The sequence below is a fragment of the Photorhabdus sp. S10-54 genome (genome assembly GCF_963878145.1).
GTDB lineage: Bacteria > Pseudomonadota > Gammaproteobacteria > Enterobacterales > Enterobacteriaceae > Photorhabdus > Photorhabdus kayaii.
Genome location: NZ_CAWNXG010000020.1, coordinates 1 through 86,093, shown reverse-complemented (window position 1 = coordinate 86,093; position 86,093 = coordinate 1). Strand labels below are relative to the sequence as shown.

The following is an 86,093-nucleotide window of genomic DNA, read 5'->3' as shown; positions in this document are numbered from 1 at the left end:
CAATGAGAATATCAATGGGTTAATCAGACAATACTTTCCAAAGGAAACCGATTTTAATGAAATCTCTGATCAGGAAATAAATTTTGTGGTAAACCGATTAAATAATCGCCCCCGAAAAACACGGGGTGGGAAAACACCGAATGAATTATTTAAGGGAATACGAACATGTTTACTTCCAGATTAACGATGTTGCACTTATTATGTGAATCTACCATAGATGATTTATATTATTTTCACTGATTTTTAACTCAATGTTAATATTTAACTGACAGATAATTTAGATACAAAAATTTCATCATTTCTCTTATTTTTTTATCTGGTGTTGTTCATTTCGGGATATTAGTGCTATTATAGTTATAACTCAGTCCGTTTAGTGGTTTGGGATTTTTTGCGATTGATCAGATCACAAAAATTGGACTGAGTTTTCTCCAAATGATCCATGTTTTGAAAAGTTATTTTGTATATGTAAAAATTAATACCATTAATGGATTATAAATAAAGCTATATATTAACAATTCATTAGTGAATTCAATGCTGTTTTTTTTTGTTTGATTTTTTAAATTCCTGTAGCTGGTATTTTATTTTGTTTGGTTGGGTTTTTCTTCTTTTTTTTAAATAATTATGATGATTTTTATTTATTTTTAAATTAAATCTAACCCTGATTTTAGGTATAAAAAGTAAGATTGAAGTGTAATTTTATCTTTATATAGGGGGATATTTTAGTCATGAAATTAGAACAACATGAAAGTTCAATCTGAATTGAAGATTTATCTAATTCCAATTCCGTTCCAATAACGGTATGGGAGCCAAATTTATATCCTGAAGGTCGATGGATAGATGCGACAACACAGCGAGCTGGCGTGTTGTTTAAGGATTCAGCCAATGTGACTAGCGCCTGGGATATAGTCAATGTTGGGGGAAGGAAAGCTTTTAAGGCACAAACTTTGTCTAAATCTGGTAGTTATGGTCAATGTTTCGGAGTTGCAACAGATACGACTGTTGATGCCAGACATTGCTATTGTGAGCTTGACCTATTTTGTAATCCATACCCTGAAATTACATTATGTGTGCTATCCAGGAAAACCAGTGCAAGCGGTACATATATAGATATTGGTTACGGCTATATGGCGGTTCATTTGACTGGGGGATATAAAGATAAGCTTCAATATATGCCACCAAATATTTTATTAGGTACTTCGATTGATACTGCAACGCCTTATGTCATGGTTTGGAATCTTCAGGCTCATTTGACTCAGTCAGTCAATTTTGTTGGCAAACAAACGGATGGTATTTATAAAGGGCAACCGACCCTAGGTACTGCTTATTCTGGTTTTCCACTGAGTTATGAATGGCCTAGAAATACTTGGTCACGTTGGCGAATTGGATTGCTTGCGGCAAATAATGGCACATTAATTATCGAATGGTATAACACTGTGGCAGATAAATGGAAGGTAGAGCTTTGCCAATATAATATGAACACGCTTATGACAGGAAATCTTGCGTCAGGCCAGATTGGGATTATGTATGGTATGTCTTCTAATGCCACTACAATAGATCAACAAAATTCTCTTTACCGAACACCATTTGATCGAGCGATATTTTTGCAAGATTTTTAATATGGAGTATTGAGTCTGATTATTAACCATCTTATGTGACATATATAAAGGGGCTTTCTTCTTAGCCCCATATATTGTTTTAATATCGAAAAATAATTTTTGTTTATGGTGAAATTTACCAAGGTATTTTTAATTTATACCAACGGCCAATTTAACATGACCACGCAGTCATTGTAATTATTATTAGTACCATTTTCAGCGCCAATAATCGCTGTTCCCGGTTTTCCATCAAGGGTGTTATCGAAATAGCGCAGTTTGCTAGGTTTGCCGTCTCCTTCAATTGCGATACAAATTTTTCCTGTACCTGATGTGTAGGTTTTGGTCGCCATTGGATTATTTGTTCCTTTACCGATTAATGTGTCTACCAGAAGGTCGTCAATATAGACTTTTACCGTTTGCTGAATGTTCGTATTATTATAGGCTGTTAGTCCGAATCTAATACTATGAGGTAATTGGAAACAGTGTTTACCGGTGTCATTGGTGCCACATGTTCCGCCACAGCTACTATTGCCACCACGGTCACTACCTAATAAATCTGCATCAACAGAGACTGCCGCTTGAATTTTGGGGAAGGTGACTCCAGGCCAACCGGATTGGGTGGATGTAGGCCCAATATCAATAGTATTTGAATTTGTATTGTATCGGATATAATTACCATCTTTGAAAAGGTAAATTAAATAGCCAGCAATATTCCTCCATAAAATAACAGCATCCAGATTAGAGTTGAATCCAGAGTAATTTCCGGTAGTTCCCCACCTGGCCGAAATCGTTTTCTTACTAATTGTGTGTGAACTAACGGTATAATCAATACAATCGCGACCTTTAAAGAAACAAACAACATCTCGTTTTGTATCGACCCATTCTGTGGCAGCATCTATCCCATTTTCAAACTCAGTGCCTCTTAATCCCGGCCATCCCTCTATAATGTGTTTTGGCCCTTCAATCACCTGCGACTTCTTTATGTCGAATTTGAGATATTGCGAACCTTTAAAAAAGTATAAATAACCATTTAAATTAATTACATCGTCAATATGTCGTTGAAACGCGACAGGAAGGCTAGGCCAATTTTTACTGATAGGTTGGGGAGTGTCCCCTTTATTTATTTGTGCATCATCATGATATTTAATGTTTTCTGCATCAAGGAATAAGTAGGTATTTGTATTCATTGTTATATCTCCTCTATGGTGATTAATTGTTTAATTATTTAAACTTACTATTTCTAGATAATATATAATAAAAATGATATTCAAAGCTTTGATTATGATTGTTTTGTATTTATTATTTGCAGAGTGATGTGGAGTAGTTTATTTCATTGATGGTTTGTAATCAAGGTTGTATATTAATAAATAATTGATGAATTTAATATCATTGATGTTTTGCAAAAATAAAAATACTATGATAAGAGATGGATTTTTATTGTATAAATAAGATGTGAAACATGGTTTATATTTTTAAAATATTCTCTTTGAATGTTTTTTATTGAATAATAATACCTTGGTATATATTTGGTTAATAATGAATTTAGCATAGTAAAAAGCGGCATAATACCGCTTTAATTAATTGGTAAATATTATTTTTGCTTATGGTGAAATTTATCACAGTGTTTTTAATTTACACCAGAGGCCAATTTAATACCACGACACAGTCATTGTAATTATTATTGGTACCATTTTCGGCGCCGATAATTACTGTTCCCGGTTTCCCATCAAGGGTATTATCAAAATAACGCAGTTTGCTAGGTTTGCCATCTCCTTCAATTTCAATACAAACTTTTCCTGTACCTGATGTGTAGGTTTTGGTCGCCATTGGATTATTTGTTCCTTTGCCGGTTAATGTGTCTACCAGAAGGTCGTCAATATAGACTTTTACCGTTTGCTGAATGTTCGTATTATTGTAAGCTGTCAGGCCAAATCGAATACTTTGAGGTAATTGGAAACAGTGTTTACCGGTGTCGCTAGTACCACATTCTCCACCACAATTTGAGGGTTTGGTAGGCGGACAAGGATCATTGATTTTTTCCATTTTCCACTGGTCTACCTTATGTACTTTACGAGCGCTATTACCAGAAAGAGATACACCATATAACGTGTTTGGTTTGTTGGCATTACCATAACTATTAAGGAAACCTTTATTTCCCCATCGATTATGTAGGCTGATAATTGCTCCTTCTATGATATTTCCCTTTATAGAATAAGGTGTCTCGCAATAAATAATCCACTCTAATGTTTTTGGAGAATAAGTATTTATATCAGATGTGACTATCGGATGTATTTCTCCACTTGGTACCGGTTGATTTGGGCCATCATAATATCCCAAATAGCCACCATCGCAGAAAGCCAGATTATGAAGCAAAATAATATCATCATTAATTATTTCACTGCCGATAGCTTTTCCCGTTCCTGATTGTATTCGCCATATTACCCCTAGATCAGAAAAGGAGGGAGCTACAGTTAATACGTTATGTTTTGCGCCCGGGATGTCATTACTTCCATGTGTACTGAGATATCCTCCTTGCCAGTTATTGTAACCATTTAATATTCTTACTGTATCGCCATATTTAAGTATATCTGCCATAATTTATCCTTAATGTTTGTGGTTTATTTTTAACAATGAGTATGACACTGAAATTACCCTAGCTTAATTATTCTGTTTTATAATTTTCTGGGTTATCTCAGAATAGGTTATTAAAATCAGCAAAATGCTCAACGTTTTTGTAATCCTAAAAATAGTGATTAACGCCTGATTTTGTTAATTATGAACATTAATGTTTTCTGAAGGAATACCGATAATTTGTTTCTTTCCTCTGACAATGAACATACCACTAAAATTTCCTTTACTTAATTTCCGATATTTCTATCTTGAACTGTGTAAAAATCGCATTTTCCGCTTTATTTACATTATTTATTAAGTTAAATTGTTTAATAGTGATAGGAAAATAAAAACTTAATTTTTATTGACACGAAGGATACAATTCTAATAAATTAATACTTTGATATATGATTATTTTTTATCACCAAACTGAATTGATTGTGTCAAAATAGAATTTGGCTTTTACATCAAAACTGTTAAATTCCGAACTTTAGGGATATATACCCGTCATCTTTCAAGCTGCCTCTTTGTTGGCTGCACTCACTCACCCCGGTCACATAGTTATCTATGCTCCCGGGGATTCATTCCCTTGCCGTCGCGATGCAACTTGAAATCCATAGGGTATATAACCACTGATTTTTAATTTTGTGTGGTTATTTCCATTGCAACGCGACATCATCTATAGGCTGCCCCAAAACTTGTTTATCTTTTTTGTAATCATGTGGAATCTGCCAGTTTGAACTATATCCCTGACGAGGAAGCAAGTCGTTTGCACGTTTTACGTAACCAGATCGCAAAGCACCAAAAATATGTTCGTCCTCCTGCATCTCACCTGGCTGAGCATGTGGTGTCACAACGGTAGCATCGCGACGCTCCATCTCGTTCAATAAACGGCAGATATAATCCGCAGATAGATCAACTTTCAATGTCCAAGCGTTATTGATATAACCAAATACACAGGCACAATTAGGGATATTCTGTATCAACGTTCCCTTATAAAGCATGCGATCATGACTTTGTTGCTTTTGCCCATCAATAGAGAGTTCAATTCCACCAAGAAAATGTAATTTCAGCCCAGTTGCTGTAACAATAATATCTGCGGGTAATTCCTTGCCCGATTTTAATAAAATACTGTTTTCAGTTATACGTACAATATGGTCAGTAACAATAGAGGCTTTACCTTCTTTTAGTACCTTGAATAGATTATTGCTGGGAATAAGACAGAGCCGTTCATCCCACGGCATGTATTTTGGCGTCAAGTGCTTCATGTCAAAATCTGGGCCGACACGCTTGCGAGCCAATGCCAGTAAAAACGCTTTCAATAATGTAGGTAAATGTCGACTTATTTTATAAATTAAGCGAAATAGAAAAAGATTGCGCTTTCTGCTCAATGTGTAAATCCAGCGCTGTGGAATAATGCCTTTGCAAAGCTCTGCTATCTTATCCCTTCCAGGCATTGAAAAGATGTAACTGGGAGAGCGCTGTAGCATCGTGATATGTTTAGTATCATGTGCCATTGCAGGCAATAAAGTAACTGCTGTCGCACCACTACCAATTACAACAACCCGTTTTCCTTTATAGTCCAACTTTTCAGGCCAGAGTTGAGGGTGAATTACCGGGCCTTTGAAATCTTCAATGCCGGGGAATTTAGGTAAATAAGGTTCATCATAGTTGTAATAACCTGTTGCAGCGATGAGAAAGCGACAGGTAAATTGCCGAGTTTCCCCACTGATTTCGTCAATCGCGGTAACGGTCCACTGGCGAGTCGCATTTGACCAGTCAGTCTGAGTGATTTTTAGCCCAAACTCTATTTTCTTATCAACTTCATACTCTTTTGCCGTTGCATTGATATAACTTCTAATTGAGGGCCCATCGGCAAAAATACTGGTGTCTGTCCAGGGGCGGAATTCATAGCCATAGCTCATCATATCTGAATCTGAGCGAATGCCGGGATAGCGAAATAAATCCCAAGTACCGCCTATCCTTTGGCGACGTTCTAAGATAATAAACTTCTGATCAGGACATTTCCTTGTCAAATGACATGCTACACCAATGCCGGCAATACCCGCGCCAATAATCAAAACATCATAATAGTTATCCATTGTTATTTCTCCTGCAATGTATTTTTTAAACAGTTGAAACTTGCCTAGTTAAAGCAACGTGATTCTTATCGGCACTGACAGTAGCATAGTAATATGAGATTGCTTTAGTCTTACATTGCTCATTACAAGCGTTTAACGTGTCAATATTTTCTGACGCCACAAATAAATAATTAGCCTGAGAATATTTTCAACCCTTCAATATGAATATTGGGAACCGTGTTTAAGTCACGTTATAGATGAAACAAATACAACCAGAAATTTGCTCAAGCATTTCTGCCTGCGTTTGAATCGATATTGTACGGTGAAAGGATTTCGAAGTGAACCTGACAGAATTTAGCGGAGTGGGAGAACAGATGTATTTTATTGATGAATATCTTCCCAAAGTTTAGATCCTAGCTATTCATAGGGATATTTTTCGGTTAATTCGATAAAATAATCCAGAGAAGAAGATATTCTCTGAATTATTTTAAACATGTGAAGTTGTTCAAGTGTTTTAATTTTTACTTATTATTGACTGATTCCTCCTAATCATTTTCATGTTAGGGGCCAGTTTAATACCACCACACTATCGTTGTAATTGCCCTCGGTACCACTTTCAGCACCAATAATGACTGAGCCGGGTTTTCCGTCAAGGGTATTATCGGAGTAACGGAGTTTACAGGGTTTGCCATTTCCTGTAATTTCAATACAGATTTTACCTGTACCTGATGAGTAAGATTTAGTGGCGGTTAAGTTATCAACTCCTTTGCCGGTTAATGTATCTACCAGAATGTCGTCAATATATATTTTTATCGTTTGCTGATGAACATCAGTATTTGTGTAGGCTGTTAGCCTAAATCTGGTACTCTGTGGTAATTGGAAACAGTAGTTACCAGTGTCATTATTACCACATGTTCCGCCACAGTTTTGACTACCTAACAAATCTGTATCAACTGATACCGCAGCTTGAATTTTGTTGAAGGTAACTCCTAGCCAATTAATTTTATTAGGGGTCGTTGGTCCCCCATCGATAGCATTTAATTTCAGATTAAATCGGATATTAGAGTTACCTTTGAAAATGAAGATATAATGGTATCCACGAGTTCTCCATAAAATTGCGGCATCCAGATTTGTACTGAATTCTGAATATTTACCAGTTGTTCCCAATTTTTCTGAAATCGTTTTCTGATTAATCGTATGTGAACTTACAGTATAATCGATACACTCGCTGCCTTTAAAGAAGCAAACGACATCGGTAATGTCAGGGGTTTTTATATCTATCCATTCCGTAGCTGCATCTATCCCATTTTCAAATTCGGTTCCTATTAATCCGGGCCATCCTTCCACGATGGGTTTAGGTCCCTCAGCTACTCGAGCTTTTGCGATGTCGAATTTAAGATATTGTGATCCTTTAAAGAAATACAAATAACCATTTAAATTAATCACATCGTCAATATGTCTTTGGAATTCGACAGGAAGATTAGGCCAATCTTTACTGACAGGTTGGGGATAACCTGCGTACACCCCATTATGGCCAGATATTTCATTGTATTTAATATTTTCCGAGTTAAGAAAAAGATAACTGGATGTATTCATTGTTATATATCCTTCATGGTAATTATATCTTAACGTATTATTTTGATTTTCAGTTGAAATAGATTTAAAAATGGTGTTGAAAACTCCAAGTTTAACTCTGCAATTTTTTATATATTTGGTGATGCAGAATGATTTGTATAATTGAAGGTTAATTCCAGTGATGGGTTGTAATCAAGATTATATATTAATGATTTTCTGATCGATTTGATTTGTTTGTATCTTTGCAGAAATAAAAATACATGCTAAGAGATAAGGTATATATAAATCAAATGGGAATTAAAGCATTAGATTGTGTTTTTTAACATCTTTTTCAGTATTTTTCATTTTTATGAGGGGTGGTAATGCTTAGAAATATATTTTATCAATGATATTTATGTCATAAAAAAGCGGCATATAATACCGCTTTAATTTGTTAATGATTTTTTGTGGTGAAATTAGCTGGGTATTTTAAACTAATTCACCAGTGGCCAATTCAATACGACCACACTGTCATTGTAATTATTATTGGCGTCATTTTCGGCACCAATAGTTACTGTTCCCGGTTTTCCATCAAGGGTATTATAGGAGTAACGGAGTTTACAGGGTTTGCCATCCCCGATAATCTCGATACAGATTTTACCTGTACCTGATGTATAAGCTTTGGTATCGGTTCCTTTGCCGGTGAATGTATCTACCAGAAGATCGTCAATATAGACTTTTACTGTTTGTTGATGGGTGGTTGTATTAGTATAAGCTATCAGGCCAAATCGAATACTTTGAGGTAACTGGAAGCAATATTTACCGCCGTCACTAGTGCCACATTCTCCGGCGCAATTGGAGGGTTTGGTAACCGGGAGACAAGGATCTTTAACTTGTGTCATTTTCCACAGGCCGGTATAAGGTTTGCGGAGGTTATTAGCAGAAGTATATACATGACATACTGTTTCAGGGACTCCAACCCAACCATTAGTATCGAGAAAGCCTCTGGTTCCCCAACGGTTATATAGCGTAATACTTTCATCTTCTTTGATTTTTCCATCAATAGATGGCATGTCAGAATAAATAATCCACTCTAATGTCTCTGGACGAATATTTTTATCTGATGTGTGTATCGGGTATATTTCTCCTTCTGGAACCTGTTGATTTGATGCTGCATAATGGCCTAAGTAGCCGCCATCACATTGATAAAGATTGTGGAGTAAAATAGTATCGTTGTTAATAACTTCACTGCCGACAGATTTGCCCGTTGCTGATTCAATTCGCCAGAATGTTCCGGCTTGAGTAGTGGTTATCACAGTATATTTTCCATCTGAAATACCGCTCGTTCCATATACACTAAGATATCCACCATCCCAGTTTCTGAAACTATTTAATATTTTTACGGTATCACCATATTTAAGTATATTCGCCATAATTTCTCCAGAAAGTTTGTTATGTGTTTCTGATCGTTGATATATCCCTTGAAATTATTCTGAGCTCATCCTATTACCGCCCAATAATTCTTTAAGTTGAGCCATTGTGATAAATAGGGGGGCTTCACTTTTTGTGATTCTTAGTCGGGATAGCAGTAGCGATAAACGCTTGCCGATTGAGTATCAACCCTAATGATTATTTCGGTAAAGACAGTGCCTTTGTTACTTACTTCTGACAATGAATAGGTTGTTGAAATTGTTGCTGCTTGATTATTCTGCTTTACCATTACTAGCTATCCCAAGTCTGATTACGTCAGGCTCTTACTGTGATGATACATAGTGCTTTTTTTTGCTCTGCGTGTGATGTAAATTGCTTACTGTGTCGATGAAATTTAAGCCAACAGAAATTGGGACTCATAATGTCGAAGTTAATTGGAAATAATCAGATAGTTATTATTGCAATGGTTGTCGCATTAGTTCAGTTTATTAATGCGTTAGAGTACATGATGGTAACGCCGCTTTTTGTTTATATGTCGAAAGATTTTCACATGCCGGTTACGATGGCGGGGGTTATTGCCGGTGCTTATGTTTTCTCCTCGGTATTTTCTGGCCTGACATCCTTTTTCTTTATTGATCGTTTTAATAAAAGAAAGGTTCTCATTTTAAACACCCTGCTTCTTGGCCTGATTACGTTCCTGACGATTTTCTCCTCAGAACCATACCAACTTATTCTGCTACGTATCGTTGCCGGTCTGTTTGGTGGGGTGACATTGGGAGTAGGAATTGGCATCTTACTGAATAACTCCCCGGAAAGTATGCGGGGAAGGGTATTGGGAATTGCGTTTTCATCTTTTTCATTTGTGAGTATTTTAGGTATACCGTTGTGTTTATATTTGGCCGAGAGTTTTAATTGGAAAGTCTCTTTTTTACTGATCGTTATTTTATGTATCGTGAGTTTGCCTCTGATCCTCTTCTTTATCCCAGGAACAGAGAAAGTAAAAAATAATCAGAACAAAATTGTGCTGACCAAAAAAATAACATTAGCTGGAATGGCAAGTGGCGTCAGTAATTTTAGTCCCTTCATGCTTATTCCGATACTTGCTCCGCTATTAACCAATGTATTTTATATCCCGGAAAATCAAGTTTCACTGGTATTCTTTTGCGGTGGTATTGCGTCTTGGTTGGGTACTTATTTAACCGGGAAACTTTGCGATAGATACCCTCCTCAGAGAATTACCATTGCCGCGGCGACGTTATTTATTGTTAATATTTTTCTGGGATTAACGGGAAAAATAAATGGATACGTTTTCTTCTCACTTTTTATGTTCGCGACTTATGTACAGGTGATGGCTGCAAATGTGCTCGCTTCTTATGCCTCGACCCCTGAAAACCGAGCAGGTTTTGGTGCCCTCCAGATGGCATTTTCCAATTTAGGCGCCGGCGTGGTGTTCTTCTTCTCCTCCATTTTCTTAGATGGTAAGGAGATTATTGCTGAGAACGTGCGGCCTATTTTCATACTGACTATGGTTAGCGCTCTGGTATTACCTATATACGTAATAAAATTAGCCCGGATGATGAAAAGAGGGACGAAAAATTTAATGGATAATGCTTACCATAGCAATTAAGGGAAAATAACGATAGATATGTGAGCTGGCCTTAATGATAAAATATAGATTTTGCGCTATATTTTAATTTAAGGCTAATCATTGATATAAGAGGGTAGGCGTGATTAATAAGAGGTTAATGTTATTTTAAGTGTAATGTCACAGGGGGAAATTAATGTTGAAAGGATAATTTAGGTCAATGCTGGATTATAGTGTGCGAAAGGATGAAGTTATTATATACCCGTTATCTTTCAAGTTGCCTCTTTGTTGGCTGCACTCACCCCGGTCAGATAGTTATCTATGCTCCCGGGGATTCGCTCCTTTGCCGTCGCGATGCATCTTGAAATCCATAGGGTATAAATCCTATCAAAATTATTATTTAACTTACTAATTGATATAGGTGAATAAAATGGAAAGAAAATTAAGTAACACTCAGAATAAACCAGCTATTAATATTATCGCAGGAGTAACAAATATTAAATCTATTTATAATAAAATGCCGTGTAAAGTTGTCGTTGAACATGGATATGTTGCCAGGAAAAGATTCTCTGTGGATAAAATGTCTGAATGGCATGGCAATTTATGGGCTCCCTGGATAGGTGATAAATATGAACCTAATAAAGCCATTCATATCTATACTGAAAGAGGATTTAAATCTGAATTTGAATTTAATATTTGGATATTTCAGGATTATTGTAATCCACCGAATGAAAACGCGGTTAAGTATTCTATAAATAGGGAATTCACTTACGATAATGCATTAGAGATCCCTGGTAATAATCGAGGTGGAGGAAATAAGATACTGACGTTGAATTTTAATGATAATAATATTGATCTGGAAATGATATAGCATTATGAGATATTGAATATATCGGATAACGTGCTGTACCAATAGATATTTGTTGAAATGAAAGCATTTCTCCGCGTGTTGTTCAGTATTTTTGATTGTCTTGTCGATAGTTCGGATGGTTGACTATTAGGCAAGTTTTTATTTGAACTAATAATTAAATTATTGAAATGCTGATACGCGTAGAAATCGTTTATCTCTCTAATACCTATCTCATTAAATTATTTCGTTTACCGTTTATTGTAATAAAGAACAAATCTGCTTAATGAAGTGAGTTGTACTGCGTATAGGTTAATACGCTGGTTGATGGAGATATTGATACAATTAATAATCAATATCATTTGAGTAAAAAAGATAAAATAAAGTCGTGAAATAATAACAATTATCCGATATTTATTGCATATTTTTACTGGTTATTACAGATTATTACAATTTGTAACAAATTAAGAATTAAAAATAGTAACAATTATAATTGGTTACGAAATGTCATTAAGAATTTCCTGGATTTTATTTATTTTTATTTAATTTTATCTTGTTTAACTTCTGTTGAGGTTGTACCTCTTATTATCTATATAAGATTAATTTTTTCTTTGTTGGATGTTTTCTACGGTAATTCTTTCGTTAGCGTGAGTATAGTTTGAGGTTATTTTGCATCGGTTGTTTTGTTAAGCCATTCGTCAATTGAGATGCCATTATTCATTCCCTCATATTTGCTGTTTGTCTAATTATCGGATTCATAACTATCTGATAAAGCTTGTTATTTCATAAAAATGTCATGCCGTGACACATGATGTTTTTATTCTGTTTTTGGTAGTAAGGAGCCATCAATGACTGCAAGTTTTCAAAATGAAGTCTCTAAGTCGCGTTGCGTATTAATATTAAATTGGATTTACATACTGGCGGTGCACGGAAAAAGGTTGAGCTACCGTTGGAATTACTGGTCATGGGTGATTACAGCAACGGGCAGGAACAGCGCTCACTCTCGGAACGAGAAAAAGGTTCTATAAATAAAAACAATTTTGACAGCGTATTAGCTGAATTTAGCCCCTCACAATTTCAGCAACAAGCGCGTTGGGAGGCACTGACCAACAACTGTATTGCGTCTGGGGCTGATTCATCCCTGGGGTTTCCTTGAGGAGGATCTATGAACAAAGAGATTTTAATTGATGACCTGATGCTTGACATTGGAATGTTAGTCATTGCGCTAAAAAGCGGTGATAAATCGATGCACGGTGAGGCGTTATATCAAAAAGGGGTGGAGTTGATAGAAGAGGCTCGGCAGCAATTAAGTGCAAGTGGTATCAGCGAAGAGCACATGGCTCACATCATCTATGCCTTGTGTGCGTTGCTGGATGAAACCATACTCAGACGCCCTGAGCGGAATAATGGCTATGAAACTTGGTCGAAAACGCCGTTGCAGACACTATTTTGCAATAGCAACCATGCTGGAGAAAGGCTGTTTGAACGTATACGTCAAGTGTTGAATCAACCACAACCCTCTCTGCTGGTATTAGCGGGTTTCCAGCGTGTATTGGCATTGGGCTTTCAGGGGGGTGACTTGGAAAAAATTTCTCAGGAACGTCAGTCATTACTGGATATCTTGACTGATCGTGCCGGGGTGATGGTGGTGCAACCCCATCAGATGATACGCGTCAATGCAGACTGTCATCAGGGCCAATGTTGGCGTGCACGCTCTCCGTGGTTTTGGGGATGCTTGGCCATAGCCGGAGTAACTTTAGTGTGGTGCGGTCTGCGTCTCTACCTTCAGCAATATTTGTCTGTTGGGTAAGGCTAAGGAGAGCAAATTGAGTTGCGTATTAAAACGAATGTTGTGGCTTTTAGCTGGTGTTCTGGCGGCGCTGTTATGTCTATTTTTTCTCCCGTTAGGGAATGTATCAGTTGCATTGTGGTTGGCTGCGATCTTGATGGTAACGGTGATTGCCTGGTGGTGGGTGGGATGTACCACACTTGAAATATCCCATCAGGCCAGTATTTGCCGTTTGATGGCGGCATTACCTGCTGCTTCGTGGCGCCAGCCTGTGGTGCTAACCTGCGGAGATAGCGTGGCAACCCTGTTTGCGGAAGAACCGGTACGCTTCACGCCGCAGGGCTGTTTTATCTGTGTGCCGAAACAAAGTGAAATGAGTACGCTGGTAGAAGCGATTATTGCAGCCAGACCTGATTGGTGTAGCCAGATCAGCGTGTTATTAACACTCTTTCCTGAACAGCAATGGGATCACGTGGTGATGGCGGCAAAGATCAGGGAACTTCGCTATCAGGTTGATCGTGTTACTCAGCTGACCGCTTGTCATACACCAGTATTGATCGCCAGCTATCTTGATGGCGATATCAGCCCGTGGTTCGAGCTACAGGCAGATAGCTCGACAATGACGGTATGGGGAGAAAAACATGCCGCTGTTGGGATGAATATCTGGTTGACCGAAGGAGATGCACAGCAACGCGTCACACGTTTACAACAAGCGATTGTGGCGGCGGCATGGCAACGTTGGATGGTAGAAAACATCTTGAACGAATGTCGATCCCTGGAGCTGGCCAGTCGGCCTTGTTACCCGATAGCAATGGCGCTGACGTTTTTGCCACAAACGCCACAGGCAGACAGCTTATGGACGAAATGGCTGGTCGATCGTACCACTTTACCCCGCATTAGCTACAGCATTGCTGAGGCGGTGAACTTATCGCCGTTTCCCAATGCTATGTTACGCCTGTTGCCACATCATGTTGGTCATACACCGCACCGACGAGCGGTCATCTGGGGCATCGGCCTACTGAGCGGGTTTGTTTGTCTGGCGTTGGCCTCCAGTGTCTGGAACAACTTGCGCCTGTTACGCCAGATACGCAGTGATTTACAGCATTATCAGGTAGTTGACGTGAAAGATAGCGACGCAAAAGTTCAGGCTTACCATCAACTTAAGCTCGATGCGACGTTGCTGGAAAAATATCAACGTGATGGCGAGCCGGTGCGTTTAGGGTTAGGACTCTATTTAGGTGATCGCCTTTATACGCCATTGATGGCTGTGATCAACCATGCGGTGTTACCGGTATCTTCGCCTCCTGTACCGAAGAGTGGCAAGCCGTTGCCACAGACATTGAACCTGAGCAGCATGTCACTGTTTGACGTTGGACAGTCACGTCTTAAGCCAGAAGCGGCCAAAGTGCTGGTGAACGCATTGATCGAGATTAAAGCTAAACCGGGCTGGATGGTGGTGATAACAGGTCATACTGATTCAACCGGTGATGCTGCAAAAAACCGCGTACTGTCGCTGGCGCGGGCAAAAGCAGTACGAGATTGGATATTACAAACCAGTGATGTATCGCCGACTTGCTTTGTCATAAAAGGTGAAGGTGCAACGCGGCCGATCGCTACCAATACAACCGCAGCGGGGCGTGCTGTCAATCGTAGGGTTGAAATCAGTCTGATGCCGCCGAGGGTGGTCGCCTGCCAACGACCAGAAAATCACTTGGGCTGATGAAGACGTCAACACCATTCACTCTGATGTTTGGCATGAACGGAATCAGACTTAACACGCTAACAGACTGCCATACGCGGGTATGGCAACTCTTTTAATTCAGTGGATGAAGTGTTTGTTAAACGTAAAACTGGCCGGGATAACCTCGCCAGACAGATAAATTTTTACCTGAGAATGGGGGCATTTCAAACAACAAGCGACGGGTAAGCATTCGTTAGGCGATAGCTATGGCGAAATACTGCTCACTTGTTGAATGTAGCCTAACTTCTCAATGACAACTGGGACTTTAATATGGATACCGTATTTACTGCACTATTATGCCGCTTAAACTCCTATTGTGCGCGGGCATTGGAAGCTGCCGCTGCATTTTGCCAGACACGGGCACATGCTGAAATCACGGTGGAACACTGGTTACTCAAGCTGCTTGAGGGCGGCGAAGGTGATATTACGGTGATTGCTCGACGTTATGAGTGGGATATGGATGCGTTATGGCAGTCGTTGCTGACTACAATTAACCGTTTGCCACATAGCATCAATCAACGCCCGCGGTTATCAAGCGACCTGTGTAGTTTGTTACAGGTTGCCTGGTGTGTTGCTTCTCTGGAAGAGGGTAATGAATCTATTCGCTCGGTGCATCTTTTGCAGGTGCTGCGCGGCCAACCGGCTTGGTTACGTATTCACCATACCTGGCCGTTACTCAACTTGAATGTGACGCAACTACAACGTTTGCGCCCGTTGCTGGATCAACAATCGGACGAGCGCCCGGAGATGGAGATAGCGGCGTGTCTGACGGCGGATGGATCAATCGCTGAAATTGAGGATAGCGACACAGATAAATATGCGCTTAATTCTCAGCCATTATCATCGGCTTTGCAGAACGTATTGGACAAATTTACGCTGGATATCACAGCCAGAGCCGCTGAGGGGGGATATTGATCGCGGCTTTATGCGCGACGGTGAGGGGCGCGAGATCGATTTTCGTCATACCGTAATCTTAATGATCTCTAATTTGGGCAGTGATCAACTGATGGCGTTATTGGCACAACAGCCTGATGCTCCGAACGCCGCATTGCATGAGCTGTTACATCCGATGTTTCGCGCCCGTCAGCTTCAGGCGAGTAAAACCGTGCTGCCGGGCCATGCCCATTACCGGCTTGAAGTCCGGCGCTGCACTCCCTTGCAGGCTATGGGAGTTTTTGTTCGCCACCCGAAGGTGATCCTTGCAGGCGATAGGAGCATCAAGATAACAAGAAAGGTATTAACAATATCGTCGCATTGGCACACGTTATGAAAAAACCGCAAGAAACTATATAGCTATGGTGAAATTAGGCTGTATCCGTTTATTTCTTAAGACGATTATTTAATTGAGGGACACTGCCTAGTATATTTTCTGTTTTTTTCACTGTCATTCATCGCCTTAGCAGCTTCCATAATACTGTAATTTTGGTCAAGGAGTGACTGGGCAGATTCCCGTTTGAATTCAGGGATAAAACTTCTTTTCATCATGTCACCTGTTTGATTGTTGAAGTGAAAATATCACCTTTATTACGGTGACCAAAATTACTGTGCCACATCAGTATGGTGACTGTCTTTGTAGATAAAATAATAAAATCCGCGTGAATATAATAAATATCCGATAAGGATTTTTATTAATAAGCGAATTATTTGTTATAAAATTAAGATCTAAGCTATGCTTATAAAGAATGTTGGTAAATTATGATCTATATATTTGATTCCTTTTAATAACGTTGTTGGAATATATTTCTTGATTATATTCAATATAACCAAAAGTTATATTCTATAGAGGAATCAGACATACATTAAACTGTCACATAAGCCAGCTGGTGATTAACTTTGGCATATCACTGGTTTTAAACGGTTTGACATACTGATGGTAAGAGCACGTGCTTGGAATATGTCTCGTCGCCAACAATCGGGTTAATTAGGCGTATAAGTTTGTTTGGGTAATGGGTGATGAAAGCTTTCAGGTTTCTCTATGTTGTACTTTGCCCCTCCTATTCTATTGTCATTCTATGAAAATATAACCTAACGGTTAATCCATAACATCATGGTTTTCAACCTTTTTTAAATACGGTGATTATTGCTGAACATTTATTTTATTCTCTGATTAGCCAGAAAATATGAATTTGTATAGTGAAATTATAAAGTAATCTGGTATTATAATTTTTTGCAAATGTAACACCGGTATATTATTGATTTTTACGTGAAGCGGTTAATATTTTTCGTAAATGCTGACAAAAACTGTCACTAGTTTATGAATAATGCTTGTTAGGGGTAATCGTGTTTTTCCGTGAATAGCAATAATATATACCCTATGGATTTCAAGATGCATTGCGACGGCAAGGGAGTGAATCCCCGGGAGCATAGGTAACTATGTGACTGGGGTGAGCGAGTGCAGCCAACAAAGAGGCAACTTGGAAGATAACGGGTATAAATAACGATAGGAATAGTTCAGATGAAATATGCCTTTATTACCGGCGCGACAGGAGATATTGGTTTCGCAATTACAGAAAGATTATCTGAGGATGGTTTTGAACCAATATTATTATCGCGTACTCCTGAGCGTCTTGATAGTGCAATTGGCAAGTTACGCAATAAATATGGTAGTCAATTTGCAAAGAAAATAGTTTGTGATGTCTCTAATCATGAAGATGTTAAAAAAGCGTTTGACCAACTGGAGCTTGAAGATAATAAGCTGACAGTACTTGTGAATTGCGCTGGAATTTCTGGTGGAGGTATTACTGCTGAAATAAGCCCACAAACTTGGCAAAATGTCATAAATGTTAATTTAAATGGCACTTATTTTGTTATACATGAAGTTTTGACAAGAAAATTAATGTTATCTGGCGGCAGAATTATCAATATTGCCTCAACCGGTGGGAAACAAGGTGTTATTCATGGTGCGCCTTATTCTGCTTCTAAGCATGGTGTTGTCGGCCTGACTAAATCCCTGGGGCTTGAATTAGCACGCAATAGTTCAGGTGTTACGGTTAACGCAGTTTGTCCTGGGTTTGTTGAGAGTGAAATGGCGGAACGTGTTAGAGAACATTATGCCAGAATTTGGGGCACTGATGTAGCAGAGGCGAAAAGAAGGGTAGAAGAGCGTGTTCCTATCGGAAGATATGTTGAACCTAATGAAGTGGCTGAAATGGTTGCTTATCTTGCATCCCCTCTCGCCGGGGCTGTAACCGCTCAAGCACTTAATGTGTGTGGTGGGTTAGGTAATTACTAATTATGGGCGGTATTTCTTTATCATCTGATTTTTTTGATCTTTGGATTATAAAAATCGACGATATTGATTTAGTGTCTATTGAACAGTTAATTCACCGTTCTGATATAGTTCGCCATAATCAAATTTGTTTAGCGGATAGAAGAAAAAAATTTATATTTAGACGGGCTGCATTACGTTATGTTTTAAGTCAATATTTATCTGATTATGAAATCATAACGAATGATAATGGTAAACCTTATATATCCACGGAGCAAGACTTCAAATATTATTTTTCACTGAGCGCTTCAGGAAACTATTGTGCCATCGGTTTTAGCTCAAGTGAAATAGGTGTTGATATTGAAGTCACTCCTTCTAAGATAAAATTTTCTGAAATTATTGAACGTTTTATTAAGGATAGGGAGTTGGAATATATGAAAGGTGTAATGTTAAAGCAACGATTAGGAGTTAGTCCCGGATTTCAGAATTATTATCATTTAATGACATTATACTATTGGGTTAGACTTGAAGCATATATTAAATTATTTGCTTCGACTTTACATGAGAAATTATTGGCTAATAACCCTGATTCTGTTAAAGATATGAAAGAATTAGAGGCGAACACGTTATTGATTCATCATCAGCAATTTGTTTGTGCCTTATCTCAAAAGAAGGTAATTTCTACACCAAATATCAAGGAAATAAACTATTCCGACATTATAAGGAACAAAGATGAGTAATATTATTGACTTAAGTGTTCCTATAGACTGTGATTTTTGGGAACCTGAGAAAGTAACCAGGGGAATCGTTGATCATAAAGAAGGAGCCAATAAATTAGGTGAGAGTTATTTGTATTTCCATACCAGTTCATGGTGGAAAAGAGCCTTTGTAAAACTGTTTAAACGTAAAAAGTTGATCATTGATCACAATGATTTTCCTGATGGTATGGGATTATCACTGATGTATTATCAATTGACCACGCATACCGGAACGCATATTGATGCTCCTTATCATTATGGGTGGCATGAAGGGCAAGATCAGCCAGCAACAATTACTGATATTCCTTTGGATTGGTTTTATAGTCATGGTGTGTTACTCGATTTTAGTCATGATAATCAATCAATTGATAAGCAATCTGTAGAAAGTCAATTAAAAAAAATTAATTATAAAATAAAAGAAAATGATATTGTCCTTATCAATACCGGAGCTGATAAACTTATGGGGGCAAAATCCTATTTTACTCACTATAGAGCGATTGAAAGTAGCGCTGTTCAATGGTTAGTAGAGCAAGGGGTAAAGATTATTGGGACAGATGCATTTAGCTTTGATCGGCCATTTATAGAGATGATTAACGACTATAAGAAAACTGGGAATAAAGATTGCTTATGGCCATCTCATTTTATCGGACGGGATTATCCTTACTTACAGATAGAACGGCTTTGTAATTTAACCAGTATTCCTAAACCTTATGGGTTTAAAGTGTGCTGCTTTCCAATAAAATTAGAGAAAGCAGATGCTTCATGGAGTCGAGTGGTTGCAATATTATAATAATATATAACTATATGATAGGACGGGGAAATATGAGCAGAAAAGAGACTTCAAGATCATACAATTAAATCTAATGTCCAATATGCCTGAGCATGTCTTAGATATTTAAAAGAAGGTGCTTAAGGTATGAGTTGTGTATTGCATGATTTATTTGTATCGAATCCACAAAGATACAGCTCAGTGTAAATTAATGACTAGAGGTAGAGTAGATACGCCGTTTGATCGAAAATTCCCATGATCAAGGCGATATATAAGATATAAGTTAGCAAAAGATATATTATCTTGGCTATGTTGTTTGGTTATACTGTACTGTGAGCGGGTATGTCGGCTCTATGATAATAAATTTGTCATCTCCTTTCTGGATGATTTTTAAGAATAAATTGAGATATTAATAAAAAGCTTAATTATTCTATCCATGTGCAGAGCGAAGGGAGTTAACTTAGTTTGGTTTAGACTGGAGTATTCATATTATTCTTGCAGCTTAAATAGATGAAAGAACAGTGAAGAACCAAATAAGTATTTAAATAGAGTGATGATTTGGTGCTTATTTTAAAGAATTTTGGTTAGGAGATGAAAATCAAATATATATGACAAATATGATTTTATAGATAAATAAAGTAGTTTAATATCATTACTTACAGATAATGATTTTCTTAAATGAAAATGGGTAACTTTTATATTAATAAAACTTGCCTGAGTAAATGTTTATTCTATTTCTATCGAGATAATTATTGTGATAATAAATAACAGAAATGAATCTCAACCACGTAGAGTTGTGGTGACAGGGCTAGGTGTTGTTGCACCGACAGGTGTTGGCGTTAATGAATTTTGGAACAATATTCATAACGGGAAATCGGGAGTGAGTAAATATGAGTGGGGAAGAGAAAAATTTGGCTTTAAAAGCGGAGCAATAGGACAAGTTTACGGTAGTGATGGCAATAACAAAGAATTTGTTCTGAAAAGTGAGCGTAAATATCTTCAGTTTGCGCTAGAAGCCTCTGAGATGGCAATGCAAGATGCAAACTTAAAACCCTCAGACATTGATGGCCGGCGTTTTGGTGTTGCGATAGCAACAGCGATTGCCGATGCTGCGGGAATGGAAGAGTGTTTACTCAGGATCACTAAAGGGGGCAAAGAGAATATTCACCCTGATTTAATTAAATCAGAAGATTATGACAGCTTTGATTTCAGCTCTGCCGCAACTTCTGTTGCGAAAAAATATGGTGCGTCTATGTCCGTCAGTAACATATCAACCGGATGCGCGGCAGGACTTGATGCATTGGGCATTGCGATGGAGCATATCCGTTATGGCAGAGCGGATATTATGCTGGCTGGCGCAAGTGAAGCGCCACTTTGTCCACTCTCTATCGGCTCTTTTGAAGCTTTAGGAGCACTATCATCAAGAGAGTTGGAAAATCAGCAAGCAGCGACTTGCCCTTTTTCCCTTGAGCGGGATGGATTTGTGATTGCTGAGGGGTGTGGAATATTAATTTTAGAGTCTTATGAACACGCTAAGCAGCGTGGAGCACATATCTATGCTGAATTAGCAGGGTATGCATCCGTCAATAATGCTTATCATATGACTGACTTACCCGCGGATGGAATGGCAATGGCACGATGTATTGATATGGCGTTGAAGGATGCCCAGATATCGCCATCAACGGTAAATTATATTAGTGCTCATGGTAGCTCTACAGCGCAAAATGATATTAACGAATCAAATGCGATTAAGTTTGTTCTGGGAGAAAGTGCATTTGATATTCCAATTAACTCATTAAAGTCAATGACAGGTCATGCTTTAGCTGCCGCTAATGCGATAGAGTCTGTAGCATTATGTCTTGAAATAGAAAAGCAGTATGTTCACCCAACAATTAATTATCAAACGCCGGATCCTAATTGCGATTTAGATTATATTCCTAATCAAGGTTGCTCATATCCAATTAAGACCGCGTTAAAATTATCAAGTGGTTTTTCTGGTATTCACAGTGTTATTGTTATGAGGGCAGTAGACAATGCGTAAAAGAGTTGTCGTTACCGGTGTTGGTGCGATACATCCTGATGGCGATGATGTCACCGCTATAAAATCAAAAGTCATTCAGAAGTTATTGGGCCAAGAATCGAAAAATAATACGACCGCAAGTTCTGTAATAAGAACATTGAGTGATTTCGATGGCGCGAAATATATCAATAACCGCTTAAGACGTAAAATTGATGAATTTTCGGTTTATGGTATCGTCGCCGTTGAAATGGCATTAAAAGCGAGTAGATTGGATGTAGATAAGCTTGATCCTAATCGCGTTGGAATATATGTCGGAAACTGTTTTGGTGGATGGCAACATATTGAGGATGAAGTTAAAGCGCTCCATATTGAAGGCATAAAGGGAATGGGACCTTATGTTGCCACGGCATGGTTCCCTGCGGCACTTCAAGGGCAATTGTCACTGCTTTATGGTTTTAGTGCGCAATCTAAGACGTTTTCTACCTCCGATGTGGCAGGGATGCAAGCAATAGGCTATGCGGCGGAAGCAATTTCTAATGGTGTTGCGGAAGTGATGTTATGTGGTGCGTCGGAACATCTTTCCAGCCCATTAGTTAAAAATTTACTGGAGAAAACGTCAAACCAGAAACACTCTGAGGTTTTTGGCGAAAAACGGCCAGGAGATTTTTCGGAGGGCGCGGCATTTCTGGTGCTGGAAGAGAGACAACACGCTTTAGAGCGTGGTGCTTCGATATTGTGTGAATTAACCGGTTTTGTTGATTATTTTGCACCTGATAAAAATACAAGAAATAATACCTTAGAATATACCGCTGAACTATTCAACCATAATGAGAATGCTGTGTTTATTATGGATGGAATATATGATGATGAAAAAGAAATAACGAGTAAGGCTTTCTCAAATAAAGAGATAAAAACATCATTTATAAATCTGAGGCCTTATTTGAATAATCAATTTTCAGTTAGTGGCGTGATTGATTCAGTCCTGGCGTCATCATTCTTGTCAGAAAGTCATGGGGATGGGGAACAACAATCTAATAAAATTAATGAGTTTTCAAATGCTAACCAAATAATAATTCAGCGTTTCAGTAACCAAGGTCATGTATGTGCGTTGAGTTTTTCAGCTATTTAATCTCTAAAATATGTAATTACGCGAGGAAAAATATATGAATAATAATCCAGAAGTAAAAATAAAAACGATTTTGTCTCTTTTTCTTAACATTAATATTGATGATTTCAATATGGATGTAAACCTTGCTGATGCCTATGATATGGATTCCACGGAATTAGCTGATTTGGCAAAAGAGATTGAGAAAGAGTTCGGTATTTCCGTGACGAAAAGTCAATTCAGTCATTGGGAAACAGGAAGAGCGGTTCTTGATTTCGTCTCATCAAGTTTAAATGATAAAAATTAACTGCTAATTAAAGGGAAACAGAAATGAAACTAATCTCTATGTTGTTACATTCAGGGCGTGATAACTTACATCATGATTGTATTATCACTAAGGATTATCACTATACAAGAAAAGAGGTAATATCTTCTGTTTCCCATTTAATTGATGATTTACTTAGTCGAGGAGTTAAAAAAGGTAATAAAGTCATTGTTATATTTGAACATGATGAATTAGGTGTTTTCTTTTTAGCTGCGGCTAGTGCTATGGGGCTGCATTTATTAATGCCCTATAATTTATCATCAGCGACAATCGATGAATGGATTAATTTTACCAATGAAGTGCAATATGATTTTGTGGTTTACCTTAAAAAAGATAAACATTTTGTTGGAAGATTAAAAGAAAACAACATTAATGTGATTGATATTTCAGATCATAAGATCCGGGTCAGTGATGGTATCGCGGAAACTCCAATGATAACTTATTCTCCGCAATCTATTGCTAACTTTATTGTCCTGTTCACCAGTGGAAGTACAGGTAAACCGAAAGCCATTAGTATTTCAGAATCATTAGTATGTCGACGAATTTATTCGGTGACAGAGAAATTAAAGTTTACTCAAGATGCTAAAATATTCATGTCAGGTTTGTTGAATAATACAACGGGAGTGATTTTTTCTTTCGGTTCATTATTACATCAATCAACACTTTTTATACCGGAAGACAGAAATGTAGAGAGATGGCCTGATTATCTTGCTCGCAATAAAATAACTCATATTATGTTACGCCCAGAATCGATGAAGTTATTCGTTAAATCAACCGCAGAACATAATATCGATCTCTCTGACTTACAGGTTGTTGCTTATGGTGCCGCAGCTATGCCGCCTAGCGTACTGGAGAAAGGGCGTCAATTAATTGGCTGTGAATGGATGCAGGGATATGGGTTAAGTGAAACTTATGGTCCTTTCTGTTGGGTAGATGAGCAAGATCATCGTGATAAAAGATATCTCAATTCAATTTATTGTGTTGGCAAAATTGATAATACATTGGAGGTAGCGGTTAAACCTATTATAGGCTCATCTGATAATATTGGAGAAATTATAATAAGGGGTGAAAGTATTATGGAAGGATATTATGACGTCCTTTCTGGAGAAATAACGCCTCCTGATGAGTGGTTTTCCACCGGTGATCTCGGTTATATAGATGAAGAGGGGTATTTAATTTTAAAAGGACGTAAGCAAAATACTTTTATGAGTGCTAACGGACATAGAATTTATCCTGAAGAAGTTGAATCTATTTTATCCCGGATACCCAATGTGAATGTGGCTACGGTTGTTGGTTTTTCTTTCCATGAAAATGGTGTTGCTATTGATCAACCGGTTGCCTGTATGAGTGGCGAGATATCGAAGAAATCATTACCTGAAATTGAAGATATTATTTCATCATTTTTAAGTCGTAAATTAAGTCGGGAAAAGTGGCCGGACTGGTTCTATGTTACTGATGAATACTTTCCAAAGAGCCATAATGATAAGATATTGAAAGCAGAGTTAATTAAGTCAATCGATCCTAAAAAACTATTTACATTGAGGAATCAATAATGAATTATGTAGAATCACATTCAATTATTTGTAATGCTCAGGTAGAAAATGTATATCAAATCATTTTAAATTCTGACAAATGGCCGGAAATATTTGAGCCTTGCCAGGAAGTAAAAGCTCTCTTTAGGGATAACGAGGGTGAAAAAATAGAGGTCAAAGCTTTACTTAACGATATTTTAATGCAATGGGAATCAAATCGTAAATTTTATCCAGAAACATTCAGTATAAAATCAAAACTGAATCCCCCAATGACATTAGTTAAAGAAATGGAAACGTCATGGCGCGTGGTTAAAATCAATTCTCAGCAATGTGTGCTGTTGTTGGAGCATTTATATGATCTTGAGTCTGAAATAGCCGGGTTAATTGATGGTGTTGAAACAATAGAGCAGGCACACCAATTTATTAGTAAAGCTATTGATACTAATTCAGTTAAAGAGCTCAATAATATAAAAAATATCGTCGAATCAACAGAGGGCGTGGGAAAAGTATTAAAAGGAACGATTACTCACTCAGTCGTATGTGAGGCGCCGGCACAGCAGGTTTATACTTTGGTTAAAGATGTCTCTTGTTGGACAGATATTTTTTCATTCTGTGATGGTGCAGAAGTTTTAAAGAGATCAGGTAACGAAGAATTGGTTGAAATCAAAGCAAAACAAAATAATAAAGCAGTAAGTTGGCAAACGCAGCGATATTATTTTGATGCTATTTACCGGATTGATTATGTTATGCCTACACCGATGCCATTATTAAAAACAATGAATGGCAGATGGCAAATCATTCCTATTAATGATCAACGCTGTATTCTAACAGTACAAAGAAACTGGGGTTTATTAGAAGATGTCAGTGGTATCGTTGATGGTGTTGATAATCATGACCAGGCTAATTCCTTTATTATCTCATTTATCAATGATAATACTCGAATGGAGATGGATAGTATAAAAAGCCAGGTAGAAAGTCATAAAAAATCAAATTTATTAACTTTTACTGCGGGATATTATATTCCTCACCAGGTTGATGATGTTTATAAGATCTTTTTAAATATCGATGACTGGAGCAATATATTACCGCATTGTGATTCAGTAAAAGTTATTTATAATGATGATAAACATCAAGAATTTAATATGGAAGTATCAACACCAAATGGAAATGAGACTTTCCGTAGTATACGATTCTGTGATGCGGATAATTTATTGATTGAATATTTTCAACCAGAGCCGCCTTTAGTATTAAAGTCCCATAGTGGCTCATGGCGTATATTAAGTAAAGGAAGTGGTTCGTTCATTGTTTCTAGTCATGATGTTGAGTTAAATCATGATTTATGTGCAGTTAAATTTGGTACGGAAGATAAAGTGAAACAACAAGAGATAGTAAAAAATGCTATTTCAGAAAATAGTGAGAAAATGGTTTTTGCCTGCAAAGAGTGGTTAGACACTCGTATTTAGTAAATCAAAGGAAAATAAGATGAATAATAAAAATAAACCCAATAGAATTTCGCCAGAACTTCTTGCTACTTGTGGTTATTTTATGCCAAGACTATTTTTCCTAAATTCTCAATATGCTCCCCAAGTTCATTGGGGAGATGTTGTTGCGGCATTGAGTCATTTTCCGGTGGGAAACTTAGACTTATCCTCTGAAGAGTTTTGGTATGAATGGATGATTAATTGGTCAAAAGTGGGTGATAGCTATATTAATATCGCTAACTCGGCTAAGAGTGAAGTCAGTCATGTTCGTGCTTTGAGGAGTGCCGCTGCCTGTTATCATTGGGCAGAATTTATGTATTTTAGTGATAGGAGTAGAAAGATACAGCTCAGAGAGTATATTCGTTCATGTTTTTTATCTAGTATAAAATATAGTGATTTGCTGGTTGAGCACCAATATATTGTCGTCGATAAATTTCATATGCCGTTCTTCCTTATATTCCCTAAAGGGTATAAAGAAGAAGAGAATCATCCTTTGCCTTGTGTTATTTTATCCAATGGATTGGATTCAATGACTGAAATTGAAATATTATCTTTGGCCGAGTTTTTCTTAGGGAAAAATATGGCGGTAGCTATATTTGATGGACCAGGACAGGGAATAAATCTTGGAAAATCGCCAATAGCTATCGATATGGAATTATATATTAGTTCTATAGTTAAATTATTAGAAGATGATACCAGAATTAATAGTAATCTTCTTTGTTTCTTAGGAATTAGTTTTGGTGGTTATTTTGCTCTACGCGTTGCGCAAAGAATTGGCGATAAATTTTGTTGTATCGTCAATTTATCCGGTGGGCCTGAAATAGCAGAGTTTGATAAGTTGCCAAGAAGGCTTAAAGAAGATTTCCAGTTTGCATTTATGCAAGATAATAGTCGTATGCAGTCTATTTTTGACGAAATTAAATTGGATATCTCTTTACCTTGTAAAACCAAGGTTTTTACTGTTCATGGTGAGTTAGATGATATATTTCCGATCGATAAAGTGAAAAAATTAGATCAATTATGGGGTGATAATCATAAGTTATTATGTTATGAATCAGAGGCTCATGTTTGCTTAAATAAAATAAACGAATATATGATACAAGTTTCAGATTGGGTTAGTGAACAATTTTGGCTAAATGGCTATAAAAAAGGCTAACTTGAAAGATAACAGGTATAACTGCCTATTCCATTAGAACTCATTATTGTGGACTATTATTTTGTAAGTTAATAGTGAATGTAGACAGCATGCAAGAATCATTGTGTATATATAGTATATGAGAATGAGTTGCATTTCTTCTTATTTGAGATGTACTAACATGTATTTAAAAGTTAACATTTTTGTTTAAGTATTGTCTTGGTTCACTCTTTTTATAAAAAATGGGAAATGAAATAGTCTAATGGGATGGGCGTTAAATAGGGTTAAAGTATGAACATCAGGCTGTGAATAACTGTTCTTATATAGAGTTATAAAATTTTCACAGATTCATTAGATTATCCAGATGATTATTATTGACAGAAAAAATAATTATCAAATCTAAAACATAAAGTTATTAACCAACTGAGGTATTGTTATGGGTAAATATTGGTTTTGCCTTTATCTTTAGTAAACACAATAGTGTGCTTATGTTATATTATCGGTTGATATTAATAATCTGATATTAAAAATAAATTAAAGATAAGCTAAGGATTATTTATCTTGTCTAAAGAAATTTATTTTTTCAACAGAAGTTAAGGTTAGACCTATTTGGGTATGCCTTTTAGTTCCGCTGCTCTTTTACATTAGTAATAAAATCAAAACATCTTCCCAGGCATTACGAAGCGATATGTCAGAATAATAAGGCCATACTTTTTCTGCTGAGGTATTAACTGGCAATATGAGAATTGACTTTAATATTTGTGTTTTCTTATATCATTAATACATAGTAAGTTTACTTATGATAAGTTATCTTGTTGAGTGTGAATTTTATTTTTTGTATTAATTAACAGTATATTAAAATTTTAAATATTTGCGCTATGTATGATGTTAGACACTTACTTCAACCTTGTTTCGGCGTAATGCATCGAACATTTATTCTTGACAGATTTTGGTAATTATGTAAGACGGCAATAATATTTTCGTCAATCCTGACAATTGAGGGCTATATTAAATATAGGATTTCGAGTTGATGGTTTTATAGAGAAATCTCGCCATTGTTCCATGATAGATAATTAAGAATAAATAGCTATACCCTATGGATTTCAAGATGCATCGCGACGGCAAGGGAGCGAATCCCCGGGAGCATAGCGAACTATGCGACCGGGGTGAGAAAGCGAAGCCAACAAAGAGGCAACTTGAAAGATAACGGGTATATATTGGGTAACTGGCTAGTAACTCAATACTATTTATTCAGTAAAGCCTTTCCTATTTGATTTTTATTAAAATGAGGAGTACGGAAATGTCAAGAACCGAAAGACTTATAGTATTATTGCAATACTTGAGACAAAGAAGGTATCCTGTCAGTGGTAAATTACTCGCTAGTGATTTAAATGTAAGCTTGCGCACGCTTTATCGAGATATTGCTTTATTAAATAGTCAGGGGGCAAATATAGAGGGTGAACCCGGTTTGGGCTATATATTACGGCCCGGATTCATGTTACCTCCTTTAATGTTTACGATGGATGAAATTGATGCCTTAGTTTTGGGCAATAAGTGGGTTATTGAACAGAATGATGTTGTTTTGGCTAAGTCTGCTCATAGCTTTATATCTAAGATTGCCGCAGTATTGCCTGAAGAACAGCGTGATCAACTATATTATTCGCCAATGTTTGTAAAAACAGAAGGTTACAGCAAAGTTACAAATAATAACTTAATGTTATCTGATATCAGAAGAGCGATATACCATAAATCAAAAATAGTGATAACTTTTCTTGATTTAAATAATACACATACTGTGAAGACGACCTGTCCACTGTCGGTCTTTTTCAATAATGAATTCTTTTTAGTTTCTTGGTGTGAATTCAGTCATAATTTTCTTAAGTTACAAGTAGGAAAAATAGAGAAACTGGAAGTATTGTCTGAAAGATATATACAAGATAGAATATTATTACTAAAAAAATGGAGTGAGAAAGAGGGATTGTCTGATAATAATTTACCCTAAATAAATGATTACGGATGAGTAATTTATATGGGTATTTATCCTATACATGTTTAATTGTTCTTTCTATTAAGTATATAGTTGCAAATATAGAGTAAATTCTGATGATTATCTGGACTTTCTGCTGAGGGTTCGAAAAGTTTAGTGATTTTATTGGGTTTGCTAAAATTCGGTTTTGTTTGCTAAAAATTAGGGGTGAGTCCCTTAAAGGATCGAGTGGACAAGAACGATTATTAGGAAAAATCCGCCCTAGAGTGCCGATTGTGAATGGTAGGATAAATCACTTAATTTGGTAATCTGGGGCAACGAACAACATAGGCGAGCTTGTGATTGAGGATAATAAAGTTCAAGAATTTTCCCAGGGTAAGATTTTAATTCGATTAAACAAAGATCGTGATGCCATCACGATCTTTGTTTTGTCGACTTGCGAGCTTGTTTTTATGTAAGAGTGCTATCGATATTTTCCACATGATGCATTTTTCTTACATAAATAATGAAGTGGAAGAAAAGCTACCATTTCCATGCATCCGGGCTGGTGCCAGTGGGTAATACACTAATGCCAAAATCGCTAATCACAACAGCGACATAGATATCATCGTCATAACAATTTAATTGATATCTTCTCCCTTTTGCCGTCCATTGCCAATAATCATTTTTCCAACTTTCTGGATAGAATTCTTGGATAAGTGAAGCGGTTGCTGGATGTAACCCATCAACATTGAGAGTGCTCGTATTTCCAGAACTGCTCCAAATCACATCACCGATTAAGTTTTCATTGGTAAGATTAATAACGAAAAAATAATGATTATTAATTCCAAGCATTTCACCTTTTTCTTTTTCTTCAGTTTCTCTCATCTTCAACTCCTGGTTAATGGATAAAATGGATGATTATTATAGAAATAACAATAGTTTCTCTGATATTTCTATTTTTATTGTGATAAATGCAATAGCCTAACTAATAATTACCATAGGAATATAACCATAATAAATATATTTTTATTTGATATTGTTTTGTTTGGATGATTTTTATTGATCTGTTAGTTACAGTATTTTATTACTATTCTGGATGGTTTGTTGCCTATGAAATAATTGCATTTATGAATAGTAATCATAAATTATATATACCCTATGGATTTCAAGATGCATCGCGGCGGCAAGGGAGCGAATCTCCGGGAGCATAGAGAACGATGTGACCGGGGTGAGTGAGTGCAGCCAACAAAGAGGCAACTTGAAAGATGACGGGTATATAATGTATTTTTATATTAGCGTAAAAATACAGAATATAAAGTATATCATCATGAATGTTTTACATGAATATTAAGTGAAGGTTAATTGTACATTGGAAAATGGTTTGACTTGATGGTGTTGAAATTCATGAAGTCACTGTTGATTTGTCAGCCATCGGTTGTTCGAAATTTACATTGAAAATATCGAAGAAATAAAAGATTCTATCTCTCTTTTTATATATTTTTTAACAGTTTGTTATCTTGTTTTTTTATTCATGGCAAACATGGTAGGAATGGCATAATCAATATGTCTACGCCTGATCCTGTAATGGGAAAGAATATTTTTAATATTCTTTCCCTGGATGAAGTTATTACGCTACAGAGTATCTACGTGTCATTCTTCTGTAATTTTCTACTCTTCCTGTCATGACATTTTCTATGCCAGACAATATTCCAGAACAATTATGACAAGCAGGGAAATCTTGATTTGTTGCACCAACGAGTCGTTGTGTGAATATGTAGGTCTGACTCAAATGACTTGATATATTTCCTCCATTTTTAGAAAATTCAGTGACCATATAATTTAAGGCTTGTACTTCAGCATGCAGGCCCGCAATACCGGCCATTTTAGGTAAAATGTTTTTGTTTTCCTTAATATGTGCTTTGATCCTCTGTTCAACTAGTGGGTGTAATGCAGAGCCTGATTCTTTATACGCTTTTTGTATACCCGCGATAAATTCTTTTTCATTAGTAACACGATAGCTACCAAGATCCATATTTGGCCTCCAACGTTTGGAGGTTTGAAGTTTATTGGGGTGGTACTGTTCGAAACCGGGCTTCGCTTTTTCGCTGATAAGTTGCACCCCAGGGAAGGTATTTTTTGCACCTAAGCTACCACTCAGATTTAAAAATTTATCTTTATAGGTAGTATCATGCATAATACCTGCATGGGCCGCATATCCTTTTAGTTTTGCGTTGGTGTATGTCATTTTTTGGGATTCTTTTATTCTCTGTTTTTGTTTCTGTTTTACTTCATTTGGTGTTTTCGCATCTTGCTCTTGCTGTTTCATTTCCTCTATTTTTTGCTCATTTCTTTCTGTTTCTTTTAATATTTCACCTGTGCTTTTGGTGAAATATTTGTATCTCTGCTCAACTCTTGGATTTTGTTTATACAAAAGTGGTGAAATATCAGGTTTGTTTTGCGCAATGGCTAGATCAAGCCAGTCTAAACTTGAGAGCCCCATATTATCTGTAAGCGTAACTGGGTTATTCATCACCATACAATAGAGATTTAATCCATCGATAGTACCGGCCGGGTCCGCACTTAGCCATCTTCCCACCCACGGCTGATAATACCGATAGCCGTAATAATACAGTCCGGTAGCATCCCGCTCTTTACCAGAATACCGGATCGTTTTGTAACTGGCTTCTGTCTGGTTTCTTGCGGCCCATAGCGCTGTACCGCCAAATGGATAGTACTCTTCTTGACTGATAATTTGCCCATCACTATCTAGTTCAAGCTGACTGGAGCCAATTAGATTGTCATAACTGTAACGTACCTGATTATTGTTGATATTTTCCGGTTTGCCGCTCTCCCAGTGTAGAACCCGCACTTGTGCGCGACCGGCTTCGCCCACTGTAATAATCTGCAACTCTTCCGTTGTGGTAGCACCGTTTTGGGTTGTACGTAGTTCTAATCCTGACAAGTAAACGACTCGTTGTTGCCGGAGGATATTCTGCGTTTGCTGTTCACTGACTTTTAACAGCCGCATCCCGTCGTTGCCATAGCGATACCACTCTATGTCGCTGCCACTGTCGGTGTGGTTATCCCGTTTTACCGGTGTCATCTGTTGTAGTTCACCTCGTGCATTCCAGTTTAGGTTTTGTCCCGGTAGTAATGTCTCCTGATGACCACCTGCCTGAAACAACGCATCCACTTTGGTCGGGTCAGTGGTTAAGGTATTCAGTACCGCACGGTTGCTGCGGTTCGAGACGGTTATGTCTGTGGTGTAGTTGTTTTGGCTCGCGGGTGAGCTATGCCGGATTTGGGTCAGGTTGCCACCAAGGTCATAGGCATAAGTACGGGTGTAATTGGTATAAGTGTTGTTATCGGAAGGTAGTGCTGTAGAGGGGAGATTCTGATTCTGCTGGCCGATATTCGCCATTTCGCGCCCTGTTGCGCTAATAAGCTGATACAGGGAATCGTAGGTATAGATATTCTCTGGCACCATTTTCTGATTGCGCCAGAAGCGGGTCGCTTCTGCATCGTTACGGAGACTGATTATGTTGCCAACCGGATCATATTCATAACGTAAGTCTTGCAAAGCCTTGCTATCGGTTGAACGACGGGTTGTGATGCTCATCAGTCGCTGGGTTTCCGGCTCGTAAGTATATTCGGTGATGATACCGTTACCGTGTTCTTCGCGTAGTTTTTGTCCTGCGGCTGAATAGGTTAGGGATTTGATAATCACCTGCTCACTCTGGCCTTTCACGGTTAGCCGACTGCCTTTCAATTGTCCAGCCACATTATAGGCCAGATGCTGGATGTTTCCTTTGGCATCGGTTTGTGTCAATAGAGCACCGGTAGCATCCGTTTTGTTTTCGGTGGTGTATACATCACTACTTAATTTCTTATCCCAGATCTTTTTATCATCCCCGAACCAATCTGCTTCTTGACCGTCAACCAGTAGCTGACGGGATTGTGATAAAGCCGCTCCGGTCAGGGAAACTCGATTCAGTTGGGTCGCTCCTGCTGTATCGTAGTGATGTACACACTGACCAGCAAGATTTTGGTCTTTTTCTGCCGATGTGTTTCCAGCCCAGATGAGACGTTCGGGGATATGGGATGCCCTTTCCTCTGGCTCTTGTTCGGTTACGGATAACAGACGACCGGGCAGAGAGTTGTCTTCATATTGTCGGGTCTGCTTGACACCCGTTGCAGTTACAGTCAGGACAAGACGGTTTTCAATATCATGAAAAGTGACAGTATTACCCGCATCGACACTCTCTGTACGTAGGACGTTGCCCGTTAAATCATACTGCCAGAGAAAATTGGGTTTTACCGAGTTATCTTTCTGCCAGGCGTCATACAGGCGTGGGTCAATACTTTGGCGTAGGTGTCCGAGAGCATCATACTGATGACGGGTAATACGGACGTCAGCATTCTCTTCTGCGGTAGCTCGGTGATAACGGATTTCACGGACATCCAGCCCACGGTTATCGTGAACAGTGATAGTGGGGGTATGTTGATAAGTTTTGGGGTTAAAGTTGTTCATAACTTACCTCTTTAGTTGTGTGGAATAAATTTTTGTCTGTTTAGCAGCGGATGAATGCTAAGTTCAGCTTCTCCATGTCATGAGGGTAATCTTTCTTCTGAGATACCAACGATATGCAGGGGGTCAGGAGATAAGCAGGAATAATCTCATTCAGAAGTATGCTGCTCAAAGGTGCTGCTGCAACCGAATAACGGTAACAAGTATAGGCAGACGAGTACAAGTATCGTAAAAAACAGCGCCAGGATCTTTTGCTATTGCTCATAGCTGTTTTTTCTGCCAATAGGTTAATTTGCCAAAAAGGAGAAATAATCTATCCTTATTTAACATATAGTTGCGTACCGGGAAATATTAGTTGGAAGTACGGTTATCTGTTATAAGGGTGAGTTATTTTATTGGTTAAATAATTTTTGATATTTATCCATATATGAAATTTGGATTGGTTAATCTGGTGTCAATTAATGACGCCAGACTGATCGGGTGTATCGAATTTTCGTGTCAGGTAGACATTATAATGAGGATCACTGACTTAAACTTCATCCTATGTGTCATGATGGAATAAATCCATTGTGTCTATACGGTATCGTAAGATACTTTCTGAATTGAATATTCTAATGCAATAAAACATAATTTATTAAATTTACTGATAATATTGGCCTACCAAATGATTTTATTGGATGATCCAACTTTTCTAAAGCGATATACGATTTTAATTTTCAATTCAATTAAACTGAATAATGTCTGTAGTATAGGTCTTATATTGTTTTGAATGTTTTTACAATGTAATTTTTCATTAAGATATCATTGTGTAAAATATAAATTGTCATAATTATTATACACAATGGATTTCAAGATGCATCGTGACGGCAAGGGAGTAAATCCCCGGGAGCATAGCAAACTATGTGACTGGGGTGAGCGAGTGCAGACAACAAAGAGGCAACTTGAAAGATAACGGGTATATCTGGTTGTCGATTAAACTCATTAAATAAAAGCCATTTAAAATAATATGGAATTTATATTGCATTTATAAAATAATAAATTTGGTAAATAATGTAATTATTACACGAGTTAATGTAAAATAATGAAATGCATTATAGATTAATTAGTTTTCTATTGTTATTTTTACAATATAAATAATATTATATTGTAATCCTTGATTAAATTGTAAAATAAAGAATGGATATTGTAAGTTATAAATACAAATATTATATTTTTAGTATTATAGATTGGTATTTCATATAAAGTTAAGTGTTATATTTTGTATATTTTAGATATTTACAAAATAAAAACTTTTTGTTTTTTATTGAAATATCATTATATATAATGTTGCTTATTAGCAATTCTTATTTTGGTTGTTATTGAAATATTTTATTCTTCCCAGGAGTTATAATGGTTAACAAAGAAATATTAACATGAATGATTAGTAAAATAGGTAAAGTAATTATATAAAAGAAAATTTCTATCATGTGTATAGAAATATGTTTTTTATTTTTAATTTTTTGATGGATTTTTATGTTGATAAAAAAATTGATTGGTATTAGTAATATCAAAAATTGCTTACTTTTAGGTATTGTAAATACCGATAATATAAATGTAGGTCGTTAATTTTTTTCTTATTATGCTGTAAATAATTCTGAAAATTGCTCATCATTGAATAGAAATAGATCATGTGATTTTTTACCCGAAATAGTTTTCTCGTTGAAAATAATAAGTTTACTCCTTTGAATTTGATGGTTTTATTTTGGGTTTAGAGATCTTCCCTATTGGACAAATTGACCGAGAATAAAGAAATAACATTGTTGATTATCATGATAAATATTAATTACGTAAATATCGTGGAGATCTCAGTATTCTATTTTTTTAAATGTTAAATATTGACTATATACCCTATGGATTTCAAGATGCATCGCGACGGCAAGGGAGCGAGTCCCCGGGAGCATAGATAACTATGTGACCGGGATGAGTGAGTGCAGCCAACAAAGAGGCAACTTGAAAGATGACGGGTATAAATAATGATGTCTAAATTCGTCGATAAGGTTATTAAATATAAATTGGTTATTACATTAGCGTTTATTAAATCATAATTGTTGTGTTTTTATTGTTTTTCTTACAAGGAATTAACAAAATTAAATGTTAGTTTTATCAGAGCGGTGACCTGTTTTTATTTGGTTAAGGAGTTGTATTCAACATGTCATTATTTTTTTTCGGCGGAATTTATTTGCCGGAGGTTGAAACAATGTACCTATTATTTTAGGGGCAGTAAATGCCCTTTTTTCTTTAATTTCTGGAGACGACTTTTGACCTCTCTTGCTTATGTTGACGCCCTTTGTGCGCTTGATCATCCTTATCGGGTCGATAGCGTTTGCGACCAATTATTTGATGCTGCCATGCGTGAGTTGACTCTGTACCACTGTGAAAATACTCCCGGTTATTCTCAGTGGTTGAAGGCTAACGATCTGGAAGTGGAAAGATTGGAGAAACTGGATGATTGGTCGCGTTTGCCGCCTATTTTCGCTAATTATTTCAAACGCCAGTTGTTGCTCAGTACCGCTGGTAGGAATGCATTGGAGTTGACCTCTTCGGGGACAACCGGACAAAAGAGCCGTATGCGTTACGATGTACGTAGTATGCGTGCAGCTCAAAATATGGTTGAACGGATTTTTGAGTATTACGGTTGGAATACGCCGCAGCAGCCTTGCAATTACTTACTGCTAAGTTATGAGCCTGCCGGCACGGTTACGTTGGGAACCGCGTATACCGATCAGTATCTGTGTAAGTATGCACCGATAAACCAAGCCTGTTATGCATTGCGCCACAATGGAAAAAGCAATGAGTTTGATCCTTTTGGTGTGATCCGATCCTTACAAGAATTTGCGGCACAAGGGCTGCCGGTGCGTATCTTGGGCTTTCCGGCATTCTTGTGGTTCACACTGGAGCGGATGCAGGAAATGGGGTTGCCGCCGGTGCAGTTGCATCCTGAGTCACTGGTCTTTTTAGGTGGAGGTTGGAAAACGCACGCGGATAAAGCTATTCCAAAATCCTTACTGTATCAGCGTTTGGGGGAACAACTGGGTATTCCTGACGAGCGGTGCCGGGATGGTTACGGTTCGGTGGAGCATCCAGTGCCTTATGTTGAGTGCCGAAATCACCATTTTCATGTGCCGGTCTATGCCCGAACTTATATCCGTGATACAGCTAACATGGCGGTTCAACCCTATGGTAAGCCAGGTTTTCTGCATTTGGTATCACCTTATATCACTTCCAGCCCGGCACACAGTATTGTGGTGAGCGATTTGGCGGTGCTGCATCCGGCCGCTGAATGTGGTTGTGAATTAGCTACCGATTGGTTTGAGTTATTAGGTCGTGCCGGTACCAGTAAAAGCCGCAGTTGTGCGATTGCCGCTTCTGAGTTGATAAAGGAGTCCTGAAATGTATTTAGTGAATGGTAAGGTTATCTCTGACTTGGAGCCCGCTAGCGTATTGGCGGAACTTAAAGGTAATTTGGCTGAGACGCTGGCTTGTCCCCCAAGTGTACAACAGGTATTGGCGTGTGCTGAGCGCTTCGTTGATGATCTCGATACTGTTGCTGTTAAGCTTGCGCTGGATACAGCCACTATCACCGCGTTACGTCACTTCTGTCATCGCGATTCTTTAGAGGCAAAGTTGCGGCACGAACTGGGAGAACAACCCTTTTCTCTGCGTCGCTTTGACTATACACAACCCCGTTTTGAAACTTGGCAACCGTTGGGATTGGTGGTGCATATTACGCCAGCCAACGCGCCTTTGCTGCCATTTATGGCAGTGTTAGAGAGCTTGCTAGTGGGTAATGTCAACTGGTTACGTCCTAGTAGCAGTGACCACGGCCTTAATGCGCAGATACTGGCTGAATTCCTACGTCATGACCTGAGCGGCACGTTGGCACCTTATATATCCGTGTTGCCTTTGCCGTCTGATCAATTATCAGAATTACTGGCCTGTGCTGATGCAGTATCAGCCTGGGGCAGTAATAGCGCCCTGACCGCTATCCGTAGCCAACTACGGCCCGGTTGCCGTTGGATAGATTGGGGACATCGTATCAGTTTTGCTTATTTGGAGCCGATGGCTGCCAGTGATGCTGATTACGATGCATTGGCTGATGATGTTTGCCGTTTTGACCAACAAGCGTGTTCCAGCCCACAGTGTTTGTTGGTAGATAGCGCTGACGAGAACGTTTTACGGGAAGTCGTTGGTGCTGTGGCTGCCGCACTGGCACGACGTGCGCCAATGTGGCCAGCCTTACAGACAGACATACAGGAAGCGGCGGAAATCAGCAGTCAGATGGCATTCTTACAGTTAGATCACACTTTTGCTGACCTGTGTGGCTCGATAGAAAAGGGCAATGGTTGGCGAGTAGCTTGGATACAGCGTCAAGAGCTTGCGCCATCACCTTTGTACCGTACTTTGCAAGTCCGTCCGGCGCCACGTGCACAATTGGTTGAGGTTTTGTTGCCGTGGCGCGCCTATTTGCAAAGTTGTGCTTTGATCGCGAGAGAAAAAGAGTTGCCGATGCTGAGTCGCCAGTTGTTGGCCGCCGGTGTTAGCCGGATATGTCAGGCAGGTACGATGCATGATGGCTATGAGGGTGAACCTCATGATGGTGTTTATGCATTGACTCGGCTGGCGCGACGTGTCTCCGTTAGTTTGAAACCTGAACAACTGCCAGGCCATGTCACGTTGGATAAATGGTCGGCCAATCCGCCGGAACTGGCAGGGATTCCAGTGATGGATAAAGCAAAGTTTCAGAGCGGCGGTATGACGGCAAAAGCACAGGTGTTTTTCCGTAGCGGTGGCAGTAGTGGTGAGCCAAAGTTGGCGGGTTTCAGCCATCGAGATTATCACAGTCAAATGCAGGCTGCGGCAGATGGTTTGTTCGCAGCGGGTCTGGACCCATCCCAAGACCGGGTAATGAATTTGTTTTATGGCAGTAACTTATATGGCGGTCTGATGAGTTTCTTCACTGTGCTGGATAAATTATCTGTGCCGCATTACCCGATGGGGGGGCCAATAAACGATGATTTTAGCCAAATCAGGCACTTTATTGTCACTCAGGGAATCAATACGCTGGCGGGAATGTCAAGCACTATCCACCGATTGTTTGAATGTGAAGAGGCTGCGTTGCGCGCCTATGGTGGGATACGCAAAATTTTTACCGGTGGTGAGCATATTGGTGAAGAGCGACGTCGGTTTCTGTCCAGTTTTGGTGTACAGATAATTCAATCGGCGATTTACGGTTCCGTGGATGCCGGTCCGTTAGGCCATGCTTGTGCTTGTTGCCAAGAAGGGGAGTTCCATCTGTTATCTGATATTCAATGGCTGGAAATCTTGGCTCTTGATAGTGATCAGCCTGTTCCGACAGGGGAAAGCGGTCGACTGGTGTTTACCCCTCTGGCACGGGAAGGGCAGGTGGTCCAGCGTTATGATATAGGTGACTTAGGTTATTGGCTCCCTGGTCTCTGCGCCTGCGGATTACCAACGCCGCGGTTTAAACTGGAAGGCCGTCATGGTGCGTTATTACGGGTAGGTTCTATTTTTCTGAACCCAACAGAATTATCTGCCGGGCTACCGTTTCCGGTGCAGTGGCTGGTAGGGAACAACTCCAGTGGTTGTGATTATGTCCATATATTAGCCGACGGAGATGTTGATCAGGTACGTGTGCATCTGCTGCAACATAAGATGATGAACCAGGTTGTTAGTGGTGGCTTACTTCAATTGGAAGTTATCCCTACACCTGCTGGACAGTTCCATCGTCACCCGCAAAGTGGCAAAACGCCGCTGGTGCTGGATAGCCGATTCTGAGACCAATAATATTTCTTTTTGGGAAAATCATGACATTATCACTACACGATCTGGTTGAATACGCCCGCAATCATGCGCCTTTTTTTAAAAATCTTTATCGTGATCTGCCGCGATCTGGTTGGGCGCTAACTGATCTGCCATTGATCAATCCTGCTGACTATTGGCAGCAATCGCAATCGCTGGAAAACTGGCCGGTGTTAACCGGCCCTGTTAACGGTGGTCATGTGTTTAAAACCGGCGGCTCTACCAGTGATGGTCGGATGTCGGTGTTCAGTTGTAGCGAATGGCGTGCTTTTGTACGCGCATTTGGTCAAGGGCTTGCACAGCAATTACAGCCTGGTGACCGTGTTGCTAATCTGTTTGTGGCTGGTGATTTGTATACCAGTTTATTATTTATTCACGGCGCCTTGTCCTATTCGCCGGTGCCGGTGGTGGAATATCCGTTTACCTGGTCAGTTGATGATCGGGCACTGGCCGATGCGATTGTCAGCTTGGGGATTAATGTTCTGGCCGGGGTGACGGTGCAACTATTACGTTTTGCCAGTACCTTGCAGCAGTGCGGTCAGTCTATGCCCGGCATTGATCGTCTGTTGTACGGCGGTGAAAGCCTGTTTCCAGAGCAATTGACACTGTTGAGTCACGTATTTCCTAATGCGCGTATTGGTTCAGTTGGTTGCGCCAGCGTTGATGCGGGTCTCATTGGGGCGGCGTCTCCCGATTGCTATTACGGCGAACATCGGGTTTTTGATACGGAAACCATTGTTGAAATCATTGACGAAGCCAGTGGTCAGCCGATTACGGCGCCTGGCCAAAATGGCCTATTGGTTGTGACCAACTTGCAACGGAGTCTGATGCCGGTTATCCGCTATCCTACTGGTGACATGGCCTGTTGGTGTGAAGCGTCAGACCAGCCGCGCCGCAAATTCGCTTTGCAGGGGCGAGCGGGTAGCGCTCACCGAGTTCGGGTGTGCTCACTGTCCATTTTTCCTGACCATATTGCGCGTTTACTGCAACAGCAAGAGGGCATACTGGCTTGGCAGTTATTGCTGAGCCGTCAGGGCGGCATAGATAAGATAGAACTCTTGTTAGCTGGCGATTCATCACTGGCGCCATCTACAACATCAGTACATCAGACATTGTTGGCGGCGCAACCCGCTATAGCAGAGTTATGTGATCAGGGATTACTGCATATGGAGGTCACTTACTGCGCTTTGGAAAATATGGTCACTCATCCACGCTCCGGTAAGCTGATGCGGGTAGTTGATCATCGTGGTTATGGTGCTGAAGAGAAGGCAGCGTGAGCATGAATCCAGAAATACCATTAATTAGATTATTTCGGGAAGAGGATTCTACCGGTGTTAGTGCGTTATTTCGGGTTGTTTACGGCGAAGATTATGTCTACCCGGAAGTCTATTTACCCACCATGCTTGGCCGCTATAACGCGGCAAAACGGTGGTATTCCGCCGTTGCGGTACAAAATGGACAAGTGTTGGGGCATGCGGCGCTGTGGCGGGATGAACGCTGCTCATTAAGCGCTGAACTGGCGTTGATTGCGGTACATCCACAGGCGCGTGGGCAGGGTATTGCTACCGCTCTTGGGCGATATTTGTGTGATCAGGCCAAAGAAATAGGGTTAAGCATACTCACGATTAAGCAAGTGTCGTCACATAACTACAGTCAGCGTCTGGCCCAAAATCTGGGGTTTCACACTACGGGATTGTTACCGGACTATGTAACATCACCATTTGATCAGGCGCGACCGGAAAGCATCGTACTGGGTTGTTTACCTTTACAAAGTTGGCCGTTTCCAGAGTTACATTGGCCTTCCGGTTGGCAAAGGTGGTTGACATCGGTGACCCAAGTGTTTGGTCAAGAGCCTCTGCAACCAGAGGCGTTGGCTGGTGCAGATATCCGTATAACCAATCATGGACGTCGGTTGGAAGTGTGGATAGAAAAGCAGACAACCGAGCGGGTAAAAGAGGTAGCAGAGTTACCGGCACACAAACTGGTTTATGTGAAACTGCCGGTAGGAGAAGGAACTCTTCAGGCAATAGAAATTTTGCAGCAGGCGGGATTTGCCTGTACAGGATTTGTGCCTGGTCATCATCACCATTGGGAAGCTTTACTGGTTCGTGGACATAGCAGGAAAGAGTTAGCCTTAAATTGTCAGTTTGCTCGCAGTTTGCACCAACAAAGCATGTTTGCTTGTGCAAGCGCATAGCCTTTCTGTGATTATCAGAGGTAATCTGGTAAAGCCCATCAAAGCTTGAATAGTTTTGCAGATGATTGACAAAGTGTTGGTCTTTTGGTCAGCACTTTGAACGGATATTCAATTTATTCGTGATTCTCATAATTGTTAATTAATTGTGTAAAGTTGTTGTAATTCATGGTGAATTGCGGGCGTTAATCCACCACATTTATCTAAATTTCAGAATATTCCTATATATTTTTAATTAAAATTCATTGCACTATTGAACGCTTATTAATCTATAAGTGGCAATAACATGATGATGATTTCAATTAGAGCCACTCTTCATAAGGTGAATCAATGGAGAAGTGAATAGATGGCAATAGGATATTTCCTGCTCGTTGGTGATAAAACAACTTGCGGCGGTCAGATTATTACCGGTGACCACACCATGACATTCAATGGGCGAGCATATAGTGATGCAGAGTTTCTCCTCGCCGACAAAGGAAACGGGTAGTATTCAGCCAAAGCCGCCTGTAACGCCGACACCTCCGCCGCCGATACCGGTATTTACGAAGTCCTGCCAGCGGGGTAAAGGGTGTACCGATGCTGGAACTGAACCTGAACCGGCAGATAATTTTGGCAGAATGGCGATATATCAGGTGCCGTCATCTCCTACTCCAGTCACGGCGCAAGAGCCTGAACCACCTCCGCAGGACAAGAAACACCCGCCAGAACCGGATAAGCCGCAGGATAAAAAATAACCGTGGTATAAGCGGTGGTTTCGTAGTGGGAAAGATAATGCCGAAGCGGCTGCTACCGCTGTGGCCGCCACTGCCCGTAGCGCGGTAGCAGATGGCGAGACACTGGTGATGCGTTACATTGGTGGTGGCGCTATCAGTGCTGGACGCTGGCTGGCGGCACCGAATCCGGTAACGGTTGGGTTAATGGGGCTGTTTTATTCACCGTCTTTAAATCAGGGGGAAGAGGATTACTTAGATCCGTATCGCCTGAGACAGATAGCGGAACAGTACGGTAAAGCACCAACTCGTGTACGTTTTCGCTGGATCAGAGATGAAAAAAGCGGCAGGATGACGGTTCAGGGCTATCACGTCAGCCCGGAAGGCGGCCTGGATAAAGTGCCGGTTCGCATGATGACGCTGAATCGGACCACCGGTAATTACGAGTTCTGGGAGCCGGGAGAAACCCGGCCGACAATTTTATGGACGCCGAACGAGCAGGAGTTTCAGGTTCCAGCGCATACCGGGAATGAAGAACAGCCGTTTATTCCGTCGCAAATAACCGTGTTGCCGATCCCGGATTAAAGTAGGCAGCGATATTGAATCGTTGCCGATGCCGGAAGAGAAGGATTTCCGCGATTATATTCTGGTATTCCCCATTCCGAATATGCCGCCGGTGTATGTGTATTTGAGTAAACCGCCGGTGAAATTGTTTGAAGTGGATTTGTATAGAAATTTTGCGGGCAGGCTAAGAAATGGAACACATGCGGATCATATGCCTTCGGCTGCGGCTGTTAAGGCTTATTTGAAAAGATTAAATCCGAGGCTTACTGAAGGTCAGTTAGCAGATATGCAAAAGATGTTGCGGCTATTATCATCCCAGCGGAAATTCATCAGAAGTTCAGTGCAACTTATGGGGGGCGAAATAACCCGTCTCAAATAGAACAGGATGCAAAGGATCTAAGAATCGCAGTAGATCGTGATTTTAATACAATAAAGCCGGTGTTGAAGGACTATGGTGCAACAGAGGAGCAGCTTGAAAAAGCCAGATCGAAGATGCATAAACTAAATCAAAAACGGGGGTTGTATAAATAATGACTGTCAACGTTGAAGCCCTAATTAATAGTTTGGGGAAAACTTATCAGGAAATTTTTGATGAAGGATTAATTCCTTATAAAACTAAGCCATCAGGTTTCTCTGGTGATGAAGTGGTATGTCTGGATATGGTAAGAGAGGGAGTTTTTCTGGCGTTTTATCGCGAGGGAAAGCGTTTAAAAGAAATTACATTGACTCTATTTGATGAAAAGAAACCCTTATATCAATTTCCGAATGAGTTACCATCTCCTTTAGTGTCTCAAATGTCACGACAGTGGGTTCATGAGCAGTTTGGGGAGCCTGAAAAATCACAGCCTCCAGAGGTAGTAATGAAGCGTCAATTTGGATGGGCTGATTTATACACTGTTTTGGATTTTCGCATACCAACCAGTATGCAGGTTGATTACGATCTGCTGGAACAAGTGAAATCAATTGCATTCTTACCCACATCAGAAGTCCGTTGGTAATCAATAATATATGGGAGGTTATTTTTGAAAACCAATTCATTTGCGAGCAGCTTGGAAAGTTAAGTCTCAGATGAATTGGCTGAATCAAGAGCTGAGGTGATATAAATAATGACTATCAACGTTGAAGTCCTAATTAATAGTTTAGGTAAAACTTATCAGGAAATTTTTGATGAAGGGCTAATTCCTTATAAGACAAAACCGACAGGTTTTCCCGGAGATTCTGATATATCTCTTGATATGGTTAAAGAAGGGATTTTCTTATCATTTTTGCGGGAAAATAAAATACTTACTGAGATAACGTTGACTTTAATTGATCACAAACGACCTAATTTTATATTTCCTAATGAATTGCCTTCCCCTTTGATACTGCTGATGTCTAGGCAATGGATTCATGAACATTTTGGTGAGCCAGAAAAATCACTTCCGCCAAGGAAAAGGTTAACTAGAGAGATTGGCTGGACTGAGTTATATACCTTATTGGATTTTCGTATTCCAACTAGCATGCAAGTTGATTACGATTTGCTGGAGCGGGTCAGATTGGTGACTTTTTTACCCACATCAGAAGTCCGTTGGTAATCAACAATAGATGGACGGTTATCTTCGAAAGCCAATTTATTTTCGAACAGTTTGAAATATTAAATCTTAGATGAATTGGCTAAATCAAGAGCTGAGGTTATATAAATAATGACTATCAACGTTGAAGCCCTAATTAATAGTTTGGGGAAAACTTATCAGAAAATTTTTGATGAAGGATTAATCCTTTATAAAACCAAACCCGCTCTGTCTTTACTGATTTATGTTAACACATAACTCCCTTTAAAGGGGTTTATGTGTGTAGATATAATTGCTACAATATACATCTATACACAAAACTCCCTTTAAAGGGGGTTTAATGTGGAGATGGAGAGTTGGATAAGGTCACTGCAATTAAAACATTAGACGAATTAGGTAAGATGGGTAAAAACATCTTTCTTTTGCGGGACTTGGAAGTCATTTTTGCTGATGAAACGTTACGAACATTGAAGAAATCCATCGACCGTCTTATCAAAGCGGGGTTATTGGTGCGCATCACCAAAGGGATTTATGCAAATGCTCGCATGAGCTTGGGAGCGTATCCGTTGGAAAGTATCGCAATCAATATCAGGCGTGGAGAATATAACTACATCAGCCTTGAGTCTGCGCTGTCCCAGTATGGAGTTATCTCGCAAATCCCTATTGATAGACTCACGATCATGTCAACAGGCAGATCAGGGGAGTTTGAGACTCCCTGGGGGGTCATTGAGATTACGCACACGAACAGGAGGCCAAGCGAAATTCTGAAAGGAACGCTGGAAAGCCGGGGGCCGATGCGTATCGCTAAAAAAGAAACAGCTCTTCGTGATTTAAGGCGAGTAGGCAGAAACACACATCTGATCCAACAGGAGGAATTGGAATATGCCTGATAAAGCTGATTTTAATATTATTGTCGATGAAATCGTTACTCAGGATGGGCTTGCCAACATCAGGCCCGTGGTTGAGAAAGAACTGCTGCACTATGACATTTTATATTGCTTGGCTAAAGATGGTTTACTGAAGACCTTGACTTTTCAGGGGGAAACGTCGCTAAGGCTATGCTATGGCTCTAACCGGTTCAGTGAGGATTTAGACTTTGCTGGTGGCCGAAACTTTTGTTCGGCAGACTTGAACAGGATTAAAGAGAGCGTCGAAAAGTATCTGGGGGAACGTTACGGTCTTGAGGTTACGGTAAAGGAGCCGAACGAACTCAGAAAAGAACCTGAGTATGCCGATGTGAAAATCGATAAATGGCAAGTTTCCGTCACTACAGCACCAGAGCGGAAGGATTTGCCAAAACAGCGTATCAAGATTGAGATTGCAAACATTCCGGCGTATACCAAGAATCCGCGCCCATTAACACGCAATTACTCTGTTTTACCTGATGGCTACTCAGAAACAATCGTATCGGTGGAAGAGTTAACTGAGATCATGGCTGATAAGCTGGTTTCATTCCCCGCAACAACCAAACATATTCGTCATCGTGACATGTGGGATTTGGTCTGGTTGAAACAGCAGGGGGTTGCCCCTGATGTCAGCCTGATCGAACGCAAGCTGTCGGATTATCATTTAACTGAATTTGCTGATTTGCTCCAGGCACGACTGGACTCTATTCAAGCGCTCATCGCCTCAGGCACATTCCAGGAAGAAATGAAACGCTTTATCCCTGCGCCAGTTTACAGCAGGACTATAGGGAAGGCTGATTTCATGCGCTACCTCGAAAACACACTGAAAGAACTACTCATTACAGTGCAAAAAGGGTTGTATGCAGAGGAAAACAACGACATTCCTTTTAAGATGTAAGGATTTTAGACATAAAAAAAGCCAGTTACAGCTCTGGCTGAGCCTGTAATTTGATTTATTCACTTCTCATTACCTTTCAATAGAATATTTTGTTTAGAAAAATAATAAAAACACATCAAGAATATTCATCACATTGATATAAAAGACTATTCTCCTGCTATTATCTCAGTCATGTATTAATATTCCAGCACACTGGTATTACCTTATTAAAAGTGAGTTCTTACAAACTATTATTAATGATTTTGTAAATTAATCATAAATATAAGTAAATATTTACTCTAAATAATTATATAAAGGTAAAGTTATTTTATTGTCTGTATTTTATTTTTTAATGTAAGCAAGTTTTGTGATTTATTATATTTTTCCTCACACATCATCACTGTGTATAGCGCCTTTAGAAGGCAGGAGGACCTGATGTTCTAAAGGCACATGTTTGATCTGGTCCCTCTCTTATACATAACGATGGTGATTATTTTTTTGCGCGAAAAAACCTGTTTCTCATGATAAACCTCAATTCAGGAGTCCGTATGAATCAACTCGCCAGTCCCCTGATTTCCCGCACCGAAGAGATCCACAACTTACCCGGTAAATTGACCGGCCTTGGTTATACCTCAGTGTTTGATGTGGTACGTATGCCGCGTGAGCGTTTTATTCGTGAGCATCGTGCTGATCTAGGGCGCAGTGCTGAAAAAATGTATGACCTGGCAGTGGGCTATGCTCATCAGGTGTTACATCATTTTCGCCGTAATTCTCTTAGTGAAGCTGTTCAGTTTAGCTTGAGAAGTCCGTTCTCTGTATCAGGCCCGGATTACGCCAATCAGTTTCTGGATGCAAACACGGGCTGGAAAGATAAAGCACCGAGTGGTTCGCCGGAAGCGAATGATGCGCCGGTAGCTTATCTGACTCATATTTATCAATTGGCCCTTGAACAGGAAAAGAGTGGCGCCAGTGCCATTATGAATACGCTGGTGGAGCGCCGACCCGATATCGGGGCTTTGTTAATTAATGATAAAGCGATCAATGAGGTTGTACCGCAATTACAATTGGTTAATGAAATTCTGTCCAAAGCCATTCAGAAGAAACTGAGCTTGGCTGATTTGGAAGCGGTAAATGCCAAACTCTCCACCACCCGTTACCCGAATAATCTGCCGTATCATTATGGTCATCAGCAGATTCAGACAGCTCAGTCGGTATTGGGTACCACGTTGCAAGATATCACCTTGCCACAGACGTTGGATCTGCCGCAAAACTTCTGGGCAACAGCAAAAGGAAAATTGAGCGATACGACTGCCAGTGCTTTGACCCGACTGCAAATCATGGCGAGTCAGCTTTCGCCGGAACAACAGAAAATCATTACAGAAACCGTTGGTCAGGATTTCTATCAGCTAAATTATGGTGACAGTTCGCTTACGAAGAACAGTTTCAGCGATATGACTATACTGACTGGCCGAACAAGTTTGACTGTACCCCAGGTAGAACTGATGTTGTGTTCAACTGTCGGGGGTTCTACGGTGGTTAAGTCTGATAATGTGAGTTCTAGTGACACGACAGCGACGCCATTTGCTTACGGTGCCCGCTTTATTCATGCCGGCAAACCAGAGGCGATTACCCTGAGTCGCAGTGGCGCGGAGGCGCATTTTGCTCTGACGGTTAACAATCTAACCGATGACAAGTTGGACCGTATCAACCGCATCGTGCGCCTACAAAAATGGCTGAATCTGCCCTATGAAGATATTGACCTGTTGGTGACTTCTGCTATGGATGCGGAAGCGGGAAATAGTGCGCTGTTGATGAACGACAATACGCTGCGTGTGTTGGGAGTGTTCAAACATTATCAGGCGAAATACGGTGTTAGCGCCAAACAATTTGCTGGTTGGCTGCGTGTGGTGACCCCGTTTGCCATTACACCGGCAACTCCGTTCTTAGATCAGGTGTTTAACTCCGTCGGCGCCTTTGATACGCCGTTTGTAATAGATAATCAGGATTTTGTCTATACATTGACCACCGGGGGAGATGGGGCGCGTGTTAAGCATATTAGCACTGCACTGGGCCTTAATCATCGTCAGTTCCTGTTATTGGCGGATAATATTGCTCGCCAGCAGGGAAATGTCACGCAAAGCACGCTCAACTGTAATCTGTTTGTGGTGTCGGCGTTCTACCGTCTGGCTAATCTGGCGCGTACATTGGGGATAGATCCAGAGGCTTTCTGTGCCTTGGCTGATCGATTAGATGCAGGTACAGACATCGTCTGGCAGCAATTGGCAGGAAAACCCATCATCACTGCACCGCAAAAAGATTCCCCATTGGTGGCGGATATTCTGAGTTTGCTGCAAGCGCTAAGTGCGATCGCTCAATGGCAACAACAGCACGATTTACCCGTTGAAACCTTACTTTTACTGTTGAGCAACAACTCTACCTTCACTGCTCAGGGCACTGACGATCAATTGAATTTTATCCGTCAGGTGTGGCAGAACCTGAGCAGTACGTTTGTGGATGCCTCGTTGTTATCCCGCAGTGGTGCGCCATTAGTTGATACCAATGGTCAGGCTATTGACTGGTTTGCTCTGCTCTTGGCAGGTAATAGCCCGCTTATTGATAAGGTTGGTCTGGTGACCGATGCAGGTCTGGAAAGTGTTATAGCAACTGTGGTCAATGCACAAAGTTTGTCTGATGCAGATAAAAAGCTGGCAATCACCACTCTGAAAAATACGTTGAATCAAGCACAGCGAACTCAGCAAGGCGTGGCCGTCAGTCTGTTGGCGCAGACTCTGAATGTGAGTCAATCATTGCCCGCATTGTTGCTGCGTTGGAGTGGAAAAACTGTCTATCAGTGGTTGAGTGCGACTTGGGCATTGAAAGATATCGTTAAAACCGCCGCCGATATTCCCGCTGACTATCTGCGTCAATTACGTGAAGTGGTACGCCGCTCCTTGTTAACCCAGCAATTCACGTTGAGTCCTGCAATGGTGCAAACCTTGTTGGACTATCCAGCCTGGTTTGGTGCTTCCGCAGAAACAGTGACCGATATTAGTTTGTGGATGCTCTATACCCTGAGCCGTTATAGCGATTTATTGCTCCAAGTGGGTAAAGCTGGTGGTACCGAAGATGATGTACTGGCCTACCTGCGCACGGCTAATGCTACCACGCAGTTTAGCCAAGCTGATGCTGCACAAACGTTAGCAACTCTGTTGGGTTGGGAGGCTAACGAACTGCAAGCCGCTTGGGCGGTATTAGGCGGGATTGCTAAAACCACTCCGCAACTGGATACGCTTCTGCGTCTGCAACAGGCACAGAACCAGACGGGTCTTGGTGTTACACAGCAACAGCAAGGCTATCTTCTGAGTCGTGGCAGTGATTATACCCTTTGGCAAAGCACCGGTCAGGCGCTGGTAGCTGGTGTATTCCATGTCAAGGGTAGTAACTGAGTACGTTCACTATCTGAGTGGATTTGATTTTTCCGTACGGCCCCAATGAGGCTGTTTCTAAACCGCCATTTAAGTAAGGCAGATAATTATGTTATCGACAATGGAAAAACAACTGAATGAATCCCAGCGTGATGCGTTGGTGACTGGCTATATGAATTTTGTGGCACCAACGCTGAAAGGCGTCAGTGGTCAGCCAGTGACGGTGGAAGACTTGTACGAATATTTGCTAATTGACCCGGAAGTGGCTGATGAGGTTGAGACGAGTCGGGTAGCACAAGCGATTGCCAGCATACAGCAATATATGACTCGTCTGGTCAATGGTTCTGAACCGGGGCGCCAAGCAATGGAACCTTCTACCGCTAACGAATGGCGTGATAATGATAACCAATATGCCATCTGGGCTGCGGGGGCTGAGGTTCGAAATTACGCCGAGAACTACATTTCTCCCATCACCCGGCAGGAAAAAAGCCATTATTTCTCGGAGCTGGAAACGACTTTAAACCAGAACCGACTCGATCCGGACCGGGTGCAAGATGCTGTTCTGGCGTACCTCAATGAGTTTGAAGCAGTGAGTAATCTGTATGTGCTCAGTGGTTATATTAATCAGGATAAATTTGATCAAGCCATTTATTACTTTATTGGTCGCACTACCACTAAACCGTATCGCTACTACTGGCGTCAGATGGATTTAAGTAAAAATCGTCAAGATCCGGCGGGAAATCCAGTAACGCCAAATTGTTGGAATGATTGGCAGGAAATCACCTTGCCGCTGTCTGGTGATACGGTGCTGGAACATACCGTTCGCCCAGTATTTTATAACGACCGACTGTATGTAGCTTGGGTTGAGCGTGACCCAGCGGTACAGAAAGAGAAAGACGCTAATGGCAAAGATATCAGTAACACCCATGCTTACAGCATAAAGTTTGGCTATAAACGCTATGATGATACTTGGACGGCACCAAATACTACCACGCTGATGACGCAGCAAACAGGTGAAAGTTCAGAAACACAGCGATCCAGCCTGTTGATTGATGAATCGAATATGGCATTACGACAGGTTAATCTGCTGGCTACTACCGATTTTAGTATTGACCCGACAGAGGAAACTGACAGTAACCCGTATGGTCGCCTGATGTTGGGGGTGTTTGTGCGTAATTTTACGGGGACTCCATATCAAAACCGTCCTGCTGTGTATGGTTATCTCTATTGTGACTCAGCCTTTAATCGCCATAGTCTCAAGTCGTTAAGTAAAAACTTTTTGTTCAGTACTTACCGTGATGAAACAAATGATCAGAATTGCCTGCAATTTGCGGTATACGATAAAAAGTATGTGATTACTAAGGTTATTACTGGTTCAACAGAAGATCCTGAAAATACGGGTTGGGTAGGTAAAGTTGATGACTTGAAGCAGGGTACTACCGGTGCCTATGTGGATATCGATCAAGATGGTCTGACACTCCATATCCAAACCACAACTAATGGGGATTTTATTAACCGCCATACGTTTGGGAGTGCTGACAGAGAGAACAATTCTACGTCTGGTTATGGCTTTTCATGGACAGGGGATGAGGGTTTTTACCTGGATTACGATGATGAAGACTATTACAGCTTCCATAATGCAGTAATCACCTATTATCCCCAGGGTTATGGTGGAGGGTCTACTCCTAATGGAACATGGGATATAAACCAGCCTGTTAATGATGCATGGAATTCCATATTCCTGCTTTATGGGCACCATTCTGTTACTGTGAAAAATGGCGGTATCGCTTGGGTAGGGGATGATCCTAGCAGTTATAACCTGTATATTCCGGATGGTACTCGTTTGGGGGATTGGGCCGGTGCAATAAATTATGCTATTAGTACTGATACCTTGATTGCCTTTTTCGCAGGTGCTGGTCATCTCACTTATATAAAAAACTTCAAGAAAATCGCCGATAACCGCAAATTCTATCAGGAAATCAATGCTGAGACGGCGGATGGGCGTAATCTGTTTAAACGCTACAGTGATCAAACTTTCAAACTTGCCAGCGGTGCGACCTATTCTACAACCTATACCCTGTCCGAAGCGGATTTCTCCACTGATCCGAATAAAAACTACCTACAGGTTTGTTTGAATGTCGTGTGGGATCATTATGACCGCCCATCAGGGAAAAAAGGGGCCTATTCCTGGGTCAGTAAGTGGTTCAATGTCTATGTCGCATTACAGGATAGCAAAGCGCCAGATGCCATTCCGCGATTGATTTCCCGTTACGATAGTAAACGTGGTTTGGTGCAATATCTGGATTTCTTGACCTCATCTTTACCCGCGAAAACCCGTCTTAATACCACCTTTGTGCGTACCTTAATTGAAAAGGCAAATTTAGGGCTGGATAGTTTGTTGGATTATACCTTGCAGGCAGATCCTTCTCTGGAAGCTGATTTAGTGACTGACGGCAAAAGTGAACCAATGGACTTTAACGGTTCAAATGGCCTCTATTTCTGGGAGTTATTCTTTCACCTGCCGTTTTTGGTTGCTACACGTTTTGCCAACGAACAGCAATTTTCGCCGGCACAAAAGAGTTTGCATTACATCTTTGACCCGGCGATGAAAAACAAGCCACACAATGCCCCGGCTTACTGGAATGTACGCCCGTTGGTTGAAGGACACAGCGATCTTTCTCGTTATTTGGGCGACTCTATAGACCCAGACACTCAGGCTTATGCCCATCCGGTGATATACCAGAAAGCGGTGTTTATCGCCTATGCCAGCAACTTGATTGCTCAGGGAGACATGTGGTACCGCCAATTGACTCGTGACGGTCTGACTCAGGCCCGTGTCTATTACAATCTGGCCGCTGAATTGCTAGGGCCTCGGCCGGATGTGTCGCTGAGTAGCACTTGGACACCACAAACCCTCGATACCTTGGCTGCCGGGCAAAAAACGGTTTTACGTGATTTTGAGCACCAGTTGGCTAACAGTAATACCGTTTTACCTGCATTGCCGGGCCGCAATGTGAGCTACTTGAAACTGGCAGATAATGGTTACTTTAATGAACCTCTCAATGTTCTGATGTTGTCCCACTGGGATACGTTGGATGCACGGCTATACAATCTGCGTCATAACCTGACCGTTGATGGCAAGCCGCTTTCGCTGCCGCTGTATGCTGCACCTGCTGATCCAGTTGCGTTGCTGGCTCAGCGTGCTCAGTCTGGTACCCTGACGAATGGTGTTAGTGGTGCCGTGTTAACAGTGCCACCGTACCGTTTCAGCGCTATGTTACCGCGGGCTTACAGCGCTGTGGGTACGTTGACCGGTTTTGGTCAGAACCTGCTTAGCTTGTTGGAACGTAGCGAACGGGCCGGTCAAGAAGAGTTGGCGCAACAGCAACTGTTGGATATGTCCAGCTATGCCATCACGTTACAACAACAGGCGTTGGATGGATTGGCGGCGGATCGTCTGGCGCTGCAAGCCAGTCAGGCGACGGCGCAACAACGTCATGACCACTATTACACCTTGTATCAGAACAACATCTCCAGCGCGGAACAACTGGTGATGGACACTCAAACGTCAGCACAATCCCTGATTTCTTCTTCCACCGGTGTACAAACTGCCAGTGGGGCACTGAAAGTGATCCCGAATATCTTTGGCTTGGCTGATGGTGGCTCGCGCTATGAAGGGGTAACAGAAGCGATTGCCATCGGGCTGATGGCTGCCGGACAAGCCACCAGCGTGGTGGCCGATCGTCTGGCAACCACGGAGAATTACCGCCGACGCCGTGAAGAGTGGCAAATCCAGTACCAACAGGCACAGTCTGAGGTCGACGCATTACAGAAACAGTTAGATGCGTTGGCAATGCGCGAGAAAGCAGCTCAGACTTCCCTGCAACAGGCGAAGGCACAGCAGGTACAAATTCGAACCATGTTGACTTACTTAACTACTCGTTTCACCCAAGCGACTCTGTACCAGTGGCTGAGTGGTCAATTATCCGCGTTGTATTATCAAGCGTATGATGCCGTGGTTGCTCTCTGCCTCTCTGCCCAAGCTTGCTGGCAGTATGAATTGGGTGATTACGCCACCACTTTTATCCAGACTGGTACTTGGAATGACCATTATCGTGGTCTGCAAGTAGGGGAGACGCTGCAACTTAATTTGCATCAGATGGAAGCAGCGTATTTGGCTCGTCACGAACGCCGTCTTAATGTGATCCGTACTGTGTCGCTCAAAAACTTATTGGGTGATGATGGTTTCAATAAGTTAAAAACCGAAGGCAAAGTTGATTTTACATTAGGCGAAAAGCTATTTGACAACGACTATCCGGGGCACTATTTGCGCCAGATTAAAACCGTGTCAGTGACGTTGCCGACGTTGATCGGGCCGTATCAAAACGTGAAGGCAACGCTCACTCAGACCAGCAGCAGTACATTGTTAGCAGCAGATATCAATGGTGTTAAACGTCTCAATGATCCGACAGGTAAAGAGGGTGATGCGACGCATATTGTCACCAATCTGCGGGCCAGCCAGCAGGTGGCGCTCTCTTCTGGCATTAATGATGCCGGTAGCTTTGAGTTGCGTTTGGAAGATGAGCGCTATCTATCATTTGAGGGGACTGGAGCAGTTTCCAAATGGACGCTCAACTTCCCGCGTTCTGTGGATGAACATATTGATGGCAACACATTGAAGGCGGATGACACTCAGGCGTCACTGTTGGCGAATATGGATGATGTACTGGTGCAGGTACATTATACCGCCTGCGACGGCGGCGTCAGCTTCGCTAGCCAAGTCAAGAAAACACTCTTTTAAATTAACTTTTAACTAAGACTTCCCACTCTGGTAGCCAGAGTGGGAGAGGATCTGTCATACCTAAAATCAATCTTGCTATCTTTCTCCATTTCATTGGAAGGGAAGCTTTAAAACAAAATAAAAGGAATATGATATGAGTACGTTTGATACTGCTCTTTATACTCAAACCCCAACAGTCAGTGTGTTAGATAATCGCGGCCTGTCCATTCGTGATATTGGTTTCCACCGTGTTGTGGCAGGCGGGGACACTGACACCCGCGTCACCCGTTACCAGTATAATGTTCGTGGACACCTGAATCAGAGTATTGACCCACGCTTGTATGATGCAAAGCAGACCAATAACTCGGTGAAGCCTAATTTTGTCTGGCTGCATGATCTGGCTGGTAATGCTTTGCGGATAGAGAGTGTCGATGCTGGCCGTACTGTTGCATTAAATGATATTGAAGGTCGTCCGGTAATGACGATGAATGCGACAGGTGTTCGTCAGACTCGTCTTTATGAAGACAACACGTTGCCCGGTCGCTTGTTATCTGTGAGCGAACAAGTTTCCGACCAAGAGACTTCTCAAGTGACAGAGCGCTTTATCTGGGCTGAGAATACAACAGAGGAGAAAGAGTATAACCTCTCCGGTCTGTGTATACGCCACTACGACACGGCGGGAGTGACCCGGTTGATAAGTCAGTCACTGGCTGGTGCTATTTTATCCCAATCTCACCAATTGCTGGCTGAGGGGCGGGAGGTGAACTGGAGCGGTGACGATGAAACTGTCTGGCAGCGGATGCTGGCAAATGAGGTCTATACGACACAAAGTACAACTAATGCCATAGGGGTTTTGCTGACCCAAACCGATGCGAAAGGCAATATTCAGCGTCTGGCTTATGATATTGCTGGTCAGTTAAAAGGGAGTTGGTTAACGGTGAAAGGCCAGAGTGAACAGGTGATTGTTAAGTCCCTGAGCTGGTCAGCCGCAGGTCATAAGTTGCGTGAAGAGCATGGTAACGGCGTGATTACGGAGTACAGTTATGAACCGGAAACTCAACGTCTGATTGGTATTACCACCCGACGCGCCGAAGAGAGTCAATCAGGGGCGAGAGTATTGCAGGATCTACGCTATGAATATGATCCGGTGGGGAATGTCGTCAGTATCCATAATGATGCCGAAGCTACCCGCTTTTGGCGCAATCAGAAAGTGGAGCCTGAGAACCACTATGTTTATGATTCTCTGTATCAGCTTATTAGTGCGACAGGGCGTGAAATGGCCAATATCGGCCAGCAAAGCAACCAACTTCCCTCACCCGTAATACCTGTTCCTACCGACAACAACACCTATACCAATTACCTTCGTACCTATACTTATGACCGTGGCGGTAATTTGGTCCAAATCCGACACAGTTCACCTGCGACTCAAAATAGTTACACCACAGATATGACCATTTCAAGCCGCAGTAACCGGGCGGTATTGAGTACATTAACGACAGATCCAACCCAGGTGGATGCGCTATTTGATTCAGGCGGTCATCAGAAGACGTTAATGCCAGGGCAAAATCTGGATTGGAATATTCGTGGTGAATTGCAACGAGTCACACCGGTGAGCCGTGAAAATAGCAGTGACAGTGAATGGTATCGTTATAGCAGTGATGGAATGCGGCTGTTAAAAGTGAGTGAACAGCAGACGGGTAACAGTACTCAAGTACAACGGGTGACTTATCTACCGGGATTAGAGCTACGCATAACTGGAGTTGCAGATAAAACAACTCAAAATTTGCAGGTGATTACAGTAGGTGAAGCGGGTCGCGCACAGGTAAGGGTATTGCACTGGGAAAGTGGTAAGCCGGCAGATATCGATAACAATCAGGTGCGCTACAGTTACGATAATCTTCTTGGCTCCAGCCAGCTTGAACTGGATAGTGAAGGGCAAATTCTCAGTCAGGAAGAGTATTATCCGTACGGCGGCACTGCGGTATGGGCAGCGAAAAATCAGACAGAAGCCAGCTACAAATTTATTCGTTACTCCGGTAAAGAGCGGGATGCCACTGGATTGTATTATTACGGCTATCGCTATTATCAGCCTTGGGTGGGCCGATGGTTGAGTGCTGATCCAGCAGGAACTGTGGATGGGCTGAATTTGTACCGGATGGTGAGGAATAACCCAATCACATTAACTGACCATGATGGGTTAGCACCGTCTCCGAACCGAAATCGGAATACATTTTGGTTTGCTTCATTTCTGTTCCGTAAACCCGATGAGGGGATGTCTGCGTCAATGAGACGGGGACAAAAAATTGGCAGAGCCATTGCCGGCGGGATTGCGATTGGGGGTCTTGCGGCTGCCATTGCCAGTACGGCTGGCGCGGCTATCCCTGTCATTCTGGGGGTTGCGGCCATAGGTGCTGGGATTGGTGCGTTGATGGGATATAACGTGGGTAGCTTGCTGGAAAAAGGCGGGGCATTACTCGCTCGACTCGTACAGGGGAAATCGACGTTAGTACAGTCAGCGGCTGGCGCGGCTGCCGGCGCGAGTTCAGCCGCGGCTTATGGTGCGCGGGCACAAGGTGTTGGTGTTGCATCAGCCGCCGGGGCGGTAACGGGTGCTGTGGGATCATGGATAAATAATGCTGACCGTGGGATAGGTGGCGCTATTGGGGCCGGGAGTGCCGTAGGCACCATTGATACCATGCTGGGGACTTCCTCCACTCTTACACATGAAATCGGGGCAGCGGCTGGTGGGGCGGCTGGTGGGATGATCACTGGTACGCAAGGAAGTACTCGGGCAGGGATCCATGCCGGTATTGGCACCTATTATGGCTCTTGGATTGGTTTTGGTTTAGATGTCGCCAGTAACCCCGCCGGACATTTAGCGAATTACGCAGTGGGTTATGCCGCTGGTTTGGGGGCGGAAATGGCTATCAACAGAGTAATAGGTGGCGGATTTTTAGGTAGGTTCTTAGGCCGGGCTGTCAGCCCATATGCCGCTGGTTTAGCCAGACAATTAGTGCATTTCAGTGTAGCCAGACCTGTCTTTGAGCCGATATTTAGTGTTCTCGGCGGGCTTGCTGGTGGCATTGGAACAGGCCTGCACAGAGTGATGGGAAGAGACAGTTGGATTTCCAGAGGGCTAGGTGCTATCGGCAGTGGTATCGATAATATTGCTGGTATGATTGGTAATCAGATCAGAGGTAGGGTCCTGACCACAACAGGGATCGCTAATGCGATAGACTATGGAACCAGTGCTGTGGGAGCCGCACGACGGGTTTTCTCTTTATAATAGTCAACATTGTTGTAGTAAACATCGCTAGATATCTTCGCCCAATATTGGGCGAAGATATCAGGGCCGGGAGCAGCCACTTTATTACCTCAACCATTAATCGCTGCTTTTGAGATTATAAGGTCATCACAGATCTATATGTCAGATTCTGAATCGCTTTGCAGAAAAGTTTCGTAATCCTGACCGCCGTAGAAGATGCCAATAATAGAAACTAATTCAACATCGCTATCAACATCAAAAGCAATCACGGTTCGTTTCTTGTAATTGGTAATCCGTAAGCCGGAACAAATATCATCACGTTGAGTCCCGCGATGAGGAAAAGCTTGCAAACTCTCGCAGAAAGCGATAATACCGTCTGTATAACGTGTTGCAGTGTCTGGGGAGGCAGTAACAGCCATATAGTGGTAAAGTGTTACCAATTGCTCTGAGGACTCTGGTGAAAAGACAACACGATAGCTCACTTTAATTCTGCTTGCGTTCAGTAGCTAATCTTGCTCGTACTTGGTTAACAGTCAGTGCTCGTGCCGGATCCGCTTTCATGGAATCGTACGCAGGGACGACTTGTTCGCGTAACCAGCTTTCAACCGCACGATCACGGGCCATTAACGCACGCAGGCCATCCCGAATAACTTCACTTTCCGTGGCATATTCTCCCGTCATGACCTTAGTTTTTACGATATCAGCCATTTCATTTGGCAATGTGATACTGAATTGTTGTGTAGTTCGCATGGCATACCTACAGTTAGGTGTGTAGGATTTAATCCTACTCTGAAAATAAATATATGTCCAAAAAATAGACTCATAAAACAAAAAATTTTGGTGCCTATCTAGGTTGCAGATCGGCAATCATTTGCAACAGTTCTGGGCGATCAGGATGTACATTGCGCTCAATATTAACTTGGTGGGGCAAAGTTCTACGACGCATCGGATAAATAGTGCGGTATATACCCATCATCTTTCAAGTTGCCTCTTTGTTGGCTGCACTCGTTCTTTGAATTTCGTATCATCTGTTGCTCCATTTTACTTAACCATCATCAATTTCATGTTATCACCTGATGTTCTGCTTAGATCTGTAAGGTTTATGATCGTCTAAGAAGGTCAGCGTGAGTGTTGCTCCCTGACAGTGAGACGTGGAGAAGATTATGATGAGTCATACATCCGATTATCGTACAGATGTCCGCATTGTGGCGCATATACCACTTAATAAGTCTGACAGCGATAAATTGCATTTCAGAAAATTAATTGGTAGCGAATCGTTGTCGCAACTGTATCAGTTTAAAGTGGAGTTTCTTTGTCCACGTAATGATCTCGATATGAAGTCATTGTTGGGTAAAAGTATGGCTTTGGAGATCCCACTAATACAGGGTGGTTCCCGTTTCCTACATGGTGATATTACCCGTATTGAATATGTCGGACATCATTTACAGGAAGAAAACGATAAGTTATATATTTTCACGTTGCATCCTTCGCTCTGGTATTTGACACAAAACCGTGACTGCCGTATTTGGCAGGGGCAGAGTGTGCCGGATATTATTGCCAGCCTGTTGGCAGAATATCATATTAATATAGAGAATCGTCTCCGTAGCCATTATCGTCAATGGGAATATTGTGTCCAATATCAGGAAAGTACTTTTGATTTTATCAGTCGATTAATGGAACATGAAGGCATCTACTATTATTTCAGCCATCATGAAAAAGGACATACTTTAATTCTGGCTGACTCGCCAAATGCCCATCAGCCATTTAATGATGATTATGTCCAAATCCCCTATTTAGCAACACGACCCGGTGTGGTTGATCACCAGGAAGGTATTATGTGCTGGCGCACAGCACAGGAAATTACGCCACGAGTTTATACGTTGGATGATTACGATTTCCGTAAACCACGGGCGCATTTATTAGAAGTATGCAGTAATCCAGCATCATGTGCGGTTAATAAGGCGGATGTTTTTGAATGGCCGGGGCGTTATATCGACAATCAACATGGTCAATTTTATGCACAAATCCGCCAACAGGGATTTGAAGCGCGGCAACAACAGATGTACGGCAAGGCAACGGCGTGCGGATTAGCGCCGGGATGCACTTTTACTTTACAAAACAGCCCTTGTCCGCCTGATGCACAGCCCTTTCTGGTGACGCATGCGGAATATGAATTATATGACTGTACGCTGTATGACGAATTGGATGGGAGTTGTTGGGACCAAGGACCGTTCCGAGCCGCATTTCACGCAATACCCGCTAATGTTATTTGGCGTCCACAACGGGCAACGCCTTGGCCGAAAACCTATGGTCCACAAACGGCGGAAGTTGCCGGTCCAGTGGGAGAAAGCATCTGGACCGATAAATATGGTCGCGTCAAATTGAAATTCCGTTGGGACAGATATAGCCAGCCGGATGATAGAAGTTCTTGTTGGGTGCGGGTTTCCAGCAGTTGGGCTGGTTGGAAATATGGCAGCTTACAAATTCCACGTATTGGTGAAGAGGTAGTGGTTGATTTTATCAACGGCGACCCGGATCGCCCATTGGTGACTGGGCGGGTTTACAATGAAGAGTGCATGCCGCCTTGGCAGTTGCCCAACGATGCAACCCGAATGGGGTTTATGAGCCGCAGTAAGAAAGGCGGGGTAGAAAATGCCAGTTTTCTGTTCCTCGAAGATGCGCCGGGACGTGAATCATTCACCATGCACGCCGAACGCGATATGAATATCTCCGTTGAGCACGATAAAAATATCACCGTTGATGGTGTCTTAGCTCAGGAGATAAAAGGCGAAACTCATCTCAAGCATCATGGTGTATGTCATACCCTGAAAATGATGCCGGATATACAAACTTTCCGATTGGGGAAAACCGCGATTATCGGCACCGGTGGGCGGGCAGATTTTATTGCGGGTGGTCGGTATGAACGTATTCAAGGTAAATCAGAGACGCAGGTCAGTCAGAATATTAGCCAACACGCCGGAGAAAATATTAGCCATCATGCCTTGGGAAATATTCTGTTCGATGCCGGTAAGCAGATCATCTATGGCGACAGCCTATATCTCAACCGAGAAAGCAACGATCCCAATAATCAGGCGCAGCAGAAGCTGATGACATTGCAGACATTAACCCCTGAAGAAATGGCGGATCAGCAAGCATCAAAGCAGCAGCAACAGCAGAAAATCCCGACCTCAGTAATTTATAAGAGAGGTGTCAGTGTCGAGATCAACGGTGTTGATCAGCAGCGTGTGGATAAAGATCAGAAAGTCGAGATCAATGGGGCGGTCACTCGAAGTATTGAGGGTAGCTGGCAAGAGCATGTTAAAGATAACCTGAAAATTCAGGCAGATGCGGATGCTTATCTTAATTGTGGCGGCAAGGTGTGCATTGAAACCAAAGATATGGTGCACAAGATTGAGGGGCACATAGAAACCCATGCCGGCAATACTTTAACCGTCTGTGGCACGACGGAAAATGTCAATATGCTCAACTATACCAACTCTTCCGTTGCCATGAAAAACGAGGGGGTGGTGATGTCGAATAATATGCTGAACATCGGTAATACCACGCTGCATATGTCAACCAATACTCTCAACCTTAGTTTGGGGCAGATAAATATCAATGCTGTGGCACTGAATCTGAGCCTCAGCGGTTTAACTATTTTTATCTGACATACCAAGACGGGAGAATGGATGATGAAAATCATGAAACCTCTGCGACTGGGTGTTTTGCACCGCCCGTGGCGTTGGCAACAGCAGAACTATCTGGGGGTGGCGGTGATGGCGCTGACGGATATGAGTGATTCGCCGCAAATCAGACCAGAGCCGGAACTGTGGCAATTGGTGGCTCAAGAGTTACAAAGTACCGGTGGGGTGTTGGATCTCTCTATTCCTAAACCCTGTGCAGAATTCTTTGCTACAGGTTATGCCTGGACAAATCATCAACCACAAAAAGAGGCCTGTATAGCGAAAATTCAGGTTGCCGATAAAGAAAAAAGCCTGATGGTATTTGGTGATCGCTACTGGCAGAACGGGCATCCTTCATCGCCACAGCCGTTCGAGAAGATGCCCCTCGATTGGCAAAATGCCTTTGGCGGTCACTGTACCGCAGAAAACCCGTTGGGTAAGGGAGATGAACCTGTTACTCGTGAAGGGGTATTGTTGCACCCATTACCTAATGTTGAACATCCGGATCAACTGCTACATTCACTGCATCAGTGTGTGCAGCCAGCCAGTTTCTCCCCCCTCGATTTTAGCTGGCCGCAACGTAGTCGCATGATGGGAAAAAAATACGATAAGCAGTGGCTGGCGCATGAATTCCCCGGTTTTGCCCGCGATACAGATTGGCACTTGTTCAATATGGCCGGATCGGATCAATGGCTGAGTGGACAACCCTGTTTGCCGTCGGGCGCCACTTGGCGTATCTGGAATATGCATCCCACTCAAGCTGTACAACAGGGAACGTTACCTTGTTGGCAAGCACGCTGTTTTATCACGCGTCAGCGTGGTGGAGAAATGCGCCTTGAGGAGATCCATTTACGTGCTACCACGGTGTGGTTTATTCCTCATTTGGAACGTATGGCGCTCATTTGGCACGGCGCTTGTCCAATTAATGAAGATGATGCAGCGGATGTGCATCAAATGCTGGTGGCGATGGAGTTGGCACAGGCTGAGCGGCCGGTTGCTCATTACCAACAGGTGATGGCGCAACGGGCAGAGAAAGAGAAGGGGGCGCTTTTTACCCTGCGAGAACAGGATTTGATGGATGAAAGCCTGATTGCGCCTTGGATAGATAATGACGTACAGGTTACCCCCAGCGCGCTGGCAGAGACGATGACAAGGCGTGAAACTTATTTGCGTCGGCGGCATCAGGCGAGGAGTGAGAAGCAAGAGCAGGATATTAATCAACTGCTTGCAGAATTGCCTCAGGAAGAGGGAAAAGCGCTCACTGCTGATAAGTTACCGGAGCTGGTTGCCAGCTTGGAACGACAGGCAGAACGGATACAACAGCGGGTTCAGAAAAAAAGTGCTGCATATGCAGCGGCTGAACGTGCCAGTGCTCCAGCGGTTGGTCCTGCAAGTTACTACCGTATGCTGGACTTGTTGCATAAACAGTCACAGAAAAAACCGGAATGTCAGACACCAGAGGCGTTGAAATGTACGCAGCGCAGTTTACATCAGATGTATTTGCTATCTGCGGATACGCGTCCGCCGGCAGGCAGATTACAGGGTGAACAGGCTGAGGTGTTACGCCGCCATGTGATGGCTTGCATGGCAACAAAACGCGATCTCAGTGGGATGGATCTAACGGGTGCCGATCTTTCTGGTTTGGATCTGCGGCGAGCTAATCTACAGCATACTCTGTTGGAAAATGCCAATCTGGATAACTGCTGTTTAGATGAGGCTGATCTGAGTGAAGCTATGCTGGCTTATGCTTCATTGAATAACACTTCGCTAAATGCGGCTTGTCTGAATAATGCTTCCCTGACCGGAGCGAAGTGCCACAACGGTTATTTTATCGGCGCACGCCTTGGCGGTGTGTTGTTGGAACAGGCTGAACTGGTCATGTGTGATTTTTCCCAGGCCGCTCTAAGTGATATTACGTTACGTCAGTGTACGTTGCATCATTGTCGTTTCCCTCAGGCGCGGTTGAAAAACTGCCTGTTTATGGATCTCATACCGGAAGCGCTGGATTTTAGCCATGCCTATTTGACGCGTGTGACGGTCATCAATGGCGGCTTTACCGCAGTTCGTTTCAACCATGCGGTGATGGAAAGTTGTACTTTTCTAAACAGCGCGTTAGATCATGCTCAGTACCAGCATGCCCATTTAGACAGTTGTGTGTTTACGGGTAAAACGCATATTCGTGCTGGTCTGTTTCAGCATGCGCGGCTGACCAGTTGTAATTTTCGTCTTATTCTGCTTGAAGCGGCTGACTTTTCAGAGGCAGTACTACAAAACTGTGATTTCAGCGAAGCGGATCTCAGTTTTGCGCAAATGTGCGCCGTCAATGGCAGTCATTCACTGTTTATTCGTACTCTATTGACTAATAGTTATTTGCAGGGCGCTAATCTGATGGGCGCATTACTGCAAAAATCCCATTTAGCGGGCGCGGATTTGCGTCGCGCCAATCTGTTTCGTGCCGATATTTCTCAATCCAGTGTTGATGTGAATACGCAATTGCAGGGAGCTTTGCTTGATCAGTGCAAAACCCTGCCATGTGCCGGAGGCAAATTGATATGAAAACCTTAACGCCGGAACAATTGAGCGCGCTGATTTCCCAAGGGGAAATCATTCAGGATGTATCTCTGACGAGTGAGTTGCTGGCAGAGAGGGATCTGGCTGGTATGGTGTTTGTTAATGTTACCTTTGAAGGAACTGAGTTCCGTTGTTGCAGACTTGATGAGACCGTGTTTCAGCAGTGTCAGTTATCATATACCTCTTTTCAGGGGATGACGCTGAAAGGGTGTTCATTTCAGCAATGTAATTTGTCGCAAGTCTGCTTTGATCGCACTCATCTGGATAACTGTATATTTCACGATTGCCAACTGGAACAGTTCTCTTTGCAAGATGCTGCACTAAATTCTACCTATTTCATCTCTTGCCAGCTTAATCATGCACGTTTTGTCAATAGCACACTTGATAAAGTCACTTTGTACGATAGTGATATGCATAACGGTACTGTACATAATTGCCATTGTCAGAGTTTGACTTTGTTCGGTATGGATCTACGCAGTGTGACCTTTACAGGCAGCCGGTTTGAACGAGGGGTGTTTGCCCATTGTGATCTGCGCGAAGGGCAGTTTCGGGGACTCACCTTTCTGGCTTGCCAATTTACTGATAATCCGTTGGATCGTGCCGATTTCCGGCAGGCGATACTGACGCAAAGCTGCTTTAAAGGCGCATCACTGCGTGGCGCCTGTTTAGATGAGATAGAGGCCGAAGGGGCGCTATTTATTGAAAGTGATTTACGTGAAGCGCAGTGCCGGCAGGCAAAAATCAATCACGGCCAGTTTATTGCGGCCTGTCTACATCAAGCTGATTTCTCCCACAGCATGTTAGTTCAAAGTCAATGGCGCTATGCGCAAGCGGATAGCTGCTCTTTTGTCGCCTGCGATTTGAGTTATGCCGATTTCAGTTGGGCGGATATCAGTCATGCGGATCTGCGCCAGGCGCGTTTTAAGCGCACATTGATGCATCGGGCCTGTCAGCAGGGCAGTCGCTTCTCCGATCGTCGGGGGATTTTGGCGCGAGATGAGGCACTGTTTGCGGCAGAAACATGGAATGCGCGTGGTTAGCGCTTAACGGGATATCGGGATTTTTATTTATGAACGCAACGCAAAAATCATTTCCATTGGAGATTAATCTTCCTCAACAGGCTGTCGGGCAAGTTGTTAATACCTTGCCAACAGGGGAAGTGGTCGTGGAGTATCAGCAGCGTGGCTGGCAATGTGGTGTCGCCATCAGTTGTTTGTTAATACCGCAAATCGGTGATGAGGTGCTGATTCATGGTGATGATAACCATCGGCTATGGGTGCTGGCGGTGTTAAGTCGGGCTGATGAACAGCAACCAGTGACGCTCACTGTTCCGGGAGATTTGCATATTGCTCCGCAAGGCGAATTGATGTTCCACAGTGCTGAACAGATCACTATTGATAGTCAATCTGTGCAGATTAGTGCGCAACAGAGTGATTGCCATATCACCCATATGCGTTACAGCGGTGATGAGTTGACGGCTTGGGTCAATGTGGCCTGTCTGCTTGGCCAGCGTGTGGAGGCATTGTGGAAAACCGTGGTTCAAATCAGCCAGCGCGTATTGCGTAAGGTCGAACAGGCAGAACATGTACGTGTTGGGCAACTGGATTGCCAGGCCCGCGATTATGTACGTTTACATGCACGTAATACCATCATTACGTCGCAGGCAGTGACGAAAGTGGATTCTGAACAGATTCATATGGGCTAAATGATGAGCAGAATACCAGAGAAAAACGCCGGGGTATACCGTTCTCCTGCAATCTATGGCGCTCCTATGTTGCTTGAGCGTCTGACTGAAAATGGCAATGATGGGGAACAGGTACCGTTTGGCAATAGCGCTCAACAGCTTCGCCTTTCGGTACTGCATAATTTGCAGGCTCTGCTTAACTGCGATCACTACTCTTCTGGAGCCGATCTTTCATCTTGGCCGCATGTTAGTACCAGTACGTTAAATTTTGGCATCCGGGCGCTGGCCGGAAAGTTTATTTCTCAGGTGAACTGGGAAAGTATTGAGTGCGCGATACGTGAAGCCATTATCCATTTTGAACCGCGCATTATTCCGCAGGAATTAATCATCACGGGAATGCGGGGTGATCAGCAACTGAATGCTCACAATATTCTCTGTTTTGAAATCCGAGGACATCTGTTGGGTTTTTCTCGCCCATTAGCCTTCACTTTCAGTAGCCATGTTGATCTGGAAAACGGGCATTTTGAGCTGGTGGATGGAGGATAAATCATGCATGAAAAATTACTGGAGTATTACAACCGCGAGTTGGCATGGCTACGTGAAATGGGAGATGAATTTGCCCGTTATTATCCTGGCATTGCCGGGCGGTTAGGGATGCAGGGCAATGACATTACCGATCCTTACGTTGAGCGTTTGCTGGAGGGCGTTGCTTTTTTGACTTCGCGTATTCAACTCAAGATGGATGCTGAATTTCCACGTTTCTCTGCCCAGTTGCTAGAAGCGCTTTATCCTAACTATCTTGCTGGCTTGCCTTCAATGGCAATTGTTGAATTACAACCAGATCCCACTAAGGGGGATTTGAGTAAAGGTTTTCTGGTGCCGCGAGGTTCATTGATGGAAAGTCAGGCACTGAAAAAGAAGGGGATCAGTTGCCGCTATCGTACCGCGCAGGATGTGACTTTGCAGCCGTTGCGTTTATTACAGGTGGAATTGGGGGGAGTATCCGCGGATGTTCCTCTTTCTGCCCTTGGCGGTGCTGAGGTGCAGGGCACTTTGCGTATTCAGCTATCGTGCTTTGACAATGTGTCATTGGGTGAATTGCAATGTGATGCGTTGATGTTCTACCTCAGTGGCGGTGATATTCCCGCTTTACAACTATTAGAGCTACTGATGGTGCATTGTCAGGGGGTATTGTGCCAAATCCCCGGCAATGCGGTACAACGGTTATTGTTGCCACCTCAGTCACTGCGTCATGAGGGGTTTACTGCCGAGCAGGCGTTGTTGCCCGTTGATTTGCGTAATGTCGACGCGTATCGCCTGTTGCAGGAATATTTTGCCTTTCCGGCCCGTTTCCAGTTTTTCAGCATCAGTGGCTTGCAGCCGTTGCTAGCGCAGGCCGGTAAACAACAGCGATTGGAAATTCAGATCCTGCTGGATGTACGTTCGCCACAGTTGGAAAAGGTGGTGGATGTTAGCCACTTGGCTCTACATTGTACCCCTGCTATCAATCTTTTTCCCCGTACCGCTGAACCGATGACGCTCAATGAACAACAGCATGAATACCATGTTGTGGTCGATAACATGCGTCCGCTTGATTATGAGGTTTTTTCTGTCACAGCATTACGCGGTATTGGTACTCAGCATGACAGCAACGAACGCTATATTTTCCATCCCCTTTATCGTACCCAATGTAGTGATGCGTTAGTTAATGCGGGGTATTTTTCTATCCGCCGTGAATCGCGCCTGTTGCCACAGCATGTGAATCGTTATGGCATGCGTTCTGATTATCTTGGCAGTGAGGTCTATCTCTCTTTGGCAGATGAGCATCATCCGCCTTGGCGCAGCGATTTGAAATATCTCAGTGCGGAAGTTCTGTGTACCAACCGTGATCTACCTTTATTACTGCAACGACAGGCGCAAGAGGGGCTGGTGATGCAGGATTCAGTTCCCGTTGCTGCTGTACGGTTGCGTAAAGGCCCTACTGAACCTCGTCCGGCATTGGCAGAGAGTAGTGCCTGCTGGCAGTTGATCAATCAATTACAGTTCAACTATTTCAGCTTGCAGAATTGCGCCACTGAACAAGGTGAAGCGGAATTACGGCGGTTATTACGTTTTCATGCCAGTCAGGCTGATGCGGTGATTGCTCAACAAATTAACGGCATCCGGAGTTGCCGCTTGCAAGCGCAGAATCGTCATATGGTTGGCACACCGCTATTTCGACGCGGGATTAGCGTGGCGTTGGAGATAGACGATCAGACATTTTCTGGCCGATCTCCTTGGCTAATAGGGAGCGTATTGGCACATCTATTTAGCCGTTTGGTGACAGTAAACAGTTTTGCGGAAACAACATTATCCAGTGTGCAACGGGGAGTTATCGGGTTCTGGTCGGCATGTGATGGAGTGAGGACATCGTTATGAAGATATTCGCCATACATGCCGACAATCAGATCGTACCGGCTGGAGAGAAAGCGCATGCTGCGTCATCTGCACTTGATGCGTATTTTTGGGCTGAAAGAGAAAAGAGGCCGTGGAATTTCGATCTGCTTCAGTTGTTGCGGCGGATTGATGCGCAGTCAGGTTCACCTTATCCACTGGGGCGTTCACCTTTACCGCGTGATGAACCCTTACGTTTGGGGCAACAGCCAGCATTATGCTTTGCGCCGGCAGAAATTGCGGCTATTGCACCTTATCCAAATGGCACTTGTTATCAGATTAATATCAATAACTTTGGCCTGTTTGGCCCGAATGGGCCTCTGCCTTTGCATGTCACCGAGTTTGCCTGGCAACGTCAGAAGCAACATAAAGATCATGCATTGAGTGCTTTTTTTAATCTGTTTCAGCACCGTCTGATCACTCTGTTTTGGCGTGCATGGGCGGATGCTCAACCTTGCCTCTCTTTTGATCGCAGTGATAACCGCCGCTTCGATTATTTTTTTGCCAGTTTGATCGGCCGGGGCCATTGCCTCCGGCACCAGCGGACACACCACTATATGGTGGGGCATCTGAACCGGCAGCTGCGTAACAAAGATGGCCTGTTGTGTCTGCTGCGTTACCACTTTGGCTTGCCGGTGACATTGCATGAAAACCAGTTTCATTGGTTGACGATAGACCGTGATGATCAGTTGCGGTTGCACAATGGTCATGCTGGTGCTCGGTTAGGCAGTACTACTCGTCTCGGTATTGCGGTGGCTGATGTGCAATATGCATTTTGTCTGGAACTTGGACCGCTCTCTTGGCCGGTATATCAGCGTTTCTTACCGGCTTCACGGTTTGCAACATCCTGTAGTGATGAGCTGCGGCAATTGTGTGACTGGGTTCGGTGTTATGTCGGCCTTGAATATGCCTGGAAGCTCAGAGTTACGCTGGATCATCAGCATTATCAAGGATGTTCGCTAGGAAGCGCTCAGTCTCTAGGGCAGAACTGTTGGTTAGGGCTGAATATCCACCATCATGATCGCAGTGATCTCTGTTTTAGCCCAGATAACCCTGCGCAGTCATAGCAGACTGTACTTGTTTTCTTTATCTACCAATATGGACGAGGATGTTATGTTGGATATCAATCGCCAATCACTGTTTAATAAACTGAATGCGCCGTTATTTCGAGCTTTGGACAGCGCCAGCACGTTTTGTAAATTGCGGGGCAATCCTTATGTGGAACTGGCGCACTGGTTGCATCAACTGATGCAGCAGGCAGCGGGTGATCTGCAACAGATCATGGGTTATTTTGCGCTGGATAAACAGCAAATGGCGCTGGACATTGTACAAACGCTGGATTCATTACCGCGTGGAGCCAGCTCGATTTCCGATCTCTCTACCCATATTGATGAAGCAGTGGAACAGGCTTGGGTATGTAGTTCTGTGACTTTTGCGGCAAGTGAGATCCGAGGGGCGCATCTATTGCTGGCATTGTTAACCACCTTTAATCTGCGCCAACATCTATTGGCGATTTCTGCTCAGTTTGCCCGGATTAATGCGGAGAGTCTGGCACAGGATTTTACCCGTATTCTGTGCGGCAGTACGGAAAATAGCCTACTGAAAACAGTGGCGGCAGAGAGTGGGGGAGAGCAGTTGGCATCCGACAGTGCGCTGCAATGTTATGCACAGGATATGACTGCATTGGCGCGTGCTGGACAAATTGATCCGGTTGTCGGGCGGGATAAAGAGATCCGCCAACTGATTGATATTCTGTTACGCCGTCGGCAAAACAATCCGTTGATTACCGGTGAGGCAGGGGTGGGTAAAACGGCGCTGGTAGAAGGGTTGGCGCTACGGATTGCATCGGGTGATTTACCACCGTCATTGTGCCATGTTCAGCTTTGGTCATTGGATATTGGCCGTTTAGAAGCAGGGGCGGGCCTGAAGGGAGAATTTGAAGCACGTTTGCAGGCGGTGATTAACGAGGTTCAACAAAGCCCAGTGCCCATTATTCTATTTATTGACGAGATTCACATGTTGATTGGCGCCGGTGGCGGGCAAGGGATAGGTGACGCGGCAAACCTGTTGAAACCGGCTCTGGCGCGTGGGCAGTTGCGCACTATTGGGGCGACCACTTGGGCAGAATACAAAAAGCACATTGAAAAAGATCCGGCGTTGACGCGACGTTTTCAGGTGTTGCAGGTTGCACAGCCGGACGAAGCATTAGCTTTACAGATGGTACGTAGCCTGTCCAGACAATTAGAACGACATCATGGCGTGTTATTGCTGGATGAAGCGTTAGAAGCCGCGGTATCGTTCTCTCATCGTTATATTCCGGCTCGCCAGTTGCCCGATAAAGCAATAGCCCTGCTTGACACCACTTGCGCACGGGTAGCGGTCAGTCAGCACAGCCCGCCGGCAGTATTGGAAGATTACCGCCGTCAGCTTGATGCACTTCAGATTGAATATGAGATTGTTTGCCGCGAACAGCAACTGGGTGGTGATGGCGATCATAGTGCACGTTTAGCACAGCTTGACGGCCAACGTCATGAATTGCAGGCAGAGGAGCAGCAAATCGCGCAGCGTTGGCAGGATGAAATGCGGCTGGCTCAGCAGATTATCAGCTTACGCCAGCAACTGATTGCTAATGATGAAGTATCGGCAGATGATGCGCAGCGTTTGGCTTGGCAAACACAATTACAAGATTGCCGACAACAATTGAGTTTATTGCAGGGGGAACAGCCATTAATTACGGTTGCAGTGGATGCCCACAGTGTTGCAGCCGTGGTTGCGGATTGGACTGGAATTCCTCTTGGCCGGATGGTGAAAAATGAGATCAGTATTGTCCAGAATTTGGAACATAGCTTGGAACAACGGGTTATTGGCCAGCAACATGCGTTAAGTATCATCAGTGAACGGGTACGTACGGCACGTGCACACTTGGGTGATCCCAATAAGCCGGTGGGGGTATTTCTGTTATGTGGCCCTTCTGGGGTAGGGAAAACCGAAACAGCGTTGGCATTGGCTGAAAATCTGTATGGTGGTGAGCAGAATCTGATCACTATCAACATGAGTGAGTTTCAGGAGCCACACAGTGTATCAACGTTGAAAGGGGCGCCGCCGGGATATGTCGGTTATGGTGAAGGTGGCGTGCTGACGGAGGCTGTTCGCCGACATCCATACAGTTTGGTGTTACTGGATGAGGTGGAAAAAGCACATCCTGATGTACATGAGCTGTTTTTTCAGGTGTTCGATAAAGGCTGGATGGAAGATGGAGAAGGTTGTCGCATTGATTTCCGCAATACGTTAATCATACTGACCTCGAATGTGGGTAGTCAGGAGGTTATCAGTGCCTGTACCCGGCAGGATGGTTTGCTGGATGTGGAAATGTTGACGCAGCAGTTACGTCAACCGCTGCTACGGATATTTCCTGCGGCTTTGCTTGGCCGTCTGACGGTCATTCCTTTCTTGTCATTGAGTGATGAAATGCTGGAAAAGATTGTACAATTGCAATTGACGCGGGTAGCCCAACGCCTGTGGGAAAATTATGGTATTAAAGCGCAATTTGATCGCCGAGTGACACAACAGATTATGGCTTGTTGTATGGAACAGGAATCTGGCGCTCGCAGGGTTGATTCTATTATTACTAATATTTTATTGCCGCAGATGAGTCGTAAATTGCTGACAGCAACGATGGAGAATCAACGTTATTCTCAATTGAAAGTTGCTTGGGAGAATGCGGCATTTCAGTGTTATTTTTGTTGAGATTGCCATATGTGCATAAAAACTTAAGCCTATATACCCAATGGATTTCAAGATACATCGCGACGGCAAGGGAGCGAGTCCCCGGGAGCATAGCAAACTATGTGACCGGGGTGAGTGAGTGCAGCCAACAAAGAGGCAACTTGAAAGATGACGGGTATATAAAGAAGGAAAATATATAATAGTACACTTTAGTTTTCACATAATCTCATCAATTAACTATTACATCTTAAAAAAATTTTGTGTTATTCAATTTGTTAACAGTGAGATTAATTTTTACCATTTATCGATACAAGGTAATAGTTGTAATAAGTCGGTCTGACAAGGTTATGAGGCAGGTTATCTTAACATAATGATCTGCATATTTTTATACATAATTTTATTAATAATAACCTGTTGACCGAGAGGTGAGCGCGTTATTATTAATTTGGAATCCTGTCCTTTCGAACAGGATTTTGTCAACGGATTGGTTTCATTGTTCATGATAGCTGGCATCATTAATGGGACGAAGTTATCACCCGTATTTATTAATCATCACTATTGTTGAAAACAGCATTTAATTTTTGTTGGTAAACGCTAAGGAAAAAAGCGTTGAATAGCGTTGACGATTGTTGGCGTATCTCTTCGGCGGTTTGTTGATAGCGGTCAGTAAAGTTATCCCATAACCTTGCTTTACGGTGTTGTGTGTTATTCAGGGGCCAGAAGTGGGCTGCCGGGACACTGTTTTCGTCGTAGGACGGATCAAAGCGATTTATTATGGTGTTAAGACAATAGAAAAGCGCTTCTTTCATTGCCTGTTCATGCCCGCCTGACATGGGGTATGTCTGTAGTGTGGTCATGTCGTTGGTTGTAGATGCGGAGGGTTCTGTTTTGAATAGACATAATGGATCGAGTTGTTTTATCTGCTCTTCCCATAGCTGTAGCGGTGTGGTAGAGCGGTAGGTGTTTGGCTGAAACAGGGCATGACTGTTGGTGCGTTGGCATTGAGTGGTAAAGAGTTCTATTGGATCAATAGGGCGGGTAGCGAGTTGATCAAGAGTTTGCAGGATCTCTGTTTCTGGTGACGAAAAATTGGCCGCAGAGAGTTGATCACTCGCTTTTTGGCTTTCTTCGGCGGGTAATGTTGTATTTAATTCATCCCATATTGCCTCAGAAAGATCGGCTTTTGTTATTTCCTGTTTGACGGAATGATATTTTGCCGTTTCTATTTCGTTCACAGTTAGGTAGTAATCACCAATTTGGAGCTTATTATTTTCTTGCAGAGATGCGATTTCTCCACGCGCTAATGGAATATTGTTAATCATCATGAAGGCCGTTCCAATATTAGTAATAGTGCAGACACCTTGGGCAGAAATATGTACACTGGCTTGTAATGCCGAAATACAACTATTTAGATCTGGCAACACAAAATGATTATTTTCGCTGGTGCCGATAGTTCCTCCGGGAGGATAAAAAATATGACTGCTATTGGCTGCCATATTGCCTGATGGAGGATTGATAAGGGTTATTTTCATAACAACGTTGCTTATTATATTGAGTAATAATTTACCCTTCCGCCACGAAAAAGGGATGCAGCATCCTAAAGAACACGAACATAGCGTATTCCGGGCGGAAGGTTATTTTTTACTGATTTAGTTATCAGTGCGTGTTTTCTTATTTACTGGTGTTCTTTTGGGTATCCCAATTAAATTCTACATCGGCACCACTTTTTCCTTCGTTATCTTGTTCTTTATAAACCACTTTGGCGATATTCGGTGAAAAGCTGTATTTCACGCCAATAGTGCCGGGTATAATGGCTGTTGAACCTTCTGTTAAATGTGGAATATCGCGGTTAAAGTCAACCAGTTCAATGCTGTCAAGCAATGCGCTACCAAGCGTAATCGTGGTGAACTCTTGTTGTTCGCCTCCTGCTTTACGCATGGTTAACTTTACTTCGGGCAAATGAACGCCTTGTGCTAATTTCTGCATTAACGTTGGCATTGCCTTATCCATCCGGGCATAGACCACCAGAGAGTGTACTTTGGCGCGTCCGCTGCCGCCTCCACCGCCACTACCGGTTTCTACTGGTTGTGATAGTTTCCATTCAAAGGTATGCACATCAATACCGTTAGGATGATTGCTATCTTTACATTCACCGGAGACATCTTTGATATCCAAATAGATGCTGTTGTTCATGATCACATTCCTTATTCAGTCATTTTCAGAATTAACCACCACTCTGTTTTAGAGAGGGCAGTTTTGATACCAGCCGCAGGGAAACCGTTAATCCCTCCAGTTGATAGTGGGGACGCAGGAAGAATTTGGCTTGATAATATCCGGGGTTATCTTCTTGTTCGATGACCTGTACTTCAGCCGCTGCTAGTGGTTTGCGCGCTTTGGTCTGTTGTGAGGAGTTGGCGGGATCACCGTCAACATAGTTGATGATCCATTTATTTAGCCAGCGTTCAATGTCGTCGCGGCTCTGAAATGATCCCACTTTGTCACGCACAATACATTTCAGATAGTGTGCAAATCGGCAGCAGGCAAACAGATAAGGTAAGCGAGCGGCCAGATTAGCGTTTGCTGTGGCGTCGGCATCCATATATTCCGCAGGTTTTTGCAGTGATTGTGCGCCGATAAATGCCGCAAAATCGGAGTTTTTACGGTAAACCAACGGGATAAAGCCATTTTTTGCTAACTCAGCCTCACGGCGATCACTGATAGCAATTTCCGTTGGGCATTTGATATCCAAACCACCATCATCTGTCGGAAAGGTGTGACAGATCAGTTTATCCACTGCTCCGCCTGATTCGACCCCTCGGATGGATGCACACCAGCCATATTCTTTAAAGGAACGGTTAATGTTCACCGCCATCGCATAGGCTGCATTGCTCCAGACATAGTTACTGTGGGTAGCTCCTGCGGTTTTTTCTTCAAAATCGAATCTTTCAACGGGATTAGTGATGATACCGTAAGGTAAACGTGCCAGAAAACGTGGCATGACCAAGCCAATGTAACGAGCATCTTCCGATTCGCGCAGACTACGCCAGGAAGCATATTCCGTGTTGAGAAAAATTTTGCTTAGATCGCGCGGGTTTGCCAGTTCTTGCCAGGTTTCCATCTGCATCACCCCCGGCGAAGCACTGCTGATAAAAGGGCAGTGGGCGGCAGCGGCGATACGGGCCATCTCTCCCAACAGTTCGATGTCTTGTGGATTGTGGTCGAAATAGTAATCACCTACCAAACAGCCAAGTGGTTCGCCACCAAATTGACCGTATTCTTCTTCATAAATCCGTTTGAAAACCGGGCTCTGATCCCAGGCGGTGCCTTTATAGCGTTTTAATGTACGTGCTAATTCTTTCTTTTCGACGCTCATCACACGTATTTTCAGCATTTCGCTGGTTTCCGTGTTACTGACTAAATAGAGCAGACCACGCCATGCACCCTCCAGTGCTTGAAAATCAGGGTGATGGAGAATTTCGTTGATCTGCTGCGAAAGTTTGTTATCAATGGCGGCAATCAGCGCCTGAATGGTGCCGAAAGTGTCGCTCGATAAGGTCAGGCTGTTTTCCAGTGCTTGATGTGCCAGAGTTTTAACGGCGTTTTCCACGGCAAGGCGTGCCTGATCCGTTTTAGGGCGAAATTCTTTCCTGAGTAACGCATTAAGTTCACTCTGGTTGTAGTGAGTGATTTGGCTAGGTTTTTCACCGGCTAAGTGGATTTCAGGCTGGCTCATGGCTGTCTCCCTGATCTTGTTTTGCTTCCGGGTTTATGGATTCTGTGTTGTTCAGCGGTGCAGTACTTAGCGATTTCAGTAATGCCGGATCTTGCAGGATAGTCGCGATTAGCTCTTCGGCTCCGCTTTTGCCATCCATATAAGACAGTAGGTTAGCCAGTTGAGTACGTGCTTCCAGGAGCTGATTAAGTGGTTCAACCTGACGTGCTATCGCATCAGGTAGAAAATCATCCATTGTGTTGAAAGTGAGAGCGACTTGAATTTTGCCTTCACCGCTTAAGGTGTTGTCCACCGGAAAGGTAACGCTTGGGAGTAGTGATTTCATGCGGTCATCGAAATTATCAACATCAATGTCGAGAAATTTTCGCTGACTGAGTGGAGGAAGTTGATCAGCAGATTTTCCGGCTAAATCCGACATTACTCCCATGACAAAAGGGAGTTGAACCTTACGTTCATCACCGTATAGTTCGACGTCGTATTCAATTTGTACTCGTGGTGCACGATTACGGGCGATGAATTTTTGCCCGCTGTTTGATCCTGACATAGTATTCTCCATCGACAAAATCAGTAGTTATGAGTCATTGACGGAGTAACAGCGGCTTTTCCAGCGTATTACCCCCATTTTGCGGTCTCCTCAGCTCGCGTTATGTCTGCTTTTTACAGCCCAAAAAGTGTTCAAGTTGATCGACAGCCTCTGGAGCAAGATTGCGCATAATGTTCATAAAATCCTGGTTAATGAGATGTTGCACTCGTGCAATCATCAATGGTGCCGGATGACTGGATTCATGTAATAGAAAGTACTGCCGTACCGCTTCCAGCGCTTGTTGAGCCTGTTCACGATTCTGGATACTGGATGGCTGCCAGCTATTGGATAGGCTTGGTTGGTGCGTATTGTTACCATTGCCCGGTAGGGGATGTTGGCTATCCTCCTCAATTTGAGCAGTATCGGGTTGCGGGGTGAGAAGCTGTACCAGATGGTGAAATATTGCCATTTGACGGCGCATATCTGGCAGGCCACTGTCACCAAGATGGCTACGTAATGTGTTAATCAGGCATTGCAGGGTGGCGGCTATTTGTGGGATTAGCTTTATCACCGGTGCTTCACCTTGCTGTAATTCAGCAATCAGAAGATCTATCCCGCCGGGAAATGGACTCTCTTCCGTGTTACTGTCATCCAGACATTTCATGATATCTGCCACGGTGAGGGTTATCCCATTCCGGCGGGCGAATTCGCACTGGCGCACCTGTTTAGCCAACGCAAAACCATCACCTAGCCCCTGTAACGCGTTGATACGCATCAGTGGATCCGGTTCACCATCCTGTTCTACGGCGGGCCACAAGGTTTCCCAATAATGCGCAACTGTCTGTTCCAATAACATCAGACCTTGTGCATATCCAACCAAGCCGTATTGGCGGCACCAGGCTTGCATGAGCAGGATAATAATGTGCAGATCTTTGCTGCGTACTAGCAGAGCAAGTGCGCTTTTCTCTATCTGTCGCCAGTCAGGTTCCTGTGTCGGAATGATAAAGTCGCCGAATTGCTGTTCAGCTTTTCCCTGCGACAATTGAATCAGATGTATGAATTCAGCGCTATATTCCAGATCTTCGCCACCGGGATGTTCCTGGCTGACCGGGTTAAGCAGAGGTGTGATATCCATCAAGGTTCTCCTTATGATTTGATACAGGTAAATTCCGGTACGACAAATGGGTTGTGTATGCTGTCGGGTATGAGTATCAGCGTGGCTTGGTGTCCTGCCAGATTAAAGGTGATGCGGTAATGTAGGCTGTCTTCCTGAAACCGCTTTCCGGCATCAATTAGCCTGTTTAATGCCCAAGGTCCTGAGGTTTCTAGTGACTTGGTTTTGCCATTAGCCAACAGCATGGTCAGTTTGGCTTTACCAGCATTGTTGCCGCCGGGCCAAGTGAAGTACCAAGGGGTCAGTGGGCCGTGGCTGTAACTGACGCTCTGATCGTTAAATGTCAGCGTTAAAGTCAAAATATCGTTGTCCATTCGCAGCGGTTGTAAAGTAAGAGAAAAAGAGGGTTGCGAAGAGGCCGTACTAAAGAATGCGTCACGGACAAACTGCGCTTGCCGGAATGTTTTTAGCAATGTCTGATCTTCGGGTTTAGTACTGCCTAATACCCAAGGGAAAAAGTGCCATTTATCACTTTGAGTGTTGACCTTATCCACCAAATACTGATTAAAAAAGCGATCCATCAGCCCCTGATTTGGTGCAAACATATGCGCCATGTCATCAAGGGTAATATCGCGTTTGCTGTGACGTGATAAGGGATAACGTCCGGCAATGGCTCCGCGACAGAAGTCACTAAGTTGAGCGCTGGCGAGTTGATGTATGCGTGAAACAGCCTGTTGCTGTGTGTCACCTTTGGCGCTCTGGGTCATGTCCATGACCATGTTGCGGAACGGTGCTGGTAGTCGGCCTGCGTCAGCTTGTAATTGTGTCAGGATCGTGTCGGAGGATGCTGTTGTGGTTTCGCCACTTTCCTGTAAAGCGGTAAGGTAGCGATAGAGATCGCCCAATTTTTTGAACGTATCATCGAAGGTAATAGTATTGCTGTTATCTCCCTGCGAGCGAGCCAGATCGAGTAGATCGCGGTAGTGGCTTCTGACAATCTGTTCTGGTGCAGGTAATGTAGAGGGAATGCTGGCAGCCGGAAACAGATTTTGCAGTTTTCGGCTGGTTTCATCATTCAATCGCTGGCCTAGTTGCGTGAGTTTATCGTTATCTTCCGGTGAGGAGAGTGCAATGATGTGGCTGATGTTAATCAGCAGATTGCGTAAGGGAGAATGGGTGCCGGAGAGAATCCGTACATTATTAATACGCTGGTTGAAGCTATTGGCCGGGATTAGGGCGATATCATTGAGAAAGGTATCCCATTCCAATATAAAATCGTTCATATAAAGTTGGCGCACTTGGTCAGCAGTATTATCTTCTGATTGTGATGGCATATTGAGGACCCAACAGTCAGTGTCGTGCACTGTTTTTACCGTATCATCTAGCTGTGCAACCAGACCGTGCCAGTATCCATCTGGCGTAAAGAAACCGGGGATGGCTGTCGTATCGGGCAGACCGCTGTTTCGTTTCAATACCAGTTCAGTCTGAGGGCCCGCGAGATCAATCAGATTGACAGATTTGAAACGTCCGTTATTCAGTACTCTTTTTTTGATGCTGGTATACACCCGTTGGGAAAACGTGGAGCGCATGATATTTTTTATCGCTTCCTGTATCAGTTGCTGATCTTTGTGCGGGGACCAAGAAGGCTGATTTTGATTCAGTAGTTGATAAAGATGCTGTTGGAATATCTTGCGTTGTGCCTCGTTTAGCTTGTCACCACCGGGAATATGAGACAGATTCAGCATCAGCCAAGCGGTAAGGAATTTGCCATCGTAATGCTGGGGCTGAAATAGCATCTGATAGGCTTTCAGGGCCTCATAGGTTGATTCGCTGTTATCGCCATCGGCTTGCTGACGCAAAATACTTTCAACCTGCTGTGTTACCAGTGGCAGTAATAAATTCTTTAACGCATGTTGATAAATCGAATAATTTGCACTGTTCAGTTGAGGGCCTCGATACAGCCCCATACCATAAGCAAGTGGAGGGTAGTCCGAATCAATTTGATGGTTTGTGGTGAATGACTGTAGCTGTGTCAGATATTGGAGCAAGTGTGGCAGATCACGAGTTGATGATTGGCTCAGCGCCTGACCCTGCTGTTCCAGCATTGGCAGTCGGGTTGTAATTTGTGCCAGATAGCTGTGGTTATTGTGGTAACTGGTCAATAATAGTACGCAGATCCCCGCCATGAAAGAGAGTAATAAGCTACATCCTACCAATAGGAAAAAGCGTCGGCGTAATTCATACAGGCGGTTGGTGCTGGCTAATCCGCTTTCAGCCAAAATAATTTTTTGAAATAGCTGTCTCAGGAAGTAGCTGCGGGCAGTTGTTCTGTTATCGTCGGTGTTTGCCGAAGAAAATGTATAACGGTAATCAGGCAGGTTATGCTGTGTAGCACCGTTGTGCCATGATTCCCCCTGTTTTTGATTGGCGCTGGTGAAATAGAGACCATGTGGTAACCACGGGCGATCAAAGCCGGAAGAGGTGAAAATAATATTGAGATAACGTATCAATACCGGACGAAGGTTCTCAAATGCTTGTGGGAAGGCGAAACTCTGTTCCCGCTGCACGATATCTTGTTGGGCCAGTAAGGTATCTGCCAGTGCAGCATCCAGACGCTGTTGCAGGTGATTATATTGTTCATCCAGCATCTGTTGTAAATCAGCATGGGAATGCCGTTCTTGTTGCCAAGGGAACGTAAAGCCCCAGACCTGATCCAACGCTTCGCCATAAAAACGGCTAAAATAACTGTTAAACCCCGGTAGCAGATCGGTTTTGGTGACCATCACGTAGACAGGAAAGTCAATTTTTAGCTGTAAACGCAAATCCATCAGTCGCTTACGTAGCAATAAAGCCTGATGATATTGGGCATCATTATCCTGTTGTAGTAGATCTTGGATGCTGATCGCCAAAATAACCGCGTTGATGGGTTGGCGTGGACGATAACGTTTTAGTAGTTTCAGTAAGGTCTGCCACAGAGGATTACCCTCTTTTAGGTATTCTCCGGCAGGGCTAAGGATGACGCCCTGAAAAGTGAAATACCATGAGCAGTGTGATTCGGCACTGGTTTCAGGGAGAGCAAATTGGCTTGGATAAGTTGTATGGTAGAAATCTAACCCTGAGTTCAGCAAAGCTTTGTCTTTGCCGCATCCCTGGGTACCTAAAACCAGATACCAAGGCAGATGATAGAGGTAGAACTTGCCTAGACGTATGGTAAGAGGGGCACCGTTTAAACGCAGACCGTGTTTAATCAAGGATGACGCCTGTTTAAAGCTATCCGCGAGGGATTGAGCAGCACTTCGGGGTGTTGGTGTGACATTGCTGACATGGTGTAAGCGGCGGCGCAAATGACCATTGGCCCAAAGCTGATAGAGGAAAGGTAACAGCCGTAGTAACAACCACAGCGAAATTAGTACAGCGATTGCTATTTGGCGTTGAGTTTCAGTGACTAATGGATGTAGATCGCCGATGGCGATAAATGGCCCCATGATCCAAATGAGCAGGCACAGCCCGGCAACAATGAGTGCCCCCCAAAACAGGCGATTGGTGATGATGGCGATAAATGCTTTCAACATTTTCTTTCTCTCTTGCCTACTGATCTGAATTATCTGGCGTGGTGTTGAAAATAATTTCAATACGACGGTTCAATGCTCGATTCTTGGCGTTGGTATTGGGGACTAAAGGGGCTTGTGCACCGGCGCTTTCAACCTGTAGCCGTTGTGGTTGCCGCAGACCAGTGCGGAGCTGTTGTGCTACGGTTTCTGCTCGCGCCAGTGACAGGGCATAGTTAGAAGAGTAGGCATGTGTATGAATTGGCAGGTTGTCACTGTGCCCGCGGACGATAATTTTTCCGGTAGTCAGATTCAGTTGTTTGGCAAGATCCTGGAGAGGTGCCAGATAACGCGGGTTCAGCGTTGCTGATGCAGAAGCAAACAGGTTGCCTCCCTGTAGGGTAACACTGACATTATCTGCGTTCTGGCTGACGGTGCTCTCTTGCTGCCCCAACATGGATTGCAACATCTGCCGTAGATGAGCAACAGAAAAACGTTCAACCGGTAATGTGGCTTCCGGTAGGGGCAGGTTATATATGGATGTCAACACCGGTTCTGTCTGTTGATTAAGCCGGGTATTCAGCCCAATGTAGAGTAGACCGGTCAACAGGACGCAGGACAGTGAGCAAAACAATAGAAAGTGGGATAGCCGTGATGGTTGATCTGTGTTAACTGGCAGAGAAGGAGGTGCTACGCTTAAGGTGGCAGAATATTCCCCTCTTACCTGAAGCAGGCGTATTGCCAGGCGCTGAATTAAGGTTTCCAGTTGAGCGAGACCATTTTCCACCAGACGATAGCGTCCACCAAATCCTAGCAGTAAGCAGAAGTAGAATAGTTCGAGCAGATCGATATGTTTACTCGGTTGTTGCAGCAACATATCCAGTAACTTGAAAAATTTTTCACCACCGCTGCTCTCTTTGTGGAATGTGACTAACAGGCCATTACCTGACCAGATACTGTTGTCTCCCCAAGAGGTCAGTGCCACTGCCTCATCCAGAGAAGTACACAGGCAGTAACGGGCGCCGAGAATGGTTTCATAGCTGAATCCTGCCTGTTGGCACTGTTTCTCAAAGCGATAGATTTCTCCGATCAGTTGTTGACGTAACTGACCTGAATCTTCCGGTTTAGCGGCGTGACGGATGTGTGGCATGGCATTTAACAGTGGATAAGCAGCCTGCACCAATGGGTTATAGTAGTTGCGATTCATCGGTTTATCTCCTCATCATCAGACAGGCGTTTAAGTGCCCAAAATGCCATTTTTAGACCAGGAAACTCGCCAGCAACGTAGAAGGCGAACACACCGGATTTTCTTAACGACTGCTCAGTCTCTCCATCAAGCGCCAATTTGAAGTAGCAGAACCCATTCTGATAGGGAAGTTGCCTGGGGATCTGTGCCAGGTGGTGCAGAGCGATACCGGGCAATTGCAAACGTACGAGATCGCGTATGTGGTCAGCGGGGGCGATTTTGATTTGGGCCGGAAAGTGAGCCATAAAAGCGTTATGTTCTATTTCTGACTTTACGGCTAAGATGAAGTGATAATCACTCAGATTCATCTGTTCCGGTAGTGACGCTACATTCAATCCTGGCAGACGTTTAGTTAGGGGCAGTGAAACAACATATTCTTCCAGCACGATGGACAGATTGCGTTGCAGTAATGTCAGGAGATGGGTGAAGCAGCCGCCAATATCCTGATGGTTGTAGCGGGGTAACTCGCCTTCCAGCGTATAGGGCACCTGAAATGAGCTCATTTCCAGTGCGTAGCTGATCCAAATGAGAAAAAGCGTTTCCGGTGCTTGTTGAGGCAGATGCATGATGTGTTGAAGTTGAGCACAGAAACGGTTTAACAGTGCTTGTTGTAACAAATCGCGGGTACTGGAGCCGTTGTATTGCAGATGACGGCTAAGTTGTTGGCAGCGTTGCAGTAACAGGCCATAAAGATCACTCGTCATGCGCTGTAATAATGAATTTGCCCAACAATTAAGCAACGGCGGAATGTACCCAGTATCCAGAATGACGACACCATCCTGATTTTTTTCTAAAACCCGCAGTACACCCATAGCAATCCACTCACCATTCAGTTCATTTTTTGGCAGCAGGCGCAGGCGTAATCTGCCGCAATGTAGGGTAGTACTACCGAGTGTTAACGCATTGACGTCGTTGACCTCTTTTTCGAAAGCTTGATAACGTGCCAGAGAGTCGGGAGCATCATAGAAACTAACGGATTCGCGTCCGGCCAAATATGCCGGTATAGCTAGGGTGATAATTTGCGAACGCAATGAAGGGCTGATTTCTAACGTGGGTGGTGCTTCATCGGTTTCAGTAAATTCAAAGGTGGTACCGTCAGGCATAATACCACTGGCTGCCAGCAGTGAGATTTTTCCCAAAGCAAGTTGGCTTTCATCGAGTTTTAATGATGAAAATCCCCAATTGTAGGCTCGTTGTAGAGCTCCCCATTGACGCAGGCGTGCATCTACATATTCATCTGCTTGTTGAAAATGGTGGGGGCGTAAAAACATGCCTTCCATCCAGAGAACTTTATGTGCATTTTTCATGGGTGATCTCCTGAGCATGTGTGATTTATTTATCGGATGCAGATGCAATCTGTAATCCGTGTGAAGTAACAGTAATCAACTGATAAGGCTCAGAGGATGAAAAAGGATTCAAAACCGATAAATAAGAGGCGGTTGGAAACGATGATAAGGGAATAGTGAGCCGCCATTGTTTATCGGTAATATTTTGATATTCTGCCCAGATAGCAATATATTTTTCTGTTGACGGTGCATTAACTGTAATACTGATATTATTTTCTTCTTTTCGTGGCAACAAGAAGATTGATCTTTGATAAATCACCGTATTAGCTAAGACGGAATGGGTATTTTTTTGTAAAGCCCCGATATCTGCCTGATTAAATTTATCTGGATCATTTAATAACAATATATTTAATTTTAGCGGCGCATGATGGTTAATATCACCTTGCGCCTGAAATTTAATGGTATACAAAATATTTTTTTCCACTTTATTTGTAGAACAGCTCACAGTCAGCAGTATGCTCAACAGGATAAAAGAGGAAAAAGAGTGACGTTTATAGTGAGGTAAAAATAGCATAGAAATCCCTCCATTACAGACCCAACAGCAGTACCTTAAGCTGGCTGGGAATTAAACGCATGCCGATCATATTGGTACTATTTTGTAAACTCAGGCTGGTAACGCGGGTAGCGGGAAATCCTTTAATTAAAGTGGTAAAGGAGCCGATTAAATGGCGTGAAGGTCCCATTACGGTACCGGAAATAATACCGAGATTGACGCCAAGGTTATCGCCAAAGCTGGTATTCGTCACTGTTGCCATATTATGTGCCGGCATTCCCATAAACAGCACTTTATAAGTGTGAGGCGTCGCCATCAGACCTAGAGTCATATTAGGGTATGGAACAGGCACGGGTACAGGCAAAGGTGTCATACAGACATCTGGAAATGCCAGATCCATACCAAAAAGTTGGCAATTCGCAAACATATCATCACCTATTAAATTAATGTGTTGCTATTTATAGCCAATAGATTAGCAAAAGAGAAAATAAAACCAATAAGGTATTAACCTTATTTTCTGGAGTGATTTTAAAATATGAATATTGTTCTCAACTTATTCTGAAAAATAAGGGTTTTGTCTGATCCTAACTGAAAGAGTATTCTAGGAAAATCTTATAAACAGTAGGGAATAACATTAGTCATTAATGTATGAAATGGCAATGCCGGGATTTCTTTATAATAAAAAATACTTAAGAACATTAATGTAATCGGATGGGATAATGAATACAGTTGAATTGCTCAAACATATTTATGACATAAATTTATCGTATCTGCTATTAGCTCAGCGGTTAATTAACCATGAAAAAGCATCAGCGATGTTCCGTTTAGGTATTAGCGATTCTATGGCTGATACGTTATCTAAATTGACATTACCTCAGTTGGTCAAACTTGCTGAGACGAATCAATTAATTTGTCATTTACGGTTCGAAAACAGTAAAACTATTCAGCAACTTACCAAGAAATCTCGGATAGATGATTTACAAAAAACACATACAGGGATTTTGTTATCGACTCATCTGTTTCAACAGTTATCTTCGAAAGATGATATTTCAGTGAAGAAAAGAGTATTGAGAGATGGTTGAGAAAAGTATCGTTCAAGAGATTAAGGATATACAGCTAGCGGCGGAACTGATCACTTTAGGCGCACGGTTACAAATGCTGGAAAGTGAAACGAAGCTGAGCAGAGGACGATTAATTAAGCTTTATAAAGAGTTGAGAGGAAGCCCACCGCCTAAGGGAATGCTCCCGTTTTCAACCGATTGGTTTATGATCTGGGAACAGAATATTCATTCATCCATGTTTTACAATGCCTATCGTTTCTTACTTAAAGGGGGTTATTGTGAAGGTGTAGGGGCTGTGATTAAAGCTTATCGACTCTACCTTGAACAGTGTTCTCCTGTTGAGGGAAATGAGCCGATTCTAGCGCTGACTCGTGCCTGGACTCTGGTACGTTTTATAGACAGTGGTATGTTGCAACCTTCACCATGTCGTACTTGTGGTGGAACGTTTATTACTCATGCTTATCAACCGGTGAATAGCTTTATTTGTAGCCTTTGTCAGCCGCCATCACGTGCAGTAAAGAGAGTTACTTTTCCCCTTAGTCTGCTAGGTGTTTAATCCAGTCGCAATTTTTTGCTTATGTAAATCTGACAGAGGTCGGTATTTCAGGATAATTAACCTGAACTCTGGATAAAAAAATGGAACTAAGTGCCTGTTCCAAGATCAAAATTTTCGACCAAGAAAAAAACGATCTTATTAGGAACAGGCATGGATAAACTAGTTGAACTCTTCTGCGATGTCG

General features: G+C 42.7%; 58 protein-coding genes and 5 pseudogenes. 43 read left to right on the top strand and 20 right to left on the bottom strand.

Going from position 1 to position 86,093, the window contains the following annotated elements; genetic code table 11:
* Both AACQ83_RS12905 and AACQ83_RS12900 read left to right on the top strand, forming a co-directional pair.
* Positions 1–184: transposase (locus tag AACQ83_RS12905; RefSeq protein WP_370446037.1), on the top strand; the 184-nt coding region annotated here is incomplete at its 5' end.
* A gap of 700 nt (positions 185–884) precedes the next feature.
* The gene (locus tag AACQ83_RS12900; protein ID WP_240000790.1) at positions 885–1,616 is read left to right on the top strand and encodes a hypothetical protein; all 732 of its coding nucleotides are present in this window, start codon (positions 885–887) and stop codon (positions 1,614–1,616) included.
* A 134-nt stretch (positions 1,617–1,750) separates the two neighbouring features.
* Here the strand turns inward: AACQ83_RS12900 and AACQ83_RS12895 are convergent, their stop codons facing one another.
* The 5 genes from AACQ83_RS12895 to AACQ83_RS12875 all read right to left on the bottom strand — a co-directional run bounded on the left by AACQ83_RS12895 (position 1,751) and on the right by AACQ83_RS12875 (position 9,273).
* On the bottom strand, positions 1,751–2,782 hold the full coding sequence (locus AACQ83_RS12895; RefSeq protein WP_112878051.1) for a fucose-binding lectin II: 1,032 nt from the start codon (positions 2,780–2,782) through the stop codon (positions 1,751–1,753).
* A 445-nt stretch (positions 2,783–3,227) separates the two neighbouring features.
* Entirely contained in the window at positions 3,228–4,190 is a 963-nt protein-coding gene (locus AACQ83_RS12890; RefSeq protein WP_112878050.1) for a fucose-binding lectin II, read from the bottom strand.
* A 668-nt stretch (positions 4,191–4,858) separates the two neighbouring features.
* Positions 4,859–6,307: a flavin-containing monooxygenase gene (locus AACQ83_RS12885; protein ID WP_112878049.1), complete on the bottom strand. Its 1,449-nt coding sequence runs from the start codon at positions 6,305–6,307 to the stop codon at positions 4,859–4,861.
* 534 nt (positions 6,308–6,841) lie between these two features.
* Positions 6,842–7,882 carry a fucose-binding lectin II gene (locus tag AACQ83_RS12880; RefSeq protein ID WP_112878048.1) on the bottom strand — a complete coding sequence of 347 codons (1,041 nt, stop codon included), beginning with the start codon at positions 7,880–7,882 and terminating at the stop codon, positions 6,842–6,844.
* A 452-nt stretch (positions 7,883–8,334) separates the two neighbouring features.
* Positions 8,335–9,273 carry a fucose-binding lectin II gene (locus AACQ83_RS12875; protein WP_112878047.1) on the bottom strand — a complete coding sequence of 313 codons (939 nt, stop codon included), beginning with the start codon at positions 9,271–9,273 and terminating at the stop codon, positions 8,335–8,337.
* A 419-nt stretch (positions 9,274–9,692) separates the two neighbouring features.
* On the opposite strand from AACQ83_RS12875, the gene AACQ83_RS12870 reads away from it, so the two are divergent.
* The 18 genes and pseudogenes from AACQ83_RS12870 to AACQ83_RS12785 all read left to right on the top strand — a co-directional run bounded on the left by AACQ83_RS12870 (position 9,693) and on the right by AACQ83_RS12785 (position 29,568).
* Complete coding sequence (locus AACQ83_RS12870; RefSeq protein ID WP_112878046.1) at positions 9,693–10,898, top strand: MFS transporter; 1,206 nt, start codon at positions 9,693–9,695, stop codon at positions 10,896–10,898.
* A 388-nt stretch (positions 10,899–11,286) separates the two neighbouring features.
* The gene (locus AACQ83_RS12865) at positions 11,287–11,727 is read left to right on the top strand and encodes a hypothetical protein (RefSeq protein WP_112878045.1); all 441 of its coding nucleotides are present in this window, start codon (positions 11,287–11,289) and stop codon (positions 11,725–11,727) included.
* An 824-nt stretch (positions 11,728–12,551) separates the two neighbouring features.
* A pseudogene (locus AACQ83_RS12860) lies at positions 12,552–12,775 on the top strand (type VI secretion system contractile sheath small subunit); the annotation flags it as partial.
* Between the two features lie 93 nt (positions 12,776–12,868).
* A complete protein-coding gene (gene tssL / locus AACQ83_RS12855; protein ID WP_112878044.1) occupies positions 12,869–13,513 on the top strand; it encodes a type VI secretion system protein TssL, short form in 645 nt (214 codons plus the stop codon).
* A gap of 16 nt (positions 13,514–13,529) precedes the next feature.
* Positions 13,530–15,212, top strand: coding sequence for an OmpA family protein (locus tag AACQ83_RS12850; RefSeq protein WP_112878043.1), 1,683 nt, complete (start codon positions 13,530–13,532; stop codon positions 15,210–15,212).
* Between the two features lie 291 nt (positions 15,213–15,503).
* On the top strand, positions 15,504–16,148 hold the full coding sequence (locus tag AACQ83_RS12845; protein ID WP_240000789.1) for a Clp protease N-terminal domain-containing protein: 645 nt from the start codon (positions 15,504–15,506) through the stop codon (positions 16,146–16,148).
* 61 nt (positions 16,149–16,209) lie between these two features.
* Positions 16,210–16,503: a hypothetical protein gene (locus AACQ83_RS12840; protein ID WP_192881021.1), complete on the top strand. Its 294-nt coding sequence runs from the start codon at positions 16,210–16,212 to the stop codon at positions 16,501–16,503.
* Positions 16,475–16,576: pseudogene (locus tag AACQ83_RS12835) on the top strand (IS5/IS1182 family transposase); the annotation flags it as partial. The gene AACQ83_RS12840 and the pseudogene AACQ83_RS12835, both read left to right, overlap by 29 nt.
* A gap of 1,112 nt (positions 16,577–17,688) precedes the next feature.
* The gene (locus AACQ83_RS12830) at positions 17,689–18,465 is read left to right on the top strand and encodes an SDR family oxidoreductase (RefSeq protein WP_112878042.1); all 777 of its coding nucleotides are present in this window, start codon (positions 17,689–17,691) and stop codon (positions 18,463–18,465) included.
* Between the two features lie 2 nt (positions 18,466–18,467).
* Positions 18,468–19,181: a 4'-phosphopantetheinyl transferase family protein gene (locus tag AACQ83_RS12825; protein ID WP_112878041.1), complete on the top strand. Its 714-nt coding sequence runs from the start codon at positions 18,468–18,470 to the stop codon at positions 19,179–19,181.
* Positions 19,174–19,989: a cyclase family protein gene (locus AACQ83_RS12820; RefSeq protein WP_112878040.1), complete on the top strand. Its 816-nt coding sequence runs from the start codon at positions 19,174–19,176 to the stop codon at positions 19,987–19,989. The genes AACQ83_RS12825 and AACQ83_RS12820 overlap by 8 nt, the downstream gene beginning before the upstream one ends.
* A gap of 733 nt (positions 19,990–20,722) precedes the next feature.
* Complete coding sequence (locus AACQ83_RS12815) at positions 20,723–22,009, top strand: beta-ketoacyl-[acyl-carrier-protein] synthase family protein (RefSeq protein ID WP_112878039.1); 1,287 nt, start codon at positions 20,723–20,725, stop codon at positions 22,007–22,009.
* Positions 22,002–23,117 carry a beta-ketoacyl synthase N-terminal-like domain-containing protein gene (locus AACQ83_RS12810; RefSeq protein ID WP_112878038.1) on the top strand — a complete coding sequence of 372 codons (1,116 nt, stop codon included), beginning with the start codon at positions 22,002–22,004 and terminating at the stop codon, positions 23,115–23,117. The genes AACQ83_RS12815 and AACQ83_RS12810 overlap by 8 nt, the downstream gene beginning before the upstream one ends.
* A gap of 34 nt (positions 23,118–23,151) precedes the next feature.
* A complete protein-coding gene (locus tag AACQ83_RS12805; protein WP_112878037.1) occupies positions 23,152–23,400 on the top strand; it encodes an acyl carrier protein in 249 nt (82 codons plus the stop codon).
* A 23-nt stretch (positions 23,401–23,423) separates the two neighbouring features.
* A complete protein-coding gene (locus AACQ83_RS12800; RefSeq protein ID WP_112878036.1) occupies positions 23,424–24,971 on the top strand; it encodes a class I adenylate-forming enzyme family protein in 1,548 nt (515 codons plus the stop codon).
* Positions 24,971–26,413: an SRPBCC family protein gene (locus AACQ83_RS12795; protein WP_112878035.1), complete on the top strand. Its 1,443-nt coding sequence runs from the start codon at positions 24,971–24,973 to the stop codon at positions 26,411–26,413. Before AACQ83_RS12800 ends, AACQ83_RS12795 begins: the two co-directional genes overlap by 1 nt.
* A gap of 19 nt (positions 26,414–26,432) precedes the next feature.
* Positions 26,433–27,587 (top strand): alpha/beta hydrolase family protein, encoded by a 1,155-nt coding sequence (locus AACQ83_RS12790; protein WP_112878034.1) that lies wholly within the window; start codon positions 26,433–26,435, stop codon positions 27,585–27,587.
* A gap of 1,279 nt (positions 27,588–28,866) precedes the next feature.
* The gene (locus AACQ83_RS12785; RefSeq protein WP_158537774.1) at positions 28,867–29,568 is read left to right on the top strand and encodes a helix-turn-helix transcriptional regulator; all 702 of its coding nucleotides are present in this window, start codon (positions 28,867–28,869) and stop codon (positions 29,566–29,568) included.
* 507 nt (positions 29,569–30,075) lie between these two features.
* On the opposite strand, the gene AACQ83_RS12780 is transcribed toward AACQ83_RS12785, so the two are convergent.
* Complete coding sequence (locus AACQ83_RS12780; protein WP_112878032.1) at positions 30,076–30,420, bottom strand: hypothetical protein; 345 nt, start codon at positions 30,418–30,420, stop codon at positions 30,076–30,078.
* A gap of 742 nt (positions 30,421–31,162) precedes the next feature.
* Entirely contained in the window at positions 31,163–34,066 is a 2,904-nt protein-coding gene (locus AACQ83_RS12775) for an RHS repeat-associated core domain-containing protein (RefSeq protein WP_112878031.1), read from the bottom strand.
* 2,294 nt (positions 34,067–36,360) lie between these two features.
* Here AACQ83_RS12775 and AACQ83_RS12770 point away from each other — a divergent pair.
* From AACQ83_RS12770 to tccC, 13 genes and pseudogenes are all read left to right on the top strand, one after another.
* Positions 36,361–37,491, top strand: coding sequence for a LuxE/PaaK family acyltransferase (locus tag AACQ83_RS12770; RefSeq protein ID WP_112878030.1), 1,131 nt, complete (start codon positions 36,361–36,363; stop codon positions 37,489–37,491).
* Position 37,492: 1 nt separating this feature from the next.
* Positions 37,493–39,898: an acyl-CoA reductase gene (locus AACQ83_RS12765; RefSeq protein WP_112878029.1), complete on the top strand. Its 2,406-nt coding sequence runs from the start codon at positions 37,493–37,495 to the stop codon at positions 39,896–39,898.
* A 29-nt stretch (positions 39,899–39,927) separates the two neighbouring features.
* Entirely contained in the window at positions 39,928–41,199 is a 1,272-nt protein-coding gene (locus AACQ83_RS12760) for a phenylacetate--CoA ligase family protein (RefSeq protein ID WP_112878028.1), read from the top strand.
* A 2-nt stretch (positions 41,200–41,201) separates the two neighbouring features.
* Complete coding sequence (locus AACQ83_RS12755; RefSeq protein WP_240000788.1) at positions 41,202–42,119, top strand: GNAT family N-acetyltransferase; 918 nt, start codon at positions 41,202–41,204, stop codon at positions 42,117–42,119.
* A gap of 343 nt (positions 42,120–42,462) precedes the next feature.
* Positions 42,463–43,921, top strand: a pseudogene (locus tag AACQ83_RS12750) (S-type pyocin domain-containing protein).
* Positions 43,921–44,388, top strand: coding sequence for a DUF6392 family protein (locus AACQ83_RS12745; protein ID WP_112878026.1), 468 nt, complete (start codon positions 43,921–43,923; stop codon positions 44,386–44,388). The pseudogene AACQ83_RS12750 and the gene AACQ83_RS12745 overlap by 1 nt, the downstream one beginning before the upstream one ends.
* Before the next feature lie 108 nt (positions 44,389–44,496).
* Complete coding sequence (locus AACQ83_RS12740) at positions 44,497–44,964, top strand: DUF6392 family protein (protein WP_112878025.1); 468 nt, start codon at positions 44,497–44,499, stop codon at positions 44,962–44,964.
* 108 nt (positions 44,965–45,072) lie between these two features.
* A pseudogene (locus tag AACQ83_RS12735) lies at positions 45,073–45,165 on the top strand (DUF6392 family protein); the annotation flags it as partial.
* A 131-nt stretch (positions 45,166–45,296) separates the two neighbouring features.
* Complete coding sequence (gene abiEi / locus AACQ83_RS12730; RefSeq protein ID WP_112878024.1) at positions 45,297–45,830, top strand: type IV toxin-antitoxin system AbiEi family antitoxin; 534 nt, start codon at positions 45,297–45,299, stop codon at positions 45,828–45,830.
* Entirely contained in the window at positions 45,823–46,743 is a 921-nt protein-coding gene (locus tag AACQ83_RS12725; protein WP_112878023.1) for a nucleotidyl transferase AbiEii/AbiGii toxin family protein, read from the top strand. The genes abiEi and AACQ83_RS12725 overlap by 8 nt, the downstream gene beginning before the upstream one ends.
* A gap of 527 nt (positions 46,744–47,270) precedes the next feature.
* Complete coding sequence (gene tccA, locus AACQ83_RS12720) at positions 47,271–50,168, top strand: insecticidal toxin complex protein TccA (protein WP_158537773.1); 2,898 nt, start codon at positions 47,271–47,273, stop codon at positions 50,166–50,168.
* An 88-nt stretch (positions 50,169–50,256) separates the two neighbouring features.
* Positions 50,257–54,948 (top strand): insecticidal toxin complex protein TccB, encoded by a 4,692-nt coding sequence (tccB, locus tag AACQ83_RS12715; RefSeq protein WP_112878021.1) that lies wholly within the window; start codon positions 50,257–50,259, stop codon positions 54,946–54,948.
* Positions 54,949–55,081: 133 nt separating this feature from the next.
* Positions 55,082–58,213 carry an insecticidal toxin complex protein TccC gene (tccC, locus tag AACQ83_RS12710; RefSeq protein ID WP_112878020.1) on the top strand — a complete coding sequence of 1,044 codons (3,132 nt, stop codon included), beginning with the start codon at positions 55,082–55,084 and terminating at the stop codon, positions 58,211–58,213.
* A 134-nt stretch (positions 58,214–58,347) separates the two neighbouring features.
* Here tccC and AACQ83_RS12705 read toward each other — a convergent pair whose 3' ends face one another.
* From AACQ83_RS12705 to AACQ83_RS12695, 3 genes are all read right to left on the bottom strand, one after another.
* Positions 58,348–58,674 (bottom strand): type II toxin-antitoxin system RelE/ParE family toxin, encoded by a 327-nt coding sequence (locus AACQ83_RS12705; protein WP_112878019.1) that lies wholly within the window; start codon positions 58,672–58,674, stop codon positions 58,348–58,350.
* Position 58,675: 1 nt separating this feature from the next.
* Complete coding sequence (locus AACQ83_RS12700; RefSeq protein ID WP_112878018.1) at positions 58,676–58,942, bottom strand: ribbon-helix-helix domain-containing protein; 267 nt, start codon at positions 58,940–58,942, stop codon at positions 58,676–58,678.
* Between the two features lie 94 nt (positions 58,943–59,036).
* Entirely contained in the window at positions 59,037–59,168 is a 132-nt protein-coding gene (locus AACQ83_RS12695; protein ID WP_255566983.1) for a hypothetical protein, read from the bottom strand.
* A 187-nt stretch (positions 59,169–59,355) separates the two neighbouring features.
* Between AACQ83_RS12695 and AACQ83_RS12690 the strand changes: the two genes are divergently transcribed.
* From AACQ83_RS12690 to tssH, 8 genes are read left to right on the top strand one after another with little or no spacing between them, the layout of a single operon-like run.
* Positions 59,356–61,860, top strand: a complete 2,505-nt coding sequence (locus AACQ83_RS12690; protein WP_112878017.1) for a type VI secretion system Vgr family protein — start codon at positions 59,356–59,358, stop codon at positions 61,858–61,860.
* 24 nt (positions 61,861–61,884) lie between these two features.
* On the top strand, positions 61,885–64,431 hold the full coding sequence (locus AACQ83_RS12685; RefSeq protein ID WP_158539350.1) for a DUF2169 family type VI secretion system accessory protein: 2,547 nt from the start codon (positions 61,885–61,887) through the stop codon (positions 64,429–64,431).
* Complete coding sequence (locus AACQ83_RS12680; protein WP_158537772.1) at positions 64,428–65,486, top strand: pentapeptide repeat-containing protein; 1,059 nt, start codon at positions 64,428–64,430, stop codon at positions 65,484–65,486. Before AACQ83_RS12685 ends, AACQ83_RS12680 begins: the two co-directional genes overlap by 4 nt.
* Positions 65,487–65,515: 29 nt before the next feature.
* Positions 65,516–66,151, top strand: a complete 636-nt coding sequence (locus tag AACQ83_RS12675; protein WP_112878014.1) for a DUF3540 domain-containing protein — start codon at positions 65,516–65,518, stop codon at positions 66,149–66,151.
* A gap of 3 nt (positions 66,152–66,154) precedes the next feature.
* Positions 66,155–66,676: a type VI secretion system baseplate subunit TssE gene (gene tssE, locus AACQ83_RS12670; RefSeq protein WP_158537771.1), complete on the top strand. Its 522-nt coding sequence runs from the start codon at positions 66,155–66,157 to the stop codon at positions 66,674–66,676.
* A 3-nt stretch (positions 66,677–66,679) separates the two neighbouring features.
* The gene (gene tssF, locus AACQ83_RS12665) at positions 66,680–68,548 is read left to right on the top strand and encodes a type VI secretion system baseplate subunit TssF (protein ID WP_112878012.1); all 1,869 of its coding nucleotides are present in this window, start codon (positions 66,680–66,682) and stop codon (positions 68,546–68,548) included.
* The gene (gene tssG / locus AACQ83_RS12660; protein WP_112878011.1) at positions 68,545–69,630 is read left to right on the top strand and encodes a type VI secretion system baseplate subunit TssG; all 1,086 of its coding nucleotides are present in this window, start codon (positions 68,545–68,547) and stop codon (positions 69,628–69,630) included. Before tssF ends, tssG begins: the two co-directional genes overlap by 4 nt.
* A gap of 46 nt (positions 69,631–69,676) precedes the next feature.
* Positions 69,677–72,310 (top strand): type VI secretion system ATPase TssH, encoded by a 2,634-nt coding sequence (gene tssH / locus AACQ83_RS12655; RefSeq protein WP_112878010.1) that lies wholly within the window; start codon positions 69,677–69,679, stop codon positions 72,308–72,310.
* A 524-nt stretch (positions 72,311–72,834) separates the two neighbouring features.
* On the opposite strand, the gene AACQ83_RS12650 is transcribed toward tssH, so the two are convergent.
* The 10 genes from AACQ83_RS12650 to AACQ83_RS12605 form a co-directional block, all read right to left on the bottom strand.
* Positions 72,835–73,821: a type VI secretion system-associated FHA domain protein gene (locus tag AACQ83_RS12650; RefSeq protein WP_112878009.1), complete on the bottom strand. Its 987-nt coding sequence runs from the start codon at positions 73,819–73,821 to the stop codon at positions 72,835–72,837.
* Between the two features lie 139 nt (positions 73,822–73,960).
* Positions 73,961–74,482, bottom strand: coding sequence for an Hcp family type VI secretion system effector (locus AACQ83_RS12645; protein ID WP_112878008.1), 522 nt, complete (start codon positions 74,480–74,482; stop codon positions 73,961–73,963).
* Positions 74,483–74,513: 31 nt separating this feature from the next.
* The gene (gene tssC, locus AACQ83_RS12640; protein ID WP_112878007.1) at positions 74,514–76,022 is read right to left on the bottom strand and encodes a type VI secretion system contractile sheath large subunit; all 1,509 of its coding nucleotides are present in this window, start codon (positions 76,020–76,022) and stop codon (positions 74,514–74,516) included.
* Entirely contained in the window at positions 76,009–76,566 is a 558-nt protein-coding gene (gene tssB / locus AACQ83_RS12635) for a type VI secretion system contractile sheath small subunit (RefSeq protein WP_112878006.1), read from the bottom strand. The genes tssC and tssB overlap by 14 nt, the downstream gene beginning before the upstream one ends.
* A 100-nt stretch (positions 76,567–76,666) precedes the next feature.
* Positions 76,667–77,680 carry a type VI secretion system protein TssA gene (gene tssA / locus AACQ83_RS12630; protein WP_112878005.1) on the bottom strand — a complete coding sequence of 338 codons (1,014 nt, stop codon included), beginning with the start codon at positions 77,678–77,680 and terminating at the stop codon, positions 76,667–76,669.
* 11 nt (positions 77,681–77,691) lie between these two features.
* Positions 77,692–81,231 (bottom strand): type VI secretion system membrane subunit TssM, encoded by a 3,540-nt coding sequence (tssM, locus tag AACQ83_RS12625; protein ID WP_112878004.1) that lies wholly within the window; start codon positions 81,229–81,231, stop codon positions 77,692–77,694.
* Between the two features lie 16 nt (positions 81,232–81,247).
* The gene (icmH, locus tag AACQ83_RS12620; RefSeq protein ID WP_112878003.1) at positions 81,248–82,414 is read right to left on the bottom strand and encodes a type IVB secretion system protein IcmH/DotU; all 1,167 of its coding nucleotides are present in this window, start codon (positions 82,412–82,414) and stop codon (positions 81,248–81,250) included.
* Positions 82,411–83,760 carry a type VI secretion system baseplate subunit TssK gene (gene tssK, locus AACQ83_RS12615; protein WP_158537770.1) on the bottom strand — a complete coding sequence of 450 codons (1,350 nt, stop codon included), beginning with the start codon at positions 83,758–83,760 and terminating at the stop codon, positions 82,411–82,413. The genes icmH and tssK overlap by 4 nt, the downstream gene beginning before the upstream one ends.
* 25 nt (positions 83,761–83,785) lie before the next feature.
* Positions 83,786–84,313 carry a type VI secretion system lipoprotein TssJ gene (gene tssJ / locus AACQ83_RS12610; RefSeq protein WP_112878001.1) on the bottom strand — a complete coding sequence of 176 codons (528 nt, stop codon included), beginning with the start codon at positions 84,311–84,313 and terminating at the stop codon, positions 83,786–83,788.
* A 13-nt stretch (positions 84,314–84,326) separates the two neighbouring features.
* Positions 84,327–84,719 carry a DUF4150 domain-containing protein gene (locus AACQ83_RS12605; protein ID WP_112878000.1) on the bottom strand — a complete coding sequence of 131 codons (393 nt, stop codon included), beginning with the start codon at positions 84,717–84,719 and terminating at the stop codon, positions 84,327–84,329.
* 292 nt (positions 84,720–85,011) lie between these two features.
* Between AACQ83_RS12605 and flhD the strand changes: the two genes are divergently transcribed.
* Both flhD and flhC read left to right on the top strand, forming a co-directional pair.
* A complete protein-coding gene (gene flhD, locus AACQ83_RS12600; RefSeq protein ID WP_112877999.1) occupies positions 85,012–85,374 on the top strand; it encodes a flagellar transcriptional regulator FlhD in 363 nt (120 codons plus the stop codon).
* A pseudogene (flhC, locus tag AACQ83_RS12595) lies at positions 85,367–85,876 on the top strand (flagellar transcriptional regulator FlhC); the annotation flags it as partial. The gene flhD and the pseudogene flhC, both read left to right, overlap by 8 nt.
* Between the last annotated feature and the right edge of the window lie 217 nt (positions 85,877–86,093).

What these genes read in the sequence shown, in the direction of transcription:
- AACQ83_RS12895 (WP_112878051.1), bottom strand. Translation starts at nt 2,782, where the DNA reads ATGAATACAAATACCTACTTATTCCTTGATGCAGAAAACATTAAATAT.
- AACQ83_RS12890 (WP_112878050.1), bottom strand. Translation starts at nt 4,190, where the DNA reads ATGGCAGATATACTTAAATATGGCGATACAGTAAGAATATTAAATGGT.
- AACQ83_RS12885 (WP_112878049.1), bottom strand. Translation starts at nt 6,307, where the DNA reads ATGGATAACTATTATGATGTTTTGATTATTGGCGCGGGTATTGCCGGC.
- AACQ83_RS12880 (WP_112878048.1), bottom strand. Translation starts at nt 7,882, where the DNA reads ATGAATACATCCAGTTATCTTTTTCTTAACTCGGAAAATATTAAATAC.
- AACQ83_RS12875 (WP_112878047.1), bottom strand. Translation starts at nt 9,273, where the DNA reads ATGGCGAATATACTTAAATATGGTGATACCGTAAAAATATTAAATAGT.
- AACQ83_RS12870 (WP_112878046.1), top strand. Translation starts at nt 9,693, where the DNA reads ATGTCGAAGTTAATTGGAAATAATCAGATAGTTATTATTGCAATGGTT.
- AACQ83_RS12865 (WP_112878045.1), top strand. Translation starts at nt 11,287, where the DNA reads ATGGAAAGAAAATTAAGTAACACTCAGAATAAACCAGCTATTAATATT.
- tssL (WP_112878044.1), top strand. Translation starts at nt 12,869, where the DNA reads ATGAACAAAGAGATTTTAATTGATGACCTGATGCTTGACATTGGAATG.
- AACQ83_RS12845 (WP_240000789.1), top strand. Translation starts at nt 15,504, where the DNA reads ATGGATACCGTATTTACTGCACTATTATGCCGCTTAAACTCCTATTGT.
- AACQ83_RS12840 (WP_192881021.1), top strand. Translation starts at nt 16,210, where the DNA reads ATGATCTCTAATTTGGGCAGTGATCAACTGATGGCGTTATTGGCACAA.
- AACQ83_RS12830 (WP_112878042.1), top strand. Translation starts at nt 17,689, where the DNA reads ATGAAATATGCCTTTATTACCGGCGCGACAGGAGATATTGGTTTCGCA.
- AACQ83_RS12825 (WP_112878041.1), top strand. Translation starts at nt 18,468, where the DNA reads ATGGGCGGTATTTCTTTATCATCTGATTTTTTTGATCTTTGGATTATA.
- AACQ83_RS12820 (WP_112878040.1), top strand. Translation starts at nt 19,174, where the DNA reads ATGAGTAATATTATTGACTTAAGTGTTCCTATAGACTGTGATTTTTGG.
- AACQ83_RS12810 (WP_112878038.1), top strand. Translation starts at nt 22,002, where the DNA reads ATGCGTAAAAGAGTTGTCGTTACCGGTGTTGGTGCGATACATCCTGAT.
- AACQ83_RS12805 (WP_112878037.1), top strand. Translation starts at nt 23,152, where the DNA reads ATGAATAATAATCCAGAAGTAAAAATAAAAACGATTTTGTCTCTTTTT.
- AACQ83_RS12800 (WP_112878036.1), top strand. Translation starts at nt 23,424, where the DNA reads ATGAAACTAATCTCTATGTTGTTACATTCAGGGCGTGATAACTTACAT.
- AACQ83_RS12795 (WP_112878035.1), top strand. Translation starts at nt 24,971, where the DNA reads ATGAATTATGTAGAATCACATTCAATTATTTGTAATGCTCAGGTAGAA.
- AACQ83_RS12790 (WP_112878034.1), top strand. Translation starts at nt 26,433, where the DNA reads ATGAATAATAAAAATAAACCCAATAGAATTTCGCCAGAACTTCTTGCT.
- AACQ83_RS12785 (WP_158537774.1), top strand. Translation starts at nt 28,867, where the DNA reads ATGTCAAGAACCGAAAGACTTATAGTATTATTGCAATACTTGAGACAA.
- AACQ83_RS12780 (WP_112878032.1), bottom strand. Translation starts at nt 30,420, where the DNA reads ATGAGAGAAACTGAAGAAAAAGAAAAAGGTGAAATGCTTGGAATTAAT.
- AACQ83_RS12775 (WP_112878031.1), bottom strand. Translation starts at nt 34,066, where the DNA reads ATGAACAACTTTAACCCCAAAACTTATCAACATACCCCCACTATCACT.
- AACQ83_RS12765 (WP_112878029.1), top strand. Translation starts at nt 37,493, where the DNA reads ATGTATTTAGTGAATGGTAAGGTTATCTCTGACTTGGAGCCCGCTAGC.
- AACQ83_RS12760 (WP_112878028.1), top strand. Translation starts at nt 39,928, where the DNA reads ATGACATTATCACTACACGATCTGGTTGAATACGCCCGCAATCATGCG.
- AACQ83_RS12755 (WP_240000788.1), top strand. Translation starts at nt 41,202, where the DNA reads ATGAATCCAGAAATACCATTAATTAGATTATTTCGGGAAGAGGATTCT.
- AACQ83_RS12745 (WP_112878026.1), top strand. Translation starts at nt 43,921, where the DNA reads ATGACTGTCAACGTTGAAGCCCTAATTAATAGTTTGGGGAAAACTTAT.
- AACQ83_RS12740 (WP_112878025.1), top strand. Translation starts at nt 44,497, where the DNA reads ATGACTATCAACGTTGAAGTCCTAATTAATAGTTTAGGTAAAACTTAT.
- AACQ83_RS12725 (WP_112878023.1), top strand. Translation starts at nt 45,823, where the DNA reads ATGCCTGATAAAGCTGATTTTAATATTATTGTCGATGAAATCGTTACT.
- tccA (WP_158537773.1), top strand. Translation starts at nt 47,271, where the DNA reads ATGAATCAACTCGCCAGTCCCCTGATTTCCCGCACCGAAGAGATCCAC.
- tccB (WP_112878021.1), top strand. Translation starts at nt 50,257, where the DNA reads ATGTTATCGACAATGGAAAAACAACTGAATGAATCCCAGCGTGATGCG.
- tccC (WP_112878020.1), top strand. Translation starts at nt 55,082, where the DNA reads ATGAGTACGTTTGATACTGCTCTTTATACTCAAACCCCAACAGTCAGT.
- AACQ83_RS12700 (WP_112878018.1), bottom strand. Translation starts at nt 58,942, where the DNA reads ATGCGAACTACACAACAATTCAGTATCACATTGCCAAATGAAATGGCT.
- AACQ83_RS12695 (WP_255566983.1), bottom strand. Translation starts at nt 59,168, where the DNA reads ATGATGGGTATATACCGCACTATTTATCCGATGCGTCGTAGAACTTTG.
- AACQ83_RS12690 (WP_112878017.1), top strand. Translation starts at nt 59,356, where the DNA reads ATGATGAGTCATACATCCGATTATCGTACAGATGTCCGCATTGTGGCG.
- AACQ83_RS12685 (WP_158539350.1), top strand. Translation starts at nt 61,885, where the DNA reads ATGAAAATCATGAAACCTCTGCGACTGGGTGTTTTGCACCGCCCGTGG.
- AACQ83_RS12680 (WP_158537772.1), top strand. Translation starts at nt 64,428, where the DNA reads ATGAAAACCTTAACGCCGGAACAATTGAGCGCGCTGATTTCCCAAGGG.
- AACQ83_RS12675 (WP_112878014.1), top strand. Translation starts at nt 65,516, where the DNA reads ATGAACGCAACGCAAAAATCATTTCCATTGGAGATTAATCTTCCTCAA.
- tssE (WP_158537771.1), top strand. Translation starts at nt 66,155, where the DNA reads ATGAGCAGAATACCAGAGAAAAACGCCGGGGTATACCGTTCTCCTGCA.
- tssF (WP_112878012.1), top strand. Translation starts at nt 66,680, where the DNA reads ATGCATGAAAAATTACTGGAGTATTACAACCGCGAGTTGGCATGGCTA.
- tssG (WP_112878011.1), top strand. Translation starts at nt 68,545, where the DNA reads ATGAAGATATTCGCCATACATGCCGACAATCAGATCGTACCGGCTGGA.
- tssH (WP_112878010.1), top strand. Translation starts at nt 69,677, where the DNA reads ATGTTGGATATCAATCGCCAATCACTGTTTAATAAACTGAATGCGCCG.
- AACQ83_RS12650 (WP_112878009.1), bottom strand. Translation starts at nt 73,821, where the DNA reads ATGAAAATAACCCTTATCAATCCTCCATCAGGCAATATGGCAGCCAAT.
- AACQ83_RS12645 (WP_112878008.1), bottom strand. Translation starts at nt 74,482, where the DNA reads ATGAACAACAGCATCTATTTGGATATCAAAGATGTCTCCGGTGAATGT.
- tssC (WP_112878007.1), bottom strand. Translation starts at nt 76,022, where the DNA reads ATGAGCCAGCCTGAAATCCACTTAGCCGGTGAAAAACCTAGCCAAATC.
- tssB (WP_112878006.1), bottom strand. Translation starts at nt 76,566, where the DNA reads ATGTCAGGATCAAACAGCGGGCAAAAATTCATCGCCCGTAATCGTGCA.
- tssA (WP_112878005.1), bottom strand. Translation starts at nt 77,680, where the DNA reads ATGGATATCACACCTCTGCTTAACCCGGTCAGCCAGGAACATCCCGGT.
- tssM (WP_112878004.1), bottom strand. Translation starts at nt 81,231, where the DNA reads ATGTTGAAAGCATTTATCGCCATCATCACCAATCGCCTGTTTTGGGGG.
- icmH (WP_112878003.1), bottom strand. Translation starts at nt 82,414, where the DNA reads ATGAATCGCAACTACTATAACCCATTGGTGCAGGCTGCTTATCCACTG.
- tssK (WP_158537770.1), bottom strand. Translation starts at nt 83,760, where the DNA reads ATGAAAAATGCACATAAAGTTCTCTGGATGGAAGGCATGTTTTTACGC.
- tssJ (WP_112878001.1), bottom strand. Translation starts at nt 84,313, where the DNA reads ATGCTATTTTTACCTCACTATAAACGTCACTCTTTTTCCTCTTTTATC.
- AACQ83_RS12605 (WP_112878000.1), bottom strand. Translation starts at nt 84,719, where the DNA reads ATGTTTGCGAATTGCCAACTTTTTGGTATGGATCTGGCATTTCCAGAT.
- flhD (WP_112877999.1), top strand. Translation starts at nt 85,012, where the DNA reads ATGAATACAGTTGAATTGCTCAAACATATTTATGACATAAATTTATCG.